Below are 115343 nucleotides of genomic sequence, written 5' to 3'. Positions count from 1 at the left end.
CGCCGATGAGATAACGCGCCGTGATGGCCTGTGTCCCTTGCGCAGTACGTACGTTCGCCACGACGACATCGGAGCGCTGTTCGAAGTCGATCAGCTCGCAGCCGAATTCGACGCTGTGACCCAATGTTTCGAGGCGAGCATGCAAGGCAGCGTCCGTGCGGTGTTGCGGTATCAACAACGTATTGGGATACGGAACGTCCGTCGACGCCTGATTGCGTGCTTGCATCCGCCACGGGATCGTCAAGGGGCCCAGATGAATTCCCATCAGCGGGTAGTCGGCCCCCGCGGCGAGGACAGCCTTCAGTACGCCCAGGTCTTCGAGGACCTCGAGACTGCGAGGTTGCACTCCCTTGGCGCGCGATCCGGCGAAGGCACGATCGACTTTGTCGATAATTCGCACGTCGAGTCCGCGTCGAACCAGATCGATCGCCAACGTGCTGCCGGTCGGTCCGCCGCCGACGACGAGGACATCCAGAATTTCGGCTGACATCACTGCACCGCCTGTCCCGCGTTGCGGACGAACGCATCGAATTCGGCGGCCAACTCAACGGCCCGTTCATAAGGTGCCATGTGGCCACACTCCGCCAGAACGCGCTCTCGAGAAGGGAGGAGCAGGCGGCGCATTTCCTCCATCCGGTCGATGGGCGTGACACGATCCTCGGCGCCCCACAGCAGTAGCGAGGGAACCTGCAGTCGTCCTATTCGGCCGTACAGTTCGTGCCGGGCGGTCAAGGGGAAATCGGCGAGTGTCGAGAAAAGAGCAAAGATCGAGCCTTCGAACTCGTAGCAGGCACGCACCATCGATGACAAGCTCACCGCCAGTTCCGGGTCGCGCACGTTGTGCGACAAGTGATTGTTCAACAGCCGACCGCCCAGGTATCGTCCTATCAGCGTGCTGAGCGTGTCGTGACGCAGCAGTTTCGTCGCCGCGATGGGCGCTTCGAGTCCCGCCGGCCCGGCGAGTGTCAATGTGGCCGTCCGCTCGACGTGCCGTTCGACAAATGCCGAGGCGACCACCGCTCCCATCGAGGTACCGACCACATGCCACGGCCCTGTCAGGCCGAGCTGCGAGATCAAATCCGACAGCTGGCGCACGAACAAGGCGTCGTCATAGACCGCGTGTACCCGGTCGGAATAGCCGCGCCCGTACGCGCTGTAGGCGAGAGTACGAAAACCCCGACGGTGCAATTCATCCGCGAACCCGTCCCAGTAGAAAAGCGGTACCGTCAGCCCGGGCGCGAGCACTGTGAGCGGACCGTCCGGCGGACCGTTCAGCTCGTAATGAGTCACGCCGTCCGAACATTCGACGAAGCTGCCGCGTAAACGGTGACGCAGATCCGCGTCCAACCGCCGATGTTCTCCCCGGGCCACGAAAAACTTCACGACCGGTCCTCCGTGTCCGCAGCTTCGGTTCTCGGCTGTGTGGCCAGAAAATGACTCACCTCGTTGGCCACCCAGTTCGGCGCCTCCTCGGGCAACAGGTGCCCGCCACCGAGGTACACCGCTTCCCTACTACCGGCGATATCCCTGGCGAAGTACTGGGCGTCCATATCCGCGCTGCGCAGCACGAGGGTCGGCACCGCTATCCGCCGGATGTCGCCGGTGCGGTCGGCCTGTTCTGTATTGGCGAAGTCGATGAACGCCTGCTGGTTTCCCTCTCGGGTCAACATGGCGTGAACACGATCGACCATCGCTTCGTCGACGATCGACGCGGCGGCAGGACCCACCGCCGAGCGCAGGTTGCGCTCCGTGGCCGATCGAGTGACCAGACGGCGCACCAGCGGCCTGGTCACAGGGTTCCGCGCCAACCGCAAACCCAATGGCAGCGACTTACCGGGATAGCCGGTGGCATTGACCAGCACGAGTCGCTGCACCCGGCGCGGATAATCCAGGGCGAAATTCCAGGCGATATTTCCGCCCAGCGAATTACCCACGATCGAGGTCGAAACCACGTCGAGCCTGTCGAGAAAACCCGCCACCGTCTGCGTGTAGGTCCCGATGCGATAGTCACGATCGGCGCGAGGTCCCGTCAGCCCGAAACCCGGCAGATCCAGGCGAATCACATCGAACGACGACGACATCAACGCCGCCACTTCGTCGAACTGGTGCAGCGAAGAACCACTGCCGTGCAATAGCAGAACCGGCGGCCCCGAACCAGCCCGCTGGTAATGGATATTCGCGCCGGCGACCGTCGTGAAGCGCGACTCCGCATCGATGTAGTCGTAGGCTGCTCTGCGTGACACCATAATGGCAACAGTGTTGCCGAAACGATGCCTCACGTCAAGGGCTCCAATGTCGAGGGCGACGTTCCCGCCCCGACATGCGCCGCCGATCCAGCTCGGCAGGCGCGTCACCCTCTGTGAAATATCGGTAACATCGTTACCGAAAACTATTGACTGGGCCCCTTCCGACGACAACATTCGCCTCTATGACTGAGCGAACAGTGGCTCCAGGCCGGGCGCGGGCTCCAGGCCGGGCGCGCCTGCGCACTGGCCTGTTGGACGCTCTGCGATCTATCGCATCGGCCACGCCGGGTCGCCTACTCCAGGCAGCAGGCCGAAGGATGCGGCGAGCCGCGGTCACACACGAGCCGCGTTCACCGAGGCTGTTCCGGCGCGGTGGACAGAACGATTCACTCGGCACGATCATCGCCGGCCCGGTCGGCATCCGCCATCTCCGGGCGTGCGATCCGAGTATCGCCTCGACCACAAGACCAACGTCCCGCGCTGCAGAGATGGTGGAGGCGAAGGCCTCCGTCGACGTTCAAGCCACCGCCGCGACGACGGTCTTCGAGTGGTTTCGCACGGAGGATGACGTTCACCTGCGAATCTGGCTCCAAGACGTCGCCTTCGACTACGCCGCCGCCGTACCCGCGGCCCTGGCCTTCATCGGCGACTGGAGCAGAAATCCCACGCATGCGATCGAAGTCGTCCTCGCCACCCCCGATGCAGGCCCGCTGCCACGTTTGCCCAACGAACGATTGTTCTATCTCCGTTAAGACGCGCGCTGATCACTCGGCGCGGTCGCCGAAACACCCACCGACGGGCTGTGGGGCTGCTGCACGATCGGGCGACACTGTCACCTCATGGTCAACAGAACGCCAATGTGGGATCTGGCACAAATTGATGATCTTCACCACCGGGTTGTTCACTGGCTCAACAGGATTCGCTTCCCGAGCAGGACAGTCCGCCAACTGCGGCACTCGCTCGACGAAAGTCCTTCTACCGCAGTCGGAGTTGTCGCAGAACAGCCTTCGGACCCGAAACCCGATCACGGCTTCCCGGCCCGTGATCGCCGTATCCGACAACCGCCGCTGATACTGGCTGTGCACCCGGCCCGACAGCGTCCCACAGCCGGGGCAATCAACCGGATGGCCGCCGGTGACGGCATCGATCCGCACTGTTGAACCTGCCGCACGGATCACCTCGATCCGCGGACCGTCCAGATGCGGGAACAGGACACTCATCGGACCAAGATCAGAGCACCCGCGACATGATGAACTATCTACCGGCCCTTCGTATCCCGAAGACGGTTGATCACGAAGTCTGCGCCGGATCCTCTGGGGGCTCTGGCTCACTGTCGCTGGCGGTCCATCTATGCGAGCAGGATCCCGTGTCGGAGTAGCTCAAGGCTGGCCCGCCCGTACATTTGTCGTTTGATCAGCTTGGTTTTCGTGTTGACGCCTTCGATCGGTCCGTTGCCGTAGGCGACGGTCAGGCCGGCGACTGCGACCTCGTGGTCCTGGTCGAGGCCGCGCAGGAACGGGTCGAGCTCGGTCGGCCCGGCCGCACGGACCTCCTTCATCCACCCTCCAGGTCGCTGCCGCGGCGTTCGGCCAGGATCGACGCGAACTCGCCGACGAGCCCGCCCAGGTCTGTCATCTCGGGCAGGCGGCGACGAGTTCGTCCAGATGAACGCCGCGCCCGGCGGGAAGATCGGTGGGGCGGCTCATGATCCACGCGGTCGGCCGACGCGGCGAGGGAATGATCCGCTCGTTCTCGGCGCGGCCCCGGTTGAGGTATTTGTGGTGCTGACGCGACTGTTGCGGGTCCTGACGTTGGTGGTATGTCGGGGTCGCGCCGTTGTTGCTACCGTCGACCGGTCAACCACTGCGGGACTCCGTCGCCCTGCACGGACCTCTCACTCCCCCCATCGATTTGCTCCGCAGAGCGGATCGGGTCGGCGTCTGATGATGTGGTTCGTCGTGTGGGACCGAGGGGCCGAGATCACCGATGTTCCACTGCAAGCACGGCCGTCCGACTTGATGTGTCAGACCGCGCTCACCAGCGCCCGGTAACGACGTACGGCGACCGATGCCTCGGCACGACTCCGGCCGCTACGTGCGAGATCACTCCCGATAGATCTTCACGTAATCGTTCGTCGCCGTCCCACGCTCATCGATCGCCTCCACCAGCCAGTATTTGGCGCCTTCGCCGCAGTCGCCGACCCACAGGCCGAGGGTGTCGCGTTCGCCGGCCACGGTCACGCCGATGAGCGCCGAGACGATGTCCTTCGACACCGAAGCACATAGATCTCGGAGAAGTGCGCCGAGATTCCACCCAGGACGATCAATATCGCATAGGCGGTCGCGATGAACGCCACCACAATCTCGTCGGCCGGCGGTGTGGTCATGCCGATCGTTTCACGCTCGAAGCTCTGGACCAACAGGCCGTCCGACTCGCCCGGCACTTCGGTTACCCGACATCGAATGTCGCTTCGACATTGACGGCGTCCGTGGGAACTGCCGGAACAGCCCCAGGGAGGCCGACTTCCGCACCGGCTCGGCAGCCCTCGGTCGAAAAGGCGGGAAGGCAACGTCCGCACTTCTACTCCTCGGCCGCCACCGACGGCCACCTACTGATCGGCTTCGGTGACGGCGCCGACGCATTGACCTGTACCGGTGCCGGCCGGATGCCCGAGCCGATGGCCACGACCGCACTCGCCGTCCCCGATACCGATACCGATAACGAAGACTGGGCCATGAAATGGGTGGCATTACGGTCGAAGCGGAGGTTCAGCCGGCGAGCCAAAAGATCGTTCGCCCTGACTACCCACCGGTTGCGACCGAACCGTTCGGTGGATTCGCTACGTGATCGTGGATCGGTGCCGCATCGGTGCGCTGTGGGCACCGCGACCCCGGGCGACGACGGCAGCATTCCTCCACCCGCAGGTGTTCCGTCAGTGCCGGGACGCGGGTTCGGCGGTGTTGGATCCGGGTATTCCAGCGGAGTGTGTGGGTACCGCGGCGTCGGCTGCGGCCAGGCCGAAGACCAGTGCGGGCGCAATGCCGCCGGCATAGGCGTGGTCGTAGAGGCCGCCGGTGTCCGATCCCGCGGCATAGAGCCCGTCGACGGTGCCGCCTGCCGCGGCGAGTACCCGGCCGTGCTCGTCGATGCGGATCCCATGGAACGGGAAGGTCAGCGCGGGACAGGCTTCGATCACGTAATACGGTCCACGGTCCAGCGGGGCCGAGTCGTACACACGTGCGGGGTAGACCGCCGCGCCGGCCGCGTTCACCGAGCGGATTTCGGCCGCGATCGACGCACCGTCGTAACCCCACTCCGGTGGCAGATAGGCCAGGTCCTCGAGGGTCTCGGCCGTTCCGCACCGGCCACCTCGGCGCTGGGCGAGGTCGAACTTGTCCACCGCGACCGCGCCCTCGACATAGCTGTCGAGGACCCACTCGCGATACACTCGCTCGTCGGCGATCAGCAGCCCACGCGCCTGCGGCTGCTCGAGCAATCGCATCGTGGTGAGGTGATCGCCCAGGGTCTCATCGGCGAATCGGCGGTTATCGAGGTTGAACAGCAGCGCGTGCTCGCTGTAGTACAGCGACAGCGCAACGAAGTCGCCCGATTCGCGGAACGGCACCCCGGTGGGGACGAGGTGTCCGTAGAACCCGGAGCGGGGTTTGCCGGTTGCGGCGCCGACGGCCTCGGCCAGGCGCAGGCCGTCCCCAGAACTGGCCGGGTTCGACCGCAATTGCATGACACCGGCATTCGGATGGATGTTCTCGGCGGCCAGTGCGGCATCGGCCTGAAACCCGCCGGTGGCGAGAATCGTTGCGGCGGAATCGACCTCGATCTCGGTGCCGTCCGGCAGGCGCAGGTGGGCACCGGCGATTGCGCCGTCTCGGCTGCGCAATGCGAGGGTTTCGGTCTCGGTGAACAACCGCCCGGCGGTGCTGACCCGCCGACGGCATTCGTCGAGGTACTGGTTGGTATCGAATTGGTGGCCGCGGCCGTAGCGCAGGATCGGCACGGCCGCAGCGCATTCGACACCGAGCGATTCGACCCAGGCGATCGCACCCCCGAACCCGTCCACGAGTGCCCGGCGCAGTGCCGGATCGCCGCCAGGGTTGATCTCATCCATCACCTCGTGCGTCGGCGCAGTCCACGCGTAACCGGCGAACCGCGCCGATCCGCCCACGGCCGCTGCCTTTTCGACCACCACGACCGAGCTGCCACGCTCCAGCAAGCGGGCCGCTGCCGTGAGCCCGGCCATCCCCGCACCGATGACAAGTACGTCGGCCCGGATTACTCGCATAATTCCTCCTCATCGAAATCTCTGCCGCACAACGCAGCTCGCGGTGGGTTACCACAGAAATACGCCGGATCCGGCGAGTGTCGAGCGTCAGACGGTGAACCGTCCGCCGTTGCTCAGCAGCACCGCACCGATGACGTTCGCCGCCCCCGGGGAGGCGAGGTACAGGATGTTGTCGGCCAGTTCCTCGGCGGTCGCGTAGCGGCGGGTGGGGCCGCTGTTCATGGCGGCCCGTAGATGCGCCGGCGTGCGCGCGGCCATCCCGGTGTCGACCGGGCCGGGCGCTACGGTGTTGACCCGGATTCCCAGGGGCGCAACCTCCTTCGCGACCGCCTGACTCAGCGCGTGCACCCCGGCCTTGGACGCGGCGTAGTGCGGATATCCGATCAGGGTGTCGAAGGCCGAGGAGGAACCCACGGTCACGATCGACCCGCCCCCTGTTTCCCGCATCACCCGGACCGCCTCGCGCAGCACGAAGAAGGTGCCGTCGAGATTGATCGCCATCACCCGCCGCCAGTCGGCGTCGTCGAGCCGGGTAAGCACATCCACCGGTTCGTCGCGCTCGGCGGCCTCGTAAATCCACTGCTTGCTCTTGGGATCGTCGACACCGGCCGCATGCACCACCACGTCGACCCGACCGTGCTGGGCCACCGCGGTGTCGAACATCTCCCGCACCCGGGCCGGGTCGGCGACATCGAGCCCAGCGCAATGGCCGACGCCGAGCGACGCCGCATTCCGCGCGGCCGCGTCCGCATCGATATCGCACAGGTACACCGCCGCGGCGCCACGCTGGGCGAGCAGACGCGCGGTCGCCGCACCGATACCCGATCCAGCGCCGGTCACCACGGCGACCTTTCCCTCGAACCGGTTTGCGGTCATCATTACCTCCAGATTCTGCGCGGCCGCATCCGGGCGAGCGCCGGCGCGCCGTCGATGCCGGGCAGCGCCGCCCCGTACCCCGGCGAGGTCGCTGCTGTCCGGCTCGGGTGACCATGAACCCCGCCGGGGCGTGGGCCCGCGTTCTGGTGCGATGCCCAGGGGCACGCGGTGCCGGACCCGCGGCGGTGGTTGCGGATCACTTGGCGGGAGCCGGTACGGCCGGAGCGGGTTCGTTGATGGTGGTGAAGTACTGCACGGCGGCCATGACGGCGACGGGTGCGGTCACCAGAAGTTGCCCGGCGGCGGTGCCGAGTGCCCCGATGGCCACGATGCCGCCGAGGCAGCCGACGGCGGCGGCGGGGATGAACGGGCCGAACATGCCGATGATGGTCGCGGCGGCGACGGTGGCGCCGGCGATGCCGCCCAGGACGCAGCCGACCGCGGCGCCCCCGAGTCCACCGACCATGGTTCCGATGGTGGCGCCGGTGGTGATGGTGGTGACCATGCGGTTCCAGGCGGCTTGTTCGCGGTCGTATTGGGTTTTCCACGGGGCCTGCTCTTCGTAGGGCAGGGCGACGGGACGGTATGTGGCGTGGGCCGAGTCGAATTGGGGTGTGAGTGTGGCGGTGTGGCCGTTGATCGCGGCGGCGATGGGGAATACGAAATCGTCCACCCGGAAGGACAGGTCGGATCCGGCGAGGACGGTTCCGTTGGGGCTCTTGATCGTGAAGACGCCGTTGGCGGCGTCGAGGCTTCCCGCGTCGATGGTGACGACGGTCCCGGTCGGCGTGGCCGTGGTCCGGTAGTTGATGGCCTCCGGTTGGGGGGCCGCCTGCGCGGTTCCGGCGATGCCCACGGTGGCTCCGGCGACCAGTGCGCACATCGTTGCGATTTTCCTCATCGGTGATTCCTCTCATCGGGCTCCTCGGCGTCGCTGCCGAGCAGGTGTGGCTCCGGCGTGCTGCCGGGGAGGGCCGTCGGCCGGTGTGGCGGCCGGACCCTTCAACGGAGATAGGGGTGGCTCGCTCGCCGGGATGCCGTATTCCGTTCGGGCAGAGCAGGTTCGCGATTCCGATACCGCCAGGGAGACGGGTTCACCGGAATCCGGCCCTGGGCCGGCCCGTGTTGTCCCGGGTCACGCTGCGGTGATCGGATGCCGGCTCGAGGTGATCGCCTGAGCGGCGGCGTACCCCTCCGCGATGGCGTGCGCGACGCGACGCGGCACGGTCGCATCGCCGATCACCTGAATCCGGGCGTGTGGCAGCTCCTGCGCGAACGGCCGCCAGTCTCGGGCAATGCGCTCACCGACCGTGACGAACAGGTCGCAGACCAGCCGAGACCTCTTGCCGGACAGAATATTTCGGTATGTGACAAGAGTTTCCGATGTCGAATCCGGCGCGGCGGCCGTCTCGACGGGCGAGGCCTCCACGATGAAGGTCACCGGGCGGCCCGCCAGCCGTTCGCGCAGCTGGACCCGGCTCTCCACGGGAAGCGATGTCCCGAATCCGGGTCCGGGAACGAGCACGGTGACCTCGGCGGCGCCGGCCGCCAGCGCCGACTCGATCGCTCCGACAGCCGGCCAGTACCCGAAGCCGTCATCGGCGACGACCACCCGGCTTCCCGGCCGAATCCGGTTCCGGTCGACGATGGCCTCGGACGCGCGGCGCGCGCCCGCCGTCGACATCTCCGTCGCGCCAGTGGCGATGATGATCTCGTCGAAGCCGTCCAGATCCGCAGGCCGCGCGGTGTGTTCGAGCCGAAGTGTCGCGGGGTTGATGTTGTCCTGGTAGAACCGAAGCAACCGGGCCCACCCGTCGCGATGAGGCGCGTGCGCGGCGGCTCGTAGCTGGCCGCCGATGTGAGCGCCCGCTTCGAACAGCGTGACATCGTGGGTGGGCGTCAGTCGCAGAGTGGCCTCCAGTCCGGCGGGTCCGGCGCCGACGATCGCCACCCGGTTACCGGTCCCGGGCCGGCGGCCGAGCCGCAGCGGTATCGCCGGCCGGTCGCCCGAGCCGCCGGGCCCCAGTTCGGGATTGACAGAGCACAGCAGCGCCGGCGTGAAAGTGCGGCAGTCCTCGTTGCACGAGACGCACGGGCGGATCGCCGAATCGTCGCCGCGGAGCAGTTTCCCCGCGATCTGCGGGTCGGCGATGAACGGCCGCGCCATGCCTACGAGGTCGGCGCCGGCATCCAATGCCGACTCGATGTCGCGGCGCGACCGGAACGCCTGGGACACCAGCAACGGTCGCGTCGTCGCGGCACGCAGGCGGGCTCCGTGTGTCAGCAGTGGCGGCAGGTCGGTGGCCATGTCGCGGACATAGGTTGTGCGAACACCTACGGTCACATTGATGTAGTCGAACATCTCGAGCAGCGGAAGCAGCGCGCACAGCCCGTCGATGTCCATGCCCGCCTCTTCGGCTCCGTCGATCGAAACCCGTACGCCGAGAACGAGTTCCGGGCACGCATCGGTGAGCGCCGCGTGCAGCCGGTGCAGTATGCGGGCCCGGCCGGAGACCGTGCCCGCATCGGCGCGGTGGTTGGTGGACGCGGAGAGGAACTGCGCGAGCAGGTAGCCGTGGGCGGCATGCAGTTCCACGGCGGCGAAGCCCGCGTCGGCGGCATGCCGCGCGCTCACGACGAAGTCGTCCACGACCCGGTCGATATCGGCTTCGGTCATCGTGCGTGGGCGTACCGGTTCCCGCGGCGACCGGATCGCCGACGGCGCGAGCGGGTGTCCCCAGATCTCCGCTCCGAGTGTCTCGCGCCCGAGATGCACCAGCTGACAGACCGGTATCGCGCCCTCCTGAGCGATCGCCGCGGCGCGCCTGCGCAGCCCGTGGACCGCTTCCGGCCGCCACGCCTCGGTGGTGTTGCCGATCCGGTTCGTCGATTCCGGGCTCACCACCGTTCCGCCGGCGATCACCATCGCCGCACCACCTGCCGCGCAACGGCGCCAGTACTCGTCGTCTCCGGGCAACGCCAGACCACCTGCGACGGCTCCGGACCCATGCGCGGTGGCCACCAAGCGGTTGGCCAGGCGTAGCGCGCCGATCTGCACCGGTGTCGACAGGGTATCCACGCATGCCTCCTTGAACTGGATTCAATTCACATTATTGCCACAGAGTGATTGACACCACAAGGCATTCTGGCTACTTTCTCAAACTGACATCAGTTCAGTTAGGCGGTTTCTGTGATCCATCAGCAAACACATCGCATCATGAAGACCCTGTCGAAGGGCCTCGCCGTCGGCGCGGTCGTGGGCGCCGTCGCGGTCCTGACCGCCTGCGGTGGCGCCTCCGGGACCACGAGGCCGGTATCGGGGAGCTGGTCGGACGTAGTCGCCGCCGCGGAACGCGAGGGCAACGTGGTGCTCTACTCCAGCCAGAAACCGGCGAATCTGGAGTCCCTGAAGCGGGCGTTCGAGGCGAAATACCCACGGATCCATATGCAATACGTGCGCGGGACCGACGCGGATCTCAATCCGCGGGTAGAGACCGAGAACAAGACCGGCAAAGGTACAGCAGACGTGCATATGCTGACCGACACGGCCTGGGTGCAGAACGCCGCCCGGTCCGGCGCCTACTCGTCCGATCTCGTGGGGCCCGATCTGCGCGCCCCCGAGTACCGTCCGGAAGTCAGCGTGCTGCGCGACCGCTTCGCGCTCGCCGGAGCCGCGGTTTTCGCACTCGGCTGGAATACCGCGGCCGTCCCGGGCGGCCTGCACGACCCACGCGACATTCTCGATTCGAAGTACCGGGGCAAGATCGGCATCACCAACCCCACCGGTATCGCCGCGTACGTCGATATGTATCAGTACTACGAGAAGGCCTACGGTTCGGACTACTGGAAGCGGCTCGCCGAGCTCGCGCCACGGGTGTACCCGAGCGCGCTGGGCATCGCACAGGCGCTCACCTCCGGTGAAATCGCCGTCACCCCTTCGGTCCAGCCGTTGAACACCGAGGTTGCCGCGGGCGCGCCGGTGAACTGGACGTTGCCACATTCACCTTTCGGAACCCCCTGGTACAGCGAGGTCACCAAGGTCGCACCGCATCCGAACGCCGCGCAGGTACTGGCGGATTTCATGGTCACCCGCGAGGGGCAGATCGCGCTGAATCCGGGCTATGCCGCTGCCCTACCGAATATTCCGGGCGCGGTCGCCCTGGCCCAGGATCTCCCCAGCCCGGATACGGCGAACCTCACTCCGGAGAAGGTCTCGCAGTACTCCCGCGCCTGGTCCAAGCGCTTCCAGGGCTGATTACCAGTGCCGACCCGACCTCTTATCGATGAAGGACAGCAGATGTACGAGACAGCCGAGCCGCTACGCGGTGTCAATGTGCTGGTGACCGGAGCATCCGGCGGAATCGGCGGCGCGACAGCGGAATTGTTCGCCGGACGCGGTGCCACGGTCTACCTCACCGATGTCGACGATGCCGCGGGCAAGGAGCGAGCCCGGCGACTCGGGCCCGGCGCACACTACCGCAAGCTCGATGTCACAGTCGAATCCGATTGGCAGGCAGTCGTTTCCGAGATGGTGTGGGCGGACCACCCGCTCCAGGTGCTGGTCAACTGCGCCGGTTCGGCGCTGAAAGCACCGCTCGAGCACACCACGCCGGAGCAGTTCCGCGCCATTGTCGATCAGCATCTGGTCGGCACCTTCCTGGCCGTGCGGACCGCCGCGTCGGCCATGTCGGACGGCGGGGCGGTCATCACGATCTCGTCGCTGCGCGGGGTGCTGGCCACGGCCGAACTGGGCGCCTACGGGGCCGCCAAATTCGGGGTCCGCGCGCTGACGAAGGTCGCGGCCCTGGAACTGGCCGGTCGGGGTATCCGGGTCAACTCGGTCTGCCCCGGCAGCATCGATACCGATATCACCACAGGCCCGGGCTTCGAATCCGATGACGTCCAGGCATATGTGCGCAGTATCCCGATGCAGCGCCGGGGTTCGGCCGACGAGGTGGCCAAGGTGATCGCATTCCTGGCCGGCGCCGACAGCGCCTACATCACCGGTGTGGATCTGCTCGTCGACGGCGGTACCGCTGCGGGCGTCTACACCCCCAAGCGACAGACACTGGAGGCATGAGTCGATGTCGGGATTCAATATCGCCGGGCTGACCAAGACGTACGGATCCAACGTTGTCGTCGATGAACTCGACCTCGACATCGAGGAGGGGGAATTCGTTGTCCTGCTCGGTCCGAGCGGGTGCGGAAAGACGACCACGCTGCGTTGTCTGGCGGGTCTGGAAACCCCACAGGGCGGCTCGATCGCGTTCAAGGACCACGTCGTCTTCGACGGCCCGGCCCGTGCGAATGTTCCCCCGCACAAGCGCAATATCGGGATGGTGTTCCAGTCGTACGCGCTGTGGCCGCACATGACGGTCCGGAACAACATCCGGTATCCGCTGAAGGTGCGCAAGCGCAAACAGGCGATCGCCGACGGTGCGGTCGAGGCCGCCGCGGAGATGGTGGATTGCGGCGCCCTGCTCGATCGCTATCCCTCGCAGCTCAGTGGCGGGCAGCAACAGCGAGTGGCCGTGGCACGTGGTCTGGTCGCCCAACCGGATCTGGTGCTGTTCGACGAACCCTTGAGCAACCTCGATGCCAGGCTGCGTGATCAGGTGCGCACCCAGATCCACCAGCTACACCAGCGATTGGGCTTCACCGCGGTGTTCGTGACCCACGACCAGGCCGAGGCGTTCGCGCTCGGCGATCGCCTCGCGATCATGAAGTCGGGCAGGATCGAACAATACGACGCACCCGAATGGGTCTTCGAGAATCCGGTGTCGGAGTATGTCGCGGCCTTCATCGGCATGGCCAACCGGCTCGAACTCCGCCATCATCACGACGGCTGGCGGACGTCGGCGGGCGATCCCATCGATCTGACTCACGCGCTGGTCCAGGACTCGGCCGATCGTGGCTCGGCAGCGGTCGCGCGACTGCGTCCCGACGATGTGCTGTTGCATAGTTCGGCCCAGCATGTGCCGCTGGGAAACGTCGTCCTGAACGCGGAACTGGTCACCTACGAATACGGTGGCCGCTACTTCGATGTGACGGTGACGACCGGCGGCGAGAAGCTACAGCTGCGAGCGGACGCCGCGGTACACGGCCCGGCGCTGCGCAACAGCCGCCCAGGGGCCCCGGTCGTGGTGAGCTTCTCCCCCGCGAACCTCCGGATCTTCCCCACCGCAGGCGATCTCGATCCAACGCCACCCGTGGCGGTGCCGGCGAGCGCGGGAGGACCGGCCTGATGACCTCACTGAACATCCCCGCAGCCCGACCGATCGCGATACCGGCGCAGTGGCGGGCCCGGATCGGATATCTGGTCCTGCTCGCGATTCTCGCCTATCTCGTCGTCGTACCGATGATCCGGTTGCAGGCACTGGCGTTCGAGAACGAAGCACAGGGCTACCGAAGTCAGTACGGCCGCTACGACATCGGCGACACCATCCGGACCACGATCGTGCTGGCCGTCGGATCGCTGGTGATCGCGCTGCTGCTCGGAACCCTGCTCGCCTTCGCCGCGAGCCGGCTCCCGGCACGCCTCTCGTTTCTGCGTATCGTCCCGATCCTGCCGATCGTGATGCCCGCGGTCGCCAATATCGTCGGCTGGACGTTCCTGCTGTCCCCCGGACCCGGATATCTCAATGTGGCACTGCGGCACCTGCCCTGGTGGAGCGGTTCGGACACCGGGCCGGTCGACGTCTACACGGTGCCCTGGATCGTCATCCTCACCGGTTTCAGTCTGACCTCGTTCGTCTACCTGTTCGTCAGCGCCGGCATGCAGAGCATCAATTCCGAACACCTCGAAGCGGCCCAGGTCAACGGGTCCTCGACGGTAGGGGTGTTCTTCCGGGTCGTGCTTCCCCTGTTGCGCCCGTCGCTGGTCTACGGCGGTGGCATCGCCCTGCTGCTGGGCCTGGGACAGTTCACCGGGCCGCTGCTGCTCGGTCAGAACAAGGGCGTGCAGGTTCTGACCACCGACATGTACCACCGAGTTTCGGAGTCACCGGCGGATTTCGCCGCGGCCGCGGCGGCGGGTTCGCCCTTGGTGCTCTTCGGGCTCGCGGTGGTCCTGATCCAGAAAGGGGTGCTGGGCAACCAGAGCCGGTTCGTCACCCACGGCGGCAAGGCCTTCTCGGCGCCGCCGGGTCGGTCCGCCTGGGCCTCGGTGACTCTGCTGATCTACGCCCTGTTGGCCCTGGTAGTCCCCCTGCTCGGGCTCGTCATCGTCTCGTTGACGCCGTATTGGTCGGGCTCGCTGTCCCCGGACATCCTCACGCTCGCGAACTTCCGGAGTCTGGCCTCGAACCAGTCGATCGTGGACTCGGTCGTCACCAGCGTCGTCACCTCGCTGATCGCCGTGGCCATCTGCATTCCCATCGGCTACGCGGTGGCCGCATTGCTGGTGCGCGGCAAGCGATTCCGGGTCCTCGCGGTGATCGCCGACCTCATCACCGTGTTGCCGATGGGAATTCCCGCGGTGATCTTCGGTGTCGGATTCCTGCTGACCTATACCGAGCCGCCCCTGATCCTGTACGGGACCCGCACGGTCATCATCCTGGTCTACATCGTCCTGATGCTGCCCTACGCGATCCGGATGCAGATGACCGCGCTGCTCGCACTCGGCAACACCTACAGCGAGGCGTCGGCGACCAGCGGAGCATCACCGATGGTCACCAACATCCGGGTGATGCTCCCACTGATGCGCCCGACCGTACTCAGCGCCGTCGCGCTGATGTTCATCCTGCTCACGCACGAATTCGCCGCCTCACTTCTGGTGCGCGCGTCGACCACCCAGGTGATGGGAACCCTGCTGTTCGATCTGTGGCAGAACGGCTCCTATCCACTTGTCGCCGCGATGGCGCTGCTCATGACGGCGGTCACCACCGTGGGCGTGGCGGCGGCGATGCTCGTGGGCGGCCGGAACGTGTTGAGCAATCTGTGATCCGGATGCGACGGCCGAGGCCGGAAGTGGAGACGAACGTATGACGAACGGCAGTAGGCGATTGCGCGACAAAGTGGTCCTGCTGACGGGATCCTCCGGTGGCATCGGTGTGGAGATCGCGCGACGGCTTGCCGGCGAGGGCGCCGTGCTCGTGCTGACGGATCTGGATGCCGAAGCGTGTGCGCGGGTGGCGGCGGACATCCCGGATCCCGAACGCCATCATGTGCTCGAGCTGGACATCAGCGATGAGCAGCAGTGGCGCGACGCGGTCGAGGCGATCGCCGAACGCTGCTCGCGCCTGGACGTGCTCGTCGCCAACGGCGCCGTCGGCAGCCTGGCGACGGTGGTGGACGAGGATCTGGAACGCTACAACAAGGTGATCGCGATCAGCCAGACCGGTACCTGGCTGGGCATGAAGCACGCCGGTGCGCTCATCGAGCGCACCGGCGGAGGATCGATCGTCAACCTCTGCTCGATCCTGGGCACCGTGGGCGGACTGGGCAACAGCCTGGCGTATGCGGCGGCCAAGGGAGCGGTCCGGACGATGACCAAGAACGCGGCGTTGTACTGGGCCGCCAAGGGAGTCCGGGTCAATTCGATCCACCCGGCATTCATCGAGACCCGCCAGCTGCTCGACCGATACGAGGGTAGTGAGCGGTACCGGGCGATGCTCGAGCACACCCCGATGGGCCGGCTCGGTCGCGCCGAGGAGGTCGCCGCGGCGGTCGCCTTCCTTGCCGGCGACGATTCGACCTTCATCACCGGCAGCGAACTGTATGTCGACGGTGGGTGGACCTGCGCCTGAGCGGGTCCGGAAACGACGGTGTGGACGTCTTCAGCGGGCAGTGCTGAAGACATCCACACCGTCGTTGTCCTTCGCGGTCAACACATTTCGAGCGACCAGCACGTCGAGATGCGCGAGCGTCTCACAGGTGGCGAACATCTGGTCGAAGGTGCTCAGAGTGTCGAAGCTGCGGTCGTGCCGCGTCCAGGTCAGTGCCCGGGCCACGGCCGAACCCGTGCAGGGCGCCAGTTCACCGACGACAGCGACTGTCTGGGCGAGCCGATCATCGTGGTGCGCCAGCAGTGCGCGCGCACGCCGGCCGACGCTCCCGCCGGGCATGCCGTGCGCCGGCAGCATCACGGGCGTGTCGTCATCACTCAGCAGCGTCAGCGAGCGCAGGAAGTTCTCCAACGGCAGTTCCCACGGGCCGAGCTCGAACCCGATCGAGGGGGTGATCGTCGGCAGCACATGATCGCCGGTGAACATCAGTTTTCGATCGAGATCCTCGAAGACCATGTGGCCCTTGGTATGTCCGGGAGTTGCCCGCGCGCGCAGACGATACCCGGCCAGGTCGACGTCGCCCGGCCGCAACCAGTGGTCGGGTGGTTCCCAGTCCCGCGGATCGAAGGGCTCGGCCAGGCTGCCGGCCTGGGCGCGGGTGGCGAGAGCGTCCGCGTCCGCGCGACGCAACTCGTGCAGGGCGTTCTCGGGCTCGTTCGTACCGAGCCGGCGGACAGCCTCGAGGCCGGAAGCTTCCTCGGCGCCCAGATGAACCCGGCAGCCGTGCCTTCGACGCAGCTCGACGGCGAAGGTGTAGTGATCGCGATGCACGTGTGTGACGAACACATCGTGGATTTCCTCGGGGGAACGGCCGATTCGCGCCAGGCCGGCGGCGAGTTCGCGGTAGGTGTCCGGCCGGTGCCAGCCCCCGTCGATCAGCGCGAGACCGGCCTCGGTTTCCAGGACGTACACGTTGACCGCCCGCAATCCGTCCTGCGGCATTTGCAGCGGAATGCGATGGATGCCTTCGGCTATCGGATGACACCCAGGTTCCGCCCAGTGCGTACTCACGCGCCCGGCTCGGCGAGCGGCACCATCGTCCGTTCGTCGCCGAACCAGATCATGCGCCTGCCCCGCATCGCGCCGACGTGCCGCACCGCGGCCTCCCATTCCGGACTCGCCAGTGCGGCGTCGAGCGCCTCGCGGGATTCGAAGCTCAAGATCGACAGCCCGTCCCAGCCCGCCGACTTCTCGTCCATCGACTCGAGCAAATCGGTGTGCTGCCAGCGCAGCAGTCCGGGCAGCGGATAGGTGACCTCGGCGTGTTCGCCGCGCCACCACTCGATGAACTGCTCATGAGACCAGTCACTGGGGCGCGATGCCAGAACCAGAAGGTTGTACACAATTCTCCTAATTGAATTCTGTTTAGTTTCTGCGGGCAAGCGAAACCGAGGCCGGATGCGCCTCGAGATCTACTTGACCAGGAGCCGGACGGTCGCGGCGCTGATCGTCTCGGTGATCTCGGCCAGGCTGAGGTCGCCCTCGGGCCGGTACCAGCGCCAGATGCTGACGATCATGCCGAGGATCAACTGCCCGAGCAGGCGCGGGTCACCCTCGGCGAACACACCGTCGTCGATACCGCGCGAGACCAACCCGGACCAGTTCTGTTCGATCTCCTGCACGAGCTCCCGGGACCGCAGCCGTTCGGCTTCCTCCTTCTCGGACTGGCGCGGTGCGACGAGCAGATCCATATGGCTCTGCAGGATCCGCCGCTGCAGGGCGTCGGTCGATGTCCCGGCCAGGGCGGCGGCGACCGCTGCGCGCAGGGCTTGTTCGGGATCGTCCTGATTCTCGGTGGCGGCGACGAAACGTTCGACGGAATCCGCCAGTTCGAGGCGCATGATCGTCAGCAGGCAATGCGCCTTGGACTCGAAGTAGTGATACAGCGCCGTCTGACCGATGCCGACTTCGTCGGCGACGGAGGCCCATTTGGTCTGCTCGTAGCCGACCTGCCCGAATTTCTCGATCGCCGTGGTGAGGATGTGGCCACGCTTCGAACGGGCGCTCTCGCGGCGAGCTTCGGTATCAACAACCATCAGTGAATCCCCCGGGCGTCTTGTGTATCAAGATCGATCAACTCTATCCTACCTGAGCTGAAGTCGGGTCAACAACCACGGCGAGGCGGGTTGCCATGCGAACCGCCTCCGAGCGGTCCAGTTTGCCGACCCGGTTCTGCGGCAGGTCCTGCACGGTGAACAGATATTCCGGCCACTTGAACTTGGGCACATCGGCCGCCGCGAGCTGAGTGGTGACGTTGTCCAGCGTCAGCGGTGGACCATCGGTGACGACCAGCGCGGCCGCCCGCTCACCCAGCAGATCATCGGGCACCGCGACGACGCACACCTGGACGACCGCGGGCAGACCCGCGATCGCCGCCTCCACCTCGTTGATATCGATGTTGCGGCCGCCCCGGATGATGATCTGCTTCTGCCGGCCCAGCACCCGGATCGAACCGTCACCGGCTACCTCGACCAGATCACCGGTGGGTAGGAACCCGTCGGGGGTGAGTTCCGGCGGTACCGGGACCCCGTCCCTGGCATAACCCACGAACAGTGACGGACCCTTCACCTGGGCATCGCCGACCTCGCCCGGGCCGAGGATGTTTCCCGCGCCGTCGACGGCCCGGACCACGGTGCCCTCGAACGGGCGTCCGTCGCGGCCGAGGCGGATCGCGGGCGGGTCGTCCGGCCGCGGCGTGGTGTGGCCGAGGCATTCGGACATGCCGAACACCCGCAAGAAGGTGGTGCCGAGGCGGTTCTCCGCCGCGGCCAGGGCACTCTCGTTCATCGGACCACCGCCGACGGTGATCGCTCGCAGAACCGGCACGCCCGGGGCATCGTCGACGAGCGACAGTTGCAGGGCCATTGTGGGGACCAGCATCGTCCAGACGACGCGATGAGCCGCCATCGCGGTCAACGCGGCGGCCGGGGACCACTTGCCGATCGTCACCATGACCCCGCCCAGGTATGCGGGCAGATACATGCCGAAACAGAACGCAGCCACCGAGGACAGCGGAACGAACGCACCGACGGCTTCGCCCGTCTGCATGCCCACGACCTCGATCGTGCGCGCGCAGGCATAGCGGATCGCCTCCTCGGACTGCACCACACATTTCGGCCGGCCGGTGGATCCCGACGTCATCGCGATGGCCGTCCCGCCGCGCCAGCGTTCCACCGGGCCGAACGGCCCCCGCCGGGCGCACACCACCCGGCCCGCGAAGGCGGGCTCCCGGATCGAGAAGCCGGCCGGCACCTCCCACCGATCCAGCAGCTCGGGTTCGGCGAACACCAGATCCGGCGCGATATCCGCGACGGCGAGCCGGAACTCCGAGTCGGCGGCGTGCGGGCTCAGCACCGCGACGACGCCTCCTCGCATGCCGACCGCGAGCGCGGCGGCGACGGTGTGCCAGGTGTTGTCCGCCTGGACCAGGACGGTCGGGGCGCCCCGATCGATCGCCTCGATGCGGGCGGCCAGCGTCGACGCCGCTGCGACGATCTCACCGAGGGTATGTTCGCCGAACTCGTCGACGACCGCGATCCGATGCGGGCTGCGCTGTGCCCGTTCGAGCATTTCCTTCGCGAGTATCTTCATCGTCTTTCCCTCGTGTGACTGTCAGTGCTTCGCTGCGTACGTGCCCGTCAGCGCCCCAACGGCGGCGGAATCAGCACGGCGCGTCCGGTGATGTCGCCGGCGCGCAGACGCTGGTAGATCTCCGCCCCCTCGGCCAGTGGGTAGGGGGTGGCCGAGACGTGCAGGGCCCCGCGTCGCGCCATATCGATCACCGCGACGAGGTCCGCGCGCGGACCCCAGAACGGTGCGGTGACCCGCCAGCCCGCGGCGAGACCGACGGTCTTGCCGACCTCGATCAGTGCGCCCGCACTACCCACCAAAGCCAGGCGGCCACCCGGGGCGAGCAGGTGCGTCGCGGGCTGCGCGGTATCCGGTGCGCCGGCGAAATCGATGATCACATCCGCGCCGTCGGACACCGCCGTTCGCAGAGAGTCCACATCGTGATACGCCCCTTCGGCGCCCAAGCGCAAGGCCATATCACGGGCGTCCGCCCGGTTGTCGACGGCGAGAATCCGGCCGGCGCCCATATCGCGAAGAATCTGCACGCCGAGGTGACCGAGCCCGCCGACCCCGATCACGACACAGGTCGCGTGCGCATCGATCAGGTCGGCGTGCTCGTGCACCGCGTGGTAGGCGGTCAGACCCGCGTCGGTCAGCGGTGCGACCACGACCGGATCCAGACCGTCGGTGCGGACGAGATGCCGGGCCGACGGGACCAGCATCGCCTGGGCCAGGCCGCCGTGATATCCGAGTCCGTTGCCGATCGGCGCGGGCGCGCCGGTCGCACGCGGCCGCAGCCGCAGGCAGTAGTTCTCCCGGCCCCGCGCACAGTTGCGGCAGTGTCCGCAACTCCAGATACCATGCACCACAACGGTTTCGCCGAGCCATCCCGGTTCGACGTCCGGTCCGGCCGCGAGCACCGTGCCGGCGACCTCGTGGCCGAGCGTGAGTGGCAGCGGGCAGTCGAAACTCGCCGCCGCCGAGTCCATGACATGCAGATCGGATCGGCACAGTCCGGCCGCGGTGACCTGCAGGACGAGTTCCTCGCCGACGGGCTGGGGTACCGGCACTTCCCGCAGCACCGGGGGTCTGCCCCACTCGGTCAGCTGTACTGCCAACATCAGCGGGCCGTCCATCCGCCGTCGACCACCACCGTCTGGCCGGTCACGTACGACGATGCCGCCGAGGCAAGGAACAGCACGGCGCCGTCGACCTCTCCGACGGAACCTCCTCGGCCGAGCATCGTGTTGCGTCGCACCCAGCCTGCCGACTTGTCGTTGTTGAACAGCCCGTCGGTCATCTCGGTATCGAACCACCCGGGTACGACCGCATTGACGCGAATCCCGCGATGTCCCCACTGACCGGCGAGTTCGCGAGTCAGGCCGAGAACCCCCGCCTTGGAGGCGGCATAGCTCGCCCCGCCGATCGGCGCGGTCGAGGCCAGCCCGATGATGGAGGAGATGTTGATGATCGACGCGTCGCGCCCCTCCGGCAGCGCGGTGGCCGCGGCAAGGGCGAGGTGGAAACCGGCGAGCAGATTCACCTCGAGCAGGGCGGCGAAACCCGCGGCCGATTCCTGCTCGGCGTGTGGGGGCCCAGCCATGCCGGCGTTGTTGACCAGCACGTCCAGGCGGCCGGTCTGTTCGTAGCAGCGATCGACCAACGCCCGACGGTCCTCGTCGAGGGTCACATCGCAACGGACCGGCACGATGCCAGGGTCACGCTCGGCCAGGGCGGTCAGCCGGTCGGTCCGGCGGGCCACGGCGAACACCGTGGCCCCGGCACCGGCGAGCGTCTTCGCGAATCCGAGTCCGAGGCCCGACGAGGCGCCGGTGACAACGGCGGTCCGCCCGTGCAAGCCGAACAGCCGGGTGAGGGTATCGGCAGGCGTATTGTCGGTCAGCACAGCATCCGCCTCAGTACACCGCGGTCCGGCCACCGTCGACCGGAATGACCGCGCCGGTGGTGTAACTCGCGGCGTCACCCGCCAAATGCGTGACGAGCCCGGCGATCTCCTCCGGCCTGCCCAGCCGTCCCGCAGGTAGCCGATCGACGATCTTCGAGATGAACTCGTCGTCCCAGTGCTCGGCCATATCGGTCGCGAAGCCGCCCGGCAGGACGCAGTTCACCCGCACGGTCGGCGCGTACGCCTGGGCGAACGCGAGGGTCAACGCGTTGAGCCCGCTCTTCGCGGCGGCGTACATCGTTTCCGGCGGGCTGGGCCGCAGGGCCCCGATGCTGGAGATGTTGATGATCGATCCGCCACCGGCGGCGGCCATCCGGGCGCCGGCCACGGCCATCAGCCGGAACGGGCCCTTCAGATTGACCTCGATGGTCTTGTCCCACAGTGCTTCCGTCACGGACGTGAGATCGTCGGCCACCGGTGCGATACCCGCATTGTTGACGACGATATCCAGCCGAGCGAACTCCGCGATGATCCCGTCGATGGCCGGCTCGATGCCGTCCCACCTCCCTACATGCAGTTCCAGCGGGTGGGCGCTGCCGACTGGGGAATCACCCAGTGCCGCAACCGCTTCCACACAAGCGGAGAGCTTGCGGCTCGACACGATCACGGTGGCGCCCGCGTCGCGCAATCCCCGGGCGATGGCCAGGCCGAGCCCTCGGCTGGCGCCGGTGACAAGTGCGACCTTGCCGGTCAGATCGGATGTGTTCATCGGTAGTTCTCCACCTCGAGACGAGCGATTGTGCGCAGATGCACCTCGTTGGGACCGTCGGCGATCTGCAGTGCCCGGGTGATGGCATGCATCCGGGCCAGGACGGTGTCGTTGCTGACTCCGGCCGCGCCAAAGGTCTGCACGGCGCGATCGACGACGGTGTGTGCCACCTCCATCGCCGCGACCTTGATCGCCGCGACTTGTGAGCGCACCGCGGCGTTGCCCTGGGTGTCCATCAGCCAGGACGAGTGCAGCACCAGCAGCCGGATCTGATCGATCTCGATGCGGCTGCGCGCGATCCACTCGCGGACCACGCCGCGATCGGCGAGCGGACCACCGAAGGCGGTGCGCTCCAACGCCCTGCGGCACATCAACTCCATGGCCCGTTCGGCCATGCCGATGGCGCGCATCGCGTAATGCATCCGACCCGGCCCGAGCCGGCCTTGAGCGATGGCGAAACCGTCGCCTTCGGCGCCGAGCATGTTCGCCGCGGGGACCCGGACGTCGGTGAATTGGACCTCGCCGTGACCGAGACGATCGTGGAAGCCGAACATCGGCAGATCGCGCAGCACCTCGATGCCGGGGGCGTCGGCGGGCACCAGGATCATGCTCTGCTGGCGGTACGTCTTCGCCTCCGGATCGGATTTGCCCATGAAGATGATCAGCTTGCAATCCGGATCGAGAACTCCGGAGGTGTACCACTTGCGCCCGTTGAGGACGTACTCATCACCGTCGCGGCGAATCGTCGAGGTGATGTTGGTGGCGTCCGAGCTGGCCACCGCAGGCTCGGTCATCGCGAAGGCGGAGCGAATACTGCAGTCCAGCAAGGGTTTCAGCCACTGCTGCTTCTGCTGTTCGGTGCCGTACATGGCCAGGATCTCCATGTTGCCGGTATCCGGCGCCGAGCAGTTGATCGCCTCGTTGCCGATCACCGACCGGCCGACCACCTCGGCCAGCGGCGCGTACTCGAGGTTGGTGAGTCCGGCGCCCAAGCCGTCGTGGGTCATGAACAGGTTCCACAACCCCCTGCGTTGGGCCTCGGCCTGCAGATCCCGCATGATCTGCGGCTGCTCGTGCTGGTCGGCGGCCGCTGCGATCTGCGCGTCGTACACCGGCTCGGCCGGATACACGTGGCTGGTCATGAAGTCGTCGAGTTCGACGAGCAGATCCTGGGTTCGGGCAGAGTAGGAAAAGTCCACAGTGCGGCTCCTGAGCGGGAGGTCGAGAGTCAACCGGCGAGTAGCGCGGTCCCGGTCTCGATGAGGCGGGTGATGGTGGCAGGCAGTTTTTCCTGGTCCGGATCGTGATGCCGGCCTTCGCGATGCCGGCGCAGGTTGTGGCCCATGATCGCGGCCATCTTGAGCCGTCCGAGCGCGTCGAACCAGGTCTGCTCGGCGAGCGAGGGCCCCCCGGCGCAGTAGATGTCGAGCAGTTCCGCCGCGCTGGGCAGGCCGGGCACCTGCCGGCCGACACCGGGGAAATTGCTGCCGTCCGCGAAGACGTGAAACCAGCCGAGTTCCACCCGCGGATCACCCGTGCTCCAGATCTCCCAGTCGATCAGAGCGACCGGTTCCGGCCCCGCGGAGATGATGTTGCCCAGGCGATAGTCGCCGTGCACGAGCCCCGGCGTGATCGGCTCGGGGATCCGGCGTTCGAGCAACGCCAGCAGCCGGTCACCGCCGGCGACCAGTTCGGGGGGCACGGCGCCGAGAGTGCGCGCCCAACGGGCGAGTTCCTCGGCCGGGGTGAGCGCGGGCGCGGAAATACCGGCCGCGTCCACCGCGTGTAGCGCGGGCAGCAGCTGTGCGGCGCGGCGCATCCGGGCCGCGGCCAGCTCCGGTGCGACCGCGGGATCGTCGAGCACCGGCTCCAGCGACTCACCGGCGACGAGTTCCATGGCGAACCAGGCGGGTTCGTCGCTGTCCACCACTGCGATACGCGGCACCGGCACCGGTGTCTGCGCGAGTAGCTGCATGATGCGGGCTTGGCGCAGCATGTCGTGGCGGCCGATCGGCTTGCTGCCCTCCGGCACGGCCTTGACGACATACGGCTCGCCGGTGGTTTCTGCCCGGAAGGTCAGGCCGGAATGGCCACCGGGCAGCCGTTCGAAGGACGTGAGTCGCACGTCGAGATCGGTGCGCAGCCGCGCCGCGACCCGCTGTTCCAGTGTCGGGCTCATGGGCGCGGCTCCTTGGGCAGGCCGAGTACTCGCTCGGCGATGATGTTGTGCTGTATCTCGTCGGTGCCGCCGGCGATCCGGTATCCGGGCGCGCCGAGCACATGTTCGGTCCACGCGAAGGTGCCCCACACACCGGAATCGGCGACCAGGTCGCGGCCGAGCAGCAGCCGCACGACCTCGGAGGTCCGGGCCATCGTGTCGGTGGCCAGCAGCTTCCCGATCGATGCCTCGGGGCCGGGGTCGCGCCCGGCCACCACGGCCGCGGCGACCCGCATGGCGGCCACACGCTGCACATAGCCGCGGGTCACCAAGTCGGCCACCCGGTCGCGTTCGAGTTCGGTCAGACCACGAGACAGATTCCCGGCCAGCGCGATCGCGCGATCGGCATTGGCCAGGCCCAGGTTGGCGCCGTCCAATCGCTCGGCTGCCAGCACGGTCAGTGCGACCTGCCAGCCCTTGCCGACGGGCCCGAGCCGGTCGCCGTCGCCGAGGCGGACGTTGTCGAGGTAGACCTCGTTGAAAGAACTTCCTCCGGTCATCTGCCGGATAGGGCGCACGGTGACGCCGGGAGCATCCATCGGCACCAGGAATACGGTCAGGCCGGCATGTTTGGCGACGCCCGGATCGGTCCGGCACACCGCGACGCCGATGTCGGCGATCCGGGCGCCGGAGGTCCACACCTTGTGCCCGTTGAGAATCCACGCGCCGTCGTGCGTGCGGACCGCGCGGGTCCGTACAGCGGCCAGATCCGACCCGGCCTCGGTCTCGGAGAAGAGCTGGCAGGCGATGACATCGGTGCGGAGCATGGCACGGACGTACCGCTCCCGCTGCTCCTCGGTGCCCCACTGGTCGATCGTCGGCGCCACCAATTGCTGTGTCACCGAGAACATTTCGGTGCGCTTCGGCAGGTCGAAGGCCTCCTCGGCGCGCCGGAAGGCGAGTACGTACGACAGTGGGAGCTCGCGGCCGCCGTAGCCGCGCGGCCAGTTCAGCGCACCCCAGCCGGCGTCGAATTTGGCGCGTTCGTAGGCACGCACGCGGTCGGTCTCGGCCCGCTCCTGTGCTTCGGTCCAGTTTTCGAAGACCGCGACCGAATCGGATCCACTACCCCAGGGACTCTCGGTGCGGGGTGCGGCCACACCGGCGAGCCAGGATGTGGCTTGTTCGACGAACTGGGCCAAATCGGGAATTGAAGGTTCGGTCACTGCTTTTCTCTCGATCGCTCTGCTCGGCTCACACCGAGAGCACGGTGCAGGCGCTGATCCCGGGTGCCCCGTAGACGTGGGTGAACCCCACCCTCGGCGTTCCCGGAACCTGTCGGGCGCCCGCGGCACCGCGCAGCTGGGTGATGATCTCGTGGACCTGGCGGAGCCCAGAGGCGCCGATCGGCTCACCGTTGGCGATGCAGCCACCGTCGGTGTTGACCGGCAGGCGTCCACCGATTTCGGTGTCGCCCGCGGCGAGCATCGCCTCCTGCTCGCCATGTTCACAGAAGCCGCATTCGGCCATGTGCATGATCTCCGCACCGCTCTCGGTGTCCTGCAGCTGTGCGACGTCGATGTCGGCGGGCCCGATGCCCGCCTCCTCGAACGCCGCGGTCGCCGCGTCGGAGCTCACGCTGACCGGTTCGCCGCCGCCCGAAACGGCCGGGCTGAACACCTCGAACGAGCCGAAGCGGCGGGTGCGGTGACTGATCGCGCGCAAGCGGATGCCACGTGCGCCGAGGCGGCGGGTCACCGATTCGCTCGCCACGATCACCGCGGCGCCACCTGTACCGGGTGAGCAGAACATGAACCTGGTCAGCGGGTCGTTCACCATGGGGGCCGCGGCGATCTCCGCCGCGGACATCGGTTCTCTCCGCCAGGCGTTGGGGTTGAGACTGCCGTTGCGGTAAGCCTTTTCGGCGACCTTGGCCAGCGTCAGGGTCGAGATGCCGTGCAGCCGCATGTACCGGTTGATCTTCGCCCCGAAGAATTGCGTGGTGACCATGAGCCCGGCCTCGCCGTAACCGTGCGGCAGCCCCCATTCCTCCGGCGTCGGATCGAACGCACCGCGCGGATGCTTGTCGAACCCGACGGCCAACGCGATCTCGGCGGTACCGGAGCGCACGGCGTTGACCGCCCCGAGCAGTGCGCTACCGCCGGTCGCGCAGCCGTTCTTGACGTTGGTGAACGGTATTCCGGTGAAGCCCAATTCGGCGACGAGGGTGTCGGCCAGACCGGAGCTGTCGCTGCCGCCGCACGCCAATTGGATGTCCCGCCAGCGTAATCCGGCATCTTCGAGCGCGGCGTTGATCGCCACGACCGCGAGCTGCCTGCCGCTGCGGTCCGGTTGCCTGCCGAACCGGGACAACCCGGTGCCGATGATCGAGACCGACGGTGTCACTGCGCCTTGCCTTCCTGAATGAACGAGCGGGTCGCGAACCGGGGCACCGGCGCGACGGCGACCAGCCGCACCTGTGCCCCGTGCAGTTCGGCGAAGTCGGTGCAGTCCAGAACCGCCTCGATCCTGACGCCTTCCGGAAGTTCGACATATCCGACCGCGAACGGTGAAAACCCCTCGGCCGGAGGCACATAGGGCGGCGACTTGGGTGCGCACCGCTGCACGGTGTAGGCCCAGACCACGCCGTGATCGCTGAGCGGAATCGCGGTCGCGGTCGGGGTGGCACACCGTCCGCACATCGTGCCGGCCGGGTATGCGACGGTGCCGCAGGTCGTGCATCGGCTGCCCTCGAGTGTGCGGAGTTCCGCAACGCCCATGTCTTTTCCTTCCGAAATCGGCTGAAAGGCTTGAACCGATCAGTGATTCAGCGACCGACCCATTTCGGCTCGCGCTTCTCCAGGAAGGCGGACACGCCCTCGGCCGCGTCCTCGGACTGCAGCGCGTTGCCCACGGCCAGGTGCTCCATCACCATCAGCGACTGGATGTCGGCGTCCAGGCCGCGGTCGATGGTCATCTTGGTGAGCTTCATCGCGAACGGGCTCTTATCGGCCAGCGGGGCAACGAAATCGGCGACCAGCTGGTCGAGCTCGGCGGCCGGGGCGGAGGCATTGATGAGATCGAACGCGGCGGCTTCCCGGCCGCTGAGCAGCTTGCCGGTCAGCATCAGCTCCTTGGTCTTGCGAATGCCGATCATGCGCGGCAGCCGGTAGATCGGGCCCGCGCCGCCGAACAGGGCCCGGCGGATGTGGAAGTCGCCGATCTTGGCGTCGTCGGCCGCGACGGCGAAATCGCAGGAGATCATCAGCTCGAAACCACCGGCGGTGACGTAACCCTCGAGTACCGCGACCGATGGGGTATTCATCGAGTACAGGCGGTCGCAAACCTTCGCGGACAGCACCGCGACATCCATCGCGTTGGTCTGGCCGACGTAGTTCGCGCGCAGTTCGTTGAGGTCGAAGCCCGAGCAGAAGGTGTTACCCCGGCCGCGCAGGACCAGGACCTTGAGGTTGGGGTCGTTGTCGACCTCGACGATGATCTCGTCGAGGCGGTGCAGCAGTTCGACGGTGACGGCGTTCTTGACGTGCGGGCGGTTGAGCCACACCCGCGCAATCTCGCCGTCCTTCTCGAGCACGATGTGGTCGGTGTCGATCATGTGAGTGGCCTCTTTCTGTCGAGGAAGTTTCCTGAACTGGATTCACTTCAGTTCTACCGTGTGATCCCGCTCGCCGTCAATACACCGTTCACAATCCGACGAGGGCGGCTATCGTGCCGCGGTGAGCTCGGGAACCGCCTTGTGCCGCTTCGTTTCCCATGACCCGACGGAAATAGGAGTGGGCCGGATGCTCCCAGGTGAAGCCGATCCCGCCGTGCAGTTGGACAGCCTCGGCCGCCGTCTGGACAGCCGCGTCGGTGCAGACTGCACCCGCCACCGCGACCGCCAGCCGTGCCGCGTCCGGATCCTCCGCGTATGCCGCGGCCGCATAGCGGGAGGCGGATCGCGCGCGCTCGAGCAGGACCAGCAGATCGGCGAGGCGATGTTTGACGGCCTGGAAGGAGCCGATGGCCCGGTCGAATTGGCGGCGAGTCGAGGTGTAGGACACGGTCGTCTCGAGCAGCATGTCGATGATGCCGGTGTTCTCGCTGGCGAGGGCGAGTGTGGCGAGATCGCGCAAGCGGGTGGCCGCGGTGGCAGTATCGTCCGGCTCGGTGAGCCCGACCGCCGGAGCGGCCCGTAGCGTCACGTCCGCCTGCCGGCGGGTGGGGTCCAGGACCATTCGCTCGGTTCGCAGGCAACCCTCGCCCGGACGCATGGCAAACAGGCGGCGTCCATCCGAGCAGTGCGCCGACGCAACGATCACGTCGGCGGTTCCGCCACACACCAGATGGGTGACCGTGCCGTCGACGACCCATCCGGCCGGCGTCCGGACCGCACGCAGATCGTCGGTGGTGGTTTCGAGAGCGCTGACGGTGGCCAGCAGGTCACCGGCCAATACGCCTGCCAGCAAGAGATCATCGTCGCCGGGGCGAGTCAGGAGCAGGGCCTGTACGCCCAGCACGGCGGAGCTGTAGACCGGCTCGCAGACCAGCGCGCGCCCGCACTCCTCGAGAATCGTCGCCAGTTCGGCCACACCGTATCCCAGCCCGCCGCGATCCTCGGATGCGGCGAGTGCGGTGACCGACATGTCGTCGACGAGGGCCCGCCACAGCGATGCCGAGAACCCGCGTTCGGTGGACGCGGCCTGGCGGACCTGGGCGATATCGCCGCGTTTGGTCAGCAGCGCCCGGAGGGACTCGCGAAGGGCGGACTGCTCGGGGCCGGGTATGAATCCGGTCGGTTCGGAATGTGGCCAGCGGACTTCACCTGCGTTGACCTGCGGTGCGGACATGATTCTCCATTAGAGTTGAGTTCAGTTCGATTACTGAGGGTAGCCACCGACGCACTCGACAAGAAGGCCTTGGCTGAACTAAGTTCATTTCATGAGTTATCCGATCGAGGACTACTACGCCGTCGTCGACTCCGGCAAGCTGAGTAATGCCGTGGACCTGCTCGCCGCGGACGTCGAGTTCGTCATGGTGCTGCCGTCCGGAGTGCGAACGGGCCGTGGCCGCGCCGCCATGCTCGAGTATCTGAGTGGGAGGCCCGATGTCGACCGCAAGCATCGGGTGCTCCGGGTGGCGACCGACGGTGACATGCAGTTCGCACACGGTGCGGTAATCGAGAACGGCACGGCGACCACCGGATACTTCGTCGCCGCCATGCACTTCGACGCAGCTGGCCGCATCGACCGCTACCAGGTTACGTTCAACGCCGAATTCCCTGTTCTGCCAGGGGGTTTCACTCCCGAAGGAGCACAACGAGCATGACGGCCACCGCCGCGACGCCGACCCTCGCACGCTGGTTCGAATACATGGACTCCGATGACCCGGATCGGGTACTGACCATGATTTCGCCCGATTTCGTCATGTCGGTGCAGTTCTCACGGGGCGCCGGGCAGAGCACGGAGTTCGTCGGGGACCACGCTGGCTTGATCAGCTACCTGCAACAGCGGGAGAAGAGCACACTCGTCCATCACATCGACGCGGGCGCCGTGGCCGGTGGATGCGAACTGGTACTTGGCCGGACGACTCGGGCGGGGGCGTTCGAGGCATCGTTCAACGCCTCGGCCCAGTTCGACACCGACGGCAAAGTACGGCGACTGCTCATCGCCCGCACGCCCGAGGTTGCGTTCGAGGGTGTTACCTGAATCCACTTCAATAAATGTTCCCGGTGTGCTACACGGCTCGGCACCAGGGCCACCAACTCGACACGATCAAACGCATCCGTCCTCACCACTACGCCAACACACCTCCGGGGGACCCGTGCCCGACATGAACAGAAAACTCTGCCTTGCTCGACGCCCGTCGGGCCAGGTCCGCGAGAAGGACCTGGAACTGCGAGCATTCCCCCTGGACCCCCTCGGTCCCGGGGAAGCTCTGGTGCGGAACACATGGCTATCGATCGACCCGTCCGTGCGCATCCGGCTCGACGCGACGACACCGCTCGGCTACCTCCCGCCGCTGCAGCCCGGCGATCCGCTCCCCGGCCTGGCCCTGGGCGAAGTGGTCGACTCACGGCACCCCGAACTCGCTGTGGGAGACCTCGTCTCGCACATTCACGGATACCGCGACTTCGCGGTGGTCGGCGGCGACACCGGCACCATCGGCGGCTACGGCGGCCTCACCCATCTCGATACTGGCGGCCTGCCCGAGCAGTGGTTCCTCGGCCCGCTCGGCAGCACGGGACTCACCGCCTACGCGGGCCTGGTAGCGGTGCTACAGCTACGCGACATCGACACCATCTGGGTATCGGCGGCCGCGGGCGGCGTCGGCGGCGTCGCCGCGCAGCTCGCGCGCCTCCGGGGCGCCACCGTCATCGGCTCGGCGGGCAGTGCCGACAAAGTGGACCGGCTGCGCCGCGAGTTCGGCATCCTGGCATTCGACTACCGCACCGACCCTCCCGCCGAGGCTCTCGCGGAGCTCGCCCCCGCGGGCATCGACGCCTACTTCGACAACGTGGGCGGTGACCATCTGTCCGCCGCCCTGCGCAACATGCGCACCGCCGGGCGAATCGCGTTGTGCGGGGCGGTTTCCCAGTACGACGGCTGGTCTGGCGCGGGCCCGGTCGATCTGTTCGCAATGGTTTCGAAACAGCTGCGGATGCAAGGCTTTCGCGCCGGATCCTTTCTGCACCTCGAGCCGGCGATGCGCGCCGAAATCGGCGGGCATATCACCGCCGGTCGGCTGGTGCACCGGGAGACAGTGTTCGACGGACTCGAGCGATCGGCAACCGCACTGCGCGCACTCCTCGCGGGCCGGACGACGGGAAAGACTCTGTGCCGACTCAGCCACGACTGATCTGACCCGAGCCCTCATTCGCGCCCCCGCCGGCAAATGGCACACAGCTACTTGTTCGACACATCGACCGGCTCCTGGGGCTGCTGCACGGATAGGTCACACTGTCACCTCATCGTGCAGCAGCCCCCTTCGAACCGGCAAACGTTGGTGGACAATGCACCAGGCACTCGTGTCCGCGGCCGAGCATCGTCGGTAAGCCATCCCTCCCCATCACATGGAACACGTACCTGAGTAACCGTCCTACGCTGAGGCGGTGCGCAACGAAGATCGATGAGGAGACTGCGTGTCCAAGGCTGTTCCGGAGTGGCAAGCCATCGTCAACTCTCCATCAGAAGCACTCCTCACTGCTGCGGACCGGCTCACGGAGAGCGGGATCGTCGGGGTCTCGGCGGCTTACTCCACCACATTCGGCACTGTCACCGGCGACTTCGTCCTCACCGCGAATGGGTACGCGACCGGCACGATCAAAGACAACTATGGCTGGGACCAAGCCGAATTTCTCGCGTCGCCGACCATCAGCGCTGTGCGCGGCGACGTCGACTGGTGGGCGCGACGAGCGCCCCGTCAGATCAGTCAGCTCGCGGACAGGTGGATTCGCCTCGACCGGGACATCGACTGGACCAACCCCGACCAGGGCGGAGCGTTCGCGGTCGACATCGTCGACACACTCAGTCCCAATGGTCTCGCCGACGCCATTCGGGCTATCGCGCCCCTGGCCTCCGTCGATATGTCAGAAGTATCCGATGACTACGACATCTTCGGTCAAATAACTGTCACGGCGGGCAAATGGACCGTCGTGCTGCACGGGACTGCACCGCACGACGTATCGGGTATCTGGATGCCACTCGTCGGCGGCATCGTCGACCGGTCCGCAGTTCAAGACGTCGCTGCCGACCCGCAGTCCGACGATGACGACGTACCCCCGTGGGACGAGGCGGGTAGGCCAATGGGGATAAACGTCTCGATAACCACCCGGTCTGGCCACGCTGGAGCGCTTCAGATCCGAGCCGACCGCGTGCTCGCGGACGACGACCGACTCGCTACCGGGGCCCCCGCCCAAGTCGGTCTCACCGAACACGCAAGCCGCGTCGGCAACCTCCTCCTGGAAACGGCAACAGCACTCGATGACCCCGACAATCCAGGGCAGGCGCTCGATCACGTACTTGCCGGCCTCCATGATCTGGAACCGGTAATTGTGACAAAGCCCCCGGATGTCATTGTCGGAGTTGATGTTTCACCGATTCTCACGCCTGCGATTGTTCTGATCAATGTACTCACCGCCCGCGTCGCGAACCTCGAAAATTCGTCCCGAGACACGGTGATATCGACCCTCCGCGATCACCTTGATGCCGCCGCCCGACACGCACCCCCACCCCACGGCCCAACCGCCGCGATGTAGACGCCGCTCGCGCCATGACCTGGCGCGCGAGACCTGCCCTACCATCCGCGCCAACCCCGGCATTGTGCGCATGCCCCATACAGCTGTCCGGTGTGGCCGGGGGGCGCGCCTTCGGCGTGTGAGGCGGATTCGGGGCGTCGGAGATCTCTCATATAGCCGCCCACGGCGCAGACCCACCCGATCCCGCCGCCTCACGTCGACGACGTGCACAACACAGCCGACAACCAATGTTTAGATGCGCATATGTTCGTAGCGCAACGTTGACGCCAGCCAAGGCGGGCAAAGACGGCGAATCGACCCTGACGGGCGGTTCAGCTGTCGGCGCGAAACGTCTCGAAAATAGCACCGCACGTGGGCAAACGACGGCTGTATCAGGACGTCACAGGTCCACAAACAGCAACAAACAGCAACCAGCAACACTGACCAACAACCACGAACCCGCAGGTCGCGCCGCTTCGCCGGACAAAACCAACCGGTCATCAGTAGCATCGAAGGATGCGATCGATGTGTTGGTAGGCGATCCGCAGGTCGTCCAGATGGTTGGTTGACGGACGCCGTAAATGGGCTGAACCGCAGGTCAGCAGAGTTCGACACGGCATGAACCAGTGGATTAGGGCCGCTGATAGCAGTCGATCACCGAGTCTCCGGAAACCTACAGAACGTCGACAGGACGTCGCGGAATTATTGTCCCTTCGGAACCCCTCGACTGGCGGCTGGCAAGCCCGCGTAAGCGTCGTCGTAGCCTCTCGATCGCGCGTGACGGGTCCATGACCTCCGCCGAAGCCGTCCAAGGGTGTGCCGCCTGCCGGCGGCACAGCAGGTCGCGGTTCGGTGGCACCAGTGGAAAGACCCGACCCAGGTAGCGGAAAAGACCCGGCCACACCTCCTGCCAGGCCGACTTCGGGCCAAACAGCAGACGCGCGATCCGCGAGCAGGCCACTTTCAAAAGTTGGCCATACCGTCAATCTTCTGGATCAGTTTGTGGGTTTGCTGGACCTCGGTAAGGCGGCTAGGGGCTCTTGCTCAACGCCGTGCGACGGTACGCGCGTGTTCGCGAACCGGACCGACTGAGCCATCTGCCTCAGCGTCGTGCGCGCTTGGTCAACCCGTATCGCGAACACCTGCGGGGCGGCGCACCGCAGGGCTACGCGTTGCGGTGCTGCAGGCGCACCGAAACGAACTGTGATGTCGTTCTCGGTGCGCGCCCAGCTTGCGAATCGCGGCCCCGGGCCGGCCGTTGCGCTTATCCGTATGGAAGTCTCACGCTGATCCCGCCCCGAACAGCTCTCGGCCCCACAAGCGCGTCCCTTGACGCACAGGGGCCACACCGGCCGCGGGACGTTCCTGCGGTCCATCCCCGAAGACCATCAGAAGTTAGCGGCGCGGAATGCCGACTGTTTCCGCCGTCGAAGATCCTCTGCTACAACTGCTCGCCTGCCTCCGCAGCGGACGCGGTTCTCGAGCGTGCCTGGCAACTGCCGGACGAATACGCCAAACGCAGCACATCCAGTGGAACGCCTCACTCACCCGGAGGAGTTCTACATCGGCCGCCTCACCAAATGAAGCCAGATTCTCACGCTGCCAACTATGCAGGAGAACATCATTCGTGGGCTGCGCATCGGTACGCTGATCAGCGCGGCTTGCCGCGAACGGATTTGACGCGACTGGTCCGCGGTCGCATCCACATCGCCACGGTGAACGGCGAATTCAACCGCCTCACCTGTGCAGACTTCACCAACAGAGCTCGAACCAGCCCCTTCGCTCACCGATTAGCGCGTGCCACTGACATAGTATGGTCGGGCGCCGATTGCCGGGGATGGCAACCGAAGATCGGCGATAGACGCCAACTCGTCGCGAGCCTGCAAAACGAGTAACTGCGCCGGCGCTCGTCGATAACAGGACTCTACGGAGGCGTGTCCGTATGCAACGCTGCACAGCCTGTGGTGCGGGACTTACCACTGACGAGTTGAGCCATTGCGCCGTCTGCGGCTCAGCCGAACTGGTAGCTGGTGACCTACCGAAATCCAGCGCAGGTTTTCACATCAGCTTCACTATCTTCGGCTGTGACAACTGCGGGCAGATCGTCGGAGTCGCAGGCCTCCCCTCGGACCGATGCACCACGTGCGGCTCGGAACTGCAGCTCGTCGACCGGCAGGCAGAGGTTCGTGCACAGCATTTCGGCGCCGACCTCGTCCGGTTGCAGGAACGACTCGAGTACGCACAAAACATGGAGTTCTCCGACAGCGGCGACCGCATCCCGGCCGGTGAGTTCCGACAGTGGCTGTTTACATCGATTCAGACCACCGCCGATTGGGCCGATCGTCTACCTGAACAGATGGGGGACGGTGACTTCGACGATCCCGGTGACGCCCGCACCGCCTCCGCGTGGTCGAATCTGCTGGGACTGACCAACGAGATGCTCGATCTCGCAATAGATCTCAAGTCCAGCCCCGCCCCGCCGACGCTGCTGTCCGCGCATCGCGCAACGACAGCAGGCATCGTGCTCTTCGGTGCCGCCGCGGTGGGGTTCTTCACCACATTGACCGCGCCGACCGCCGAGGTGGCACGCGAGCGAATGGACGCCAGCCAACAGATGCTGGACTCCGCATGCGAGGTGGTCCTCAAAGCGGCCAACCTGATGACGCCACTCGATCTCGACACGACAACCGCCGCAAGCGGGTCGTCACTGGGATCCGTGTTTCCGGAGCTGGCCGACATCGCCAAACGAGATCCGGTGATGCTCAGGCCGTTGATCCCGCTCGTCACAGTCGCCAGGGGCATGCACGACCAGCAACGCCGAGCTCGTCGAGCCGCCGCAGTCCGCGCTGCGTTCGATGCTGCGGCCGCCGCACAAACACAGTGGATCGGCGACTTCGACTTCCTCCTGACGACCTGCTCGAAAGCGTGGCGCAAGCTCATCACCCAGCACCAGCGCCTTACCCAACTGGTGGACGCGGACGACCGCACGCGACCAGGGTGGATCGACGACCTGCTGGACATCGGCGCGAAGTTGGTGGAAGGCCCATACCGCGCATACGGAAACACCATATTGGACGCACGGAAAGTGGCACACGGCGATATCGATCGTCTTGACAGCACAACGGCTGGAACAGCTTCGTTCGGCACGGTACGCGCCAACCTAGCGACTCGTTGCCCCGAACTGGCCGAGAACATCTACCCAATCATCAGACATGCATCCGCACATTACGACTACCAGCCCGAAGGCCAAGTCGTTCGTATACAACACCTTCCGCCGAGGGGCAACGGCACGCCGCTCGTGGAGACCTACACCTTCGATGACTTACTCGCAGCGGTCGCCAACCTTTCGGAGCACACCATCGCGATGGCGAACGGCGTCACCGGCTGGGTGTGGTCATATTCCCCGGTTCCGGATCGCGAGCGTTTCCGGCGCGACTGGCTAACGGCCTGAGCGACCGGTCACCCTCGCCCGCGGATCGGTCCGCGTACCCTGGGCCACGACGTCGTCAACGACATTCGACCGGCGTTCACGCCTCACCTGGACTGGCCCGGCTATCGCGAGTCGCCGGCCGCGCTACCGCTTAGTGTGTGTTCATGCTGGATGTGGTGATTCTGGGGTTGCTGGCGCTGCGTCCGTTGTCCGGGTACGACCTCGGCAAGTGGATAGACGGGCCGGGCCGGTTCATCGGGTACAGGGTGACGTTGCCGCAGATCTACAGGACGCTGGCCAAGCTGCGCGATCGCGGGCTGGTAGGTTTCGCGGTGGATCCGCGCGACGGCAAACCCGACGCCAAGGTGTACACCCTCACCCAGCCGGGACGCCTGGCACTGCTGGAATGGGTTCGATCTCCGTACGAGCCCGCGCCGCGTCCGATGGATCCCGACTTCATGGTGCGGTTCCTGCTCGGCGGCATGTTCGGCCGCGATATCGCCATCGAAATACTGCGCACCGAACTGGACTACCGGCGCGCACAGGTGCGCACACCCACCCGCATCGACGAGGTCACCACCGCCCTGTCCCCCATCGAGGACATCGATCCCCGATGGGCGGCAGAGGTTCTGCGGGCCGGCCACGAACAGGGCCGCGCGTCGACCGCAGCCTATATCGGCTGGCTCGAGGTCACGCTGGCCGACTTCGAGAACCGCCCGGCCGATGTGCGCTGAATCCTCCGCAGCCGGCTCATCTTCGGGCTGAGCCGGACCCGGTGATCACACCTGGTGCAGGGTGACCAGCGAGTACGGCGGCAGCGTGCAGGTACCAGCGACCGATGTCCTTGTCTGCGACACGGTGTCGCCGGGAGCGAAAGCGGGTGTGGCAGTAGGTGACGCGGTGTAGATCGTTGCCTGTGCTCCGGCCAGTTCCGGCGGCAGAGCGACGGGCAGGACCCGGTCGGAGACGTTGATCAGGATCGCGCTGGTGCGGCCGTCCGCGGTCAGTTCCGCACCCGTGAAGGCGTCGACGAGTCCGGCTGTGGTGGGCTCGAGCAACACGGCGGGGATCTCGAGGTCCGAGCCGAGGGCCAGCGGTCGAACGTCGGTTGCGCCGGTGACTGCGTGATAGATCGGTGCCAGCGCCCAGTTCAGGGCGGTGCGGCCGTAGAGCTGCGAACCGCCTGAGCCGTCGGCGATCAGCGCGTGCAGCGCTTGGTTGGTGGTACCGCCACCGCCGGTGTCGCCCGAGGGGGCACCGTTGAGCGCGCAATGCACCACAGCCATCCGCACCCGTGGCTCGAGCAGCGCCCGCACCGTGAACGACGCCACGCTCAGCGCACCCACCCAGGTCTGCGGCAGCGCGGGCAGCAGGTTCAGCGGCGGGATGGCTTCCTGACCCATCTGGTTGTATTCGGTAAGCCAGATATCAAGGCCCGCAGGCACGTTCGGGAACGAGTGCCGAGCCAGGCTGTTCCACGCCGCGCAACCACCGGCCGCGGTGGACGACAGATCAGCGCTGATCGGGTCGACGATCCAGTAGGGATGGAAGACGACGGCGTCGGCGCCACGGATCGTGTCGTACAGGCCCTGGTTCCAGCCCGACAGCCGCTGATCGAGGGCGCTGCCCAGCATTCCCTCCACCACCGCGGCCACACCGATCGCCACGTCGGGGAACTCGGTGCGGATGGCCGCGATCCAGTCGTTCATCGCCCGCGCGTAGTCGGCGCCGGTGGCGAAGACCGCGGTGTACCGCGACATCGGCACCCACAGCTCGTTGCCCAGCTCCACATACCGCACAGCCATGCCGAGCCGGCGCGCTTCCCGCAGCATGTCCAACTGGTCATCGAGGGTGGAGTTGACGACGTTCAGATCGAAAACCGGCGTGGCACCGGTGCGTCGGATCAGCTCGGCCCAGTCGGTGAGCAGCAGCGGCGGCCTTCCGTCGTTGCGGCCGGCGAAGTCACCGCCGGCAATGTCCCGGAAAAGTCCGGTGCGCCAATCGATCCACTGCGACGTCGTGCCGCCCTGTACCCGCAGCAGACCCGGTCCCAGAGCGGCCAGCGCATCCGCGAACGCGGGATCGTGCCACTGCCGGGCATTGTCGGCCGAGATGATGCGGGCACCGTTCACCCCGAGGAAGTCCCGGCCGAGTCGCCGTTGCCCGGGACCTGCGGTGAGCACCAAGCCCGGCGCCGGCTCGGCCGACACCGGCAGCGTTCGGGTGGCCGCGAACAGCACCGCGCCGCCCGCCGCACCGAGCGTGAATGCGCGCCGGCCGACTGCCCTTGGCGACTGGGATGGGTGGGTGGTCATGGGCTGCATTACCTTTCGTCGCTGTTCGCCACGCACCGGACATCCGGATGCCGGTTCGGGTCCAGCGCGTGCAGGGTCAGGTCGACGGTGCGCGGGTCGGCGCTCTCGGCGAGATGGCCGGCCAGATCTTCGGGACAACCGTCCTGGATGAGGATGTTGGTGACGTCCGGGGCGTCGATGAACGAGCTGGTGTAGGGAGTCACCACGCGATCGGTCCGGGTTCCGATCAAGGTGTACCGCACCCCGGCCGCGGTCATCCCGTTGCTGTCGAGGGCGGTCAGGAAGGGCGAACCGGCGAGCATGTCACGCAGTGCGGGCGGCAAGCCGGGCAACGCCGAGGCGACCGAGCCGATCTCGGCGCTGCCCGCCGAGATCGTGACACCGTGCTGCGGTCCGCTGATCGCCACCACCTGGCGGACCGGGTGCGAATCCCGTTGGGAAAATGTCAAACTCACCGCGCGCGCGATCAGTCCGCCCTGCGATTTCCCGACGACATCGACCATGCGGGCACCGTTGAGCTCGAGGATCCGATCGATCACCGCCGCCAGATAGTCGACCGACACCGACAACGGCTCGGTGGAATCGTAGTCGGGCCCGTACACACACCGGCCGTCTGCGACGAGCCCCTGGCGCGTCAGCCCGAGACTGGTGTCGACCGTGGCGTTCGTGCCGTGAATCAACACCACCGGAACTGCCCCGGTACCCGCAGGACAGGCAGTGAGCGAATCCAACGGCGTCGCTCCCGAGGGCTCACCGCTCGCGGCCCCCGGGCACATCAGCCCGGCCGCAGCCACCACAGCAGCCACTGCAAACCCATGCCGCGCACCCACTCATACCTCCCATAAACGATTTCCATGCACATATGTCACACGCACCTCAATCGAACTATAAGATGCATGTCGCGATCTGGGTATGGTTTGCATATGTGCAGTGGAACATATGACGGATGGTTGCCATCCGGAGCTCAGCCCGAAGAATCGTTCGATGACGTCGAACCGCAGGGCCAGGCGAGTGAGCCCTTGCCACCGGCCGGTTTCCGGCGGCGAATCGAGGTTGCGTCCCATAGCGTGGTGTAGGAGCGGCAGCTGACCGGTTGCCGCGGCTCGATCCCGAGACAGCAGGGTGGTCATCGCGTGATCCTTCAACAAGACCGACCAAAGTCTTTGAAGGAAGAAAGTTCTCACGCGATGACCACTATTCAGCCTATCGAGCCGAACTCCCTGCTGTCCGAGCAACTGGCCACCGCCAGCCCCGACCTGCTGCGCGGCATGCTCTCGACATTCATCCAGACCCTGATGAGCGCCGAGGCCGACGCCGCGTGTGGCGCCGGCTACGGCGAACGCTCCGAGCAGCGGGTCAACCAGCGCAACGGCTACCGCCACCGCGACTTCGACACCCGCGTGGGCACCATCGACGTGGCCGTGCCGAAACTGCGTCAGGGCTCCTACTTCCCGGACTGGCTTCTCGAGCGCCGTAAACGCGCCGAACGGGCCCTGACCAGTGTGGTGGCGACCTGCTACCTACTCGGAGTCTCCACCCGCCGGATGGAGAAGCTCGTCGAATCCCTCGGTGTGACAAGCCTTTCCAAGTCACAGGTGTCGATGATGGCCCGCGACCTGGACGCTCAGGTTGAGGCGTTCCGCACCCGCCCGCTCGACCAAGGCCCCTACACGTTCGTCGCCGCCGACGCCCTGGTGCTGAAGGTGCGCGAGAACGGGCGCGTGGTCAACGTGCACTGCCTGGTGGCCACCGGTGTCAACGCTGATGGCTAACGCGAAATCCTGGCATCCAAGTGACATCCGGTGAGGACGGGGCCGGCTGGCTGGCGTTCTTCCGTGACCTGGTCGCCCGCGGCCTGAGCGGGGTTCGCCTGGTCACCTCCGACGCTCATGCCGGTCTCGTGGCCGCGATCGGCGCCACGCTGCCCGGCGCCTCGTGGCAGCGGTGCCGAACCCACTACACGGTCAATTTGATGAGCGTGTGCCCGAAATCGTCATGGCCGTGGGTGCGCACCCTGCTGCATTCGGTGTTCGATCAGGCAGATACCGAATCGGTTGGAGCCCAATATGATCGGATGCTCGACGCCTTGACGGAGAAGCTACCGAGGGTGGCCGAACATCTCGATAAGGCACGGGCGGATCTGCTGGCGTTCACCGCGTTCCCGAAACAGATCTGGCGCCAAATCTGGTCGAATAATCCGCAGGAACGACTGAACAAGGAGATCCGTCGCCGCACCGATGTCGTCGGCATCTTCCCCGACCGGGCCGCGATCATCCGCCTCGTCGGTGCGGTGCTGGCCGAGCAACACGACGAATGGATCGAAGGCCGCCGCTACCTCGGGCTCGACGTCCTCGCCCGCTCCCGAACCACCAGCGCCACCGAAGCCGACCCCACCGAACAGGAGGAAACCACCCCCGCAGCACTCACCGCCTGACCGAAAACCGGATCATGCGGTGATCACACTGCTACACCACGCCCCGGGACTTGACCTTCATACAGTTCAAGCTCAACGAGATGTCGTCGCGAAACGAACATCACGAGTTCGAGGAGATTGCCACCCGCATTGCACGGAAGAGAATCAGCTCAAACCTTCTCATCGCCACGGGCCCGGTCAGCTCCGGTGGCGACCAGCAGCGAGACGCCGAGACGTACACAACCCGAATCCCCGACGAGCTGCCGCATTCCGCTGGCTTCTCAGCCTCGGCGTCCACCAAGCCCGTTGTGGTCGCATGTACGGTTCAAAAGGGCGGGCTCAAGAAGAAGGTCCTCGATGACTTGACCGGCATATGCGCCCCTGAAGCTGACGCCGTCGCTCACGTCGCGTTCTTCAGCGTGCACTCCATCGCGGAAGGCATCACCCACGAACTCAAGCAAATAGCTCGCGAGACCTACGCCATCACTGTCGACATCTTCTGCGGCGCTGATATTGCGACGCTGCTCGCTGAACCTGACCTGGTCTGGGTCGCGCGGCACTACCTCGACCTGCCTTCCTCTATGGTCCCGCCGCCCGAAGGCGATTCCAGTCCCCTGTGGTACGCCGACTTACTGGAGAGTCTCCGACGTAACCGCGGGCCGGTTGTGCTCACGCCGGCAACCCAGGGCGAAATCACTCGCGGTCTGCGGTATGCCATCTGGGACAAAACTGCCAACGCTGACCTTCCCGAGTGGCTCGACTTCATGGGCACCTTCCTCACTCACACGCACGCCGGCATGGACACAGAACTTGTTTTTCGCGCCTGCTACGAGATGGCGGTCGCTCGTTTCCGCGGCATGGGCATCGCCGACGGCATCGAAGACCTCATTCGACGCGCCATTGACTACGCCTACGGCAGTGATCACGCCAACATCGTTGAGGACGCCCTAACCCTGGCGGCCTACTGGGGCGGCATGTGGAGCACCGGTGTCGGAAAAGCCGATCCCACCGAGATCTCTGAGAGACTCAGTCTTCTACGTTCACACGTGGCGCGAATGCGGGACACCACCGATCCAACGGTTTATCCCGTTCGTGCGGCTACGCTGACCGGAGCCCTCGCATACAGCCACCTCATGCCGGAATGGCTCAAAGTAGAGCAAAAGCTCGGCAAACCTCAGCCAGTCGATCGCGCACCTCTCGCTGGCGTGGAACTCGGCGGAGTCGAAGTCGATATCACGGGGATGGCCGAGGTGTTCAATATAAGCGCTGCGATGGAGCATCTCGACCAGCTCGTCGAGCTACTGCCCAGGGCTCGCGCATACTCGGCCCGTCAACTCGCCACCGTATTCAACTTGTTCGCTCCGCTCGCCGTCGATCACCCCAGCTACACCAAAGTGCGTGACGGACTGGATTCCACCATCGCCTCAGTCGAAGGCGACGCCGCACTGGCCGGCAGATGCCGCAACCGCGCGGTGGCATTCATGAAGGCAGACAAGCCGCTCGAAGCATTAACGGAACTCCACAAAGCCAAAGTCAACTGGTTCAACGGCGACACCCTGTACGGCGCGCTCCTGATGATGCGCGCCATCGCTTCGATCTATGACGATCTCGGTCTGACGTACGCCGCGAAGATGTACGCTTGCAGCGCTGCCGCGATCGCGGATGCACACAGCGACACAGAGACGAAAAAGCACTTGCCGACGGCGATACTAGAAGCCGCCAGATACGCCCAGAACGTCGGCAACTGGGCAGACGCTGCGGGACTGACTGAGCTCGCAGTGATGGCTCACCACTACTACCTTCCAGACTCTGACGACTTCGAAAAATACCCGGCCCTTAACGAAGCTCTCATGACAGAAGCTCTCGAGGTAGCTGCCGTCCGCAAGTATTGGCCGGAACTAGAGCCCATTATCGAGCAGGCACATACCCACACCCCATGGTTCGCCATGGTCGGCGAAATCATCGAAGGTGCCGGTAACGACGGATTCGCGATGTCCGAAGATACGTTCCAAGAGGGCGCCGCCCAACAACTTACAGGTCCTGTCTTCGGCGACCTCGGGCCCACTCGAATCATCGACTTCACCGCCCTCGGCGTCCGCTGGGTCTTCACCTTTGACAACGAGAGGACCAGTGTCCTGGGCGCCGAAGGGCTCTGCGGTACCTTCCAGGTGTTTCTCGCAGACATCGCGACGCGCGACCCCGTGTTGATCAAGAGCACTGTGCGAATCAACGTCGAAGTCGGAGGTGACGACGGCTACGAAACCGACAGCTTCACCGTCGACCTATCCTCACCCGAACCCGCGGTCACCATTAGATTGCCAGCCCACATCCTCAGTGACCAGCCGAACAGCGCAGTCGCGGCATCGCGGGCCTTCCAGCTCCTAGATGTCGTCAATGCCCGCCCTTCCAGTGACCTGTTGGACCTGATGGAACCCATGTTCATAGACGGTCTTTCCCACAAGTTATTCGCGGGCCGCCCGTATGAAGAGGCAGCCGGCCTTCTTTCACCTGAGCACTACCAACGATGCGCCGCAGCGTCCCGCCCAGCTTCGTCAGCACAATTCAAACCGACGGAGGCAACTCCCCTTACTGCCACAGCCAAACCCGGCCCCGACTACGACCACAAGGAGGCACTACAAGCAATCCACGAACGGTACGAGGTTGGTTTCACAACACTGCGGTACACCTACCGCCGCATTCTCGCCGACGAGAACAGCCGAGCTACTATCGAGCGGCTACGCGGCGCTGGCTGGCTTGACTGGCAGATCTTAATCACTCTATCGAACCTGGTATTCAACTGGCGCATCAAGAAATCTGGAACGACATTAGATCTCAATAATCCGTCCAAAGTCCGAAGTTTGGCCATGCGACCAGAGACTCCTGATTCACCGGAGGTGCCGCTGGAAATTTTTTGCGACAGTGCCGCTGTCGAGATGAGCGCGCAGGTATCGATGGCGGCGGTGGCATCCCGCTGGAAGTTGCGCGGCCGGACCGAAGTACGTAATGAAGGCGCGCTGCGAGAACTCCTCACTCGCCGCTATCAGTGGTCAGTCGACGACGTCCCTCACCGGGACATCCTCAACAGCATCGATGAGAGAGGCAATCTGATCCCGTTCGTCGAGCTTCGACCGGCCGATTAGGGGTCTTCGGCACGCGCCCACGGGTATCGACAGATCTCGGTCCAACGGCCGTCGTCTGCTCCGCCGGCCCGATGCGCCACGCAAATCGACGATTCGCGGCCGATACCAACCACCGGCACACCCGAAACCCGATTGCACCTCGGGACACAACGGTCAAAGACGGGTGGACTCGCTCATCCGCCTGGCCACGCCCGCGGGGCCCACCGAAGCAACGGCGCCACAGTGACAACCAAGCAGGTCCCTCGTATGGCCGCCCGCGGCGCAGATCTACCCGATCCTGCCGCCGCACGTTGACGACGTGAACGACACAGCGGGCAGCTAATGTCAAGATGCGCATGTATTCGTAGCGCAGATTGATGCCAACGCATGCAAAGACGACGAATCGACCCTGACGGGCGGTTCAGCTGTCGGCGCGAAAGGTCTCGAAATAGCACTGCACGTGGGCAAACGACGTCTGTATCAGGACGTCCACAGGACGTCACAGGTCCACAAACAGCAACAAACACCAACCGGCAACACTCATCAACAACCACGAACCCGCAGGTCGCGCCGCTTCGCCGGACAAAACCAACCGGTCATCAGTAGCATCTAAGGATGCGATCGATCTGGAAGGGTTCCATCGCGTTCGGGCTGGTGAACGTCCCGGTGAAGGTCTATACCGCCACCGAGGACCATGACATCAGGTTTCATCAGGTCCACGCCAAGGACGGCGGCCGGATCAAGTACGACCGTGTCTGCACTGTGTGCGGGGAATCCGTGGCCTTTGCCGATATCGATAAGGCCTACGAATCGCCCGAGGGTGACAAGGTGATTCTCACCGACGAGGACTTCGCGAAGCTCCCGGTCGCCGAGAAGCACGAAATCCCGGTCCTGCAATTCGTGCCGTCCGAGCAGATCGATCCCATTCTGTTCGATCGCAGTTATTATCTGGAGCCCGATTCGACGACGCCGAAAGCGTACGTGTTGCTGGCGAAAACCTTGGATCAGGTCGATCGGGTGGCCCTCGTGCATTTCACGCTGCGGCAGAAGACGCGACTGGCCGCGCTGCGCGTGCGCGACGGTGTGCTCGTCCTGCAGACCCTGTTGTGGCCGGACGAGGTCCGTGCCGCGGAATTCTCCTCGCTCGACGATGCCGCCGCACCCCGGTCCCAGGAGGTGGCGATGGCGCAGACGCTGGTCGACAGCATGTCCGAGGATTTCGATCCGGGCCAGTTCACCGACGACTATCAGATCGAGCTGAAGAAGATGCTCGACGAGGCCATCGAATCCGGGTCCGATCGAGTCACCCGGCACGAGGAACCCGAACCGGCACAACAGGATGCCGAGGTCGTCGATCTGGTGGCGGCACTGCAGCGCAGCCTCGAAGCCACCGGCCGCGGCGGGAAATCCGACGCCTCCTCCGAGGGGCGCGGCACGAAGAAGGCGGCGAGCAAGGCCACGAAATCGACCGGCCGGGCGACGAAGTCGGCGTCGAGTTCGAAATCCGGTGCGTCGAAATCCACGGCGAAGAAGTCGGCGCCCAAGGCGGCCAAACAGACTCGCAAGGGCGCGTAGGCACAGGGCGGCCCGACCGCCACGCCCCAGCAAATCCGGCAATCGTGAGATATCCGACTGATTCGGCGCGCCGTTTGCGCGTGGGTCGGCCATACTTTGGCGGGGACGGGCAGCTACCGTACGGTGCAATCACAGTTCGACCCGGTCGGGGCCCGGATCGTCCCGAACCACATTTTTTCGGAGGGAATCGCATATGACCAACCCGTCGGACCCGTACGGCCAGCAGCCGGGGCAGCCGGGCTACGGGCATCCGCCGCCGGGCCCGCAACCGGGATACGGCGCACCGCAACCAGGATACGCCGCCCCGCCTCCCGGATATGGCGCGCAGCCCCAGCCCGGATACGGCACCCCACCACCGGGGTACGGCGCGCCCACCCCGGGATACGGTGCGCCGCAACCGAACTACGGCACCCCCCAGCCGGGTCCCGGCTACCCGCCGCCCGGCCCGGGATACGGCTATCCGCAGCCCGGGTACGGCCCGCCCGCGCCGTATGCGCACTGGTTCGCCCGGGTCGGGGGGTACCTGATCGACGCGCTGATCATCGGCGTGCCGTTCGGCATCCTGTACGGACTCGCGTTCGGTCTCGGCACCAAGGATGTGAGCTGCTCGTTCGACGACGACCCCTACAGTTCCTCGTACTCGTACTCCAGCTCGTGCACCGGCGGCGGCCTGACGGCCATCGGCATCATCCTGCTGCTGCTGGCCATCGCCGTCGGCATCGGTCTCGGGCTCTGGATCCTGTACCAGGAAGGCACCACCGGTCAGACGCCCGGTAAGAAGGTCGTCGGTATCCGCGTCATCAAGGAAGCCGACGGTCAGGTGCTGGGCTTCGGCATGGCGATCGTGCGCAAGCTGTGCCACATCCTCGACAACGCACTGTGCGGCCTCGGCTACCTGTGGCCGCTGTGGGACGAGAAGAACCAGACCTTCGCCGACAAGATCATCGGCACTATCGTCGTCCAGGCGCCGAGGTAACCCTCGGCTACTGCCTCTCGTCGCGACCCCGCCGCCCGCCCCGGGCCGCGGGGTCGTTTCATACCGGCCGCCGGCTCACACGCCTTTGGGAGCGCGTGCGGACATGAATCCGAACAGATACCCCGCCACCCGGCGCATCTGAATCTCCTCCGCGCCCTCGGTAATTCGGTAACGGCGATGATGACGATAGATGTGTTCGAACGGCTGATGCCGGGAGTACCCGAGTCCGCCGTAGACCTGCATGGCCCGATCGGCCGCCTCACAGCACAGCCGGTTGGCCCAGTAATTGCACATCGACACCTGCTCGGAGGCGGCGAAGGTGCCGTAGCGGTCCATCGTCCACGCGGTCTTGTGAATCAGGGTCCGCAGCATCTCGCACTGGGTGTGCAATTCCACCAGGGGGAACTGAATCGCCTGATTCTCGGCCAGCGGTTTACCGAACGGCTTGCGCTGCTTGGCGTACGCCACCGCCTGATCGATACAGTACTGCGCCGCACCCAGACTCGACGCGGCCTGCCGGATGCGGTTCTCGTTGAAGAAATGCTGCACCACCGCGAGTCCGCGGCCCTCCGGGCCGAATACCGCATCCGCGCCCACCCGCACATCACGCAGGGTCACCCGCCCGTGATCGGTGGGCATGTTGAACGTCCACAGATATTCCTCCACGGTGAATCCGCGAATATCGGTGGGCACCAGGAATGCGGTGATACCGGTCGCGTCGCCGGGGCTGCCCGCCGTGCGGGCGAAGACGAGATCCGCGTCGGCGGTGTGAATTCCGCTGTTCCAGGTCTTCTCGCCGGTGATCACCCAGTCGTCGCCGTCGCGGACCGCGCGAGTCTCCATATGGGTCGCATCGGAGCCGTGTTCGGATTCGGTGATGCCGAAGGCGAAGAACCGGGTACCGGCGGCCAGCCCCTCGACCCACTCGTCCTGCTGCTCGGGCGAACCGTATTCCAGCATCAACAACAGGCCCACATTGTTGGCGACGACCGCATGCTCGTTCTGCAGGTCGCAATGCAGGCCGAGCCCGCGATGAGCGAGATGCTCACGGATGACTGCCATATCGAGATTGCTGCCGCCGCGGCCGCCGAATTCGGGCGGGAAGGCGTACCGATAGTGCCCGGCCGCGTCGGCTACCCGGCGGGCGCGGGCCAGCAGCGCTTCCCAGTCGGCGCTGGGGGTTCCGCCGTTCTCCCAGTCGGTGCGCGCGTCCTCGCGGCGGTGATCGAAGAATCTGATGTTGTCGTCGGCGCGCTCGAGCGGCACGATCTCCCGTTCGATGAAGGCATCCAGTTCGGCCAGGTAGTCGGTGAGATCACGCGGTATGTCGAAATCCACAGCTGCTCCTACCGTTTCGGCCGGATCCAGATCGGTCCACCACGATATCGCGCCCACACCGTCGGAGTGGGCGCGATTCGCCGGGTAGTGCCGTCGCGCCGGAGCGCGAAACGGTCAGTGCGCGTTAGCGGTGCAGCTGGTCAACGCGATGGTGGCCGGGCGCGGGCTGGCGCTACCCAGATCCGGGAAGGGCGGTGCGCTGGGCCCGAGGAAATCGCGGGCCTGCTTCTCCGCCTCGACCTGGGTGGGACCCCAGCCGACCGCGATACGCCCGTCCGCTCCCTGGGCCACCGCGCCGCAGCCATTGCTGAAATCGAGAATCACCCGGCAGTCACCGCGGCCGCAATGCTGCCTCGCGGCAGTGTCCGCGCTGGGCGCGTCGGCGTAGTTGGCGGCCGCGGCCACCACACCGGTGCTGTCGGAGAAGGCGATCGCGCCGTGCAGGTCACCGTCGGCCTGAGCCGAACCGGCGGCCCCGCCCACCGCGAGCGCCGAACCGGCGAGCACGGCCACAGCCGTCGACCGCACTCGCCGCGAAACGATAAGAGACATCCGAAATCCACCCCGATCAACTCTGCGTATGTGACGCAGGCGATCCTTCTCCACACCGGGCCCGAATGTCCAATTCCCGGTCCTGGCAGGTGGTTTACGGCCGAGCTACACCGTGAAACCGAGAGCGCGCAGCTGTTCGCGGCCGTCGTCGGTGATCTTGTCCGGCCCCCACGGCGGCATCCAGACCCAGTTGATCTTCAGGTCCTCCACCAAGCCGCTGCGTACCAGCGCGTTGCGGGACTGATCCTCGATCACATCGGTGAGCGGGCAGGCCGCGGAGGTCAGAGTCATATCGAGCACCGCGACCTCGTCCTCCAGCCGCATTCCGTACACCAGGCCCAGATCGACGACGTTGATACCGAGCTCGGGGTCGACGACGTCACGCATCGCCTCCTCCAGATCGTCGAGCAGCGCCACCTGTTCCTGGGTGAGCTCGACCTCGGTGGCCGGCTGTTCGGTTTCCTGCGTCTCACTCATGACGTTCCCCATTTCCGGCGGATCCGTTTCCCATGATCCGCTTGGTCTCTTCCGCCGAGGTTATCCGGACCACAGCGTCCTTGAACGCCATCCAGCCCAGCAGTGCGCATTTGACCCGTGCCGGATACTTCGCGACACCGGCCAGGGCGATACCGTCGCCGATCACGTCCTCGTCACCTTCGACGGTGCCGCGGCTCGAGATCATCTCGCTGTAGGAGTCGACCACCTTCAGTGCCTGCTGCACGGGCTGGCCGATGACCTGATCGGTGAGGATCGAGGTGGCGGCCTGGCTGATCGAGCAGCCCTGCCCGTCGTAGGACACGTCGGCGACATCGCCGTTGTCGTCGATGTGCACCCGCAGTGTCACCTCGTCGCCGCAGGTCGGGTTGACGTGGTGCACCTCGGCACCGAACGGCTCCCGCAGCCCGCGGTGGTGCGGATGCTTGTAGTGGTCCAGGATCACTTCCTGGTACATCTGTTCCATACGCATTTGCGAATTCACGCCCCGTTCACTGGTCGCTCGCGCTCACCGCGTTCAACGGTCGGCCACTCCGAAGAATTTCTGCGCCTTGCGTACCGCGGCCACCAGCGCCTCCACCTCGTCGAGTGTGTTGTAGACGGCGAAGGAGGCACGAGCGGTGGCGGGCACGCCGAGCCGGCGCATCAGCGGCCAGGCACAGTGATGCCCGACCCGGATGGCGACACCCTCGTCGTCGAGAATCTGGCCCACATCGTGCGGGTGGATACCGTCGACCACGAACGACACCGCGCCGCCGCGATCCACATTCTCCGTCGGTCCCACGATCCGCACACCGTCGATCGCGCCGAGCCCCTCGAGCGCGGCGCCCACCAGCGTATGTTCGTGCGCGGCCACCGCGTCCATACCGATCGCTTCGAGGTACCGCACGGCGGCACCCAGACCGACCACCTGCGAGGTCATCGGCACACCGGCCTCGAACCGCTGCGGCGGGGCCGCGAACGTGGTGGCCTCCATGGTGACCGTCTCGATCATCGAACCACCGGTGATGAACGGCGGCGTCTCCTCGAGCAGCGCGTAGCGGCCGTAGAGCACACCCACACCGGACGGCCCCAGCATCTTGTGCCCGGAGAACGCCGCGAAATCGACACCGAGTTCGCGCAGGTTCACCGGCATATGCGGTACCGACTGGCAGGCATCGAGCACCACCAGCGCGCCCACGGCCTTGGCCCGGCGCACCATCTCCCGCACATCGGCGACCGCACCAGTGACGTTCGACTGATGGGTGAACGCGACGACCTTGGTCGCGGGCGACAGTTCCAGCGAATCCAGATCGATGCGTCCGTCGTCGGTGATGCCGTACCACTTCAGGGTGGCGCCCGTGCGGCGCGCGAGTTCCTGCCACGGCACGAGATTCGCGTGATGCTCCAGCTCGGTGATCACGATCTCGTCGCCGGGCCCCACGTGGTACGGGAAGCGATCGTCGGCGAACGAATACGTCACCAGATTCAGCGATTCGGTGGCGTTCTTGGTGAAGACGATCTCGTTCGCCTCCACACCCACGAATCGCGCGATGTCGGCGCGCGCGCCCTCGTAGGCGTCGGTCGCCTCCTCCGCCAGCTGATGCGCGCCCCGGTGCACCGCGGCGTTGGTGTGGGTCAGGAATTCACGTTCGGCGTCGAGGACGGCCAGCGGTCGCTGCGAGGTGGCCCCGGAATCCAGGTACACCAACGGTTTTCCGTCACGCACCGTCCGGCTCAGGATCGGGAAATCGGCCCGGATCCTGGCGACGTCGAGTGTGCGTGTCACAGCGGTCATCTCAGGCCCCCGCGGTCGCGGTCTGGGTGAAGCGGACGTAGCCGTTGGCGTCGAGTTCCTCCGCCAGCTCCGAGCCGCCCTCGGCCACGATCCGGCCACCGACGAACACGTGCACGAACTGCGGCTGGATGTAGCGCAGGATGCGGGTGTAGTGGGTGATCAGCAGCACGCCGCCGTGCTCGCGCTCCTGGTAGCGGTTGACGCCCTCGGACACGATGCGCAGCGCGTCGACGTCCAGACCCGAGTCGGTTTCGTCGAGGATCGCGATCTTCGGCTTCAGCAGGCCGAGCTGCAGGATCTCGTGGCGCTTCTTCTCACCGCCGGAGAAACCCTCGTTGACACTGCGGTCGGCGAAGGCGGCATCGATCTCGAGCTCGCCCATCGACTCCTTGACCTCCTTGACCCAGTGCCGCAGCTTCGGGGCCTCGCCACGCACGGCAGTGGCCGCGGTGCGCAGGAAGTTCGACATCGACACGCCCGGCACCTCGATCGGATACTGCATGGCCAGGAACAGCCCGGCCCGCGCCCGCTCGTCGACGGACATGGCCAGCACGTCCTCACCGTCGAGGGTGATCGAGCCCTGGGTCACCGTGTACTTGGGGTGACCGGCGATGGCATAGGACAGCGTGGACTTGCCGGAGCCGTTGGGGCCCATGATGGCGTGGGTCTCACCGGATTTCACGGTGAGGTTCACGCCCTTGAGGATCTTGATGGGCTCGCCGTTCTCGTCCGGATTGGCGACTTCGGCGTGCAGGTCCTTGATTTCGAGGGTGGTCATTGCATTCCTTCTGGGCTGGTGGAGGTTTCGGGCTGCCGGGCGGTGCTACACACCGATGGCGGCGAGTTCGGCCTCGATGGCCGACTCCAGCCGCTCCCGGAGCTCGACGACCGCGATCTTCTGGATGATCTCGTGGAAGAAACCACGCACCACCAGACGGCGGGCGGCCTCCTCCGGAATTCCGCGAGCGCGCAGATAGAACAGCTGCTCGTCGTCGAAACGCCCCGTGGCCGAAGCGTGGCCGGCGCCGATGATCTCGCCGGTCTCGATCTCGAGGTTCGGCACCGAATCGGCGCGGGCGCCGTCGGTGAGCACCAGGTTGCGGTTGGCCTCGTAGGTGTCGGTGCCCTCGGCCTCGGCGCGGATCAGCACATCGCCGACCCATACGGTGCGGGCGTCGGGCTTGGACGACGTCGGATCGCCCTGCAGCGCACCCTTGTACAGCACATTGGACTTGCAGTGCGGCTGCGCGTGGTCGACCAGCAGGCGCTGCTCGAAATGCTGGCCGTCGTCGGCGAAGTACAGGCCGAGCAGTTCGGCGTCGCCGCCCGGGCCGGCGTAGCGGACGGTCGCGGTGAACCGGACCAGATCCCCGCCGAGGGTGACTGCGGTGTGCCGCAGCACGGCGTCGCGGCCGAGCTCGGCGTGGTGGGCGGTCACGTGCACCGCGTCGTCGGCCCAGTCCTGCACCGCGACCACGGTGAGCTTGGCGCTGTCGCCGAGTACGAATTCCACGTTCTCGGCGTAGGTTCCGCTGCCGCGCTGGTCGATGACCACGGTGGCGACCGCGAAATTGCCGAGGCGGATCTGCAGATGACCGAAGGCGGTTCTGCTCTCACCGGGGCCGGTGATCGTGACGACGACCGGCTGCGCGATCTCGGTCTCGGCACCCACCGACACCACGGTCGCTTGTTCGAAGCCGGAATAGGCCTGGGCCGCGATGCGATCGGTGGGCACACCGCCCTGCCCGAGGCGCGCGTCGTCGCGGCCGACGGTCTCGACGGTCACCCCGTCGACCGCCTCCACCTCGACACCGGCCTGCGCGTCGCGCACCGCGGTGCCGTCGTGCAGACCGCGCAGCCGGCGCAGCGGAGTGAACCGCCACGCCTCGTCGTGCGCCGAGGGCACCTCGAAGGCGGCCACGTCGTACGAGGCGAACAGCTCGCCCTTGTTGACGGCCGGGACGCGGGCCTCGCCCGCGACAGCAACGTTGTTCATGGGAATTCCGGCTGTGTTGATCTGCTCGTTCGCAAGCTCACTCACTAGCCGACCGCTCCTTCCATCTGCAGCTCGATGAGCCGGTTGAGTTCGAGGGCGTATTCCATGGGCAGTTCCTTGGCGATGGGCTCGACGAAGCCACGCACCACCATCGCCATCGCCTCGTCCTCGGTGAGACCGCGGCTCATCAGGTAGAACAGCTGGTCGTCGGAGACCTTCGAGACGGTGGCCTCATGCCCCATCGTCACGTCGTCCTCGCGGATGTCGACGTAGGGGTAGGTGTCGGAGCGGCTGATCGTATCCACCAGCAGCGCATCGCATTTCACCGTCGACCTCGACCCGTGCGCGCCCTTGTTGACCTGGACCAGGCCGCGGTAGGACGCCCGGCCACCGCCGCGCGCCACCGACTTCGACACGATGTTCGACGAGGTGTTCGGCGCCAGGTGCAGCATCTTCGAACCGGTGTCCTGGTGCTGGCCCTCGCCCGCGAACGCCACCGACAGCACCTCGCCCTTGGCGTACTCGCCGGTCATCCAGACCGCGGGGTACTTCATGGTGACCTTGGAGCCGATATTGCCGTCGATCCACTCCATGGTCGCTCCCGCCTCCGCCTTGGCCCGCTTGGTGACCAGGTTGTAGACGTTGTTCGACCAGTTCTGGATGGTGGTGTAGCGGCAGCGGCCGCCCTTCTTGACGATGATCTCCACGACCGCCGAGTGCAGCGAGTCGGACTTGTAGATCGGGGCGGTGCAACCCTCGACGTAGTGCACGTAGGCGCCCTCGTCGACGATGATCAGCGTCCGCTCGAACTGGCCCATGTTCTCGGTATTGATCCGGAAGTAGGCCTGCAGCGGAATGTCGACGTGCACGCCCGGCGGCACGTAGATGAACGAACCGCCCGACCACACCGCGGTGTTGAGCGCGGAGAACTTGTTGTCACCGGCCGGAATCACCGAGCCGAAGTACTTCTGGAAGATCTCCGGGTGCTCCTTGAGACCGGTATCGGTGTCGAGGAAGATCACGCCCTGGGCCTCGAGATCCTCGCGGATCTGGTGGTAGACCACCTCGGACTCGTACTGCGCGGCCACACCGGCGACCAGACGCTGCTTCTCCGCCTCCGGGATCCCCAGCTTGTCGTAGGTGTTCTTGATGTCCTCGGGCAGATCTTCCCAGCTCTCCGCCTGCTTCTCGGTCGAGCGCACGAAGTACTTGATGTTGTCGAAGTCGATACCCTCGAGATTGGAACCCCAGCTCGGCATCGGCTTGCGATCGAAGATCCGCAGCGCCTTCAGGCGGGCGTCGAGCATCCACTCGGGCTCGTTCTTCTTCGCCGAGATATCGCGCACGACATCCTCGGACAGGCCGCGCTTGGCGCTGGCGCCGGCAGCATCCGAATCCGCCCACCCGTAGCCGTAGGTCCCCAGCGAGGCGATGGTCTCCTCTTGGGTCAGCGGCTGATTCTGGGGCGCATCGGATTCACGGCTCGCCGTGGTGGTCGACGTCATTCGGCACTCCTTCCGGAGTCGTTTCGAGCGGCCGTTGCGGGCTGTGCAACGGTGCGGGGTGCGGGCTGAGCGGTGCTCGTAGAGGCGGTGCTCGTAGGGGGAACGGACAGGGGGACGTGGGTGGTGCAGGCGCAGTCACCGTTGGCGATGGTGGCCAGTCGCTGCACGTGGGTGCCCAGCAACTCGCGAAACGCCTCGAGCTCGGCGGCGCACAGTTCCGGGAACTCCTCGGCCACATGCGACACCGGGCAGTGATGCTGGCATATCTGCACTCCGGAGCCGACTTCGCGGGTGGTGGCCGCGAATCCGGCATCACTGAACGCCTCGGCGATCTCACCGGCCTTGTCCGCCGTCGCCGCCGGAGTGTGCTGGGCGAGGCGGTCGATACCGGCGACGATCACGCCGACGCGGCGACGGGCGAAATCCATGATCGCCGTTTCACCGCCGATTTCACGCAGCTGCCGCATGGCGGCGCCGGCCAGATCGTCGTAGGCGTGCCCGAGCCGGCCTCGACCGGCGGCGGTCAGCTGGAACTGCTTGGCGGGACGGCCGCGACCCTGCTGCTGCCACGGCGCCGAACGCATGGCCCGAGCCTCGCCGGACTCGATCAGCGCGTCCAGATGGCGGCGCACACCGGCCGGACTCAGGCCCAATCGGCGACCGATCGCGGTCGCGGTGATCGGCCCCTCCTCCAGCAGCAGCCGCACGACGGCAGCGCGTGTATGCCCCTCGCCGGCGGCGGGCGCGGCCGAAGACCGCGCGTCCTGCCGACGCCCGGTATTCACCTCGTTCTCCCGCAAACCCACGGTTTTCACAACATCAGTGTGACGGAATTACTTCCCGCATTCTAGTAAGGGTCCCCTGACCAGCGGTCCGGCACTGCTCTCACCAGGGCGTTACCCGCCCGTGCAATACGCCACAGTCCGCCCCGCGACGTTGTGACGGATACGCCGCCCGACCCCGCTACGCTTGACCTCCGTGGCGGTTGTGGCAGGCGCATGGCGTAGGAGCATCGAGATCGGACGCCGGGCACTCGGCCTGGACGTGCCGCCCGCCGATCACACCATCGCGGTGCTGCACACCGTCGAGCCCGACGCGCCCGGACTGGACGCGCGCGAGACCGCGCAGTTCACCCGCATCCGGCTGCTCGGTGCCACCGGATCGGTATTGATGGCGATCAGCGCGCTCGGCGTCGCGGCCCAGCCGGTCCTGCAGAATCCGGTGTCCGGAGTCCGGGTCATCGGGGTGTTCGCGCGCTGGCAGACCTCGTCACTGGCGCTGTGCATGATCGGCACCGTCTTCGTGGTGATGGCCTGGCTGCTGCTCGGCCGGTTCGCGGTCGGCGGTTTCGGCGGTTCTCCGGTGCACCGGCTGAGCCGGTCCCAGCTCGATCGCACGCTGCTGCTGTGGATCATCCCGCTGTCGGTGGCGCCACCACTGTTCTCCAACGACGTCTACTCCTATCTGGCCCAGAGCGAGATCGCCGCCCGCGGACTGGATCCCTACGAGGTGGGTCCGGCCACCGGCCTCGGCCTGCACAACGTCCTGACCTACAACGTGCCCAACATCTGGCGCGACACCCCGGCCCCGTACGGGCCGCTGTTCGTCTGGATGGGCCGCGGTATCGCGCACGTGACCGGCGACAACATCATCGTCGGCGTCTGGGCGCACCGGCTGCTGGCGCTGGCCGGTGTGGCATTGATCGTGTGGGCGCTGCCGCGGCTGTCGCGACGCTGCGGAGTCGCGCCCGTCAGCGCGCTGTGGCTCGGCGCGGCCAATCCGCTCGTACTGTTCCACCTGGTCGGCGGCGTGCACAACGATGCGCTGATGCTCGGTCTCATGCTGGCCGGGATGGAGTTCTGCCTGCGCGCGCTGGCCACCGAACGCAGTGCCGGACTCGGCGGATTCGATCAGCGCGGATGGCTGCTGCTGACCTTCGGGACGGTGGTCATCACCCTGTCGTCGGCGGTGAAGATCACCTCGATCATCGCGCTCGGATTCGTCGGCATGGCCCTGGCCCGGCGCTGGGGACGCGGCTGGCGGCCGCTGCTGACCTCCGCCGCGGTACTTTTCGCGATCACCGCGGTCACCACACTGTTCGTCAGCTATACCTCCGGCCTGGGTTTCGGCTGGATCCACACCGTCAACACCGCCAGCGCGGTGCGCAGCTGGATGTCACTGCCCACCGCGATCGGCATCATCACCGGCTTCGGTGGCGTCCTGCTCGGCCTGGGTGATCACACCACCGCGCTGCTGAGCATCACCCGCCCCATCGCCGGCGCGGTGGCCGCGCTGATCACCGTGCGCATGCTCATCGCCACCTGGACCGGACGCCTGCAACCGGTCGGCGCGATGGGTGTCGCGCTCGCCGCGATCGTGCTGCTGTTCCCGGTCGTCCAGCCCTGGTATCTGCTGTGGGCCATCGTGCCGCTGGCCGCCTGGGCGACCACCGCGGCCTTCCGCGTGCCCGCGGTGATCTTCTCCGCGGTGGTCAGCGTGATGCTGATGCCACGCGGCGCCGACTTCGGGGTCTTCCAGATCATCGAGGCCGCGGTCGCGGTGGTCGTCGTCTCGCTCGGATTCATCGCGGTGACCCGCAATATCCTGCCGTGGCGCAGCCGGACGGGGGTGTCTGCTCCGTCACAGCCGGGCCCGGCATACGGTGTGTCATCGTGAGTGAGCGCGCGTCACAATCCGCCGTCAGCATCGATGGCGTCGTGAAACGCTACGGCGACACCACCGCCGTGGACGGGATCACCTTCGAGGTCGGTCGCGCGGAAGTGCTGGCACTGCTGGGTCCCAACGGCGCCGGGAAAACCACCACCGTCGAGATGTGCGAGGGCTTCCTGTCCCCCGACGCCGGATCGGTGCGGGTGCTCGGATTGGATCCGGTCGCCGACTCCGATCGGCTGCGCCCGCGCATCGGGGTGATGTTGCAGGGTGGTGGCGCCTATCCCGGGTCGCGTGCCGGGGAGATGCTCGACCTGGTCGCCTCCTACGCCGCCGATCCGCTGGATCCGCAATGGCTGCTCGATACCCTCGGCCTGCAGGACGCCCGCCGGACCCCGTATCGCCGGCTCTCGGGCGGGCAGCAACAGCGACTCGCGCTGGCGTGCGCCCTCGTCGGCCGGCCGGAACTGGTCTTCCTCGACGAGCCCACCGCCGGAATGGACGCCCAGGCACGGCATCTGGTGTGGGAACTGATCGACGCGCTGCGCCGCGACGGCGTCGGCATCCTGCTCACCACGCACATGATGGACGAGGCCGAACAGCTCGCCGATCGGCTGGTCATCATCGATCACGGCCGGATCGTGGCCGCCGGAACCCCGGCGGAGGTCACCTCCACCGGCGCCGAGGGACAGTTGCGCTTCACCGCGCCACCGAAACTCGATCTGACGCTGCTGGAAACCGCACTGCCGGAAGGGTTCTCACCGTGTGAGACCACACCCGGCTCCTATCTGCTGCGCGGCGACATCACCCCGCAGGTCCTGGCGACCATGACCGCCTGGTGCGCGCGGATCGACGTACTGCCCACCGACATCCGCATCGACCAGCGCCGCCTGGAGGATGTGTTCCTCGAACTCACCGGACGGGAGCTGCGCGGATGACCCGGAGCGCCGATCGATTCGCCCCCGGCACCTTCAGCCCCTCGCCGCGCCCGGCCCCGCGCGCGGCGATGCTGGCCGCGCAGACCCGCATGGAGCTGATCCTGTTGCTGCGCAACGGCGAACAGTTGCTGCTGACCATGTTCATCCCGATCACGTTGCTGATCGGGCTCACCCTGCTGCCGCTGGGTTCCAGTCTCGGCGAGCATCACAAGGTCGACCGGATCGTGCCCGCGGTGATGATGGTCGCGATCATGTCCACCGCCTTCACGGGTCAGGCCATCGCGGTCGGCTTCGACCGACGCTACGGTGCGCTGAAACGCCTGGGCGCCACCGCCTTACCACGCTGGGGCATCGTCGGCGGCAAATGCGCCGCGGTGCTGATCGTCGTGGTCCTGCAATCGATTCTGCTCGGCCTGATCGGCGTGGCTCTGGGCTGGCGGCCCTCGATCGGCGGCCTGATTCTCGGGGCGATCGTCATCGCCCTGGGCACCGCCTCCTTCGCCGCGATGGGACTGCTGCTGGGCGGCACCCTGAAAGCCGAGATCGTGCTGGCGCTGGCGAATATTCTCTGGTTCGCGATGCTCGGCGTCGCGAGCCTGGTGTTCGCCTCCGACAGCCTGCCGCACGGGGTGACGATCGCCGCCCGCTTGATCCCGTCCGGCGCCCTGGCCGAGGCATTGGACCGGGCACTGCACACCGGCCTGGACTGGTACGGGATCGTGGTGCTGGTCGTCTGGGGTGCGGTCACCGGCTGGCTCGCGACCCGGCTGTTCCGCTTCGACTAGGACTTCGCCGCGACGCGGCCGAGAGAGCAACGACACAACGTAGTAGCCCCGCTGCGGGCGCCGATCCGGCTGCGTCTACCATCGTTTCGTGCTGTCACGCGCGTTTGTGCGACTCGTCGACTTTCTGCCGCTGCCCTCTCCGCGGGTGCAGCGGATCATCGCGCTCGCGGTGATCCTGTCTCAGGCCGGAATCTCGGTCACCGGCGCGGTCGTGCGCGTCACGTCCTCCGGACTGGGCTGCCCGACCTGGCCGCAGTGCTTCCCCGGCAGTTTCACCCCCGTCGCTCATGCCGAGGTGCCGGCGCTGCACCAGGCGGTCGAGTTCTCCAACCGGCTGCTGACCTTCGCCGTCACCCTGTGCGCCGCGCTGGTGGTGCTGGCTGTGGTGCGCGCCCGGCGGCGGCGGGAGGTGCTCGTCTACGCCTGGCTGATGCCCGGCGGAACGGTGCTGCAGGCCGTGATCGGCGGCATCACCGTGCGCACCGGTCTGCTCTGGTGGACCGTGTCGGTCCACCTGCTCGCCTCGATGCTGATGGTGTGGCTGGCCACCCTGCTGTTCGCGAAGGTCGGCGAACCGGACGACGGCGTCGACGTGGTGCAGGTTCCCGCCCCGCTGCGCTGGCTCACGGCGTTGACCGCGGTCGCGATGACCGGCACCCTCATCGCCGGCACCCTGGTGACCGGCGCCGGCCCGCACGCCGGCGACAAGAGCGTGGAGCGACCGGTGGCACGGCTGCAGGTCGAGATCGTCACCCTGGTCCACGCGCACGCCGAAATGCTGGTGGCGTATCTGGCGCTGCTCGTCGGCTTGAGCTTCGGCCTGGCCGCGGTCGGCATGACCCGCGCGATCCGCGTCCGGCTGATCGTGGTGATCGCGACGGTCTGCGCACAGGCGTTGATCGGCATCGTCCAGTACTTCACCCACGTTCCGGCGGCACTGGTCGTGTTCCACGTCGGCGGCGCCACCGCCTGTATCGCCGCCACCGCCGCGCTGTGGGCATCGATGCGGGTCCGCGAACAGGTCACCGCACCCGCGCCCGAGGCGGCGCCACACCCGGCCTGATCCGGGCCCGGACTCATCCGGGCAGTCGCCCGATCGCGTCCCAGTCGCGGATCGCGGCACAGCTGCGGCGGACCATCGCGGCGAACATCTGCTCGCCGCGCGCGGTCGGAGTGCCGTAGGCGGCGCCGAATACCGCCACCAGCGGGCACTGCACCAGCGCGAAGCCGTAATCCGCCCGGCAGCACTCGAGGGTGTATCCGGTGACACCGTGCGCGCTCAGAGCACCGTGATACGCCTCGATGAGGTCGTCTTCGTGTGCTCGCCGATCTTCGGGTTCCAGACTCGTGGCGATGAAATACGCCAGGTCGCGCGCCGGCAGCCCGATTCCCAGCGTCTGCCAGTCCACCGCCCAGACTTCGACGTCGCCGGTGTCGCCGGCCGCGCCGAACATCAGATTGTCGAGCCGGTAGTCACCGTGGATCGGGGCGAACCGCTCCGGTGCCGCGAGGAGCCACGCCGCGATATCGGGCACACAGCCGCGCAAGGTGGCGTGATCCTCGATCGCCAGCCGCTCCCCCAGCCGCTCGAGGAAGATCTCCGTTGCGGGACCGTACAATTCGGCCAGCGCCTCGGCCTCGGCCGGGCCGTTGGGGTCGAGTCCGTCGATGTCGGCCAGCGCGGGGTCGCACCAGCGCGGTCCGTGCAACCCGGCGAGGTTGCGCACCGCCGCGTAAGCCTGCGCCACCGAGCATCCCGACAACTGGTCACCCTGGCGAGCGGGGGCCAGATCGTCGAGCAACAGGGTGAATTCCGCGCCGCCCGCGGTGAATTCGGCGTATCGGCAGCCGGGGACGCGCACCGCGACGGTCGGCGCGATCTCGGTGTAGAAGCGGATCTCCTGCCGATACGCGCCCGCCAGCATCGCGCGCGCGGCGGGATCGGCCGCAGGCAGTTTCGCCATCAGGCGCCGCGGCGCGGCGTCGCCGGTGATCTCCAGCCGGAAGACCGAACCGATCTGCCCGGTGCCGACCGGCGTCGCGGTCACCGCCCGCACCGGCGCCGACAGCGCGTTGGTCAGCCAATCCGGTGAGATCTGCCCGGCGTCGACCACGACGCCCGAGGTTGCCGACATCTCCGCACTCCCTCCGCCCGGACATAAGGCCGGACACTTGTCCGGGACGGTAACACGGGATACACCGGGCCGAAGCGAAATATGCGCGGCCGGACAACAGGAACGGCCGATGCTCACCCCGCGACCACAGGTGCCGGAGCTGGGACATAATTCATCCATGCCGACCTATGCCTACCGCTGCCGGGAATGTACGGAGTCGTTCGAACTGACCCGGCCCATGAGCGAATCCGGGGACCCGGCGATCTGTCCGGGCGGTCACCGGGACACGGTCAAACTGCTCACCACCGTCGCCATCACCGGATCGGCCGCGCCCGCCGCGCCCGCCGCCCCGGCCGCCGGTGGTGGTTGTTGCGGCGGCGGCTGCTGCGGCTGATCCCGGCTACTCCCGGTCGGCGATCACCACGCGGCCCAGTCCGTAGGCTCGCGACCGGTGCGCCGGCACCTCGAGCCGGCGGGCCACCTCGATCAATTCGACATCGGAGGTCACGGTGAGCCCGAACCGGGTCAGCAGCGCGTCCATCTCGGCCGGTGACCACGCCGACAGATGTGGTTCGTCTGCCAGCGGATCGCGAGCACCGGTCAGCGTGCTGTAGATCCGCATCCCCGCGCGGCCGAGCCCGGCGAACCGATTCGGCGTGGGGTAGGTCGCGATCAGCCGGCTGCCCGGCGCACTGCGAGCGGCGACGATCGCCAGCGTCGACTCGACCTGGGCCTGGGTCAGATACGGCAGCACCCCTTCCCAGATCCAGGTGGTGGCTACCGCGTTCCGATGGCCCGCGTCGGCCAGCCTCGCGCCCAGATCGTCGCGGCCGAATTCCACGGGAACATGGGTGAGCGACTTCGCGACGGGCGACAGTGCCGCCGCACGCTCACGCTTATCCGCTTGTGAGGCAGGATGATCGACCTCGAAGACCTCGGCCGCCGGTTCACTCATCCGCCAGGCTCGCCCGTCGAGGCCGGCGCCGAGAATCACCAGCTGGCCGGCACCGCCCGCGCGAATCGCATCGTCGATGACGGCCGTCCGGGTCGCCAGTACCGCGGCGGTCGCGGTGAGCATCTCGTATTCGAGCCGGTCACGCCAGCCCCGCGGCGGCTCCCCCGCCCGCGCGCGCCGCACCGCTTCGCGTTCGTCCTCGCGAAGCAGTTGTGCCGCAATCGGATCGGAGAACGCGCCGATCGCCAGTCGGTCGTGTGCCACCGCCCGGCCCTGACATACCAGGACCGCGGTCCGGCTCGCCGGTTTATCCGTCACCCCGCCGATTATCGTCGTCGGCCGCGCCCGGCGCTCAGGCGGTGGCGTGCGGCCCGATCCACGCGTCGAACCGGCGGTCGATATCGCCGGTGGCGAGGCGGCTCGCCAGCCAGCCGTTCACCATCAGCAGGGTGAGGGCATCGTTCTTCGGCACGAGGAACACCTTGCCGAAGGAGTCGAACGGCGCCTCGGGGTGCAGCACACGCAGATCCGGATGCTGCCGGGCACGATAGCGGCCCTCGACCGAGTCGGTGACGAAGACATCGGCGCGACCGGCCGAGATCTGATCGAAGATCGTCACGTTGTCCGGCCACACCGTCAGTTGCGCGTGCGGGAAGTGGGCGCGAGCGAACTGCTCGTTGGTACCACCACGATTCACGATCACCCTGACCTGCGGCTGATCGATCTCCGCGACAGTGGCGTACCGGTCGCCGTCGGCGGCCCGCACGATCGGCGCCTTACCATCGGTGCCGTAGCTCAGCGAGAAATCGGCGTAGGACCGCCGCGCGGCGGAGTCGGAGATGCCGCCGACCGCGAGATCACAAGCGCGCGAGCCGAAGTCGGCACCCATCGACGACCAGCTGGTCGGCACGAAACGCACCTGCCGGTGCAGCGCATCGGCCATATCGCGCACCAGATCGATATCGATGCCGCGATAGCCGCCCTGGCCGTCGGTCACCGAATAGGGCGGGTAATCGCCTGTCGTACACACGCGCAACGCATCCGGAGCCTGTGCTCGCGCCGGGGCGACCAGCGCCAGCAGCGCCGCTACCGCACCCGTCGCGGCCGCGATCACCCGCGATCGCATCACCACAATTACCTCGGCCGGGGTCAGCGCTCGTTGCGCGCCTTCGGGAACCGGGTCTGATGGGCGACCCATCCGGCCATCCGCGCCCAGTGTCCCTTGGCCGGGGTGGCCGCGGCGCTCAGATCACGATCCCAGTGCTCGGTCTCGGCGAGGCCGTCGACCGCCTCGACCACGGCCTTGGCGGTCGCCAGATCCGCGACCACCCGATCGCCGAGCACACCATCGGCGCCGACGAGGGTGATGCGGACCCCGACCCGGCCGATCTGCTGCAGTACGGCGGTTCCGGAGCCACCGTGTTCGGCGACGAACTTCTTGACCGAATCGATGACGGCGGAGGACGGCTGCACCGGGGCCGCGGTGGCGGTTTCGCTCATGACGGCGAGTTTACCGCCCGGTAGTCGACGCCTCGCCGCCCTACCGGTGGCCCGGCCCCGGCGCGGGTGTAGAACTGGATTCCATGCGCGCCATCCAGGTCAGCGAACACGGCGGTCCCGAAGTCCTCGTCGCGACCGAGGTCGACGATCCCGTCATCGGGCCGAATCAGCTGCTCGTCGACACCGAGGCGGCCGGTGTCAATTTCATCGACACCTATATCCGCACCGGGACCTATCCGCAGGCGGTGCCCTACATTCCGGGGTCGGAGGGCACCGGCGTGGTCGCCGCGATCGGCTCCGAGGTGACCGATTTCACCGTCGGTGATCGCGTGGCGTGGGCGGCCGCGCCGGGCAGCTACGCCGAACGGGTCGCCGTGAACGAGGCGGTAGCCGTCGCGGTACCGGATGCGGTGCCCGCGGCGGTCGCGGCCTCGGCGCTGCTGCAGGGCATGACCGCGCACTATCTGATCGAATCGGTCTACAAGCCCGAGCCCGGGGAGACGATTCTGGTCCACGCCGGCGCCGGCGGAGTGGGCCTGCTGCTGACCCAGCTGGCCGCGGCCCGCGATATCCGGGTGATCACCACGGTCTCCACCGATGCCAAGGAGGAGTTGTCCCGCGGCGCCGGCGCCGCCCACGTGCTGCGCTACGGCGACGATCTCGCCCAGCGGGTTCGCGAGCTGACCGACGGCGCGGGCGTGGCGGCGGTCTACGACGGCGTGGGTGCGGCGACCTTCGAAGCGAGTCTGGCGTCATTGCGCATCCGCGGCATGCTCGCGCTCTTCGGCGCCGCCAGCGGTCAGGTGCCGCCGTTCGATCTGCAGCGGCTCAATCCGGCCGGATCGTTGTTCGTCACCCGGCCGACACTCGCCCACTACACCCGGGACCGGGCCGAACTGGTCTGGCGCGCGGGCGATGTCCTCGACGCCATCGCCGGCGGTTCGCTGCGGCTGCGGATCGGCGCGGAGTATCCGCTCGCCGACGCGGCAAGGGCCCATCGAGATCTGGAAGCGCGCCGCACCACCGGTTCGATCGTGCTGGTGCCCTGATCGCTCAGTAGTCGCGGCCGGTGAGACCGCGGTAGACGAATCGGGTGAGCGCGGCGACCGCCTGCTCGTCCCCGAGGTCGATCGCACCCTCCTCGACGGCCTCGACCACCGCCCGTACGAGCGGGAACATCATCGCCACACTGAATTCGGGCGTGCCGGGCAGCCGGAGTCCGGCCGCGTCGAATCCGTCGAGGTGATCGGCGACCTCCTCCAGCTGGGCCATCCCGAATCTGCTCGCCGGCCGCGCGAAATCCTCGTCCACGAGAGCCGCCTGCGCGACCGCCCGCAGCACCGGCCAATGCCGGCGCGCGAACGTCCAGTACTGCTCGATATGGAAACCGACCGCGTCGGGCTTGGTGAAGTCCGGATCGTGGGCACTGTCCTCGGCAGAGGAATCCCTTCCGCGGCAAAGTCTTCCAGCAGCGCCTGCAGGAGCTGCTCCTTGCCGGCGCAGTGGTTGTAGAACGACCCCGCCGAGCGCCCGGCGGCCGTGGTGATGTCGACGATCTCGGTGTTGATCGCCGGAGCCGGTCCGACCGGACTCACCCTCGCCATCGACCTCGCGCGCCGCGGGATCGCCGTGCGCGTCGCCGACAAGGCCGAGACGCCCTTCTCCGGATCGCGGGGCGACGGAATACAGCCCCGCACCCTGGAGGTCTTCGACGATCTCGGCGTCCTCGACGCGATCCTGGCCGCGGCAACGCCACCTCCGCTCATGCGCATCCACATCGGTGGCACCCTGGCCACCGCGGACGGGACCGAAACGGTGATCGCGGACCATCTCGTGGGCGCCGACGGCGGGGCGAGCACGGTGCGCCGCGCCCTGGGCATCGCGTTCGAGGGCACCACCGACGAATCCCTCCGCATGCTGCTCGGTGACGTCACCGCCGACGGGCTCGATCATGATTTCGGCTACTGGTTCGCCCCCGCGGACGCTCCGACCGAGGGGATCGCACTGACCCCACTGCCGGGCGGCGCCCTGTTCCAGTTCGCGGCCCCGCTGGGTCAGGCCGCCGAACCGTCTCGCGAGCTGTTGCAGGGGTATGTGGATCGGATGTCGGGCCGCACCGGCATCACCATCGGCGAGCCCATCTGGTCGACGCTGTGGCGGCCCAACATTCGCCTGGCCCGGCACTTCCGCGCGGGACGGGTCCTGCTCGCCGGTGACGCCGCCCATGCCCACCCGCCGACCGGCGGGCAGGGCATGAACACCGGTATCCAGGACGCCTACAACCTCGGCTGGAAACTGGCCGCGGCCCTCGACGGCGACGAGCGACCGCTGGGCACCTACGAATCCGAACGCCGCGGAGTGGCCCAGCGTGTACTCGGCCTGAGCGCGGAACTACTCGACAAACACCTCGACGGCCGCGAGGCCGCGCTCGAGCGCGGCCCGGAGACCCATCAGCTCGGCATCAGCTACCGCGCCCCGGCCGACACCGGTGTGCTCACCGCCGGAGATCGCGCACCCGATGCCCCGCCGCACCGGGCCGACGGATCGAGCGTGCGGCTGTTCGACCTGTTCCGAGACCCGCACGCGACACACCTGTCGTTCGGCACACCGGATCACAGCGTGGAAGGGGCAGGGCTGCGGGCATATTCGATCGTCGCACCAGGGACACCGGCCGAGCCCGATCAACTGGTGGCGACCGGCGGTCACGCCTTCGCCGACTACGCCGCCACCGACGGCACCCGGGTACTGGTCCGGCCGGACGGATATCCGGCCTGGCATCGGCAAGGGTGACCCGCCGACGACCCCGCCGCATCGATAGTGGATGATCTGTGCTGCCGCCCAAGCCGATTCGCCCGCTTCGCCGTACCCTCGTACCGTGATCGCGCGGGCCGTTGCGGGCGGCCGGCACAGCAGGCATCGGTCAGGGGTTGATCCAGATGTTGGTGAAGGTTCGCAACGACGATCCGTCGCGGCTGTCCAATTCCGAACGGACGGTGGCGAACTGGCTCAAGACCTGGACCGGCGCACACGCACTACCGGGTATCGCCGTGGTCGCGGCCGGAGCCGCGGACGTGATCGTGTGGACGCCCAAGACCTGCGTCGTCGTGGTGATCAAGGATTTCACCGAGCGGGCGAGCGGCACCCTGGCCGTCTCCGGTTACCGGCCCTGGACCATCGGCGACCGGATCGCGCCACTGGCGGGCACCGAGGCCGGCACCGAACCGATGACCGAGATCCGCGCGCGCACCGGTGAGATCGCGCAGCTGCTGCGCGCCGCGCCGGGACGCGAGCGGGTGGGCGTCACCGGGATGGTGTTGGTCATGCCGCAACTCGGCAGCAGGGTCACCCTCGACAAGGGCGATCTGCCCGACGGCATGGATATCGTCCTCGGCGATGGACCGGCCGCGCTGCGCAGCTACTTCGCCCGGATCACCGCCGATGCGCCCGACACCTGGGACGCGACGCAGGTCGCCCAGGCTCTCGGCGCGTTCGGATTCGCCGCCGCCGCAACTCATTCGGACCTGACCGCCGCGGGCTTCCCGGCCCAGACCGTGCGCACTCCCCCGCCCGCCCCGCCCGGCGCGGCGCGCCCCTCACGTAGGTCCGGCCGCGCCCCGGTGCCCAGCGGCGCACCCGTGCCGGTCGGCGCCGCCATGCCCGGTCAGGGCGGGGTATCGATGGCACGGCCGGGCCCGGAGCGGCAGCCCGCGCCCGGTCCGGGACCGGTGCCCGGTCCGCCCACCGGCGGGCCGGGCGGATTCCCGGGACAGCCGGTGCCGCCCCGGCCCGAAGCGGGCTACGCACAGCAGCATCAGCAGCCGTATTCGGTGCCCTTCGATCCACGCCCGGCCGCGCCCCCGCCGCAGCGAGGCGGCCGCCGCGGTGTGGTTCCACTCGTCCTGCTCGGCCTGCTGGTGGTGGTGCTGGCCGCGGTCGCCATGTGCACCGCGGGTGGCCGCAGTGACACCGGCCCGGCCCACGGGCCGGCCACCGATCACACCGCGACGACGAGTACGCATTACACCCCCGCCCCGGAACTCAGTGTGCCGGCGCAGACGCCCGGCCGCGCCTGCTACCCGTTCCAGCCCGGCTGCCCCGGCTGACACGAACGACCCCCGGTCTCGGGCCGACCGAGATCCGGGGGGAAGGATCACCGAGAGATCGGCGTCAGCCGAACAGCGTGGAGCCGATGGTGTGCCAGCCGAGGACCGAGTCCACGGCCAGCCCGCAGAACACGACGGCCAGGTAGTTGTTCGACTGCAGGAACAGTCGCAGCGGTTTCACCGACGCACCGCGCCGCACACCGGAATAGAGCTGATGGGCCATCAGCAGGAACCAGGCGCCCGCCACGATGGCCACGGCGGCATAGACCACCCCGGTCGCGGGAATCAGGGCCAAGGTCGCCAGCACCGTCAACCAGGTGTAGACCACGATCTGCTTGGTGACCGCGCGTTCGGTCGCCACCACCGGCAGCATCGGCACCCCGGCGGCGCGGTAGTCGTCCTTGTAGCGCATGGCCAGCGCCCAGGTGTGCGGCGGCGTCCAGAAGAAGATGACGGCGAACAGCGCGACCGCGGGCCATCCGATGGTCCCGGTGACCGCCGACCAGCCGACGAGCACCGGCATACATCCGGCCGCACCGCCCCACACCACGTTCTGCGAGGTCCGTCGCTTGAGGCCCAGGGTGTAGACGAAGACGTAGAACAGGATGGTCGCGACCACGAGCAGCCCGGACAGCAGATTCGCCTGCCACCACAGCCAGGCGAACGAGCCCGCGCCCAGGAGCACGCCGAAGACGAAGGCGTTGCGCGTCGGCACCGCCTCGCGCGCGAGCGGACGTTTGGACGTCCGCTTCATCACCTTGTCGATATCGGCGTCGGCGACACAGTTGAGCGTATTGGCGCTGGCCGCGCCCATCCAGCCGCCGAACAGGGTGGCCACGATGAGCCGGATGTCGACATGGCCGCGGTCCGCGAGCAACATGGTCGGAATCGTGGCGACCAGCAGCAGCTCGATGACGCGCGGCTTGGTCAGGGCGATGTAGGCGAGCACCCGGCGGGTCAGCGCCGACAGCGGGCCACTGCCCTGGACACGGTCGGCGAGCGCCGTCGCGGAGGAACCATGCGCATCACCCGGCTGTTGCCCAATCCGCACTGTTTCTCCTCGCAGGTGGTGCATCGATCCGGTAGGGAACCAGCGGTCCGGCGGCGGCGCGGACCATCGCGCGCGCAGCCGTTTCCGCTGTCACCGCAGAGCGCGGCGCGGGCGGCGCAGCCTCTACTACAGACGATGGTAGACCCTCGCACATGGTGCTCCGGCACCCACCCGTCGCGAAACCGCCCCTGCCGCAGGCGATCGGCTCCCCCGCCGCCGGACCTACGTCGCACGTCACACATTCGCCGTGGGCCGCTGTGCGGAATCGGTGCACACCGCGGCCTCGAGCGCTGTCATCATTCACCGTAACCCCGAGCTCCCGCACGGGGTGCGGGCGAAGGGTTCCCCACTCACGGCGATCAGGCGACCTCTAGGGTGGTGGGTACAGCCCGCAAGCCGCCGTTGCACACACGAGAAGGTCAGGAGAACCTCGGTCGTGTCAGTCACAGACGACATCCGCGCCCTCACCCAGCCCGCACATCCGGCCGACTGGACCGAATTGGACACCAGAGCGGTCGACACCGTTCGTGTCCTGGCCGCCGACGCGGTCCAGAACGCCGGCAACGGCCATCCCGGTACCGCGATGAGCCTGGCGCCGTTGGCCTACACCCTCTATCAGCGGGTGCTGCGGTACGACCCGAGCGATCCGGAGTGGGTCGGCCGCGACCGATTCGTGCTCTCGTGCGGGCATTCCAGCCTGACCCAGTACATCCAGCTCTACCTGTCGGGTATCGGGCTCGAGCTCGACGACCTGAAGCATCTGCGGCAGTGGGGTTCGCTCACCCCCGGCCACCCGGAGTTCCGTCACACCAAGGGTGTGGAGATCACCACCGGTCCGCTCGGCCAGGGCCTGGCCTCCGCGGTCGGTATGGCGATGGCCGCCCGCCGCGAGCGCGGCCTGTTCGACCCGGCCGCACCGCAGGGCACCAGCCCGTTCGACCACCACATCTACGTCATCGCCTCCGACGGCGATATCGAAGAGGGCGTGACCTCCGAGGCCAGTTCGCTGGCGGGCACCCAGCAGCTGGGCAATCTCATCGTCTTCTACGACGACAACAAGATCTCCATCGAGGACGACACCTCGATCGCGCTGACCGAGGACACCGCCGAGCGCTACCGCGCCTACGGCTGGCACGTGCAGATCGTCGAGGGCGGGGAGAACGTCACCGGCATCCTCGAGGCCGTCGAGGCCGCCAAGGCGGTCACCGACAAGCCGTCGTTCATCCTGCTCCGCACCATTATCGGCTATCCGGCGCCCACCAAGATGAACACCGGCGCCGCGCACGGCGCCGCCCTGGGCGCCGACGAGGTCGCCGGGGTCAAGAAGGCACTGGGCTTCGATCCGGACCAGAGCTTCGCCGTCGACGACGAGGTCATCGCGCACACCCGAGGTAACGCCGCCGATCGCGCCAAGTCCGCCCGCGCCGCCTGGCAGGAGGCCTACGACGCCTGGGCCCAGGCCAACACCGAGAACAAGGCTCTGTTCGACCGCCTCGAGCAGCGCCGCCTCCCGCAGGGCTGGGCCGAGGCGCTGCCCTCGTTCGAGGCCGACGAGAAGGGAATGGCCACCCGCAAGGCCTCGGGCAAGGTACTGGCCGCGCTGGCGCCGGTGCTGCCGGAACTGTGGGGCGGTTCGGCCGACCTCGCCGAATCCAACAACACCACGATGCCCGGTGTGCCCTCCTTCGGTCCGGAGTCGATCTCGACCGGTATGTGGAAAGCGCAGCCCTACGGTCGCACCCTGCACTTCGGCGTGCGCGAACACGCGATGGGTTCGATCCTCAACGGCATCGCCCTGCACGGCCCGACCCGTCCCTACGGCGGCACCTTCCTGGTGTTCTCCGACTACATGCGCCCCGCCGTCCGGCTGGCCGCGCTCATGCGGGTGCCGGCGATCTACGTCTGGACCCACGACTCCATCGGCCTGGGTGAGGACGGTCCCACCCACCAGCCGATCGAACACCTGGCCGCGCTCCGTGCCATCCCCGGCCTGAACGTGGTGCGACCCGGCGACGCCAACGAGACCGTGTACGCCTGGCGCACGATCCTCGAACTCGAAAGCGCCGAGCAGCACTCGCATTTCGTGCCCGCCGACCACCCGCACACCGACGGTCCGTCGGCGCTCGCGCTGACCCGCCAGGACGTGCCGACGCAGGAGGGCACCTCCTACGAGGGCGTCTCGCGCGGTGGTTACATCCTGGCCGAATCCTCCACCGCCACACCGCAGGTGATCCTGATCGCCACCGGTTCCGAACTCCAGCTCGCCGTGGCCGCGCGCACTACCCTGGAGGAGCAGGGCATCGGCACCCGGGTGGTGTCCATGCCGTGCGTGGAATGGTTCGACGCGCAGGATCAGTCCTACCGCGACGAGGTACTGCCCCCGCAGATCACCGCCCGCGTCACGGTCGAGGCCGGTATCGCGATGCCGTGGCACCGCTTCACCGGCAGCGACGGTGAGAACGTCTCGATCGAGCACTTCGGTGCCTCGGCCCCGTACAAGGTCCTGTTCCGCGAGTTCGGCCTGACCGCCGAAGCTGTCGTCGACGCCGCGCAGCGCTCACTCGCCAAGGTGAAGGGATAACCAATGGCACAGAACGAGAATCTCGCCGAACTGTCGAAGGCCGGCGTATCGGTATGGCTCGACGATCTGTCACGCGACCGGATCCGCTCGGGTAACCTGGCCGAGCTCGTCGCCACCCGCAGCATCGTGGGCGTCACCACCAACCCGACCATCTTCCAGGGCGCCTTGAGCCAGGGCCACACCTACGACGATCAGGTGAAGGAGCTCGCCGCCCAGGGCGCCGATGCCGACGCCGCGATCCGCACCATCACCACCGACGATGTGCGCTCGGCCTGCGATGTGCTGGGCGAGGTCTTCGAGGCCACCGGCGGGGTGGACGGCCGGGTGTCGATCGAGGTCGACCCGCGGCTGGCATTCGACGCCGACAAGACCGTCGCGCAGGCGGTCGAGCTGTGGAAGATCGTCGACCGGCCGAATCTGTTCATCAAGATTCCGGCCACCGAGGAGGGCCTGCCCGCGATCACCAAGGTGATCACCGAGGGCATCAGCGTCAACGTCACGCTGATCTTCTCCGTCGAGCGCTACCGCAGCGTGATGGGCGCCTACCTCGACGGTGTCCGCAAGGCCCGCATCGCCGGGCACGACATCGCCCACATCCACTCGGTCGCGTCGTTCTTCGTCTCCCGGGTCGACAGCGAGATCGACAAGCGTCTCGACGCGATCGGAACGCCGGAGGCACTGGCGCTGCGTGGTAAGGCCGGAATCGCCAACGCACGTTTGGCCTATGCCGCGTACCAGGATGTCTTCGACGGTGGCGAGCACACCTCCACGTACTCGCATCTGGCCTCCGGTGGCGCCAACCGTCAGCGGCCGCTGTGGGCCTCGACGGGTGTGAAGAATCCGGATTACCCCGACACGATGTACATCACCGAGCTGGTGGCGCCGAATACGGTCAACACCTTGCCGGAGAAGACGCTCGAGGCCTATGCCGACCACGGCGAGCTGCGCGGCGACACGGTATCGGGCACCGCGGCCGAGGCGCAGGGCGTCTTCGACGCTCTCACCGCCGCCGGCGTCGACCTCGACGACGTCTTCGCCGTCCTCGAGCGTGAAGGTGTGGAGAAGTTCGAGAAGTCGTGGGAGGAACTGCTCACCGCGACGACCGCCGAGTTGAAGAGCACCGGAAGCAACTGACCGCGATGGCCGGTCAGAAGAAGACGGCCGCCCCGGGGAATCCGCTGCGCGAGGAGCGCGACAAGCGGCTTCCCCGGATCGCCGGCCCGTGCAGCATGGTGATCTTCGGGGTGACAGGCGATCTGTCACGCAAGAAGCTGATGCCGGCCATCTACGATCTCGCGAACCGAGGGCTGCTGCCCCCGGGTTTCGCGCTGGTCGGGTTCGCCCGGCGCGACTACGCCGACGAGGACTTCGCCAAGGTCGTCCTCGCGGCGGTCAAGGCGCACGCGCGCACCCCGTTCCGGCAGGAGGTGTGGGATCAGCTGTCGGAAGGTATCCGGTTCGTCCAGGGCACCTTCGACGACGACGCCGCCTTCGGGACCCTCGCGCAGACCTTGAAGAAGCTCGACGCCGAGCGCGGCACCGGCGGCAACCACGCGTTCTATCTGTCGATTCCGCCGAACGCGTTTCCCGTTGTGCTCGAACAGCTTTCCCGTACCGGACTGGCCAATCCGCCGGATCCGGGGCCGGGTAAGCCGCAGCCGTGGCGACGGGTGGTGATCGAGAAGCCGTTCGGGCACGATCTGCACAGCGCACAGGAACTCAACGCGCTGGTGAACCGGGTCTTCCCGGAAGAGACGGTCTTCCGCATCGACCACTACCTCGGCAAGGAAACGGTCCAGAACCTGCTGGCGCTGCGTTTCGCGAACGAACTGTTCGAACCGATCTGGAACGCCAACTACGTCGACCATGTCCAGATCACGATGGCCGAGGACATCGGCCTGGGCGGTCGCGCGGGCTATTACGACGGAATCGGCGCCGCCCGTGATGTCATCCAGAATCATCTGCTGCAATTGCTGGCGTTGACGGCGATGGAGGATCCGGTCAATTTCCAGCCGCGGCAGCTGCAGATCGAGAAGATCAAGGTGCTCTCGGCGACCAAACTGGTCGAACCCCTCGAGGAGACCACCGCCCGCGGCCAGTACGAGGCCGGATGGCAGGGCAGTGAACGTGTGGTGGGCCTGCTCGAGGAGGACGGTTTCGATCCGAACTCGCGCACCGAGACCTACGCCGCGATCACCCTCAACGTCGACACCCGCCGCTGGGCCGGGGTGCCGTTCTACCTGCGCACCGGAAAACGACTGGGCCGCAGGGTGACCGAGATCGCGGTCATGTTCAAACGCGCCCCGCATCTGCCCTTCGATCAGACGATGACCGAGGAGTTGGGGCAGAACGCACTGGTCATCCGGGTGCAGCCGGATGAGGGCATCACCATGCGGTTCGGGTCGAAGGTGCCCGGATCCAGCATGGAGGTCCGCGACGTCAACATGGACTTCAGCTACGGAGAATCGTTCACCGAGTCCTCCCCCGAGGCCTACGAGCGCCTCATCCTGGACGTACTGCTCGGCGAACCCTCGCTGTTCCCGGTCAACGAGGAGGTCGAATTGGCTTGGCGCATCCTCGATCCCGTACTCGATCACTGGGCAGCCGGCGGTATGCCCGAACCCTACGAGTCGGGCACCTGGGGCCCGCCCTCGGCCGACGAGATGCTCGCCCGCACCGGGCGCGAATGGCGGCGGCCATGATCGTGGACATGCCCGACACCAGCACCCGCGAGGTGACCAAACGCCTGGTCAGCCTGCGGGAGAGCAACGGGGTCATCGCGATGGGCCGGGTGCTCACGCTGGTGGTGTGCACCCTCGACTCCTCCGAGGCCGAGGACGCCATCGACGCCGCCAACGACGCCAGTCGCGAACACCCCTGCCGGGTGATCGTGCTCGCCCGCGGGGACCGGTTCGCCGAGACCAAGCTGGACGCCCAGATCCGGGTCGGCGGTGACGCCGGGGCGGCCGAGGTGATAGTGCTCCGGCTGCAGGGCGAGCTGGTCAACAACGAGAGCAGCGTGGTGATCCCGTTCCTGCTGCCCGACACTCCGGTGGTGGCCTGGTGGCCGCGCGGGGCTCCGGATTTTCCGTCGCGGGATTCGGTGGGCCGCTTGGCGATTCGCCGCATCACCGACGCCACGTATGCTCCCGATCCACGCGTCGCGATCACCCGGCGCCTGGATTCCTACGCACCGGGCGATACCGATCTGGCGTGGAGCCGCATCACGTTCTGGCGTGCGCTGCTGGCCTCGGCCCTGGATGTGCCGCCGTACGAGCCGATCGAATCGGTGACGGTCTCGGGACTGGCGGAGGAGCCGGCACTCGACATCCTGGCGGGTTGGCTCGCCGCCAGACTGGACTGCCCGATCCGGCGTCGTATCGGTGAGCTGAAGGTCGAGCTGCATCGACCGTCGGTGACGGTGGGCATCATGCGCCCGCAGACCGGCCGCACCGCCACTCTCAGCCGGACCGGTGAACCCGATCAGCCGTTCGCACTCGCGCGCCGGGAAACCAAGGATTGTCTCGCCGAGGAATTGCGGCGACTCGACGCCGACGAAGTCTATGCCGAGGCCCTGGCCGGAATCGAGAAGGTGGTCTATGAGTAAGCCACAGGTCGAGGTGTTCGCCGGGACCGAGGAACTGGTGGCCGCGGCCGCGGCGCGATTCGTGGAGATCGTGACCGCCGCACAGGCCGAGCGCGGTTCGGCCTCGGTGGTACTCACCGGCGGCGGTACCGGAATCGGACTCCTCGAACTCGTGCGGAAATCTCCCGGCGCCATCGACTTCGGCACGTTGGACGTGTTCTGGGGCGATGAGCGGTTCGTACCGGCCGGCGACGCCGAACGCAACGAACTGCAGGCGCGGCGGGCACTGCTGGATCATGTCCCGGTCGATCCCGCCCGGGTGCATCCGGTCGCGACCTCCGACGGCGAGTATCCGGATCCGGTGGAGGCCGCCGCCGAATACTCCACCGCCCTCCACGCCCACCTCGCCGAGCACGGCGCATTCGATCTGCATCTGCTCGGGATGGGTGGCGAGGGACATGTGAATTCGCTGTTCCCCCACACCGCTGCGGTCGCCGAGGAACACGAACTCGTTGTCGCCGTGACGGATTCGCCGAAGCCGCCGTCGGTGCGGGTTACCCTGACCCTGCCCGCGGTCGCCCAGGCCCGGCATGTGGTGCTGGTGGTCGGCGGCGCGGCCAAGGCCGAGGCGGTCGCCGCGGCGCTGGCGGGCGCCTCCCCACTCGACATCCCGGCGGCCGGTGCGCACGGGAGCCACACCACGACGTGGCTGCTGGACGAGAGCGCGGCCGCCGAACTGGCCTGAGGCAGCGGGCTATTCGTCCTCCGTCTGCGCCCAGGCGGCGACAGGCAGGCTGAGATAGACGCCGATGAGGTGGTCCGCGGGCAGGATGCGGGCCACCTCGTCACGGATGTGGGCGACTCGGCGATCACGGTCGGCAGCACGGTCCTCGAACCATTTCGACCGCACCTCGACCAGCACGTCGATGTCGAACCGATCGAACGGCTCCACGACGCGACAGCGCACCAGGACATCGCCGGGATGCAGGCATCCGTCGTACGGTTCCGCCGCACACGCCACTGCGACCGAAACGATATGCGGCAACTCGTCGACCAGCCGCCGCTTGGCGTCGTCGGTAACACGGTGCGAGCAGGTGAGATCGATCAAAGGCACGCCGCCAGCATGCCACGCCTGCTCACCGCGGCGCCGGGTCGCTCCCCCGCAGTTCGGAGAGGTGACGCAGCAGGAAGTCGTTCACCGCGCCGGTTCTTTCCAGCTGCACGAGATGCCCCGCACCCGGAACCTTCTCCACCGCACGCAGATCCGGCACGTGCGCGCGCAGCACCGCCAGTGGATCACGCCCGCTGAACCCCTCCATATCCGGATCGTTCTCGCCGTAGAGGAAGTAGGTCGGCACCGGCACCGTGGTCGGCAGTCCCTCGGTCAGTTCCCAGTTGCGGTCCAGGGCCCGATACCAGGTCAGGCCGCCGGTGAAGCCGGTCCGGTCGAATTCCGCCGCCAGCGTGTCGAATTCGGCTTCGGGCAACCATGACCAGGGCAGCGCGGGTGCCTGCGGCAGCGCGTCGAGGTAGCCGATGCCCGGCGGGTTCTTCCAGGTGTCCAGGTAGTGGAACTCACCGCTGAGCGCGTAGTAGACGCGGGACAGGAATTCCCGGGGGCGGGCGGCGAGTTCGGCGTCGGCCACACCGGGCTCCTGGAAATACGACAGGTGCAGGAAATGCCGTTGTGCCGCACGGGTCCAGAACTCCGAGGGCGCCTTCGGCGGACGCGGCGCATAGGGATTGTTCAGTACCACGATCCCGGCGACCCGTTCCGGTGCGCGCAGGGCCAGCTCCCAGACCAGCTGCGCACCGAAGTCCAGGCCCACGAAGACGGCGCGGTCGGCGCCGATATCGTCGAGCAGGCCGAGCAGATCATCGATCACCGCGCGATTGGTGCACGCCTCCACACCTGCGGGCGCCTCGGTGCTCCCGTAACCACGCAGGTCCGGGGCGATCGCGTGATATCCCGCCGCCGCGAGGGCCCCCACCTGCCGATGCCATACGAACCAGCCGTGCGGAAATCCGTGACAGAAGACCACCGGATACCCCTGGCCCTGTTCGGCGATATGCAACCGAATCCCGTTGGTCTCCACGAACCGATGCGTCGGCCCCACTGCGCCTCCTGGTACTAGAACACGTTCTCGTTTCACGGTAGTGTCCCGGAGTCGTGAACGGAATACTCACCGACCGGGTAGCGGTCGTCACCGGAGCCAGCCGCGGAATCGGCAAGGGGATCGCGCTGGAACTCGGTGCGGCCGGCGCGACGGTGTACGTGACCGGCCGCTCCGAGCAGACCGGACAACTTCCCGGCACCGTGGCCGGGACCGCCGCCGAGATCGACGAACTGGGCGGGCACGGCGTGCCGTTCGTCTGTGATCACCGCGACGACGACGCGGTGGCGCGGTTGTTCGAGACCGTGCGCTCCGCACAGGGCCGGCTCGATGTCCTGGTCAACAATGTCTACAACTCTCCCGCCTCGGCACGCTGGCTGGGCAAGCCGTTCTGGGAGGTGCCGCCGTCCGCCTGGGACGAAGGCTTCGATGTCGGCGTGCGCTCCCATTACGCCGCCGCCCATTACGCGGCGCCGCTACTGATCGAATCCGGCGGGCTGATCGTCGACATCTCCTCCCCGGGCGCGGAACACTTCACCCACAACGTGGTCTATGGCGTCGGCAAGGCCGCCGTCGACCGGCTCACCGCGGATATGGCGCACGATCTGTCCGGGACCGACGTCACGGTGGTGTCGCTGTGGCCCGGCATCGTCGATACCGAACTGCTGCAACTGGTTCCGGCCGATGCGCAGGGGCGCCGACTGATCACGCTGCCCGGCGAGGGGACCTTCGATCTCAACGACGCGGAGACCCCGCGTTTCGCCGGGCGCGCTGTGGTGGCACTGGCCGCCGACCCGTCCCGGCGCGACCGCACCGGGCGATCCTGGCGGGTGGCCGATCTGGCCGAGACCTACGGTTTCACCGATGTCGACGGCCGCGTGCCCCGTACCGGATAAACCATTTCCGGTCCCTTTCGTCCCCTACCCTGAGGCGAAGGCCCGCGCGGGCCCCAGCGCAGGAGGGGTGAAATGGATGACACGGAGGTGTTCGACGCGGTGATCGCAGCGGCAGACGCCCCGATCTACGTCGTGACCGTGACGAACCGGTCGCAACGCGCGGGCTGCGTGGTCGGATTCGCCACCCAGGTCAGCGTCGATCCGCGCCGGTTTCTGCTGTGCCTGTCGAAACTCAACTACACCTATCGGGTGGCCGTCGAGGCCTCACATGTGGCGGTGCACCTGGTCGATTCCGGCTCGCACGCGCTGGCCCGGCTCTTCGGCGCCGAAACCGGTGACGAACTGGATAAATTCAGTTGGTGCCGGTGGCATCCGGGACCTGCCGGTGTGGTGGTGCTCGATGACGCCGCCGCCTGGTTCGCCGCCGAAATCCTCGAACGCCACGATTTCGGTGATCATGTGGGCCTGCTGCTCACGCCGATCGGTGGTGCGGCACCCTCGGCGGGGATCGAGGGCCTGCGCGCCGACGATCTCGCCGGACTGACTCCGGGACATCCCGCCTGAGCCACGTGAACTACCCACCCAGCGCCATATCGAGAAAGCTCTGCACCGATCGGCCCGGAACGGGGCGGGTGCGCCAGGCCAGCCGCAGTTGTGAGGCCGGAGCATCCGGGATATCGAGGTAGACCACCCCCGGATGGGGAGCCCGGGATCGGGCGAGTTCGGGGACGGCGCCGATGCCCCGGCCGGCGGCGATCAATTCGATCCATTCGTCGAAATTCGTGCAGGTGATGATCTCACGGTCGGCATCGGTTGCGGGCCAGCTGGTTTCGTCGGTGGTGCCCGAGACGGTGTTGACCACCAGCGGGTAACGAACGAGATCCTGCCAGCGCAACGCGCCCGCGCCCGCCGGCGCCGAGTTCGCCGCGACCGCGGCCACCCGCCGCTCGGTACCGATGATCCGGCCCGCCACCGTAGCGGGCAGGCGAATATCCTTGCGATACAACGCGATATCGATCTGTCCGGCCGTCACCGCCGCGATCGGATCGTCGATTCGATGGATTTCGACTCGCCCGCCGCGGGCTTCGAAGCGCGTTCGCACATCGGTGAACCAGTCGTCGGGCAGCAGCCAGGAGAACCCGACCGACACCCCCGCCCGCATGCGCAAGTCCGAGACCACGGTGTCCACGTCACCGAGGATGCGCCGCGCGGCCGCGAGCAGGTACTCCCCCTCCTCGGTCAGCGCGAACCGGCGCGCACTGCGTTCGATCAACCGGCAATCGAACACCCGTTCGGCCTGCTGCACCGTGCGGGTCAGAGACGGTTGAGTCGTGTGCAGCCGGGCGGCGGCGCGGGTGTAGTTGCGCTCCTCGCACAGCACGAGGTAGGCGCGCAGATGCCGCAACTCCAGATTCATACATTCAGCGTATACATCGTGCACAAGAAGCATTTCACAGGTCGGCGAACGGTCCGTAGCGTCGGATGACGTGACCATCGCACCCACCCGACACGCCTCCTTGGCGCCCGCGCTGCGCGCCTCGGCGGGTTTGGCCGCGGCCATGGGAATCGGCCGTTTCGCCTTCACGCCGCTACTGCCGGTGATGATCGACGCCGGACGGCTCAGTGCCCATACCGGAGCGGTCGTCGCCGCCGCCAACTACGCCGGCTACCTCATCGGCGCGGTGGCAGCGGCGAGATTTCCGGAATATCAGGGCCGCAGCGCTTTTCGCGTGGCCGGTGCGGCGCTGATCCTGAGCGAGGCGGCGATGGCCGTCCCCGCGCCGACACTGTTTCCGGTGGTTCTGCGGGTGATCGCCGGTATCGCCAGCGCGGTGTTGTTCATCGGCTGCGCCCAGATCGCCGCCCGTCACGAAAATCGCAGGCGCGCGGCGGGTATCGCCTTCGCCGGCGTCGGGTCGGGCATCGCGGCCACGGGCGCGCTCGTTCTGATCGCGCAATCGGCGCTGTCGTGGCAGGCACTGTGGCTGGCCTCGGCCGCGCTCACCGCCGTGCTGGTGTGGCCCGCACTGAGTCTCGATATTCGCGGCGGTACCCGCACGGGGGCGGCGACGGTACGTGTGCGGAGCTCGTGGCGGTTGCTGCAGCTGACCTATTTCCTCGAGGGCGTCGGCTATATCGTGCTGGGCACATTCCTCGTCGCCGCGGTCGATGCGGCGGGTCACCGCGCGGCCGGAACCGCGATCTGGATCGTGGTGGGCCTCGCCGCGGCGCCGGCGACGATCGTCTGGGGTGCGATGGCGCGCCGGATGACCCCGGCGGTGGCGCTGGTCTGCGCGCTCCTTCTGCAGACCGTCTCGGCTCTGCTGCCCGCACTGTCGGCCGGTATCTGGCCCGCGGTCGTCTCGGCGGCGCTGTTCGGCGCGACCTTCATGGGCATCACGCTGCTGGCCCTGGAAATCGGCAGCGATCTGGCCGGACCGGGGGCGGCGGCGACGCTGACCGCCGGCTACGGGCTGGGTCAGATGCTCGGGCCGCTGGTCGTGGCACCGGTACTGGGAGACAGCTACGACGCCGCGTTCACCATCGCGGCGGTGACTCTGGTGGTGGCCGCCGGTGCGGCGCTGGCGATCGTGCCGCGCCGGCGGAGTCGCGGCGGTCCCGCCGACGCGGAACCGCCTGCCCCGGTCAGGCGAACTTGATCTCGAAGCCGATACCGATGACGGCGATGAACCAGATCAGGCCCACGAAAATGGTGATGCGGTCGAGGTTCTTCTCGACCACCGTGGATCCGGACAGGCTCGACTGCACACCGCCACCGAACAGGCTGGACAAGCCTCCACCCTTCGCACGGTGCAACAACACCAGCAGCACCAGCAACACGCTGGTGATCACCAGGAGGATATCCAGGAACATTTCCATGCCGACAGTTTATGCGGATGCTCAGCCCACCACCGAACCGGCCGTCATGCCGCCGTCGACGACGAATTCCGCACCGGTGCAGTAGCTGGATTCGGTACTGGCCAGAAAGACCACCACATCCGACACCTCACCGGGCATTCCCAGCCGGGCGCGCACATTGTCGGCGCGATCGACCACGACCTCCCCGGTGACACCGATCATGGGGGTCATGATGCCGCCGGGATGCACCGAGTTGACCCGCACGCCCTCGGGCGCGAGTTCCAGCGCGGCCGACTTGGTCAGACCCCGCACCCCGAATTTGGACGCGGTATAGCCGTGCATCCCGCCGACGCCCTGCATCCCGGCGGCGGAGGAGATATTGACCACCGCGGCGGGCCGGGCGGCCACCAGTGCGTCGCGGGCGGCGCTCAAGCCCAGGAACGGACCGGTCAGGTTGATATCGATGACCCGCTGCCACTGCTTCTCGGTGTAGGTGCCCAGCGGCCCGCCGTCGAGCACGCCCGCATTGTTGACCAGGACGTTCAACCGGCCGAACCGTTCGACGGTCGCGGCGACCGCGGCCTCCCAATCGGTGGACTCGGTGACGTCGAGGTGCACGTAGGCGGCGTGTTCACCGAGTTCGGCGGCCAGCGCGCGCCCCGCGTCGTCGGCGATATCACCCAGCATCACCCGCGCCCCCTCGGCCACGAAGGCCCGCGCGTGGGAGGCGCCCATACCCGAGGCACCGCCGCTGATCAGGGCGACTCGTCCGGCTAAACGTCCACTCATGAATATCTCTCGCTCTCTCAACTGTCGCCGGTGATCGGTGCGGGAATCAGCTCGCGGGCACGGCGGGCCCGTGCAACCGCAGGACACATCGGGTGCCGGTGTAGATGCTCGGCATACATTCGTTGCAGTGGATGCAGGCCGAGCGGGTGGTGGCGTCGAAGCGGATCCGTTGCAGCAGATCGGGTTCCCGCAGCAGCGCACGGCCCATGGCGACGAATTCGAATCCCTCGCGCCGCGCCCGCTCCATATCGTCGATATCGGTGACCCCGCCGAGCAGGATCAGCGGCATCGACAATTCGCGCCGGAACTGGCGGGCGCGCTCGAGCAGATACGTTCCGTGATACGGGTATTCGCGCAGAAAAGCCTTGCCGATGAGCCTGAAGCCGAACCGCGCCGGGCCGGGCAGGACTTTGGCGAACGCCTGCCGCGGCGCATCGCCGTGGAAGTAGAGCATGGGATTGAGCAGCGAACTGCCCGCGGTGAGCTCGAGGGCGTCCAGTCCGCCGTCGGCCTCGAGCCAGGACGCGACCCGAATCGATTCGGCGAGTGAGAAGCCGCCGCGCACACCGTCTTCCATATTCAGCTTGGCCAGAATCGCGAGGCGGCCACCGACGGCCTCGCGCACCGCGGTGGCGATCTCGCGGGCCATGCGGGCGCGGTTGGCCAGCGACCCGCCGTAGCCGTCCTTGCGCCGATTCAGCAGCGGACTCAGGAACGAGCTGACCAGATAGTTGTGACCGAAATGCAGTTCCACGGCGTCGAATCCGGCCTCTTCGGCCAGCAGGGCCGCCCGGGCGTGCGCGGCGACCAGATCCTGGATCTCGGCCACCGACGGCGACTGCATCATCTTCATACTCAGCGGCGACAGCAATCGGGTGGGCGCCAGCGTCGGAGCCTGATTGGAGGCGGCGTTGGCGACCGGTCCGGCGTGACCGATCTGAGCGCTGGCTTTGGCCCCCTCGGCGTGAATGGCATCGGTGAGCCGCCGCAGGCCCGGAACCGCCGCGGGGCGCATCCAGATCTGGTGGCGATCGGTGCGGCCGCCCGGCGCGGTCGCGCAGTAGGCGACGGTACTCATCCCGAGCCCGCCGGCCGCCATCTCCCGGTGGAAGTCGATGAGTTCGTCGGTGACCAGCGCCTCGGGGGTCCGGCCTTCGAAGGTGGCGGCCTTGATCACCCTGTTGCGCAAGGTGATCGGGCCCAGATCGACGGGTTCGAAGATATCGTTCACTGCTACTCCTGTGTGGCTGTCCGTGCAGGGGCCGGGCCGGGCGGGGCCGTCAGTCCGGCGATGACGAATTCGCGCAATGTCGCGACCGACGAGGGTGCGATGTCGTAGTCCTCGGTGCTGCCGAAACGCATGATGATCAGGTCGAAGGCCAGCTGCCAGCGCCGGCGTCCCTCAGCGGGGGGCAGTCCGGGCAGCAGCCGCGACCACGACTCCATCCGGAACCACTCGTGCTGCCACGACATCGGCCGCCGGCGCAGGATCAGCCCGGCCAGCAGCCGCAGATGCAACCGGCCCACCGGATCGGCCGCGAGCCCGACGAACGGCTCGATGACCGCGTCCACGACCGCCGGAACCGAGCGCGGTTCGGCGCCGGTGGCCGCGGCCAGACCTTCGGCCCACAGCGGTCCGAGCCGATCCTCGATCAGCGCGGCGATCAGCGCTTCCTTGGATCCGAAGTGATAGTGGACCGCGGCCGGATTGGCACCGGCGGCGGTGCAGATCGCCCGCACCGAGACATCGTCGTAGCGCTCGGTGAGCAGGAGCCGCTCCGCGGCCGCCAGCAGCCGTTCCCTGGTACCCGACACCACCTTCTCGCTCATGACCGCTAGTGAACCACGACACAGAACAGGTTTCAATCATTGATTGAATCAGTGTGAGGAACACCTGGAGTTCGCGAGCGCGAACGCCGTGCCGGCAGACCGACGGCCACGCGACCACCGGGGCGGTCCGGCCGACTCGGTTTCGACAGTCCGCAGCCGGGAATCGCGTCATCTCAGGACGGAACGAGGCGAGACGACAGGCGAGGTGTGATGCGGCGATTCGATGTGGTCGTGCTGGGAGCGGGTTCGGGCAACATGGTGATCGGAGACGAGTTCTCCGGACGGGACGTGGCGATCGTAGAAGAACGCGCATTCGGCGGAACGTGCCTGAACTTCGGATGTATCCCCTCGAAGATGCTGGTATATCCGGCTCAGGTCGTGGATTCGCTGGCAGCGGCCCCGGCTCTCGGAGTCCGAGCGCACGGCCGGGGCCTGGACTGGGAACAGGTCAGCACACGAGTGTTCGACCACACCGATAAGGTCGCGGCAGCGGGTCGGCGCGACCGGATCGAGTCCGATTTCGTCACGGTGTACGAGGGGCACGCCCGGTTCCGCGGCCCCCGGACGATCGAGATATCGCGGGCCGACGGCCGGATCGAGGAGATCACCGCCGAACAGATCGTGATCGCCGTGGGTGGACGACCGGCTGTCCCGGCGCCGGTGCGCGAAGCCGGAGTGGCCTACGAAACCTCCGACACCATCATGCGGATCGGCCGGGCGCCCCGGCATCTGGCGATCCTCGGGGGCGGTTACGTCGCGGCGGAACTGGCCCAGGTCTTCGCCGCCGCCGGTAGCCGGATCACGCTCATCGAGCAACAACACACGTTGCTCGGCGCGGCACAGGACGACGATATCCGCGCCACCTACACCGCCCTCGCGACCGAGCGCTACGCGCTGCGCCTGGGCGCGGAAGTCGTCGAGGCCGCAGGGCGGGACGGGCAGCTCCGTCTCGACCTGGACTCCGGCGACCCGGTCGAAGCGGACATCCTGCTGGTCGCCGCGGGTCGCACCCCCAACACCGATCGCCTCGCAGTGGCCGCGGCCGGTGTCGAGATCGACGAACACGGTGGGGTGATCGTCGACCGATTCGGGCGCACCAGCGCCGAGGGCATCTACGCGCTGGGCGACGCGTGCGACACGGTGCCGCTCAAACACGTCGCCAACCGTGAAGCCCGCGTCGTCGCGCACAACCTGCTGCATCCGGACGACCCGGTGTCGGTCGACGACGTCCCGGTACCGTCGGCGGTGTTCACCACCCCGCAGATCGCCGCGGTCGGCCGTACGGAGAATCAGTGTCGCGCAGCGGGTCTCGACTACCGGGTCGGGGTCGCCCACTATCGCCGGATCGCCTACGGCTGGGCGTGCCGGGACGACACCGGCTTCTGCAAGGTGCTCACCGACGCCGACGGGCAGATAGTCGGGGCCCATATCCTCGGCCCACAGGCCGCGACGCTGATCCAAATCTTCGTCGTGGCCATGAGTTTCGGGATCCGGGCGCAGCAACTGGCACAGCGGCCGCTCTGGGTCCATCCCGCGCCCAGTGAGATCGTCGAACGCGCGCTGTTGGACCTGCATCATCCGGACCGGACCTGCTGACACAACTCATCCGCCACTGTGCGGCGGATGTTCGTCTGTCATTCGGGCCGGCCACGACCGGTCATCCGGAACGCACGTGTGGCGGGGCCGGATATCCGGCCCCGCCACGGCGGTCGGTCCTACGATCGGGCGACTCGAACAGCGCACCGAAGAGCCGACAAGGGTCTACTTGTCGAAGGCGTCTTTCACCTTCTCGCCGGCGTCTTTGAGATTGGACTTGGCCTGATCGGCCTTGCCCTCATTCTTCTTGTCCTTGTCACCGGTCGCCTGACCGAACTTTTCCTTGGCCTGACCTGCGAGATCATCGAGCTTGTTCTTGGCTTTGTCCGTGGCGCTCAAGACTGTCTCCCTTCGCGAGATGGTCGGCGGCAGTCGCCGCCTACCTGCTCCCGCAATAGCCGATGACGGTGAGGCCAAACAGCGCCTGCCGGAACGAACGGGAGGTGAGGTCAGCGCCCCCGACTCACCGTCCGGCTCGGGAGCGGACCTGCTCGCATGCGGTGATGATCCGTTCGATCTGCCCGGCGGTCAGCGCGGCGTGCAGGGACAGACGGATCAGCCAGCGGCCGCGGGGGGTGGCCGGCGGGCAGAACGGGGCGCCGATCACCCCGTGCGCCTGCAGGACCGCGCGGGCCGCTCTGCCGGCGGCTTCGGTCCCGGTGGGCAATGCCACGATGTGGCTGTCCGCCCCCGCCATATCCGAACCCAGGTGGATGAGCGCGTTGCGGACGGTGTGGGCAATCTCGCGAAGCCGGGTGCGGCGGCCGTCCTCGGCCCGGATCACGTCCAGCGCGGCGGAAAGGCCCGCGATGTCGTGGGCGCGCAGAGCCGTGGAGAAGATCGCGGGGTAGGCCACCGACTCGAAATAGGGCGCGAAATCGGGGTCCAGCGCGGTGACCACTCCGGCTCGTCCGACGAATGCCTTGGCCAGACTGGCTGTGCGGAACGGAATCCGCTGGGTCAGCCCGAGCTCGGCCACCGCACCGGCCCCGTGCGGGCCGTCGACGCCGAGCGAATGCGATTCGTCGACCACGAGGACGGAGCCGGTCTCGTCGGCGACGTCGCACAGCTCGGCCAGGGGGCTGCGAGCGCCCGTGGTGTTGTCGATCGCGTCGACGGCGATGATGCCCGGGCCGTGGGCGTGGATCCGGGAAGCCAGTTCGGCGGGATCGTTGCGGGCGAAGGTGTGCGCCGGCGCGCCGGCGGCGGCCGCCGCCTGCCGCCAGGACATGTGGGAGTACTCGCCGATATGGACCGGAACTCCCGGCGCCGCTATGACCTGCAGCAAACCGATGTTGGCCTCCCAGCCCGACTGGCACATCACCGCCGCGCCGGCGCCCATGTAGCCGGCCAGGCGGCGCGCCAGCGGGCGAGTTCCGGACTCGACCGGGGCGAGCAGCGCCGCGGTCATAGCGCCGGTGATCCGGCTGTCGCGGGATAAGGCCAGGTAGTCGCTGGTCGACAGTCTGATGTCGGCGGCGGAGGTGTCAGCGGACAAGAACAGTCTGGCGTCCCGCAGATCCGCTGCTCGGCCGCGATCGATGCGCTGCCGGATGCGCTCGGCGACTGTTGCCACCTCGTTCTCCTTCGTCGGTCGCCCTCTGCTGTCCGAGGTGCCTTGTCCGGTGTGATCCGCCTTGCCGATCGGTGCCCTGCTCGCAGTTGCCGCACGAAGTCGTGTTGATGATCATCCCGCACTCGGAGACTCTCGTGTCGGGCAATGCGGTGACGAAACCATGACGGCACCGTGGTCGATCGCGCCGGAAGTCCGCACCGGTGCGCGGCCACGTCGGCGCCGTTGATGAAGACGCCCGACGGGAACGGGCGCACGCGCGATCACGACACAGGGGAACGCCCGAGGACTACGGACCGACGGCCGGTCCGGCGATTACGTCGCGCACAGCGTCATCCGACGGATGCGTTCGGCGGCGCCGGGCGGCGACAGTGGGGAGCGCAACCGAGAACCGCTGCAGGAGAACACATCATGGATATGAAGCTGGAAGTCGTCGTACTCCCCGTCGCCGACGTCGACCGCGCCAAGGCCTTCTATACCGACGAGCTCGGATTCCGGCTCGACGCCGACTTCCCGGTCGACGACGGCTATCGGGTCGTCCAGGTGACCCCGCCCGGTTCGGAGTGCTCGATCATCTTCGGTACCGGCCTCACCGAGGCCGCACCCGGCAGCCTGCACGGACTCCACCTGATCGTCACCGATATCGAGGAGGCCGTCGCCGCGCTGACCGGGCACGGGGTCGTGGTGGAGGGCCCGTTCCGTGACGCCACCGGCGTGTTCCACCACGCCGGCGCCGAGAGCCGGGTACCGGGCGCGGACCCGCGGCGGCGCAGCTACGGCTCGTTCGCCGCGTTCACCGATCCGGACGGCAACGCCTGGTTCCTGCAGGAAGTCACCCAGCGCGCCCCCGGCCGCTGATCGACGCGAAAGCGATTCCCCATGTCCGACACGCACATCCACACCTACGACGTGGTGATCATCGGGGCCGGACCGGTCGGCGAGAACGTCGCCGACCGCACCCGCGCCGCCGGGCTGGCCACCGTGGTCGTCGAATCCGAACTGGCCGGGGGCGAATGCTCCTACTGGGCCTGCGAGCCCAGTAAGGCCCTGCTGCGCCCGGCTCTGCTCTACCGCGAAGCCGCACGTTTCCCCGGCGTCGCCACCGCGGTCACCGGCCCGCTGGACGCGGCCGCGGTGCTGACACATCGTGACCGCATGACCGCGGACTGGGACGACCGCGACCAGATCACCTGGCTCGAATCGGTCCACGTCGATGTCGTGCGCGGGCACGGCCGGCTCGACGGACCACGCCGGGTGGCGGTCCGGACCCCCGGCGGGGACACCGTGCGGTTGCTCGCCCGGCACGCGGTGGTCGTGTGTACCGGCACCACCGCCGCCCTGCCACCGCTACCGGGCCTGGACTCGGTGCGGGCGTGGACCAGCCGCGAAGCCACGAGCGCCCGGGAGGTGCCGCGCCGTCTCGCGATCCTCGGCGCGGGGGTGGTGGCCACCGAGATGGCGGCCGCCTGGCAGGCATTGGGCGCGCGGGTCACCCTCATCGCCCGGGAATCACGGCTACTCGGCCGGGTGGAGGACTTCGCCGCGGACCTGGTCGCCGACCGTCTTCGCCAAGCCGGTGTCGACCTGCGATTCGACACCACCATCACCGCCACGGAACGCGTCGGCGAACCCGACGACAGCGTCCGTCTCACTCTCGCCGACGGCACCCAGCTGATCGCGGACCAACTGCTCCTCGCGACCGGACGCGCACCCCGCACCGACGATGTCGGCCTGGACACCGTCGGCCTGTGCCCGGGGCAATGGCTGACCACCGACGACAGCTTCACCGTGGATGCGGTCGACGGCGACTGGTTGTACGCGGTCGGCGACGTCACGCACCGGGCCCTGCTCACCCATCAGGGCAAATATCAGGCACGGATCGCGGGGGCGGTGATCGCCGCTCGTGCCCGAGGGCAGCGGCTCGACACCCGCCGGTGGAGTCCGCACAGCGCCACCGCCGATCACGAGGCGGTCCCGCAGGTCGTGTTCACCGATCCGGAGGTCGCGGCCGTCGGCCTCACCACCGCCGAGGCGGCCCGCACCGGCCGAGCGGTGGATGTGGTCGACTACGACATCGGCCGGGTCGCGGGTGCGATCCAGCACGATCCCGAATACCGGGGCCGAGCGCGCATCCTGATCGACCCGCGACGGCAGACGATCGTCGGCGCCACCTTCGCCGGATCCGGTGTGGCCGAACTACTGCATTCGGCGACCATCGCCATCACCGGCGAAGTGCCACTCGACCGGCTCTGGCACGCGGTGCCGGCGTTCCCGACCATCAGCGAGGTCTGGTTACGGCTGCTGGAGACCTACCGCGACCGGCCCGGAACCTGATCGCCGCGCCGAGCTCGCCGGCGGCGCGAAATGCCGCCGGCACCGATGAGTCTCGTGTCTGTTCCTCGTCTACAGGACACGGACCGCCGCCGGGCGGCGTCGACGGAGCACCGGAAAGGGCGTGGCACGTGCGCACCACACTGTCGAAGGACGGCACGAACGTGGCCTACGACGTCCGCGGTGACGGGCCCGCTCTGATCTACATCACCGGCGCCACCTGTTTCCGCACCTTTCGCCCGGTGGTGGCCGACGCGAAGGTGTTCGCCACCGCGTTCACCGTGTACACCTACGACCGCCGGGGCCGTGGCGACAGCGGCGACACCCTCCCCTACCGAGTCGCCAACGAGATCGAGGACGTCGAGGCGATGATCGACGCCGCCGGCGGCAGGGCACATCTGTACGGCCATTCGTCCGGTGCGGCACTCGCACTCGAGGCGGCACTGCGCCTGCCGCGCAAAGTCGACCGGGTTGTGATCTACGACGCGTCCTACGTACACGACGAACCGGAGCGGGCCGCGTACGCGACACTGTCCCGACACGTCGGCTCATTGCTCGACCGAGGCGAAAACAGCCGTGCGATAAAGCAATTCCTGTGCGGCATCGGGATGCCACGCTTCTTCGTTCATCTGCTTCCGGTCGTTCCCGGCTGGACGACGATGAAAGCGCTCGCTCCCACGCTGCGCTACGACATCGCCCTGACCGCCGACCTGCCGCCGGTCGACCGCTTCACGGAAATCGAGGTACCCGTGCAGGTCCTCGCCGGCGGGCGGAGTCCGGCAGGTCTGCTCGATGTCGCCCGCAGCATCGCCGAAGCCGTACCGGGATCGGGCTACCGGGTGCTCGACGCTCAGGACCATATGGCCGATGCGAAAGTCCTGCTGCCTATCCTGCGCGACGCGCTGGTCGGAAGCTGAGCCGTGGGGCCGATGCCGAGCCGCGGCCTCGCGCGATCGTCGCCGTTATACCGCGACCAGCAGCACGCTCACCACGAGTATCGAAGCGATCCACGCGATCCAGACGCCGACAGCAGAGGGACCGCGGCCGTAGCACGGCGCAACCGCGAGATGACGCCGGCGCCGGATCGGAAGGCTGGGAACACTCATCGATCGTCTCCTTCGATAGCGAACTCGGTGCGGGCGCTGCGATCCGGTTCCATCGCTTGCGGGGTCGCCGGATCTCTGTCAGGGGGCCTCATGTCATCGTCCTCCTGCTTGCGCGTCCTCCTGCTTGCGCGTCCTCCTGCTTGCGCGTCCTCCTGCATTCGCACGGCCGTCGCCGCGCCCACCGTGCAGTCAGGTCATCGCCTCCCCCGCCGATGGGGTGATGCGATGATTCGCCGACACCTCGGTGGTATCCCGAGCCGACCGCGGTAAACCGTGGACGCCTCCCGCTCGCCGGCCTCCGGAGCCGGGGGCTGCCCGCGGGTATCGGGCACGAGCCGACCCACGAATCGTGGCTGCCCGCGGCGGGCCGGCGCACTACCGCTCACAATTGGTGGACATGTCAAGGAATACCTCGGGCGGGCTCCTCGTTCAGGTGATTGAACTTTTGATCAGACAACCAGGAGGCGGCCATGCAGTTCGGTATCTTCACCGTCGGCGACGTCACCGTCGACCCGACCACGGGCGTCGCGCCCACCGAGGGCGAACGCATCGACGCGATGATGCGTCTCGCACTCGAGGCCGAGAAGGTCGGCTTGGACGTGTTCGCCACCGGTGAGCACCACAACCCGCCGTTCGTGCCCTCCTCGCCCACGACCATGCTCGGCTGGGTCGCCGCCCGCACCGAGAAACTGCAGCTGTCGACCTCGACCACGCTGATCACCACCAACGATCCGGTGAAGATCGCCGAGGACTACGCGATGCTGCAGCACCTGTCCGGCGGACGCGTCGATCTCATGATGGGACGCGGCAACACCGGACCGGTCTATCCGTGGTTCGGCAAGGACATCCGCAAGGGCGTCGATCTCGCGATCGAGAACTACCACCTGCTGCGCCGGCTGTGGCGCGAACGCGTCGTCGACTGGCAGGGCCAGTTCCGCACCCCGCTGCAGGGATTCACCGCCACCCCCGCACCGCTGGACGGCACCCCGCCGTTCGTGTGGCACGGCTCCATCCGCTCCCCCGAGATCGCCGAACAGGCCGCCTACTACGGTGACGGCTTCTTCCACAACAACATCTTCTGGAACAAGGAACACACCGAGCAGATGGTTCGGCTGTACCGGCAGCGGTTCGAGCACTACGGTCACGGCGCGGCCGATCAGGCCTTCGTCGGACTCGGTGGGCAGGTGTTCATGGCCGAGACCGAGGCCGCGGCCAAGAAGTTCTTCCGGCCGTACTTCGACAACGCTCCGGTCTACGGGCACGGTCCGTCGCTGGAGGATTTCACCGAAATGACGCCGCTGACGGTGGGCACCCCGGAGCAGGTCATCGAACGGACACTGGGCTTCGCCGATTACGCCGGTGACTACCAGCGGCAGCTGTTCCTGATCGACCACGCGGGACTGCCCCTCGACGTGGCGCTGGAGCAGGTCCGGATCCTGGGCGAGGAAGTCGTGCCGGTGCTGCGCAAGGAATTCGAATTGCGCCGTCCCGCACACGTTCCCAGCGATCCCCCGACCCACGCCTCGCTGGTGGCCGCCGGACCGGACGCGCCGCATCACCTGGTCGAGCCGGCCCGGGAGCGGCTGCTCGCCGCCGCCGAACAGGCTTGACCACAGACCTCCGCAGCATCGAAACGAGGACGAAAACCCATGTCGTACACTGTCGTCGTACTCACCGCCGGGTTGTCGCAGCCGTCGAGCACGCGCCTGCTCGCCGACCAGCTCGCCGATGCCGTCTCCGCCGCGGTCGCCGCGCGCGGTGAGGCCGTCGATATCGAGATCATCGAATTGCGGGATCTGGCTGCCGATCTCGCCGCCACCATGGTCTCCGGCGGGCTGCCCACACCCGCGGTGGCCGCGGCGCGGGAGAAGGTGTCGGCGGCCGACGGCCTCATCGCCGTCACACCGGTCTTCGCGGCGAGCTATTCGGGCCTGTTCAAGATGTTCATCGATGTGCTGGACACCGAGGCACTCAACGCGATGCCGGTCCTGATAGCCGCGACCGCCGGTACCGCCCGGCACGCGCTGGTGCTCGACCACGCGATGCGGCCGCTGTTCACCTATCTGCGGGCAGTCGTGGTGCCGACCGGGGTCTTCGCCGCGACGGAGGATTTCGGATCGACCGGACTGGGCGAACGTATCCATCGCGCTGCCGCCGAATTCGCCGCCCTCGTGGTGGCGGTGCCGACCGCTGTCGCGGGGTTCCTGCCCGAACCCGCCCGGCCACGCCGGTCGGGTAACCAGCTGGGTGAGGTGACACCGTTCAGCAAGCTCCTGGCCGGGCACACCGGTCACGTAGAGCAGCCACACCAGCGGGCAGACCAGCGGTAGTCACGGCCGCGGGGCCCGTCACCGCGGAAATGCCGTGCCGATCCCGCGATCGCCGCGATGATGGAGTGGTGACGGCCGGACCGGAACGACTACTCGACGATCTGCTGCGCGCCACGGTGACCGCGGTACCGCCGGGTCCGCCGCGCGGCGGTGCCGACGCGGTCGTGCCCGGGAGCGCGATCACAGTCGCGACCTGTCTGGAGTTGTTCGACGCCCAGGCCACCAGCCGGCATCTGGATCTCACGGCCCGGCGACTCACCGCCGCCGGCACAGGCTTCTACAGCATCGGATCCAGTGGACACGAGGGCAATGTCGCACTCGCGCACGCGCTGCGACCCTCCGATCCGGCACTGTTGCACTACCGTTCGGGAGCGTTCTTCGTTCATCGCTGCCACCGGATCGCGGGGCTGGATCCGATCCGCGATGTGCTGCTCGGGGTGATCGCCGCCGCGGCGGAACCGATCGCGGGCGGGCGGCACAAGGTGTTCGGCAACCGGGCCGCGGCGGTGATTCCGCAGACCTCCACCATCGCCTCGCATCTGCCGCGGGCGGTCGGGCTGGCCTTCGCACTCGACCGTGCCCGGCGCCTGGGCCGAGACACGCCGTGGCCGGCGGACGCTGTCGTGCTGTGCACTCTCGGCGATGCCTCCGCCAACCACTCGACCGCCACCGGTGCCGTCAACACCGCGATTCACACCGCGCACCAGGGCATTCCGATGCCGGTGTTGTTCGTGTGCGAGGACAACGGCATCGGCATCAGTGTGCCCACTCCCCCGGACTGGATCGAAACGATCTACGGATCACGGCCGGGCCTGCGATATTTCGACGCCGATGGATCTGACCTGCTTGCCGCCCTGTCGGTTTCGGAGGAGGCCGCGCGCTGGGTGCGCGGCACCCGCCGACCTGCGATGCTGCGGCTGCGCACCGTCAGGTTGTTCGGGCACGCGGGATCGGATGTGGAGACCGCGTACCGGAGCGCGAGCGATATCGAGGCCGATCGTCGGCGCGATCCGGTGGCGGCGACCGCTCGCCTGCTGATCGAGGCCGGTGCGGCGAGCGCCGACCAGGTGCTGAGCCGCTACGACGCGATCGGCGCCCGGGTCGCGGCGATTGCCGCGCGGCTGGACGGGGCGCCGCGTCTGGCCTCGGCCGCCGAGGTGCGCGCACCACTGGCCTACCCGCCGGTTCGGCCCGGCATCACGACACCGACCGAAACCTTCACTACGACACCGGCTTCCGGTACGGCCGACGAAGTATCGCCGGACTCCGATCGCTCCCCCACGACCCTGGCGCAGTCGATCAACCATACTCTCGCCGTTCTACTCCGACACGATCCCGACCTGCTGGTCTTCGGTGAGGATGTGGGCCGCAAGGGTGGCGTATACGGCGTCACCAAGGGATTGCAGCGAACGTTCGGCGCACGGCGTGTCTTCGACACGCTCCTGGACGAACAGAGTGTGCTGGGTACCGCGCTGGGAGCGGGACTGGCGGGATTCGTGCCGATTCCGGAGATCCAATACCTGGCCTACCTCCACAACGCGCTCGACCAGATCCGCGGTGAGGCGGCGACCCTGTCGTACTTCTCCGCCGGGCAGTACCACAATCCGATGGTCGTGCGGATCGCCTCGTTCGCCTACCAGCGCGGCTTCGGCGGGCACTTCCACAACGACAATTCCGTTGCCGCACTGCGCGACATCCCCGGACTGGTGGTCGCGACGCCCGCGCGCGCCGACGATGCCGCGGCCCTGCTGCGCAGCTGTGTGGAGATCGCCCGCGCCGACGGAAGAGTATGCCTGTACCTCGAACCGATCGCGCTGTATCACACGCGGGATCTGTTCGAGTCCGGCGACGACCGCTGGTCGGCCGTTCCCAGCGAGGAGCCGGGCGCGTTCGCCCGAGCTCGAATCCACGGCGACGGTACCGATCTCACGATCGTCACCTTCGCCAACGGCGTGCCGATGAGCCTGCGCGCCGCGCGGCGACTGGCCGCCGCCGGCATTCACGCCCGCGTGCTCGACCTGCGCTGGCTCACACCGCTTCCCGTCGGCGATCTGCGCGACCACGCCACCGCGACCGGTGCGGTTCTCGTCGCCGACGAGACCCGCCGCAGCGGCGGTGTCTCGGAATCGGTGTGCGCGGCGCTGATCGACAGCGGCTTCGACGGACGCCTGGCACGGGTCACCAGTGACGACACGTTCGTACCGCTGGGCCCGGCCGCCGATCTGGTGCTGCTGAGCGAGACGGCGATCGTCACCGCGGCCACCCGGCTGCTGCGTCCCGCTCAAGATCCGACGTGACCGGCCGTCAGCGCGGGGTGACCGTCGTCGGCAGATTCGCGAATCCGCGATTATTGGAGGAGTGAATGCGGCGCGCTCCGGCCGGATCGATGTCGTAGTCGGCGACTCGCGAGCTGATCTCCCCGAGTGCGGTCCGAAGTTCCAGCAACCCCAGATTCGAGCCCAGGCAGTGATGACGTCCGCTGCCGAACACCAGCGCGTTGCCGGTGTCGCGATCGAGATCGAAGACGTCGGGCCGGTCGAAGACCTCGGGATCGCGATTGGCGGCCCCGGTCAGGAGCAGCATCCGCGCGCCCGCCGGAACGGTCACCCCGTGCAGTTCGATCGGCTCGGTGGTGGTGCGCAGCTGTGACTGGGTCGCCGGGTCGTAGCGCATGCCCTCGGCGATCCAGTCGTCGACGCGCCCCAGGGCCTCGACCCGCCGATCGGGATGCGACCACGCGGCGTGCCAGATATTGCCCAGAGTCAGCATGGTCGTTTCGATCCCGGCGCCGACCAGCAGGATCAGCACACCGACGATCTCCTCCGGGCTGAGCCGGTCATCACCGTCGGCGGCGTCCAACAGCCCCGACAGCAGATCGTCGGTGCGGTGCTTACTGCGTTCGATGGTCAGCTCGGTGTAGTAGCCGACGAGTGCGCCGATCGCTTGCATCGCCTCGGGCCGCAGATCGGTCGACTCCTCCTCGGTGTACATGATCTCCATCCCGAGTTTGCGCACCAGATCGCGATCCGCACTCGGAACACCGACCAGTTCGGAGATGACCTCGGTCGGATAGGGGCCCGCGAATTCGGTCATCAGGTCGAAACTGCCGCGTTCCAGCAGCGGTGCCAGCAGATCGGTCGCGATCTCCCGCAGTCTGGGTGCGAGCGCCTGCACCCGCCGGGCGGTGAACGCGCGCGTGACCAGGCCACGCATCCGGGTGTGCTTCGGCGGGTCCATCGCCACGAACGAGAAGAACTGCTCGGCCTGCGGCCCCCAGAACGCCGGTTCCATCCGCAACCCGTTGGCGCTCGAGTAACGATCCGAATCACGCAGCGCGGCAATGACATCGGCGTAGCGTGACAGCGCCCAGAAGTCGTCGTCGGTATTGCGGAACACCGGGGCCTGCGCCCGCAGTCGCGCGTACACGGGATAAGGGTCGTCGTGGATGCCGAAATCGTACGGACTGAATTGCACTGACATCTTCGAGCCTCCCCAGCCGCACGGCAGGTTGCCGCGCCGGTTCGTCATCCGAGCTGACAGGATGACAGTAGTCGATCACCGCGCGTCGTCGACGACGAGAGGAGAGATGTCATGGAACCGGAAAACGGATCACAGGGTCCACACGTGGATCCGGTGGCTCCCCCCGGAATCGACATCACCACTCCGCATCCAGCCCGCCGCTACGACTACTGGCTGGGCGGTAAGGACAATTTCGAGGCCGATCGCGCGTCCGCCGAGGCTGTCGCGGAGGCCTTCCCCAGTGTCCAGATCGCCGCGCTCGAGAACCGCGCGTTCCTGCACCGGGCCGTCGGGTACCTGGCCACACAGGCCGGAATACGCCAGTTCCTCGATCTGGGAGCCGGGCTGCCGACCGCGGGCAATGTCCACGAGATCGCCCAGGCGGCGGCGCCCGAATCTCGCATCGTCTACGTCGACAACGACCCGATCGTGGCCCTGCACGCCCAGAGTCTGCTCGACTCCACCGCCGCCGGCGCTACCACGTATCTGCAGGCCGACGCCCGCGACCCGGAGCGGATTCTGACCCATCCGGATGTGCTCGCCACTGTGGACCCGTCCCGGCCGATGGCGCTGATCATGCTCGCGGTGGTGCACTTCTTCACCGACGACGACCGGCCGTTGGAGGTGGTACGGCGATTGACCGACGCCCTGGCGCCGGGCAGCTATCTGGTGATGTCGCACGCGACCAGCGATCACCTGTCCGAGGAGGACCTCGCCGAGAGCGTGCGGGCCAACAAGCGCAGCGGCATTCCGTTCCAGCTGCGTTCGACCGCCGAGTTCGGCCGCTTCTTCACCGGTCTGGAACTGGTCGACCCCGGAATCGTGTCGGTCATCAACTGGCCCACCGAGTCCCACCGCCCCCACCCGCGGCCGGAAGCGGTGTCCATGCTCGGCGCGGTGGCCCGCAAGCCCTGAGGTCGAACACCTGATCTCATACGTCGGCCCCGGTACCGCCATTGGTACCGGGGCCGACATGTTGTGCTCGAGGCGGTTGAGCGCCCGCGGCGATCAGGGCAGCGGGCCACCGGCGGCGATCGCCGACAGGGTGGCGAATTCGTCACCCTTCAGCGAGGCGCCACCGACGAGAGCACCGTCGATATCGGGCGATGCGATCAATTCGCCGACGTTCTTGGCGTTCACGGAGCCGCCGTAGAGGATGCGGACACTCGCCGCGACCTCTTCACCGGCCAGATCCACCAATTCGGTCCGCAGCGCACCGCAGACTTCCTGCGCATCCGCCGGGGTCGCGACACGACCGGTGCCGATAGCCCAGACGGGTTCGTAGGCGATGACGACCTTGGCGATCTGTTCCGCGGTCAGGCCCTTGAGCGAACCGCGCAACTGCTCGAGGTTGTACGCGACATGAGTCTGCGCCTCGCGCACACCCAGGCCCTCACCGATGCAGACGATCGGCGTCATCTCGTACTGCAGCACCTTCTTGGCCTTCGCCAGCACGGTGGCGTCGTCCTCGTTGTGGTACTGCCGCCGCTCCGAATGGCCGACCACGACGAAACTGCACGACAGCTTCGCCAGCATGGCCGCACTGACCTCACCGGTGTAGGCGCCCGACTCGTGCACCGAGACATCCTGGGCACCGAAAGTGAGCCGCAACCGGTCGCCCTCGATGAGGGTCTGAATACTGCGGATATCGGTGTACGGCGGGATGACTGTGACATCCACCTTGTCGAAGTACTTGTCCGGCAGGGCGAATGCGATCTTCTGCACCAGAGCGATGGCCTCGAGGTGATTGAGGTTCATCTTCCAGTTACCGGCGATCAGCGGTTTGCGTGCCATGGTCACACCTGCCCGTCTTCGAGGACCGCGATGCCCGGAAGCTGCTTGCCCTCGAGATACTCCAGCGAGGCGCCGCCACCGGTGGAGATATGGGAGAACCCGTCCTCCGGCAGGCCGAGTGTGCGCACGGCCGCGGCCGAGTCGCCACCACCGACCACGGTGAACGCGCCCTTGCCGGTGGCCGTCACGATGGCCTCGGCGACCGCCCGAGTGCCCGCGGCGAACGCCTCGAACTCGAACACACCCATCGGGCCGTTCCAGAACACCGTCTTCGCCTCGGTCAGCAGGGCGGCGAACCGCTTCGCGGACTCGGGGCCGATGTCCAGGCCCATCCAGCCATCGGGAATCTCGTTGGCCGCCACCGTCTTCGACTCCGCGCCGGCCGCGAATTCATCGGCCGCCACGATGTCCACCGGCAGGTGGATGACGTCGGCGAAACGCTCCAGCAGATCCTTGCAGGTGTCGATCATCTCCTCCTGCAGCAGTGAGGATCCGACCGAGATGCCTTGCGCGGCAAGGAAGGTGAAGCACATGCCGCCGCCGATGACCAGGGTGTCGACCTTGGGGGCCAGCGCCTCGATGACAGCGAGCTTGTCCGACACCTTGGAACCACCCAGCACGACCGCATAGGGGCGCTCGGTCTCGGTGGTGAGCTTGCGCAGCACGTCGACCTCCGCTGCCACCAGTGTGCCCGCGTAGTGCGGCAGCAGCTGTGCCACGTCGTAGACCGAGGCCTGCTTGCGATGCACCACACCGAATCCGTCGGAGACGAACGCGCCGTCGTCACCGACCAGCTCCACGAGCGCACGAGCCAGCTTCTGCCGCTGCGCGTCGTCCTTGCTGGTCTCGCGCGGATCGAAGCGAATGTTCTCCAGCAGCAGCACATCACCGTCGGTGAGGCCCTCCGAACGCGCGAGCGCGTCCTGGCCCACCACATCGCCGGCGAGCTGCACGTTGCGGCCCAGCTCTTCGCCGAGCTTCGCGGCCACGGGCGCCAGCGACAGTGCCGGATCCGGCTCACCCTTCGGGCGGCCCAGATGAGCGGTGACGACGACCTTGGCCCCGGCCTCGGCCAGCGCCTTGATAGTGGGGACCGAGGCCAGGATGCGGCCCGGGTCGGTGATCACGCCGTTGTCGAGGGGGACGTTCAGGTCGGAGCGCACGAGCACGCCCCGACCCTCGACACCCTCGGCCAGGAGATCCTGAAGGGTCTTGACTGCCATGGGATTACAGCGACTTGCCGACGAGGCCGATCAGGTCCGCGAGGCGGTTGGAGTAGCCCCACTCGTTGTCGTACCACGACACGACCTTCACCTGGTCATCGATGACCTTGGTCAGCGGCGCGTCGTAGATCGACGAGTGCGGGTCGGTCACGATGTCGCTCGACACGATCGGGTCGACGTTGTACTTCAGGATGCCCTTCAGCGGGCCCTCCGCGGCGGCCTTGTAGGCGGCGTTGATCTCGTCGATCGAGGCCGACTTGCGCAGCGTAGCGGTCAGGTCGGTGACCGAGCCGGTCGGGACCGGCACGCGCAGGGCGTAACCGTCCAGCTTGCCCTGCAGCTCGGGCAGCACCAGGCCGATGGCCTTGGCGGCACCGGTACCGGTGGGCACGATGTTCAGCGCGGCGGCACGGGCACGACGCAGGTCGCTGTGCGGGCCGTCCTGCAGGTTCTGGTCCTGGGTGTAGGCGTGGATCGTGGTCATGAGGCCACGCTCGATGCCGAATTCGTCGTTGAGGACCTTGGCCAGCGGGCCGAGGCAGTTGGTGGTGCACGACGCGTTGGAGATGATGTTCTGGCTGCCGTCGTACTGGCTGTCGTTGACACCCATGACCACGGTCAGGTCCTCACCCTTGGCGGGCGCGGAGATGATGACCTTCTTGGCGCCCGCGGCCAGATGCCCCTTGGCCTTGGTCGCGTCGGTGAAGATACCGGTCGACTCGACGACCACGTCGACACCCAGATCGCCCCACGGCAGTGCGGACGGGCCCTCCTTGATGGCCAGCGCCTTGATCCGCTGGTCGCCGACCACGATGGTGTCGTCACCGTCGAGCGAGACGTCCTGCGGCAGCCGGCCGAGGATCGAGTCGTACTTCAGCAGCGTGGCCAGGGTCGCGTTGTCGGTGAGGTCGTTGACCGCGACGATCTCGATGTCGGTGGTGCCCAGCGCCTTCTGCGCCTCCACCGCCCGGAAGAAGTTACGTCCGATACGACCGAAGCCGTTGATGCCTACCCGGACAGTCACGTTATCGCTCCTCAGCTTTCAAGCGGATTCATTCCGATGCCAGACCACCCTAATGCCCGGCCATAACATCACGGACACGCCCCTCACGCAGTGAGCACGTCCTCGGGCCCACTACCACCGCGAACCGGTGACCGATCCACCAGGACCGCTCGTCGCGGCGTGCTCGAACCCCTGCCTCGAACACCCCCGCGGACCGTTTCCGGCCCACCGATTCGGATGCCCGACACTACCGCACCGGACCGGCCCCGACGGCAGGCCGCAGCACCGATTGTGGATGGCCACGAGCCTGTGGATACCGCACCGTTGCTGCGCCACAACGCGGTTCGCGAACCCCCGAACGACACGGGCCGCCGCTGACCGGAAGTCGGCGGTTCGCGGATTCAGGCGTCTTCGAGCAGCTCGGCGGTGACCGCCGACTCGGTATCGGGGATGCCGAGTTCCTTCGCGCGACGATCGGCCATCGACAGCAGGCGCCGGATACGACCGGCGACCGCGTCCTTGGTCATCGGCGGGTCGGCCAGCTGCCCCAGTTCCTCCAGTGAGGCCTGCCGGTGCTGCACCCGCAACCGTCCGGCCGCGGCCAGATGGTCGGGCACATCGTCGCCGAGGATCTCGAGCGCCCGCTCCACCCGGGCCGCGGCGGCCACCGCCGCACGTGCCGAGCGGCGCAGATTCGCGTCGTCGAAGTTGGCGAGGCGGTTCGCGGTGGCGCGGACCTCGCGCCGCATGCGGCGCTCCTCCCAGGTCAGGCGCGTGTCCTGCGCACCCATCCGGGTGAGCAGCGCACCGATGGCCTCACCGTCGCGGACCACTACCCGATCGGTACCGCGCACCTCGCGCCACTTCGCCGAGATACCCATTCGGCGGGCCGCGCCCACCAGCGCCTGGGCCGCTTCGAGACCGGGGCAGCTCACCTCGAGCGCCGACGAGCGCCCGGGCTCGGTCAGCGAACCGTGAGCCAGGAAGGCCCCACGCCACGCCGCTTCCGAATCGGTGATGCTGCCGCCGACGACCTGCGCGGGCAGACCCCGGACCGGGCGACCGCGCACATCGAGCAACCCGGTCTGGCGCGCCAGCGCCTCGCCTTCCTTGGACACCCGAACGACGTAGCGGGACGTCTTGCGCAATCCGCCGGCACCCAGCACGTGCACATCCGATCCGTAGCCGTAGAGCTCGAAGATCTCGCGGCGCAACCGCCGCGCGATCGAACCCATATCGACCTCTGCCTCGACGATCACCCGACCGCCCACGATGTGCAGACCACCGGCGAACCGGAGTAGTGCCGACAATTCCGCCTTGCGTGCGCTCACCTGCGAGACGGACAGACGGCTCAACTCGTCCTTCACCTCGGCTGTCATCGCCACGAGACCCGCTCCTTTCCACCCGACACGGACCGCACCTGCTGGACCGGATGCCGTCCTTCGACTCGAAGCCCTGCCAATTCCGGCCGAGGTTGGCGGATCACCTGATCCAGTGCGGCGGCCAACTTTCCAGGGTGGTGCCGGTCCGTCCCCGCCTCGGCGACATCAGCGAAGGTTACTCGCGCACGCAGCTGTTCGGCAGCTCTTGCCACATGTTCGCGCTCCCTACCCTCGGGTACGGAGCCGGAGTCCACCAACACATGGTCGACAGCGAAATCCGGTGCGTGCTGGGACAATACATGCACATGCCGCTCGGCGGAGAATCCTGTGGTCTCTCCGGGCTCGGCCGCCAGGTTCAGGACCAGCACTTTCACCGCCTGAGTTTGCATCAGCGCCGTCCGCAGATCGGGCACGAGCATATGCGGAATCACGCTGGTGAACCACGATCCCGGACCCAGTACGACGACGTCGGCGTGCCCGATCGCGGACGTCGCGTCGACACTGGCCGGCGGGTCGGACGGGATCAGCCGCACCCGGCGCACCTTCCCCGGCGTGGTCGCCACCGCCACCTGACCTCGGATGCAGCGACTCACCCTGGGGTCGGCCTCGAGGCCGGAGACATCGGCTTCGATCGTCAGCGCGGTCGGCGACATCGGCAGGACCCGGCCCGTACAGCGCAGGATCGCGCCCATCTCGTCGAGCGCGGCGACCGGGTCGCCGAGCACCTCGGCCAGTCCGGCCAGGACGAGGTTGCCGACCGAATGCCCGGCCAGCGCCCCGGTGCCACCGAAGCGGTGCTGGGCGGTGCGGGCCCAGACACCCTCGGGGTCCTCCGCGAGGGCGGCCAGGGCCATACGCAGGTCCCCCGGAGGCAGCATGCCCAGCTCGGAGCGCAGGCGCCCCGAGGATCCCCCGTCGTCTGCGACGGTGACGACGGCGGTGATCCGCTCGGTGAGCCGGCGCACGGCGGTCAGCGTCGCGTACAGCCCGTGCCCGCCCCCCAGCGCCACCACTGCGGGATCGCTCGCGGGATCCGGTTCCCGTTGTCCGTGTACGGAGGTGTCCTCGGCCGGTTCCGCGTCGCTCATTCGCGCCCCAGATCCCGGTGGACCACCCGCACGACATCGGTCGAGGCACTGTCGGGCCGGCCCAGCAGTTCACCCAGCTCCTCGGCTATCGCCACGCTGCGGTGCTTACCACCGGTACACCCCACTGCCACGGTCATATATCGCTTGCCCTCCTGGCGGTAGCCGCTGGTGGTCAGGTCGACCAGATGGCGGCAGGTATCGACGTAGTCCTCGGCGCCGGGCCGGGACAGAACGTACTCGCTGACCACATCATCCTGGCCGGTGTGTTCGCGCAGTTCCGGAATCCAGTGCGGATTCGGCAGGAATCGCACGTCGAAAACCATGTCGGCGTCCAGGGGGACGCCGTATTTGAATCCGAACGATTGGATGGTCACCTGCAGGGCCGCCGGGGCACCGCCACCGTAGGCCTCCTCGAGTTTGCGATGCAGCTGATGTACCGACAGCGCCGTCGTATCGATCACCAGATCGGCGGCGGTCTTCACCTTCGAGAGCGCACGCCGCTCGGCGGCGATCCCCTCCGACAGGGTGCCATCGGCACTCTCGCTCTGCAGCGGGTGCCGGCGGCGCGCGAAGCCGAACCGCCGGATCAGCACATCGTCGGACGCCTCGAGGAACAGCAGCCGGGTGCGCACTCCGTTGGCCCGCAACTGATCGGTCACACCGGACAGATCACCGGTGAAGAACCGGCTGCGCACGTCCATGACCAGGGCCAATTTCGTGATGGGCGGATCGGCCGCGGCACCCAGCTCGATCAGCCTGCCGATCAGTTCGGGCGGAAGGTTGTCCGCGACATACCAGCCCAGATCCTCGAGGACCCGGGCCGCCGTGCCACGGCCGGCACCGGACAGGCCGGTGACGATGACCACCTCCACCGGATGTGCATCGGGCCGCGTGCCAGTACTCGCGCTGGGGTTGGATTCGACGCTCGTCATGTCCTATCGGGTCCGTCCATGGCTGCCATTCGATCATCCTGCCCGCCCGTACCGGCCGCGGCGACGCACACACTGCGGGCGAAACCGAGCCGTGATCGAGACGTCATTCGGAGTTGAGTGCCGCGAGTACGGCCTTGGCCGTCGCCACCCCGATACCGGGCACCTCGGTGATTTCCTCCACCGTAGCCTGCTTGAGTTTGGCGACCGAACCGAAGTGGGTCACCAGCGCCGTGCGGCGCGCCTCACCGAGGCCGCGGACCGAGTCCAGCGCCGAGGCGGTCATCCGCCGGGAGCGCTTGCTGCGGTGGAAGGTGATGGCGAAGCGGTGGGCCTCATCGCGCACTCGCTGCAGCAGGAACAGCGATTCGCTGGTCCGCGGCATGATCACCGGATCGGGTTCGCCCGGCACCCACACCTCCTCCAGGCGCTTGGCCAGCCCGATCACCGCGACATCGGTGATACCCAGATCGTCGAGCACCTCGGCGGCCGCGGCCACCTGTGGGGCGCCACCGTCGACGACGTACAGATTCGGCGGATAGGAGAACTTGCGCGGGCGGCCGGTCCGGGGGTCGATTCCGGGCGGCAGATCCGCCGGTTCGGCCTCGATATCGGTCGTGCCCGGCGCCGCCGCCGACTCCTGCGGCGGTGGCCCGCTCAACTCGTCGAGGTCCCGGCGCAGCCGCTGGAACCGGCGTCGGGTCACCTCGGCGATACTCGCGACATCGTCGGAGCGGCCTTCGCCGGCAGCCTCCTTGATCGCGTAGTGGCGGTACTCGGATTTGCGCGGCAGACCGTCTTCGAACACCACCAGTGAAGCCACCACATCGGTGCCCTGCACATGGCTGATATCGACACATTCGATGCGCAGCGGTGCGCTGTCGAGATCGAGTGCGTCCTGAATGCCCTGTAGCGCAGCGGATCTCGCGGTCAGATCGCCGGCCCGCTTCAACTTGTGCTGGGCCAGCGCCTCGTGGGCGTTGCGCTGGACCGTCTCCATGAGCGCCTTCTTGTCGCCGCGTTGCGGCACCCGCAGGGCCACCGCGGAGCCGCGCAGATCCGACAGCCACCGCTGCACCTGCTCCGGATCACCGGGCAGTTCGGGCACCAGCACCTCGCGCGGAACCGCGGTGGCCGGGGTCTCGGTATCGGTGTGTTCGGCGAAAGCGGCCTGTTCACCGTAGAACTGGGTGACGAACTGCTCGACCAGGGCGGCCATCTCACCGGAACCGGCGGCGGTATCGGCGCCTTCGCCGCCCGGCCAGTTCGTATCGATCGCGTCGCCGGATTTGTCGACCACCCAGCCGCGCTGACCGCGTACCCGCCCGTCGCGGACGTGGAAGATCTGCACCGCGGCCTCGAGGTCGTCGGTGGCGAAGGCGATCACATCGGCATCGGTACCGGTGCCCAGCACCACCGCCTGCTTCTCGAGGGCACGTTTGAGCGCGGCCACATCGTCGCGCAGCCGGGCCGCGGTCTCGAAATCCAGATCCGCTGCCGCGGACTGCATCCGGCGTTCCAGTTCACGCACCATCCGATCGGTACGGCCGGCCAGGAAGTCGCAGAAGTCCTCCGCGATCCGGCGATGCTCGTCCGCGTCGACCCGGCCGATGCACGGCGCCGAACACTTGTCGATGTACCCGAGCAGGCACGGGCGTCCGATCTGGCTGTGCCGCTTGAAGACTCCCGCCGAGCAGGTCCGCACCGGGAAGACCCGCAACAGCAGATCCACGGTCTCACGAATAGCCCAGGCGTGCGCGTACGGCCCGAAGTAGCGCACCCCCTTCTTGCGCGCGCCGCGGTAGACGAATACCCGCGGATACTCCTCGTTCATGCTCACCGCGAGCATCGGGTAGGTCTTGTCGTCGCGGTAGCGCACGTTGAAGCGCGGATCGAATTCCTTGATCCAGTTGTATTCCAACTGCAGGGCTTCGACCTCGGTGGAGACCACCGTCCATTCCACGCTCGCGGCGGTGGTCACCATCTGCCGGGTGCGCGGATGCAGCGAGGACACATCGGCGAAGTAGGAATTCAGGCGGCTGCGCAGACTCTTGGCCTTACCGACATAGATCACCTGCCCGTAGGAGTCCCGGAATTTGTAGACGCCGGGTTCGACGGGAATGGTGCCCGGTGCGGGGCGATAGGTCGCGGGATCTGCCACGGGAACCAGGTTAACGACCGGCACCGACACCGGTCGCACGCCATGACCACGCACCGGCGCCGGCGATCGCGCCGCGTCGCGCGCCCGTCACCGATGCATCCGATGCGCACCGGCGATGATCGCGGCGCAGAGCGCCTGTTCGGGTTCCGACAACCGGCTGTGGCGCCGCAGCAGGACGAACTCCAGCTCCCCCAGTTCCGGCAGTTTCTCGTCCGCGACCGCGAAAAGCCCGGGCGGAAGCAGTGTTTCGGCATGGGCCACCACGCCGAGCCCGGCCAGCACCGCCGCCCGCAGGCCGAGCTGACTGTCACTGACGCACGCGATCCGCCAGGTCCTGCCCTCACGTTCGAGCGCACGCAGCGCCACGTGCCGGGTCAGGCTCGGCGGTGGATAGGTGACCACCGGAACCGGATCGGCGATCGGCCCGACCCCCGAGCGCCCGGCCCACACCAGCCGGTCGCGCCACAGCAGTTCACCGTGCCGCTCCCCCGGCAGCCGTTTGGCCACCATCAGATCCAGCTCCCCCGCGGCCATTCTGGTCTTGAGGTTCTCACTGAGCCCGACGATCAGTTCCAGATCCACTCCGGGATGGGAGCGCTGGAATTCCAGCAGCACATCGGGGAGTTCGCGGGCCACCAGATCGTCGGAGGCGCCCAGCCGGATCAGGCCGGTGAGCCTGGAATCGGAGAAGTAACGATCGGCCTCGGCCTGCGCGTCGAGGATCGTGCGCGCGAAACCGACCATGGCGGCGCCGTCTGCGGTCAGCGCCAGATTACGAGTGTCGCGGCGAATCAGTTCACGTCCGGCGGCCTGCTCCAGCCGGGCGATATGCCCGCTGACCGTGGATTGCCGCAGCCCCAGAATGCGGCCCGCGGCGGTGAATCCACCGGCCCGCTCCACCGCCAGGAAGGTACGCAGAAGTTCGGGGTCGAACATATTCATCACATTACGCGTTCATAGATATCGCTTCGATCGACTTTCACGATCAGTTGGACGGGCCGTACCGTAGCGTGGTGAGATTGCTGGCCAAACTCCGTATCGACGGATTCCTGCTGGGCTTGTTCGCCGCGATGGCCATCGGCCTGATCGTGCCCGCGCGCGGCGGTGCCGCCGACGTTCTGGAGTGGGCCACCAAGGTAGCGATCGCCGTACTGTTCCTGCTGTACGGAACCCGGCTCGAACCCCGCGAGGCACTCGCGGGCCTGCGGCACTGGCGCCTGCACACCACCGTGCTGACCGCGACATACGTGTTGTTCCCGCTGCTCGGACTCGCGATGCGACTGCTGGTTCCGACCGTCCTCACCGACGATCTCTACACCGGCATGCTCTATCTGTGCCTGCTGCCGTCCACGGTGCAGTCCTCGATCGCGTTCACCTCGATCGCGCGCGGCAATGTGGCGGCCGCGGTGGTGAGCGCGTCGGTGTCGAATCTGCTGGGCGTGTTCCTGACCCCGCTGCTGGTGATGCTGCTGATGCAGACCACCGGGAACGCTACCGTCTCCCCGATGTCGATCCTGCAGATCGTGGTCCAACTGCTGCTGCCGTTCATCGCGGGCCAGTTGTTGCGCCCCAAGCTGCATCGGATTCTGTCGCACACCACGCTCACCAAGGTGGTCGATCGCGGATCGGTCTATCTGGTTGTGTACTCGGCCTTCAGCGCCGGCATGGTCGAACACGTCTGGCAGGGCCTGGCGATCGGCCGGCTGCTGGCCGTCGTGGGCGTCGCGATCGTCCTGCTGGCGGTCGTGCTGGGGGTTACCACCGGCGTGGCGAGATTGTTCGGATTCGATCGCGCCGACCGGATCGTGGTGATCTTCTGCGGCTCCAAGAAGAGTCTCGCCACCGGCCTGCCGATGGCCACGGTGTTGTTCGCGGGGCATCCGGTGGGCTTGATCGTCCTGCCGCTGATGATCTTCCACCAGATCCAGCTCATCACCTGCGCCGCGCTGGCCGGACGGTGGGGACGTGCGGCCGACGAGCGCGAGGCGGCACGCACGGCGGCGGTGGCCGGCGATCCCGCGGTCTCGGCGATCACGCCCGTTCCGCGACCCTGACCGCGTCCCGCACGGGGCGCGGCCGCCCATCCACCTCCGCACGTAACGCCGTGGCCAGATCGCCGCGCTCACCGACCACCACGGCCTCGAGACCGAGCCACCTCGCCATCGCCCGCAGGGCCCCCGCCAGTTCGGACGCGATCCGGGCGTGCGGCCGGTCCGGCTCGGCGAAAGCCCCCGGCACGTGCAGCCGCCCGGTCGCGCGGTCGGCCCGCAGATCCACCCGGGCGACCAGCTCTCCGTCGAGCAGGAACGGGAAGACGTAGTAGCCGTGCACCCGCTTGTGCTCGGGGGTGTAGATCTCGATGCGGTAGTGGAAATCGAACAATCGCTCGGTGCGCGGCCGGAAGAAGATCAGCGGGTCGAACGGGCACAGCAGTGCCGCCCCCTCCACGCGGCGCGGCATGCGCGCACCGGCGCGCAGATAGGCCGGTCGATCCCAGCCGCGTACCTGCACCTGTTCGAGTTCGCCCGCGTCGACCAGCTCTGCCAGCGCCGGTTCACAATGACGCCGTCGCAGCCGGTAGTAGTCACACAGGTCGGCCTCGGTGGCGATGCCGAGCGCGTCGGCGGAGCGAAGGATCAACTCGCGCACCGCATCCGCCTCTTCGACCCGCTTACCCACCACCTCGGCCGGCAGGACGCGTTCGGTGAGATCGTAGTGACGCTGGAACCCGACCCGCTTGTCCACCGACAGCTGCCCCGTGGCGAACAACACCTCGCACACGACTTTGGTGTCGCTGTGGTTCCAGCCCCAATGATCCTTCCGCCGTGGACGATTCAGCTCCAGGTACCGCTCCACCTCGGCCGCGGTACCGGCCCCCATCTCCTCGATCACCGCCAGCACCCGATCGGGCAGCTCCGGATTCTGCGCCAGTACGCGTTCGGCATGGCCCCAGCGGCCGCGGCCCAGCCCAGCCATCCGCCACCGCATGAGCGGCCAGTCCTCGACCGGGATCAGCGCGGCCTCGTGCGCCCAGTACTCGACCAGCCGGCGTGGCCGGCGTGCGCTGTGCCCCCATGCCGCCTCGTCCAGTAGCTCACGGTCGTACGCGCCGATCCGGCTGAACACCGGGGCGTACTGCGCGCGCACCACCGCCGCGACCGAATCGAGTTGCAGCAGTTTGGTATCGCGCACGACGTTGAGCACCGACCGCCGGGTCGGGACGCTCCGGGAGCCGTCGGCCCGGCCTGCGGTGGTGGTGAATCCCTGGGCGGCGAGCGCGGCGCGACGGGCCGCGGCGACGGTGATGGTGCGCACGCACCGAATCTGCCATGAGCCACCGACAGATATGACCCGAGCAGGCCGCCGCACGATCGATATCTGCTACTTTGAACACGTTGGATACACGAATGTATCCATTCTGCACCCAATGCGGAGGAGCGCCCGTGGCGTCGTCACAGCCGGATGTCATCGTCGTCGGAGCCGGGCTGGCCGGACTCGTGGCCGCCTACGAACTGACCCGCGCCGGACGCCGGGTGCTGATCGTCGACCAGGAGAACCGCAACAATCTCGGCGGTCAGGCGTTCTGGTCGCTGGGCGGGCTGTTCTTCGTAGACAGCCCCGAACAGCGCCGCCTCGGCATCAAGGATTCTTTCGCCCTGGCCTGGCAGGACTGGGAGGGATCGGCCGGATTCGATCGCGACGACGAGGATCTCTGGGCACGGCAGTGGGCCCGCGCCTATGTCGAGTTCGCCGCCGGAGACAAGCGGCGGTACCTGCACGATCTGGGGCTGCGGGTCACCCCGCTGGTGGGCTGGGCCGAGCGCGGCGGCGCCACCGCCGACGGGCACGGCAATTCGGTTCCGCGTTTTCATCTCACCTGGGGTACCGGACCGGAGGTACTCCGCGTTTTCCTGGAACCGGTGCTGGCCGCCGAGCAGCGCGGACTGGTCGAATTCGCCTTCCGCCATCGGGTCGACGAACTGATCGTCGAGGACGACGCCGTAGTGGGGGTGCGCGGCGGCGTCCTCGAACCGAGCGAACTCGATCGCGGTGTGGCGTCGTCACGAACGATGGTGGGCGAGTTCGAATTTCGCGCGGCAGCGGTCCTGGTTTCGTCCGGCGGTATCGGCCACAATCACGATCTGATCCGGGCGAACTGGCCCGCCGACCGCCTCGGTCCCTGCCCACAGACCATGATCTCCGGTGTGCCGGCCCATGTCGACGGGCGCATGCTGGCGATTTCGGAGGCCGCGGGCGGGCGCATCGTCAATCGTGACCGGATGTGGCACTACACCGAGGGCATCAACAACTGGGATCCGATCTGGCCCGATCACGCCATTCGCATCATTCCCGGACCGTCGTCGCTGTGGTTCGACGCGAACGGAAAGCGTTTGCCCGCACCGTGTTTCCCCGGCTTCGACACCAACGCCACGATGCGCGAGATCCTGTCCACCGGATACGACTACTCCTGGTTCGTGCTCACCCAGTCGATCATCGAGAAGGAGTTCGCGCTCTCGGGATCGGAGCAGAATCCCGATATCACCGGCAAGGATCTCAAGCTCACCCTCAAGAGCCGGGCCGCCAAGGGCGCACCCGGCCCGGTCGAGGCGTTCAAGAAGCATGGTGTCGACTTCGTGGTCGCCGATACCCTGGCCGAACTGGTACGCGGCATGAACGAGATCACCCGCGGCCCACTGCTGGATCTCGCAGATATGGAGCGCCAGATCGTCGCGCGCGACCGCGAACTGGACAACAAGTACAGCAAGGACGCGCAGCTGATGGCGGTGGCGAACGCCCGCCGGTCCCTGGGCGACAAACTCGGCCGGGTCGCGGCACCGCATCGCATCCTCGATCCCGCCCACGGCCCGCTCATCGCGGTCCGCCTGAACATCCTGACCCGCAAGACCCTGGGCGGCTTGCAGACCGATCTGGATTCACAGGTGATCCGCGCCGACGGGACACCGTTCCCAGGGCTGTACGCGGCCGGCGAGGTCGCCGGATTCGGCGGCGGCGGCGTGCACGGATACAACGCCCTCGAGGGCACCTTCCTGGGCGGGTGCATCTTCTCCGGGCGCGCGGCCGGACGCGCGATGGCTCGCCTGCCGCGCTGATGATGCCGCCCGGGTGGCGGTCAGCCCGCCACGATGCTCTTGGCGCCCACCGCCCGGGTCAGGCTGAAGATCGGCAGCCCGATCACCAGATGTTCGATTGCGGTGGAGACGCCCACCCAGATGTCGTTGGACAGGGTCAGCGGGATGATCACCGCGGCGGCGATGAGAATTCCCACGATCCAGGCGAAGAACATATCCGGTGACGGCGTGCCCAGATGCAGCAGGTACCAGAGCACACCGGCCAGCAGGGCGCACATGAACGCCACCACGGCGAACCAGTAGCCCTGCTCGGCCATCGGATTCCAGACCCCGAACTTGCCGCTCTCGGTGGCACGAGTGGCCACGACGTCGATGATCCACGCACACAGCCAGGCCGCCAGCGCGGTCACCACCGCCGTGGCGAGCACGCCGCCGGCGAACATGCCGAGATTGATCTCGGGCTCTCGCCGCGGCGCGGGCTGCCCGCCGGGCGATCGATAGGGCTGCTGATATCCGGGTTCCTGGTAACTACCCGGTTGATAACCACTGTCGTATCGCGTCGTGTGCGGGTCACGCGGATCGTGTGGGTGCACCGCCGATCACCTCCGTCGAGAATGTGTGTGCCGAGTCTAGGGCCGCGCAACGCCGATCGACGGTCGAACGACACGCGCCAAACGCCGGGGCGGGGCCGCGACCTTCTCCCGCGCCCTCGGTCGGTGCGCGCCCGCGCCGCGAATCACACCGGGGCCAAACGCCTTTCGTAATCGGCGGCCAGCTCGCGCAGTGCGGTGGCGCCGTCCCCGGCGAAACTCGATCCGTGCATGATCGCCAGCGTCGACGGAGTCAGATCCGCGAGACGATGCAGTGCGGCCGGCACGGCGGGGCCGAGTGAGGTGGCGCCGAAGACGTCCTCTGCGAAGGACGCGGGGCCGACGACATCGGATTCGGTGAGCGCGGGACCGTCACCCACCTGGGTCATGAGATCACCGCAGAACAACACCCCGGTGGTCTCCTCGTACAGCACCCGCGACTCCCAGTTGTGTGGCGCGTGCGGCGTATCGATATGCCGGATGCGCCGCTCGCCCAGTTCGATCACCTCGCCGTCGGCCAGCGGCCGGGGCGGGCGATCGGCCAGATCGTTGATCGACACCTCGCACCCCAGCACGCCGTGGGCGACCTGGGCGTCGGGTGCGGCGGCCAGGAACATGTTCATCGCCCCGCATTCGTCGGCCTCGACATGGCCGAAGGTGATCCAGCGCAGGGTCTCGACGGGCACGATCGCGTTGATCCGCTCGGATACCAGCGGGAACAGCGCACGCATTCCGCAGTGGAACAGCAGCGGCTCCTCGTCGACGACGAGGAACTGGTTGAAGGTGAATCCGGTCGGCCCGACCTCCGGCACGAAGGTCGAGATCCGGTAGATGCGGTCGGCTATCTCATCGGTACGGCTCTGCATGATTTCGCTCCCATCCGGACCGTGCGTGGGCGACACATCGTTCGGACGCGGCATGGACCGCGGTCCGCGACATCGATCCCCGGCACACCGATGTTATCCAGCTCACACCCATAGGTCGATCCTCGGGGCCGCCGCGGCCGGTCCGGAGCGACGAGCACGGCGATACGATCGCCGTCATGAGCGATCGGCCGCATGCACTGCTGTTCGACGTCCAGGGCACCGCGACCGATTTCCACACCACCATCGCCCGGGCGGTCGGCGCGGCCCTGGGCGATCGCTATCCGGACGTCGAGTGGCCCGGATTCGTCAACGAGTGGCGCGCGGCCTACTTCCGTGGCACCGCCGCGATGGGGGATCAGTGGATCAGCGTCGATTCCATCTACCGCGCGGCGCTCGACGAGATCCTCGCCGCGCGCGGTCTGGATCTGGGTTCGCGGGCCCGCACCGAACTCAATTCGGCCTGGAAACGCCTGGACCCGTGGCCGGACGCGGTCGCGGGGCTGACCCGTCTGCGCACCCGCTACACCCTCGCGACCTTGTCGAATGCCGATGTCGACGCCGTCGTCTCCATCACCCGGCACTGCGATTTCCCGTGGCACGCGATATTCACCGCCGAGATGGCCGGCGCGCACAAACCCGATCCCCGCGCCTATCGGATGGCGGCGCACTATCTGGGCGCGCGACCGGCCGAGATCATGATGGTGGCCAGCCACAAGTACGACATCCGGGCCGCGGCCGGGCTCGGATTCCGCACCGCGTTCGTCTCGCGGCCCCTCGAATTCGGCGATCCGGCCCTGGCGGACACCGAATTCAGCGACGAATTCGATGTCAACGCCACCGATTTCGAGGATCTCGCCGACCAGCTGGGATGCTGAGCCGGTACCGCGCGCACCGCGTCGAAAGATCGCGAACGCCCGTCCGGGCCACCGGACACCCGAGGTCCGGATCACGCGTGGCCTACGGTCCGGACCTCGGCGGCGTACCGATCTACTCCGCCGGCGCCGGTTCGGCGGCCGGTGCGGCGCCGCCTACCGATTCCGCTGCGCCGGAACCGCTTTCCGCGACGGCGGCGACCGGCTCGGGCCGCGGTGTCGCCACGGTCTCCGCAGCGGCATCCGGCTCCGCCAGCGCCGCGAGTTCCTGCCGCACCCGCGAGTCGTGCTCGGCGGCGTCGGCCGCGGCTCGCTTCGGACTCCACCGCCCGGCCATCAGGAAGACGAACGGCAGGAACAGCACCTGGGCGATCAGGCAGATCCACCACCATTGCCGCCACTGCACCGGCGAATCGGCGGCCGCCTGCTTCACCTCGGCGCCGTGCGCGGCGAGATAGGCCAGGTCATCGGCCGGTACGGTGGCCACCGCCTGCAACTGCGACTGCGCGGCAACGAGTTTCGGGCCGACAGCACTGGCCACCGCGAGCTGGTCGCGCGGAATCTGCTGGGTCGCGACCAGCCGGCCCATCGCCTCGGTGGGGCCGATGCCGAATTTCGCCGCCACCTGTCCGACCGCGGCGGCCGCGGCCCGCGCATCGGCCGGATTCGCCGCGAGAGCGCCGAGTGTGGCCGGATCCACGGCCTGCAGCGTCGCCAATTCCTGTGGATAGCGCGCGTTCACCGCGATCGTGGACTGAATATCGGTGGGGGTGGCGCCGGTCAACCGCGTCAGCGCACCGATCCGAGCGGCGGGATCGGACGGATCGCGTCCGAGCTCGGCCATGGTTTCGGGGCCGACGGTCTGGATGGTCGCCAGCTGCGGGCCGTACCGCGCTTGGATCTCCTGCAACCGCGGACCGTTGTTGACCAGCGGCCCGGCCGCGTCGACCACCATCAGAAGTCCGAACAGCGTGAAGGTCACCACCGTGCGCAGCACCCCACCCCACACCGCCAGCCCGACCGCCGTCGCCGCGGGATTGCGGCGCTCCACGGTTTCGGTGAAACTCGCCATCCAGGTGGCGTAGGCGATACCACCGCCGACGGCGATGACCGTCATCACCACCGCGAACGAGTAGTACCCGGTGTCGGGCCGATCGGTGTAGCCGAGGAATACGTAGAGACCGCCGATACTGATCAGCGCGCCGGCGATCATGAACGGTTTGCGCACCTTCAGGATGTCCGACACGATGCCGGTCGCCACGAGAGCTACCGCATTCGCGATCCAATACCAGTTACCCAGCGCATTGGCCTGAGCCGGTGTGAAACCGAAGTTCGTCGCCAGATAGACGGGCAGGAACGACACGATGGTGTAGAAGAATGCCAGGAAGATGCTGATCGCCAGAGCCGAGCCGACCACGTCGACCCGCATCATCTGCCGCCATTGACCGCGTTCGAGCGCGTCGACGTCGAGCCCCTTGGCCCGCGCTTCGACCAGGGCCCGATCACGCAGACTGACCATCACCTGATCACGCAGCCGCGGACTCAGTTCGCGCAGGCCGATCACCGCGATCACGGCGACCGCGCAGCTGATCACCCCGCACAGGCGGTAGTGGAACTGCCAATCGGGGTGCGTATCGAGGGTGCGGGCGGTGATCTCACTGGTGACCAGTGCGCCGATCACGGGCCCCAGCGTCCAGAACCCCATCGCCGAGGCGCGGCCCAGTTGCGGCGAGAAGTCCCGGATCAATGCCGGAGTGGCGACCAGCACCGCGCCCTCGACCACACTCACCACGCAGTAGACGACGAGGTAACTCATCTTCGTCGTCGTCGCCGGAAGCGCGAAAAGGGTGAGCAGCGAACAGATCACGACCCCGTAGGCCACGATATTGGCCCGGCCCCAGCGATCGAGTATGCCCGCCGCCACCGAGGCCGCGGCGCCGAAGGCCGCGCCGATGATGAAGATCCAGACGAAATAGGCGAACGAGAGGTGGAAGTAGGCGATCAGTTGATTACCCACCGCGCCGGCGACGAAGAGCTGGTAGTACAACACGATCGAGGTGATCACCACGAGCGTCAGATACCAGGAGCGGGCGGGAGTGTCGGGATAGTGCGGTAGCTTTCGCCGCCACAGTCCGGTGAGCAGGGAGGGAGCGGCTGCTGTCGAGGTCGAACTCATGGTCGAGATGCCTTTCTGGCCACGGCATCTCATCGCGGGACGATCTCTTCTTGTTCCGTACGAGCACCGGGTGGGAAAAGAGTAGCGGCCCACAGTGATATACATCACTTTTCCGGCAACTCGATCGGACCGGCCGTTCCGATTGCGGGCACATACCGACCGGTTCACGGTTGCCGAGTATTCGCGGTGTCCAGTGTGAGATCGGCAACCTATCAGCTTGTCTGAGGAGTTGCTACCGTAGACGCATGGTCGACTTCCCTATCCTGCAGGTGGACGCCGTGGATTTCGTGCGCAACCACGATCCGATCCTCTCCGAGGTATCGCTCACGGTGCGCGCCGGCGAACACTGGGCCCTGCTGGGGCCCAACGGCGCCGGCAAAACCACCCTGCTGAGGATGCTGGGCGCGTTCGAGCACCCCACCCGCGGCAGCGTGCATGTTCTCGGCCACCGCCTCGGGCGGGTGGATATGCGCGAACTGCGGACCCTGATCGGCCATGTCGACCCTCGGCACACTCCGCCGTATCCGCTCACCGCGCACGAGGTCGTCCGCACCGGTCTCACCGGTACCGCTGATACCAAACAGCGCTGGTCGGCGACGCCCGAG

108 protein-coding genes and 1 pseudogene (2 of these 109 running past the window's edge) are annotated in these 115343 nt (G+C 67.4%); 45 read left to right on the top strand and 64 right to left on the bottom strand.

Annotated elements, in window-relative coordinates; all coding sequences use genetic code 11:
* The 3 genes in view from LKD76_RS14850 to LKD76_RS14840 are tightly spaced (each overlapping or abutting the next) and all read right to left on the bottom strand, a layout consistent with a single transcriptional unit that may run on beyond the window.
* A protein-coding gene (locus LKD76_RS14850) for an FAD-dependent monooxygenase (protein ID WP_227981919.1) crosses the window boundary here: on the bottom strand, positions 1-490 show its start. Its footprint begins 1082 nt before the window's first position; 490 of the gene's 1572 nt are visible here — the first part of the coding sequence; its start codon is at positions 488-490; the stop codon falls past the left edge of the window.
* Positions 490-1383, bottom strand: a complete 894-nt coding sequence (locus tag LKD76_RS14845) for an alpha/beta fold hydrolase (RefSeq protein ID WP_227981918.1) — start codon at positions 1381-1383, stop codon at positions 490-492. The genes LKD76_RS14850 and LKD76_RS14845 overlap by 1 nt, the downstream gene beginning before the upstream one ends.
* Complete coding sequence (locus LKD76_RS14840) at positions 1380-2354, bottom strand: alpha/beta fold hydrolase (RefSeq protein WP_227981917.1); 975 nt, start codon at positions 2352-2354, stop codon at positions 1380-1382. The genes LKD76_RS14845 and LKD76_RS14840 overlap by 4 nt, the downstream gene beginning before the upstream one ends.
* 380 nt (positions 2355-2734) lie before the next feature.
* On the opposite strand from LKD76_RS14840, the gene LKD76_RS14835 reads away from it, so the two are divergent.
* Positions 2735-2998, top strand: coding sequence for a hypothetical protein (locus LKD76_RS14835; RefSeq protein ID WP_227981916.1), 264 nt, complete (start codon positions 2735-2737; stop codon positions 2996-2998).
* 12 nt (positions 2999-3010) lie between these two features.
* Here the strand turns inward: LKD76_RS14835 and LKD76_RS14830 are convergent, their stop codons facing one another.
* The 7 genes from LKD76_RS14830 to LKD76_RS14800 form a co-directional block, all read right to left on the bottom strand.
* Positions 3011-3466, bottom strand: a complete 456-nt coding sequence (locus LKD76_RS14830) for a transposase family protein (protein WP_227981915.1) — start codon at positions 3464-3466, stop codon at positions 3011-3013.
* 128 nt (positions 3467-3594) lie between these two features.
* The gene (locus LKD76_RS14825) at positions 3595-3804 is read right to left on the bottom strand and encodes a transposase (protein WP_227981914.1); all 210 of its coding nucleotides are present in this window, start codon (positions 3802-3804) and stop codon (positions 3595-3597) included.
* Between the two features lie 544 nt (positions 3805-4348).
* The gene (locus LKD76_RS14820) at positions 4349-4519 is read right to left on the bottom strand and encodes a hypothetical protein (protein WP_227985507.1); all 171 of its coding nucleotides are present in this window, start codon (positions 4517-4519) and stop codon (positions 4349-4351) included.
* Between the two features lie 659 nt (positions 4520-5178).
* Complete coding sequence (locus tag LKD76_RS14815; RefSeq protein WP_227981913.1) at positions 5179-6546, bottom strand: FAD-dependent oxidoreductase; 1368 nt, start codon at positions 6544-6546, stop codon at positions 5179-5181.
* Between the two features lie 87 nt (positions 6547-6633).
* Positions 6634-7422, bottom strand: coding sequence for an SDR family NAD(P)-dependent oxidoreductase (locus LKD76_RS14810; RefSeq protein WP_227981912.1), 789 nt, complete (start codon positions 7420-7422; stop codon positions 6634-6636).
* A gap of 196 nt (positions 7423-7618) precedes the next feature.
* Positions 7619-8323 (bottom strand): DUF8020 domain-containing protein, encoded by a 705-nt coding sequence (locus LKD76_RS14805; RefSeq protein ID WP_227981911.1) that lies wholly within the window; start codon positions 8321-8323, stop codon positions 7619-7621.
* Between the two features lie 234 nt (positions 8324-8557).
* Positions 8558-10492 carry an oxidoreductase gene (locus LKD76_RS14800; RefSeq protein WP_255661500.1) on the bottom strand — a complete coding sequence of 645 codons (1935 nt, stop codon included), beginning with the start codon at positions 10490-10492 and terminating at the stop codon, positions 8558-8560.
* A 147-nt stretch (positions 10493-10639) separates the two neighbouring features.
* Here LKD76_RS14800 and LKD76_RS14795 point away from each other — a divergent pair, with 147 nt between their 5' ends.
* The 5 genes from LKD76_RS14795 to LKD76_RS14775 are packed head-to-tail and all read left to right on the top strand — an operon-like array spanning position 10640 to position 16169.
* Complete coding sequence (locus LKD76_RS14795) at positions 10640-11677, top strand: ABC transporter substrate-binding protein (RefSeq protein WP_227981909.1); 1038 nt, start codon at positions 10640-10642, stop codon at positions 11675-11677.
* A gap of 42 nt (positions 11678-11719) precedes the next feature.
* Positions 11720-12502, top strand: coding sequence for an SDR family NAD(P)-dependent oxidoreductase (locus tag LKD76_RS14790; RefSeq protein ID WP_227981908.1), 783 nt, complete (start codon positions 11720-11722; stop codon positions 12500-12502).
* A 4-nt stretch (positions 12503-12506) separates the two neighbouring features.
* A complete protein-coding gene (locus LKD76_RS14785) occupies positions 12507-13667 on the top strand; it encodes an ABC transporter ATP-binding protein (RefSeq protein ID WP_227981907.1) in 1161 nt (386 codons plus the stop codon).
* Positions 13667-15364, top strand: a complete 1698-nt coding sequence (locus tag LKD76_RS14780; protein ID WP_227981906.1) for an ABC transporter permease — start codon at positions 13667-13669, stop codon at positions 15362-15364. The genes LKD76_RS14785 and LKD76_RS14780 overlap by 1 nt, the downstream gene beginning before the upstream one ends.
* Before the next feature lie 40 nt (positions 15365-15404).
* Positions 15405-16169 (top strand): SDR family NAD(P)-dependent oxidoreductase, encoded by a 765-nt coding sequence (locus tag LKD76_RS14775; protein ID WP_227981905.1) that lies wholly within the window; start codon positions 15405-15407, stop codon positions 16167-16169.
* A 30-nt stretch (positions 16170-16199) separates the two neighbouring features.
* Here the strand turns inward: LKD76_RS14775 and LKD76_RS14770 are convergent, their stop codons facing one another.
* From LKD76_RS14770 to LKD76_RS14705, 14 genes are all read right to left on the bottom strand, one after another.
* A complete protein-coding gene (locus LKD76_RS14770) occupies positions 16200-17150 on the bottom strand; it encodes an MBL fold metallo-hydrolase (RefSeq protein ID WP_227981904.1) in 951 nt (316 codons plus the stop codon).
* A gap of 65 nt (positions 17151-17215) precedes the next feature.
* Positions 17216-17551, bottom strand: coding sequence for an EthD family reductase (locus LKD76_RS14765; protein ID WP_227981903.1), 336 nt, complete (start codon positions 17549-17551; stop codon positions 17216-17218).
* A gap of 69 nt (positions 17552-17620) precedes the next feature.
* Positions 17621-18244 (bottom strand): TetR/AcrR family transcriptional regulator, encoded by a 624-nt coding sequence (locus tag LKD76_RS14760; RefSeq protein WP_227981902.1) that lies wholly within the window; start codon positions 18242-18244, stop codon positions 17621-17623.
* 43 nt (positions 18245-18287) lie between these two features.
* Complete coding sequence (locus tag LKD76_RS14755; RefSeq protein ID WP_227981901.1) at positions 18288-19799, bottom strand: class I adenylate-forming enzyme family protein; 1512 nt, start codon at positions 19797-19799, stop codon at positions 18288-18290.
* Between the two features lie 47 nt (positions 19800-19846).
* On the bottom strand, positions 19847-20899 hold the full coding sequence (locus tag LKD76_RS14750; protein ID WP_227981900.1) for an NAD(P)-dependent alcohol dehydrogenase: 1053 nt from the start codon (positions 20897-20899) through the stop codon (positions 19847-19849).
* Positions 20899-21681 carry an SDR family NAD(P)-dependent oxidoreductase gene (locus LKD76_RS14745; protein WP_227985251.1) on the bottom strand — a complete coding sequence of 261 codons (783 nt, stop codon included), beginning with the start codon at positions 21679-21681 and terminating at the stop codon, positions 20899-20901. The genes LKD76_RS14750 and LKD76_RS14745 overlap by 1 nt, the downstream gene beginning before the upstream one ends.
* 13 nt (positions 21682-21694) lie before the next feature.
* Positions 21695-22453: an SDR family NAD(P)-dependent oxidoreductase gene (locus LKD76_RS14740; protein ID WP_227981899.1), complete on the bottom strand. Its 759-nt coding sequence runs from the start codon at positions 22451-22453 to the stop codon at positions 21695-21697.
* Positions 22450-23652, bottom strand: a complete 1203-nt coding sequence (locus LKD76_RS14735) for an acyl-CoA dehydrogenase family protein (protein WP_227981898.1) — start codon at positions 23650-23652, stop codon at positions 22450-22452. The genes LKD76_RS14740 and LKD76_RS14735 overlap by 4 nt, the downstream gene beginning before the upstream one ends.
* Before the next feature lie 29 nt (positions 23653-23681).
* A complete protein-coding gene (locus tag LKD76_RS14730) occupies positions 23682-24632 on the bottom strand; it encodes a phosphotransferase family protein (RefSeq protein ID WP_227981897.1) in 951 nt (316 codons plus the stop codon).
* Positions 24629-25822: an acyl-CoA dehydrogenase family protein gene (locus tag LKD76_RS14725; RefSeq protein WP_372465986.1), complete on the bottom strand. Its 1194-nt coding sequence runs from the start codon at positions 25820-25822 to the stop codon at positions 24629-24631. The genes LKD76_RS14730 and LKD76_RS14725 overlap by 4 nt, the downstream gene beginning before the upstream one ends.
* A gap of 43 nt (positions 25823-25865) precedes the next feature.
* On the bottom strand, positions 25866-27017 hold the full coding sequence (locus tag LKD76_RS14720) for a thiolase family protein (RefSeq protein ID WP_227981895.1): 1152 nt from the start codon (positions 27015-27017) through the stop codon (positions 25866-25868).
* A complete protein-coding gene (locus LKD76_RS14715) occupies positions 27014-27391 on the bottom strand; it encodes a Zn-ribbon domain-containing OB-fold protein (RefSeq protein WP_227981894.1) in 378 nt (125 codons plus the stop codon). Before LKD76_RS14715 ends, LKD76_RS14720 begins: the two co-directional genes overlap by 4 nt.
* A gap of 47 nt (positions 27392-27438) precedes the next feature.
* Positions 27439-28227, bottom strand: coding sequence for an enoyl-CoA hydratase/isomerase family protein (locus LKD76_RS14710; protein ID WP_227981893.1), 789 nt, complete (start codon positions 28225-28227; stop codon positions 27439-27441).
* A gap of 88 nt (positions 28228-28315) precedes the next feature.
* On the bottom strand, positions 28316-29461 hold the full coding sequence (locus tag LKD76_RS14705; RefSeq protein ID WP_227981892.1) for an acyl-CoA dehydrogenase family protein: 1146 nt from the start codon (positions 29459-29461) through the stop codon (positions 28316-28318).
* A gap of 91 nt (positions 29462-29552) precedes the next feature.
* Here LKD76_RS14705 and LKD76_RS14700 point away from each other — a divergent pair, with 91 nt between their 5' ends.
* The 7 genes from LKD76_RS14700 (at position 29553) to LKD76_RS14670 (ending at position 37011) form a co-directional block, all read left to right on the top strand.
* Complete coding sequence (locus LKD76_RS14700; RefSeq protein ID WP_227981891.1) at positions 29553-29939, top strand: nuclear transport factor 2 family protein; 387 nt, start codon at positions 29553-29555, stop codon at positions 29937-29939.
* On the top strand, positions 29936-30319 hold the full coding sequence (locus LKD76_RS14695) for a hypothetical protein (protein ID WP_227981890.1): 384 nt from the start codon (positions 29936-29938) through the stop codon (positions 30317-30319). Before LKD76_RS14700 ends, LKD76_RS14695 begins: the two co-directional genes overlap by 4 nt.
* 124 nt (positions 30320-30443) lie before the next feature.
* Positions 30444-31469, top strand: a complete 1026-nt coding sequence (locus LKD76_RS14690) for an MDR family NADP-dependent oxidoreductase (RefSeq protein WP_227981889.1) — start codon at positions 30444-30446, stop codon at positions 31467-31469.
* Positions 31470-31752: 283 nt separating this feature from the next.
* A complete protein-coding gene (locus tag LKD76_RS14685; RefSeq protein ID WP_227981888.1) occupies positions 31753-32868 on the top strand; it encodes a hypothetical protein in 1116 nt (371 codons plus the stop codon).
* Positions 32869-33128: 260 nt separating this feature from the next.
* Positions 33129-33416, top strand: coding sequence for a hypothetical protein (locus tag LKD76_RS14680; protein WP_227981887.1), 288 nt, complete (start codon positions 33129-33131; stop codon positions 33414-33416).
* 1373 nt (positions 33417-34789) lie between these two features.
* Positions 34790-36298 (top strand): hypothetical protein, encoded by a 1509-nt coding sequence (locus LKD76_RS14675; protein ID WP_227981886.1) that lies wholly within the window; start codon positions 34790-34792, stop codon positions 36296-36298.
* A 143-nt stretch (positions 36299-36441) separates the two neighbouring features.
* Positions 36442-37011: a PadR family transcriptional regulator gene (locus LKD76_RS14670; protein WP_227981885.1), complete on the top strand. Its 570-nt coding sequence runs from the start codon at positions 36442-36444 to the stop codon at positions 37009-37011.
* A gap of 45 nt (positions 37012-37056) precedes the next feature.
* Here LKD76_RS14670 and LKD76_RS14665 read toward each other — a convergent pair whose 3' ends face one another.
* Positions 37057-38592, bottom strand: coding sequence for a hypothetical protein (locus LKD76_RS14665; protein WP_227981884.1), 1536 nt, complete (start codon positions 38590-38592; stop codon positions 37057-37059).
* Positions 38593-38600: 8 nt separating this feature from the next.
* A complete protein-coding gene (locus tag LKD76_RS14660) occupies positions 38601-39278 on the bottom strand; it encodes an esterase/lipase family protein (protein WP_308188526.1) in 678 nt (225 codons plus the stop codon).
* Positions 39279-39779: 501 nt separating this feature from the next.
* On the opposite strand from LKD76_RS14660, the pseudogene LKD76_RS14655 reads away from it, so the two are divergent.
* The 4 genes and pseudogenes from LKD76_RS14655 (at position 39780) to LKD76_RS14640 (ending at position 46675) form a co-directional block, all read left to right on the top strand.
* Positions 39780-41026, top strand: a pseudogene (locus LKD76_RS14655) (IS256 family transposase).
* Between the two features lie 50 nt (positions 41027-41076).
* On the top strand, positions 41077-44145 hold the full coding sequence (locus tag LKD76_RS14650) for a hypothetical protein (protein WP_227981883.1): 3069 nt from the start codon (positions 41077-41079) through the stop codon (positions 44143-44145).
* A gap of 594 nt (positions 44146-44739) precedes the next feature.
* Positions 44740-45699, top strand: coding sequence for a non-homologous end joining protein Ku (ku, locus tag LKD76_RS14645; protein WP_227981881.1), 960 nt, complete (start codon positions 44740-44742; stop codon positions 45697-45699).
* A 193-nt stretch (positions 45700-45892) separates the two neighbouring features.
* Positions 45893-46675 (top strand): RDD family protein, encoded by a 783-nt coding sequence (locus LKD76_RS14640; RefSeq protein ID WP_227981880.1) that lies wholly within the window; start codon positions 45893-45895, stop codon positions 46673-46675.
* 75 nt (positions 46676-46750) lie between these two features.
* On the opposite strand, the gene LKD76_RS14635 is transcribed toward LKD76_RS14640, so the two are convergent.
* From LKD76_RS14635 to LKD76_RS14595, 9 genes are all read right to left on the bottom strand, one after another.
* Complete coding sequence (locus LKD76_RS14635) at positions 46751-48013, bottom strand: acyl-CoA dehydrogenase family protein (protein ID WP_227981879.1); 1263 nt, start codon at positions 48011-48013, stop codon at positions 46751-46753.
* Positions 48014-48127: 114 nt separating this feature from the next.
* The gene (locus tag LKD76_RS14630; protein WP_227981877.1) at positions 48128-48565 is read right to left on the bottom strand and encodes a DUF4189 domain-containing protein; all 438 of its coding nucleotides are present in this window, start codon (positions 48563-48565) and stop codon (positions 48128-48130) included.
* Between the two features lie 105 nt (positions 48566-48670).
* Complete coding sequence (locus LKD76_RS14625; RefSeq protein WP_227981875.1) at positions 48671-49042, bottom strand: metal-sulfur cluster assembly factor; 372 nt, start codon at positions 49040-49042, stop codon at positions 48671-48673.
* Positions 49035-49532, bottom strand: coding sequence for a Fe-S cluster assembly sulfur transfer protein SufU (gene sufU / locus LKD76_RS14620; protein WP_227981874.1), 498 nt, complete (start codon positions 49530-49532; stop codon positions 49035-49037). Before sufU ends, LKD76_RS14625 begins: the two co-directional genes overlap by 8 nt.
* Before the next feature lie 45 nt (positions 49533-49577).
* Positions 49578-50837, bottom strand: coding sequence for a cysteine desulfurase (locus LKD76_RS14615; RefSeq protein ID WP_227981873.1), 1260 nt, complete (start codon positions 50835-50837; stop codon positions 49578-49580).
* A 1-nt stretch (position 50838) separates the two neighbouring features.
* Positions 50839-51615, bottom strand: a complete 777-nt coding sequence (gene sufC, locus LKD76_RS14610; RefSeq protein ID WP_227981872.1) for a Fe-S cluster assembly ATPase SufC — start codon at positions 51613-51615, stop codon at positions 50839-50841.
* Positions 51616-51660: 45 nt separating this feature from the next.
* Complete coding sequence (gene sufD / locus LKD76_RS14605) at positions 51661-52833, bottom strand: Fe-S cluster assembly protein SufD (RefSeq protein WP_227985249.1); 1173 nt, start codon at positions 52831-52833, stop codon at positions 51661-51663.
* A gap of 44 nt (positions 52834-52877) precedes the next feature.
* A complete protein-coding gene (gene sufB, locus LKD76_RS14600; protein ID WP_227981871.1) occupies positions 52878-54338 on the bottom strand; it encodes a Fe-S cluster assembly protein SufB in 1461 nt (486 codons plus the stop codon).
* A complete protein-coding gene (locus LKD76_RS14595) occupies positions 54335-55144 on the bottom strand; it encodes a helix-turn-helix transcriptional regulator (protein ID WP_372465985.1) in 810 nt (269 codons plus the stop codon). Before LKD76_RS14595 ends, sufB begins: the two co-directional genes overlap by 4 nt.
* A 172-nt stretch (positions 55145-55316) precedes the next feature.
* Here LKD76_RS14595 and mptB point away from each other — a divergent pair, with 172 nt between their 5' ends.
* The 4 genes from mptB (at position 55317) to LKD76_RS14575 (ending at position 59794) form a co-directional block, all read left to right on the top strand.
* Entirely contained in the window at positions 55317-57014 is a 1698-nt protein-coding gene (gene mptB / locus LKD76_RS14590) for a polyprenol phosphomannose-dependent alpha 1,6 mannosyltransferase MptB (RefSeq protein WP_227981870.1), read from the top strand.
* Positions 57011-57946, top strand: coding sequence for an ABC transporter ATP-binding protein (locus LKD76_RS14585; RefSeq protein WP_227981869.1), 936 nt, complete (start codon positions 57011-57013; stop codon positions 57944-57946). The genes mptB and LKD76_RS14585 overlap by 4 nt, the downstream gene beginning before the upstream one ends.
* On the top strand, positions 57943-58731 hold the full coding sequence (locus tag LKD76_RS14580; protein ID WP_227981868.1) for an ABC transporter permease: 789 nt from the start codon (positions 57943-57945) through the stop codon (positions 58729-58731). Before LKD76_RS14585 ends, LKD76_RS14580 begins: the two co-directional genes overlap by 4 nt.
* Positions 58732-58819: 88 nt before the next feature.
* Entirely contained in the window at positions 58820-59794 is a 975-nt protein-coding gene (locus LKD76_RS14575; RefSeq protein WP_227981867.1) for a COX15/CtaA family protein, read from the top strand.
* A gap of 13 nt (positions 59795-59807) precedes the next feature.
* Here the strand turns inward: LKD76_RS14575 and LKD76_RS14570 are convergent, their stop codons facing one another.
* Positions 59808-60866 (bottom strand): phosphotransferase, encoded by a 1059-nt coding sequence (locus LKD76_RS14570; RefSeq protein ID WP_227981866.1) that lies wholly within the window; start codon positions 60864-60866, stop codon positions 59808-59810.
* 109 nt (positions 60867-60975) lie between these two features.
* Between LKD76_RS14570 and LKD76_RS14565 the strand changes: the two genes are divergently transcribed.
* Positions 60976-61239, top strand: coding sequence for an FmdB family zinc ribbon protein (locus LKD76_RS14565; RefSeq protein ID WP_227981865.1), 264 nt, complete (start codon positions 60976-60978; stop codon positions 61237-61239).
* 6 nt (positions 61240-61245) lie between these two features.
* Here the strand turns inward: LKD76_RS14565 and LKD76_RS14560 are convergent, their stop codons facing one another.
* From LKD76_RS14560 to LKD76_RS14550, 3 genes are read right to left on the bottom strand one after another with little or no spacing between them, the layout of a single operon-like run.
* Positions 61246-62118 (bottom strand): class I SAM-dependent methyltransferase, encoded by an 873-nt coding sequence (locus LKD76_RS14560; RefSeq protein ID WP_227981864.1) that lies wholly within the window; start codon positions 62116-62118, stop codon positions 61246-61248.
* Positions 62119-62152: 34 nt separating this feature from the next.
* The gene (locus LKD76_RS14555; RefSeq protein WP_227981863.1) at positions 62153-62998 is read right to left on the bottom strand and encodes a transporter substrate-binding domain-containing protein; all 846 of its coding nucleotides are present in this window, start codon (positions 62996-62998) and stop codon (positions 62153-62155) included.
* A complete protein-coding gene (locus LKD76_RS14550; protein ID WP_227981862.1) occupies positions 62950-63300 on the bottom strand; it encodes a hypothetical protein in 351 nt (116 codons plus the stop codon). Before LKD76_RS14550 ends, LKD76_RS14555 begins: the two co-directional genes overlap by 49 nt.
* Before the next feature lie 83 nt (positions 63301-63383).
* Between LKD76_RS14550 and LKD76_RS14545 the strand changes: the two genes are divergently transcribed.
* Positions 63384-64349, top strand: coding sequence for a quinone oxidoreductase family protein (locus LKD76_RS14545; RefSeq protein WP_227981861.1), 966 nt, complete (start codon positions 63384-63386; stop codon positions 64347-64349).
* A 4-nt stretch (positions 64350-64353) separates the two neighbouring features.
* Here the strand turns inward: LKD76_RS14545 and LKD76_RS14540 are convergent, their stop codons facing one another.
* On the bottom strand, positions 64354-64611 hold the full coding sequence (locus tag LKD76_RS14540) for a hypothetical protein (protein WP_227981860.1): 258 nt from the start codon (positions 64609-64611) through the stop codon (positions 64354-64356).
* A gap of 234 nt (positions 64612-64845) precedes the next feature.
* Here LKD76_RS14540 and LKD76_RS14535 point away from each other — a divergent pair, with 234 nt between their 5' ends.
* Positions 64846-66090, top strand: coding sequence for an FAD-dependent monooxygenase (locus LKD76_RS14535; RefSeq protein WP_227981859.1), 1245 nt, complete (start codon positions 64846-64848; stop codon positions 66088-66090).
* A 146-nt stretch (positions 66091-66236) separates the two neighbouring features.
* Positions 66237-67403 carry a hypothetical protein gene (locus LKD76_RS14530; RefSeq protein ID WP_227985506.1) on the top strand — a complete coding sequence of 389 codons (1167 nt, stop codon included), beginning with the start codon at positions 66237-66239 and terminating at the stop codon, positions 67401-67403.
* Positions 67404-67467: 64 nt separating this feature from the next.
* Here LKD76_RS14530 and LKD76_RS14525 read toward each other — a convergent pair whose 3' ends face one another.
* Complete coding sequence (locus tag LKD76_RS14525) at positions 67468-68454, bottom strand: heme o synthase (RefSeq protein WP_227981858.1); 987 nt, start codon at positions 68452-68454, stop codon at positions 67468-67470.
* Positions 68455-68890: 436 nt separating this feature from the next.
* Between LKD76_RS14525 and tkt the strand changes: the two genes are divergently transcribed.
* Genes tkt through pgl form a run of 5 tightly spaced genes read left to right on the top strand, consistent with a single transcriptional unit; the run spans position 68891 to position 75366 of the window.
* A complete protein-coding gene (gene tkt, locus LKD76_RS14520) occupies positions 68891-71035 on the top strand; it encodes a transketolase (protein ID WP_227981857.1) in 2145 nt (714 codons plus the stop codon).
* Positions 71036-71038: 3 nt separating this feature from the next.
* Complete coding sequence (tal, locus tag LKD76_RS14515) at positions 71039-72169, top strand: transaldolase (RefSeq protein ID WP_227981856.1); 1131 nt, start codon at positions 71039-71041, stop codon at positions 72167-72169.
* 5 nt (positions 72170-72174) lie between these two features.
* The gene (gene zwf / locus LKD76_RS14510) at positions 72175-73737 is read left to right on the top strand and encodes a glucose-6-phosphate dehydrogenase (RefSeq protein ID WP_227981855.1); all 1563 of its coding nucleotides are present in this window, start codon (positions 72175-72177) and stop codon (positions 73735-73737) included.
* A complete protein-coding gene (gene opcA / locus LKD76_RS14505; RefSeq protein WP_227981854.1) occupies positions 73734-74642 on the top strand; it encodes a glucose-6-phosphate dehydrogenase assembly protein OpcA in 909 nt (302 codons plus the stop codon). Before zwf ends, opcA begins: the two co-directional genes overlap by 4 nt.
* The gene (gene pgl / locus LKD76_RS14500) at positions 74635-75366 is read left to right on the top strand and encodes a 6-phosphogluconolactonase (protein ID WP_227981853.1); all 732 of its coding nucleotides are present in this window, start codon (positions 74635-74637) and stop codon (positions 75364-75366) included. The genes opcA and pgl overlap by 8 nt, the downstream gene beginning before the upstream one ends.
* A gap of 9 nt (positions 75367-75375) precedes the next feature.
* On the opposite strand, the gene LKD76_RS14495 is transcribed toward pgl, so the two are convergent.
* Both LKD76_RS14495 and LKD76_RS14490 read right to left on the bottom strand, forming a co-directional pair.
* Positions 75376-75735, bottom strand: coding sequence for a hypothetical protein (locus LKD76_RS14495; protein WP_227981852.1), 360 nt, complete (start codon positions 75733-75735; stop codon positions 75376-75378).
* Positions 75736-75757: 22 nt separating this feature from the next.
* Positions 75758-76738: an alpha/beta fold hydrolase gene (locus tag LKD76_RS14490; RefSeq protein WP_227981851.1), complete on the bottom strand. Its 981-nt coding sequence runs from the start codon at positions 76736-76738 to the stop codon at positions 75758-75760.
* Between the two features lie 53 nt (positions 76739-76791).
* Here LKD76_RS14490 and LKD76_RS14485 point away from each other — a divergent pair, with 53 nt between their 5' ends.
* Together LKD76_RS14485 and LKD76_RS14480 are read left to right on the top strand one after the other, a co-directional pair.
* Positions 76792-77631: an SDR family NAD(P)-dependent oxidoreductase gene (locus LKD76_RS14485; RefSeq protein WP_227981850.1), complete on the top strand. Its 840-nt coding sequence runs from the start codon at positions 76792-76794 to the stop codon at positions 77629-77631.
* A gap of 72 nt (positions 77632-77703) precedes the next feature.
* Complete coding sequence (locus LKD76_RS14480; protein ID WP_227981849.1) at positions 77704-78195, top strand: flavin reductase family protein; 492 nt, start codon at positions 77704-77706, stop codon at positions 78193-78195.
* Between the two features lie 10 nt (positions 78196-78205).
* On the opposite strand, the gene LKD76_RS14475 is transcribed toward LKD76_RS14480, so the two are convergent.
* Positions 78206-79048 (bottom strand): LysR family transcriptional regulator, encoded by an 843-nt coding sequence (locus LKD76_RS14475; RefSeq protein ID WP_227981848.1) that lies wholly within the window; start codon positions 79046-79048, stop codon positions 78206-78208.
* Positions 79049-79118: 70 nt separating this feature from the next.
* Here LKD76_RS14475 and LKD76_RS14470 point away from each other — a divergent pair, with 70 nt between their 5' ends.
* Complete coding sequence (locus tag LKD76_RS14470; RefSeq protein ID WP_227981847.1) at positions 79119-80291, top strand: YbfB/YjiJ family MFS transporter; 1173 nt, start codon at positions 79119-79121, stop codon at positions 80289-80291.
* Here LKD76_RS14470 and secG read toward each other — a convergent pair.
* Genes secG through LKD76_RS14450 form a run of 4 tightly spaced genes read right to left on the bottom strand, consistent with a single transcriptional unit; the run spans position 80278 to position 83109 of the window.
* Entirely contained in the window at positions 80278-80511 is a 234-nt protein-coding gene (gene secG / locus LKD76_RS14465; protein ID WP_227981846.1) for a preprotein translocase subunit SecG, read from the bottom strand. The two genes, LKD76_RS14470 and secG, sit on opposite strands and share 14 nt — an antisense overlap.
* Before the next feature lie 21 nt (positions 80512-80532).
* Positions 80533-81279, bottom strand: coding sequence for an SDR family oxidoreductase (locus LKD76_RS14460; protein ID WP_227981845.1), 747 nt, complete (start codon positions 81277-81279; stop codon positions 80533-80535).
* 46 nt (positions 81280-81325) lie between these two features.
* Entirely contained in the window at positions 81326-82510 is a 1185-nt protein-coding gene (locus tag LKD76_RS14455) for an NADH:flavin oxidoreductase (protein WP_227981844.1), read from the bottom strand.
* Positions 82511-82512: 2 nt separating this feature from the next.
* Positions 82513-83109: a TetR/AcrR family transcriptional regulator gene (locus LKD76_RS14450; protein ID WP_227981843.1), complete on the bottom strand. Its 597-nt coding sequence runs from the start codon at positions 83107-83109 to the stop codon at positions 82513-82515.
* Positions 83110-83319: 210 nt separating this feature from the next.
* Here LKD76_RS14450 and LKD76_RS14445 point away from each other — a divergent pair, with 210 nt between their 5' ends.
* Entirely contained in the window at positions 83320-84705 is a 1386-nt protein-coding gene (locus LKD76_RS14445; RefSeq protein ID WP_227981842.1) for a mycothione reductase, read from the top strand.
* 165 nt (positions 84706-84870) lie between these two features.
* Here LKD76_RS14445 and LKD76_RS14440 read toward each other — a convergent pair whose 3' ends face one another.
* Together LKD76_RS14440 and LKD76_RS14435 are read right to left on the bottom strand one after the other, a co-directional pair.
* Positions 84871-85044 carry a CsbD family protein gene (locus tag LKD76_RS14440; RefSeq protein ID WP_227981841.1) on the bottom strand — a complete coding sequence of 58 codons (174 nt, stop codon included), beginning with the start codon at positions 85042-85044 and terminating at the stop codon, positions 84871-84873.
* A 124-nt stretch (positions 85045-85168) separates the two neighbouring features.
* The gene (locus LKD76_RS14435; protein WP_227981840.1) at positions 85169-86281 is read right to left on the bottom strand and encodes an aminotransferase class I/II-fold pyridoxal phosphate-dependent enzyme; all 1113 of its coding nucleotides are present in this window, start codon (positions 86279-86281) and stop codon (positions 85169-85171) included.
* A 408-nt stretch (positions 86282-86689) separates the two neighbouring features.
* Here LKD76_RS14435 and LKD76_RS14430 point away from each other — a divergent pair, with 408 nt between their 5' ends.
* The 3 genes from LKD76_RS14430 (at position 86690) to LKD76_RS14420 (ending at position 89526) form a co-directional block, all read left to right on the top strand.
* Entirely contained in the window at positions 86690-87136 is a 447-nt protein-coding gene (locus LKD76_RS14430; protein WP_227981839.1) for a VOC family protein, read from the top strand.
* Between the two features lie 21 nt (positions 87137-87157).
* Entirely contained in the window at positions 87158-88612 is a 1455-nt protein-coding gene (locus tag LKD76_RS14425) for a dihydrolipoyl dehydrogenase family protein (protein ID WP_227981838.1), read from the top strand.
* 128 nt (positions 88613-88740) lie between these two features.
* On the top strand, positions 88741-89526 hold the full coding sequence (locus LKD76_RS14420) for an alpha/beta fold hydrolase (protein ID WP_227981837.1): 786 nt from the start codon (positions 88741-88743) through the stop codon (positions 89524-89526).
* A gap of 45 nt (positions 89527-89571) precedes the next feature.
* Here the strand turns inward: LKD76_RS14420 and LKD76_RS14415 are convergent, their stop codons facing one another.
* Positions 89572-89715, bottom strand: coding sequence for a hypothetical protein (locus LKD76_RS14415; RefSeq protein WP_227981836.1), 144 nt, complete (start codon positions 89713-89715; stop codon positions 89572-89574).
* 470 nt (positions 89716-90185) lie between these two features.
* Here LKD76_RS14415 and LKD76_RS14410 point away from each other — a divergent pair, with 470 nt between their 5' ends.
* The 3 genes from LKD76_RS14410 (at position 90186) to LKD76_RS14400 (ending at position 94342) form a co-directional block, all read left to right on the top strand.
* Positions 90186-91325: an LLM class flavin-dependent oxidoreductase gene (locus LKD76_RS14410; RefSeq protein WP_227981835.1), complete on the top strand. Its 1140-nt coding sequence runs from the start codon at positions 90186-90188 to the stop codon at positions 91323-91325.
* Between the two features lie 39 nt (positions 91326-91364).
* Positions 91365-92045, top strand: coding sequence for an FMN reductase (locus LKD76_RS14405; protein ID WP_227981834.1), 681 nt, complete (start codon positions 91365-91367; stop codon positions 92043-92045).
* 68 nt (positions 92046-92113) lie between these two features.
* The gene (locus LKD76_RS14400; RefSeq protein ID WP_372465808.1) at positions 92114-94342 is read left to right on the top strand and encodes a thiamine pyrophosphate-dependent enzyme; all 2229 of its coding nucleotides are present in this window, start codon (positions 92114-92116) and stop codon (positions 94340-94342) included.
* Between the two features lie 7 nt (positions 94343-94349).
* On the opposite strand, the gene LKD76_RS14395 is transcribed toward LKD76_RS14400, so the two are convergent.
* Positions 94350-95525 (bottom strand): cytochrome P450, encoded by a 1176-nt coding sequence (locus LKD76_RS14395; RefSeq protein ID WP_227981833.1) that lies wholly within the window; start codon positions 95523-95525, stop codon positions 94350-94352.
* 111 nt (positions 95526-95636) lie between these two features.
* Here LKD76_RS14395 and LKD76_RS14390 point away from each other — a divergent pair, with 111 nt between their 5' ends.
* Positions 95637-96479 carry an SAM-dependent methyltransferase gene (locus tag LKD76_RS14390; protein ID WP_227981832.1) on the top strand — a complete coding sequence of 281 codons (843 nt, stop codon included), beginning with the start codon at positions 95637-95639 and terminating at the stop codon, positions 96477-96479.
* A gap of 93 nt (positions 96480-96572) precedes the next feature.
* On the opposite strand, the gene tpiA is transcribed toward LKD76_RS14390, so the two are convergent.
* The 8 genes from tpiA to LKD76_RS14350 form a co-directional block, all read right to left on the bottom strand.
* The gene (gene tpiA, locus LKD76_RS14385) at positions 96573-97358 is read right to left on the bottom strand and encodes a triose-phosphate isomerase (protein ID WP_227981831.1); all 786 of its coding nucleotides are present in this window, start codon (positions 97356-97358) and stop codon (positions 96573-96575) included.
* A 2-nt stretch (positions 97359-97360) separates the two neighbouring features.
* Positions 97361-98581, bottom strand: coding sequence for a phosphoglycerate kinase (locus tag LKD76_RS14380; RefSeq protein ID WP_227981830.1), 1221 nt, complete (start codon positions 98579-98581; stop codon positions 97361-97363).
* 4 nt (positions 98582-98585) lie between these two features.
* Positions 98586-99605: a type I glyceraldehyde-3-phosphate dehydrogenase gene (gene gap / locus LKD76_RS14375; RefSeq protein WP_030514032.1), complete on the bottom strand. Its 1020-nt coding sequence runs from the start codon at positions 99603-99605 to the stop codon at positions 98586-98588.
* Between the two features lie 380 nt (positions 99606-99985).
* Positions 99986-100969, bottom strand: a complete 984-nt coding sequence (whiA, locus tag LKD76_RS14370) for a DNA-binding protein WhiA (protein WP_025350672.1) — start codon at positions 100967-100969, stop codon at positions 99986-99988.
* Entirely contained in the window at positions 100960-102054 is a 1095-nt protein-coding gene (locus tag LKD76_RS14365; RefSeq protein ID WP_227981829.1) for a gluconeogenesis factor YvcK family protein, read from the bottom strand. The genes whiA and LKD76_RS14365 overlap by 10 nt, the downstream gene beginning before the upstream one ends.
* Positions 102051-102986 (bottom strand): RNase adapter RapZ, encoded by a 936-nt coding sequence (rapZ, locus tag LKD76_RS14360; protein ID WP_227981828.1) that lies wholly within the window; start codon positions 102984-102986, stop codon positions 102051-102053. The genes LKD76_RS14365 and rapZ overlap by 4 nt, the downstream gene beginning before the upstream one ends.
* A gap of 103 nt (positions 102987-103089) precedes the next feature.
* On the bottom strand, positions 103090-105144 hold the full coding sequence (uvrC, locus tag LKD76_RS14355; protein ID WP_227981827.1) for an excinuclease ABC subunit UvrC: 2055 nt from the start codon (positions 105142-105144) through the stop codon (positions 103090-103092).
* An 87-nt stretch (positions 105145-105231) separates the two neighbouring features.
* Positions 105232-106086: a LysR family transcriptional regulator gene (locus LKD76_RS14350; RefSeq protein WP_227981826.1), complete on the bottom strand. Its 855-nt coding sequence runs from the start codon at positions 106084-106086 to the stop codon at positions 105232-105234.
* Positions 106087-106157: 71 nt separating this feature from the next.
* Between LKD76_RS14350 and LKD76_RS14345 the strand changes: the two genes are divergently transcribed.
* Positions 106158-107198, top strand: coding sequence for a bile acid:sodium symporter family protein (locus LKD76_RS14345; protein ID WP_227981825.1), 1041 nt, complete (start codon positions 106158-106160; stop codon positions 107196-107198).
* On the opposite strand, the gene LKD76_RS14340 is transcribed toward LKD76_RS14345, so the two are convergent.
* The gene (locus tag LKD76_RS14340) at positions 107176-108459 is read right to left on the bottom strand and encodes a winged helix-turn-helix domain-containing protein (RefSeq protein ID WP_227981824.1); all 1284 of its coding nucleotides are present in this window, start codon (positions 108457-108459) and stop codon (positions 107176-107178) included. The genes LKD76_RS14345 and LKD76_RS14340 overlap by 23 nt on opposite strands.
* A 128-nt stretch (positions 108460-108587) precedes the next feature.
* Here LKD76_RS14340 and LKD76_RS14335 point away from each other — a divergent pair, with 128 nt between their 5' ends.
* Entirely contained in the window at positions 108588-110255 is a 1668-nt protein-coding gene (locus LKD76_RS14335; RefSeq protein WP_227981823.1) for an FAD-binding dehydrogenase, read from the top strand.
* Positions 110256-110275: 20 nt separating this feature from the next.
* On the opposite strand, the gene LKD76_RS14330 is transcribed toward LKD76_RS14335, so the two are convergent.
* Positions 110276-110827 (bottom strand): hypothetical protein, encoded by a 552-nt coding sequence (locus LKD76_RS14330; RefSeq protein WP_227981822.1) that lies wholly within the window; start codon positions 110825-110827, stop codon positions 110276-110278.
* A 143-nt stretch (positions 110828-110970) separates the two neighbouring features.
* Positions 110971-111690, bottom strand: coding sequence for an oxygen-binding di-iron domain-containing protein (locus tag LKD76_RS14325; protein WP_227981821.1), 720 nt, complete (start codon positions 111688-111690; stop codon positions 110971-110973).
* Between the two features lie 176 nt (positions 111691-111866).
* Here LKD76_RS14325 and LKD76_RS14320 point away from each other — a divergent pair, with 176 nt between their 5' ends.
* Complete coding sequence (locus LKD76_RS14320) at positions 111867-112565, top strand: haloacid dehalogenase type II (protein ID WP_227981820.1); 699 nt, start codon at positions 111867-111869, stop codon at positions 112563-112565.
* 112 nt (positions 112566-112677) lie between these two features.
* On the opposite strand, the gene LKD76_RS14315 is transcribed toward LKD76_RS14320, so the two are convergent.
* Positions 112678-114738 (bottom strand): MFS transporter, encoded by a 2061-nt coding sequence (locus LKD76_RS14315; RefSeq protein ID WP_227981819.1) that lies wholly within the window; start codon positions 114736-114738, stop codon positions 112678-112680.
* A gap of 245 nt (positions 114739-114983) precedes the next feature.
* Here LKD76_RS14315 and LKD76_RS14310 point away from each other — a divergent pair, with 245 nt between their 5' ends.
* On the top strand, positions 114984-115343 hold the 5' portion of the coding sequence (locus tag LKD76_RS14310; RefSeq protein WP_227981818.1) for an ABC transporter ATP-binding protein. Its footprint extends 444 nt past the window's final position; only the first 360 of its 804 coding nucleotides appear in the window; it begins with the start codon at positions 114984-114986; the stop codon falls past the right edge of the window.

This window comes from Nocardia spumae, from assembly GCF_020733635.1.
Classification (GTDB): Bacteria; Actinomycetota; Actinomycetes; order Mycobacteriales; family Mycobacteriaceae; genus Nocardia; species Nocardia spumae.
This window is presented reverse-complemented; position numbering and strand designations above follow the sequence as displayed.

Bases quoted from the DNA above. Each gene is read 5' to 3' on its own strand.
- LKD76_RS14835 (WP_227981916.1), top strand. From the start codon at position 2,735: ATGGTGGAGGCGAAGGCCTCCGTCGACGTTCAAGCCACCGCCGCGACG.
- LKD76_RS14830 (WP_227981915.1), bottom strand. From the start codon at position 3,466: ATGAGTGTCCTGTTCCCGCATCTGGACGGTCCGCGGATCGAGGTGATC.
- LKD76_RS14825 (WP_227981914.1), bottom strand. From the start codon at position 3,804: ATGAAGGAGGTCCGTGCGGCCGGGCCGACCGAGCTCGACCCGTTCCTG.
- LKD76_RS14815 (WP_227981913.1), bottom strand. From the start codon at position 6,546: ATGCGAGTAATCCGGGCCGACGTACTTGTCATCGGTGCGGGGATGGCC.
- LKD76_RS14810 (WP_227981912.1), bottom strand. From the start codon at position 7,422: ATGACCGCAAACCGGTTCGAGGGAAAGGTCGCCGTGGTGACCGGCGCT.
- LKD76_RS14805 (WP_227981911.1), bottom strand. From the start codon at position 8,323: ATGAGGAAAATCGCAACGATGTGCGCACTGGTCGCCGGAGCCACCGTG.
- LKD76_RS14795 (WP_227981909.1), top strand. From the start codon at position 10,640: ATGAAGACCCTGTCGAAGGGCCTCGCCGTCGGCGCGGTCGTGGGCGCC.
- LKD76_RS14790 (WP_227981908.1), top strand. From the start codon at position 11,720: ATGTACGAGACAGCCGAGCCGCTACGCGGTGTCAATGTGCTGGTGACC.
- LKD76_RS14785 (WP_227981907.1), top strand. From the start codon at position 12,507: ATGTCGGGATTCAATATCGCCGGGCTGACCAAGACGTACGGATCCAAC.
- LKD76_RS14780 (WP_227981906.1), top strand. From the start codon at position 13,667: ATGACCTCACTGAACATCCCCGCAGCCCGACCGATCGCGATACCGGCG.
- LKD76_RS14775 (WP_227981905.1), top strand. From the start codon at position 15,405: ATGACGAACGGCAGTAGGCGATTGCGCGACAAAGTGGTCCTGCTGACG.
- LKD76_RS14770 (WP_227981904.1), bottom strand. From the start codon at position 17,150: ATGCCGCAGGACGGATTGCGGGCGGTCAACGTGTACGTCCTGGAAACC.
- LKD76_RS14760 (WP_227981902.1), bottom strand. From the start codon at position 18,244: ATGGTTGTTGATACCGAAGCTCGCCGCGAGAGCGCCCGTTCGAAGCGT.
- LKD76_RS14755 (WP_227981901.1), bottom strand. From the start codon at position 19,799: ATGAAGATACTCGCGAAGGAAATGCTCGAACGGGCACAGCGCAGCCCG.
- LKD76_RS14750 (WP_227981900.1), bottom strand. From the start codon at position 20,899: ATGTTGGCAGTACAGCTGACCGAGTGGGGCAGACCCCCGGTGCTGCGG.
- LKD76_RS14740 (WP_227981899.1), bottom strand. From the start codon at position 22,453: ATGAACACATCCGATCTGACCGGCAAGGTCGCACTTGTCACCGGCGCC.
- LKD76_RS14730 (WP_227981897.1), bottom strand. From the start codon at position 24,632: ATGAGCCCGACACTGGAACAGCGGGTCGCGGCGCGGCTGCGCACCGAT.
- LKD76_RS14715 (WP_227981894.1), bottom strand. From the start codon at position 27,391: ATGGGCGTTGCGGAACTCCGCACACTCGAGGGCAGCCGATGCACGACC.
- LKD76_RS14710 (WP_227981893.1), bottom strand. From the start codon at position 28,227: ATGATCGACACCGACCACATCGTGCTCGAGAAGGACGGCGAGATTGCG.
- LKD76_RS14705 (WP_227981892.1), bottom strand. From the start codon at position 29,461: ATGTCCGCACCGCAGGTCAACGCAGGTGAAGTCCGCTGGCCACATTCC.
- LKD76_RS14700 (WP_227981891.1), top strand. From the start codon at position 29,553: ATGAGTTATCCGATCGAGGACTACTACGCCGTCGTCGACTCCGGCAAG.
- LKD76_RS14695 (WP_227981890.1), top strand. From the start codon at position 29,936: ATGACGGCCACCGCCGCGACGCCGACCCTCGCACGCTGGTTCGAATAC.
- LKD76_RS14690 (WP_227981889.1), top strand. From the start codon at position 30,444: ATGAACAGAAAACTCTGCCTTGCTCGACGCCCGTCGGGCCAGGTCCGC.
- LKD76_RS14675 (WP_227981886.1), top strand. From the start codon at position 34,790: ATGCAACGCTGCACAGCCTGTGGTGCGGGACTTACCACTGACGAGTTG.
- LKD76_RS14670 (WP_227981885.1), top strand. From the start codon at position 36,442: ATGCTGGATGTGGTGATTCTGGGGTTGCTGGCGCTGCGTCCGTTGTCC.
- LKD76_RS14665 (WP_227981884.1), bottom strand. From the start codon at position 38,592: ATGACCACCCACCCATCCCAGTCGCCAAGGGCAGTCGGCCGGCGCGCA.
- ku (WP_227981881.1), top strand. From the start codon at position 44,740: ATGCGATCGATCTGGAAGGGTTCCATCGCGTTCGGGCTGGTGAACGTC.
- LKD76_RS14640 (WP_227981880.1), top strand. From the start codon at position 45,893: ATGACCAACCCGTCGGACCCGTACGGCCAGCAGCCGGGGCAGCCGGGC.
- LKD76_RS14630 (WP_227981877.1), bottom strand. From the start codon at position 48,565: ATGTCTCTTATCGTTTCGCGGCGAGTGCGGTCGACGGCTGTGGCCGTG.
- LKD76_RS14625 (WP_227981875.1), bottom strand. From the start codon at position 49,042: ATGAGTGAGACGCAGGAAACCGAACAGCCGGCCACCGAGGTCGAGCTC.
- sufU (WP_227981874.1), bottom strand. From the start codon at position 49,532: ATGCGTATGGAACAGATGTACCAGGAAGTGATCCTGGACCACTACAAG.
- LKD76_RS14615 (WP_227981873.1), bottom strand. From the start codon at position 50,837: ATGACCGCTGTGACACGCACACTCGACGTCGCCAGGATCCGGGCCGAT.
- sufC (WP_227981872.1), bottom strand. From the start codon at position 51,615: ATGACCACCCTCGAAATCAAGGACCTGCACGCCGAAGTCGCCAATCCG.
- sufD (WP_227985249.1), bottom strand. From the start codon at position 52,833: ATGAACAACGTTGCTGTCGCGGGCGAGGCCCGCGTCCCGGCCGTCAAC.
- sufB (WP_227981871.1), bottom strand. From the start codon at position 54,338: ATGACGTCGACCACCACGGCGAGCCGTGAATCCGATGCGCCCCAGAAT.
- LKD76_RS14580 (WP_227981868.1), top strand. From the start codon at position 57,943: ATGACCCGGAGCGCCGATCGATTCGCCCCCGGCACCTTCAGCCCCTCG.
- LKD76_RS14570 (WP_227981866.1), bottom strand. From the start codon at position 60,866: ATGTCGGCAACCTCGGGCGTCGTGGTCGACGCCGGGCAGATCTCACCG.
- LKD76_RS14565 (WP_227981865.1), top strand. From the start codon at position 60,976: ATGCTCACCCCGCGACCACAGGTGCCGGAGCTGGGACATAATTCATCC.
- LKD76_RS14555 (WP_227981863.1), bottom strand. From the start codon at position 62,998: ATGGGTCGCCCATCAGACCCGGTTCCCGAAGGCGCGCAACGAGCGCTG.
- LKD76_RS14550 (WP_227981862.1), bottom strand. From the start codon at position 63,300: ATGAGCGAAACCGCCACCGCGGCCCCGGTGCAGCCGTCCTCCGCCGTC.
- LKD76_RS14545 (WP_227981861.1), top strand. From the start codon at position 63,384: ATGCGCGCCATCCAGGTCAGCGAACACGGCGGTCCCGAAGTCCTCGTC.
- LKD76_RS14535 (WP_227981859.1), top strand. From the start codon at position 64,846: ATGTCGACGATCTCGGTGTTGATCGCCGGAGCCGGTCCGACCGGACTC.
- LKD76_RS14530 (WP_227985506.1), top strand. From the start codon at position 66,237: ATGTTGGTGAAGGTTCGCAACGACGATCCGTCGCGGCTGTCCAATTCC.
- tal (WP_227981856.1), top strand. From the start codon at position 71,039: ATGGCACAGAACGAGAATCTCGCCGAACTGTCGAAGGCCGGCGTATCG.
- zwf (WP_227981855.1), top strand. From the start codon at position 72,175: ATGGCCGGTCAGAAGAAGACGGCCGCCCCGGGGAATCCGCTGCGCGAG.
- opcA (WP_227981854.1), top strand. From the start codon at position 73,734: ATGATCGTGGACATGCCCGACACCAGCACCCGCGAGGTGACCAAACGC.
- pgl (WP_227981853.1), top strand. From the start codon at position 74,635: ATGAGTAAGCCACAGGTCGAGGTGTTCGCCGGGACCGAGGAACTGGTG.
- LKD76_RS14480 (WP_227981849.1), top strand. From the start codon at position 77,704: ATGGATGACACGGAGGTGTTCGACGCGGTGATCGCAGCGGCAGACGCC.
- LKD76_RS14475 (WP_227981848.1), bottom strand. From the start codon at position 79,048: ATGAATCTGGAGTTGCGGCATCTGCGCGCCTACCTCGTGCTGTGCGAG.
- secG (WP_227981846.1), bottom strand. From the start codon at position 80,511: ATGGAAATGTTCCTGGATATCCTCCTGGTGATCACCAGCGTGTTGCTG.
- LKD76_RS14460 (WP_227981845.1), bottom strand. From the start codon at position 81,279: ATGAGTGGACGTTTAGCCGGACGAGTCGCCCTGATCAGCGGCGGTGCC.
- LKD76_RS14450 (WP_227981843.1), bottom strand. From the start codon at position 83,109: ATGAGCGAGAAGGTGGTGTCGGGTACCAGGGAACGGCTGCTGGCGGCC.
- LKD76_RS14445 (WP_227981842.1), top strand. From the start codon at position 83,320: ATGCGGCGATTCGATGTGGTCGTGCTGGGAGCGGGTTCGGGCAACATG.
- LKD76_RS14430 (WP_227981839.1), top strand. From the start codon at position 86,690: ATGGATATGAAGCTGGAAGTCGTCGTACTCCCCGTCGCCGACGTCGAC.
- LKD76_RS14425 (WP_227981838.1), top strand. From the start codon at position 87,158: ATGTCCGACACGCACATCCACACCTACGACGTGGTGATCATCGGGGCC.
- LKD76_RS14415 (WP_227981836.1), bottom strand. From the start codon at position 89,715: ATGAGTGTTCCCAGCCTTCCGATCCGGCGCCGGCGTCATCTCGCGGTT.
- LKD76_RS14410 (WP_227981835.1), top strand. From the start codon at position 90,186: ATGCAGTTCGGTATCTTCACCGTCGGCGACGTCACCGTCGACCCGACC.
- LKD76_RS14405 (WP_227981834.1), top strand. From the start codon at position 91,365: ATGTCGTACACTGTCGTCGTACTCACCGCCGGGTTGTCGCAGCCGTCG.
- LKD76_RS14395 (WP_227981833.1), bottom strand. From the start codon at position 95,525: ATGTCAGTGCAATTCAGTCCGTACGATTTCGGCATCCACGACGACCCT.
- LKD76_RS14390 (WP_227981832.1), top strand. From the start codon at position 95,637: ATGGAACCGGAAAACGGATCACAGGGTCCACACGTGGATCCGGTGGCT.
- tpiA (WP_227981831.1), bottom strand. From the start codon at position 97,358: ATGGCACGCAAACCGCTGATCGCCGGTAACTGGAAGATGAACCTCAAT.
- LKD76_RS14380 (WP_227981830.1), bottom strand. From the start codon at position 98,581: ATGGCAGTCAAGACCCTTCAGGATCTCCTGGCCGAGGGTGTCGAGGGT.
- LKD76_RS14365 (WP_227981829.1), bottom strand. From the start codon at position 102,054: ATGAGCGACGCGGAACCGGCCGAGGACACCTCCGTACACGGACAACGG.
- rapZ (WP_227981828.1), bottom strand. From the start codon at position 102,986: ATGACGAGCGTCGAATCCAACCCCAGCGCGAGTACTGGCACGCGGCCC.
- LKD76_RS14350 (WP_227981826.1), bottom strand. From the start codon at position 106,086: ATGAATATGTTCGACCCCGAACTTCTGCGTACCTTCCTGGCGGTGGAG.
- LKD76_RS14325 (WP_227981821.1), bottom strand. From the start codon at position 111,690: ATGCAGAGCCGTACCGATGAGATAGCCGACCGCATCTACCGGATCTCG.
- LKD76_RS14320 (WP_227981820.1), top strand. From the start codon at position 111,867: ATGAGCGATCGGCCGCATGCACTGCTGTTCGACGTCCAGGGCACCGCG.
- LKD76_RS14315 (WP_227981819.1), bottom strand. From the start codon at position 114,738: ATGAGTTCGACCTCGACAGCAGCCGCTCCCTCCCTGCTCACCGGACTG.